The sequence below is a fragment of the Flavobacterium sp. ASV13 genome, assembly GCF_000745775.1.
Lineage (GTDB): Bacteria > Bacteroidota > Bacteroidia > Flavobacteriales > Flavobacteriaceae > Flavobacterium.
In genome coordinates this window covers 519042-634384 of record NZ_JQJY01000002.1, presented here as the reverse complement: position 1 = coordinate 634384, position 115343 = coordinate 519042, and the positions used below count along the sequence as shown (strand labels likewise).

The window sequence follows — 115343 nt, the reverse complement described above, 5'->3', positions numbered from 1 at the left end:
TTTGATCAAAGTAAATTTTTAGAAGGCAAAACACAAAAAAGTGCGAGAGATAAATTCTTCTATACAGATGATGATGGTCTTTTAGTTGCTTTAAGAGAAGGGGATTATAAATATGTTTTTGCGGAACAGCGTTTGGAAGGTACACTTGGAGTTTGGGCTGAGCCGTTTACTAAACTTCGTTTGCAAAAAACATTCAATTTATTTCAAGATCCTTTTGAAAGAGCTGATATTACTTCAAATACATTTTGGGACTGGCAGATGAATCATGTTGGTTCAATGTATGGTGCAATACAAGATGTAGTGGTATTTGCAGAAACATTTAAAGAATATCCACCAAGATCAATTCCGCCAAGTTTCTCTGCTTATACTATCATGGAAGAAGCAATGAAAGATATTAAGGCAAAACAATATATAGAAAAAAATGTAATGCCTAAATTAAAAGAAGATGCAGAAGATACTTCAAAAAAGAAAAAATAAAGTATAGATAATTAAAGGAAACAGGGCTTTTATGTCCTGTTTTCTTTCACTTAATATTTTTGTTATGTATAAAAAAATAGTACTAATACCTGTGCTTCTTTTTTTATTTGTTTCATGTAAAAAATCAGAAGAAAGTACAGCTGTTAATCCAAAAGATAGCACAGCAACTGCTGTAACCAGCGGTGATCCTTTGCCAAGCTGGAATGACAGAGCTCTAAAAAAAGACATTATTGCTTATGTTGAAAAAGTAACCAAAGAAGGAAGCCCGGATTTTATTCCGGTAGAAAACAGAATCGCAACCTTTGATAATGACGGAACACTTTGGGCTGAAAAGCCTTATGTTCAGGAATTATTTGCTTTTTACAGAGTTAAAAAAATGGTTGAAGCTAATCCAGCTTTGGCACAAAAACAGCCTTTTAAAGCCGTTGTAGAAAAAGACAAGACTTATTTTGAAAAAGGCGGAGATAAAGCACTTATAGAATTGGTTGCCGCAACGCATACAGGAATGACCGAAGATGAATTTGAAGCTTCAACAAAAGAGTTCTTTTCTGGAGCCCAATATCCGGGTAAAAATGTTCCGATAAAACAAATTAGATATCAGCCACAATTGGAGTTACTGAATTATCTCCGTGCAAACGGATTCAAAACTTTTATTGTAACTGGTGGAACAGTTGAAGTTGTTAGAGCAATATCACAGGATTTTTATGGGATTCCGAAAGATCAGGTTGTTGGTACTTCTTTTAAATATAAATTTGATGATGCTAAAAATGCAGTTTTAAGAGAACCTGCTTTAGATCATTTTAATGATAAAGAAGGAAAACCTGTCGGTATACAATTACACATTGGACAACGACCAGTTTTTGCCTGCGGAAATGAAGGCGGAGCTGGAGATCTTGCCATGTTACGATATTCTTCAGGAAGCAAATATCCTTCGTTTCAATTAATTGTAAATCATAACGATTCGATTAGAGAATACAATTATCAGGAAAAAGATAATCTATCATTAAATACTGCTGCAAAATACAAATATCATGTTGTGAGTATTAAAGACGATTGGAAAAAGGTTTTCGCAGATAAATAATTATGAGTTCCATCAGAAGTCGAAAATTGTTATAAATCTTAAAAAGAATTATTATGAACCGATTTAGAATATATGCCACTGCAAAATTTTTGTTCAGTATGTTTTTAATTCTTTTAAATTTTTCAGCATTCGCGCAAGAAGAAAAAGCCGGAGCAAGCGCACAAGAACTTGCCGATAAAATGGCAAATCCAGTGGCGAGTTTAATTAGTGTCCCGTTGCAAAATAATATTACTTACGGTATTGGTCCTTATAATGGAATAAAATATCAGATTAATATTCAGCCTGTTGTGCCTTTTAAATTAAGTGAAAATCTAAATTTAATTACTCGTTATATTCTTCCAGTTGTAGATCAGCAAGATGTTACGGGACAAAACACACATGAGTTTGGTTTAAGCGATGCAACAGTTACCGCATTTTTTGCTCCTAAAACCAAGGGAATCATCTTTGGTGCAGGTCCTGCTTTTTTAGTGCCAACCGCTACAGAAAAATTGTTAGGAACAGAAAAATTCGGAATTGGACCAAGCGTTTTGGTAATGCATCAGGGAAAAGGACTTTCTATAGGTTTTTTAGCCAATCAGATTTGGTCCGTAGCAGGAAATACTGACAGAGCAGATTTTAATCAGTTTTACACACAATTATTTCTGACACATAGTTATAAAAGTGGCGCAAGTTTAGGTATTACTTCAGAAATTACGCAAAACTGGCAAGGAAATACAACTCTTATTACACTTAGCCCAAATGTTGGCGCGATTACAAAATTAGGTGGCCAAACTATGCAATTTGCTGTAATGCCATTAATTCCAATTGTTGGACACCAATCGATAAAACCTGATTGGGGATTAAGAGCCGTTGTTGCATTTATATTTCCTGGTAAATAATATTTCTAAGTTTCTTTCAACAAGCTGAAACTTCAAAAGAAAAAAATAGAATTGAGTTTAGATAAATCATCTGCATGACAGAAAAAGCAACAGATAGTGCCGAAAGTTTTTTTGATCGATTAGCATCAAAAGCAGAACGCTATGATAATGGTGCAGCGATCAGAAAAGATGTGCCTCGTTCTTCTCATCAGGAATGGACACCGCCTGAAGATCGTAAAGATCCTGTAGATATTTTGATTCAGACAAGTATAGGAAGGCTTGAGCGTTTATTGCCTATCCGATATCGAAGAATGATCGAATCGCCTTTTGCTTTTTATCGAGGTGCTGCCGCAATTATGGCTGCAGATTTAGCAAATACACCAAACACAGGAATACAGCTGCAGCTTTGTGGAGATTGTCATTTAATGAATTTTGGTGGTTTTGCAACTCCTGAACGTAAATTGGTTTTTGACATTAATGATTTTGATGAAACATTTCCCGGCGCATGGGAATGGGATGTAAAAAGGCTCGCAACAAGTTTTGCAATTGCAGGAAAGTGGCGAAAATTTTCGGTTAAAGACTGCAAAGCTTTTGCATGGCATGTTGCAGATAGTTATAAAAGACATATGCTTGATTACAGTAAATTATCGGCACTTCAAATTTGGTATGCTGATATTGATTTGGCAGAACTTATTGATTTGGGAAAAGATGAAGAATTAAAAGAATTTCAGCAGAAACGAATAAAAAAAGCCGTCGAATCTATTGCTCACGAAAAAGAATTTGCAAAAATGACTTATTTAGATGGAGTTCGGGCCAGAATAAAAGATGACCCTCCATTGATTTATCATCCTTCGGGAGATGAAGAAAGTTATACGTTAAGAGAAGCTAAACAGGCTCATAAACGATATATAGAATCACTTCCAGAAGATAAACAAGTTTTGTTGAGCAGATATACTATGCATGATTTTGCTATAAAAGTAGTAGGCGTGGGAAGTGTTGGAACACTCTGTGGCATAAGTTTATTAATGTCGGCTACCGGAGAACCAATTTTTTTGCAGTTTAAAGAAGCCAGAAAAAGCGTATTAGAAGCAAACGTAAAAAATAAAGGGAAATATCCTCATCAGGGAGAACGAATTGTAATGGGACAAAAATTAATGCAATCAGCGCCAGATATGTTTTTAGGATGGACAAATGATGATAAAGGCAAATATTTTTATATCCGTCAGCTTCGTGATGCCAAGATAAAACCAGTTATAGAAATAATGAAATCTGAAAATATGACAGATTATGCCAAAGCCTGTGGATGGGCACTCGCAAGAGCACATGCACGATCTGGTGATCCATCGCTTTTGTCTGGATATATTGGCAATAACAATGAATTTGCGAATGCTATTTCTAAATTTTCAATGTCATATGCACATCAAAATGAATTGGATTACAATAAAATGGTCGAAGCCATAAAAGAAGGAAGATTGCCCATTTCGGCAGAAATGTAATTCGCACTCATGTAGTCGCTCAGATTTAAAAAAGATTTGTAAGAATCAAAACTTACATTTTAGATAAAATCATCAAATGCAATAAGTAAGATTTTTTGCAATAAACTATGTTAATTAAAGAAAATGATATATCTTTAGGCTATGTTAAGGTGTTGTTTAATAGTTGTTTGTGTTAATTTAACAGGTATTTTACATTACATTAACGCCCCAAAGATTTTACATGATTTTAATAAAGCATTCGAGTTAAACTAATTTAATTATTAATTTAAATATCAGAACAATGAATATTAAAAGAACAAATCTTCGCCTAATTCCGTTAATTTTATTGGGATTGTTTTACAGTTGTTCACCAACTGTAAAAGTTACCACAGATTACGATCACTCTGCTAATTTTAGCCAATACAAAACTTTTACGGTCTATGACTTAAAAGCCCAGGAAGGCCAGGTAAATCAGCTTAATGCAGATCGTGTTGCAAAAGCAATTCGCGCCGAAATGACCGCTAAAGGATTTGTAGAATCAACTGATAATCCTGATTTAAAAGTCAATGCGGTTTCTATATTAAAAAACAAAACTCAAGTGACTGCCGATACTAATTTTTATGGTTATGGAGGAATGTATCGTCCATACGGATATTGGGGCGGCGGCGCTATGATGGGTGGCGGTACAACAACATTTAATTCATATGATTATGTTGATGGTTCGCTTGTTATTGATATTGTTTCTTCAAAAACACAAAAACTGCTTTGGCAAGGAATAGGTAATGCTCAAATCGACAGTAAACCAGATAATCCGGAAGAATTTATTGCAGGTGCAATTAAAAAAATACTAGAAGGCTTTCCCCCAGGTCTCGCTAAAAAATAAGCTTTTAAATTTATTTTATAAAGACATTTATACTTATCTGGCAACAGATAAGTGTAGTCTTTATGAGTTATGGTACATAACTTTCTTTTAAAATTTATTTTTTAAGAAGGAGCAATTATTAATTATAAAAAACTAATATATGCTGGATATAGTACTTTCTCTTTTCTTTTTTATGGCAACGATGGTCGGCTTTGCGACATCATTTATGGTGCTGTTTTCTAAAAGAAATTACTCAAAGAGTTTCTTTTTAGGACTGTTCTTATTTAGCCTTGCTGTTGTCAGTGTATATAATTTTTATTTGTCGGCAAATGTTCTTAATTTTTTCCCTGATCTGTTTATGATCACGAAATCTTTTATGTTTTTAGTGGCGCCATGTGCTTTTTTGTATGTCCGAAATCTATTGTTTACAGATCGTATATTTCAAAAATATGACTGGCTTCATTTCTTGCCTTTTCTGATTTATTTTAGTTTAACATTTTGTGTTTGGATTGGTAATTTGGTTGATTTCCCATTGGCACAAAAATTTTCCCCTAAAATTCAAAGCCCATTTTCAATGTTGAGTTTGTCTATTTGGCTGCTTTATGCATTTTGCCAGACGATGATGGTTTTGAATTATGATTTAGAAAAATTCAAAAAAAATCATTTCAACAGAATAAAAGTTTTAAGCTGGATACGAGTTTATAATTTGGTGATTTTGTTTTTGTTTTCGGCACTTTTTGTGCATTATTTTTTAGTTAGTAGTGTTTATACAGTCGATTTGTCTTGTTACATACTGATTTCATTTGTACTTGTTTTTACAGTGAGCTGGCTTTATTTTAAGCCACAAATATTCTATGATATAAATACAAATGAAGTCAATGATGATTTTCAAATCGTTGAAGAGAAACTGCTCGTGATACAAGAAAACGAATCAAAAAACACATTGCCAATTGTTAAAGATCTTACGGTTGAAAAGAAACAGCAGTATTTGATGCAATTAGAGGAAATTTTTGCCTCACGAGAACTTTTTCTGAAAAAGGATTTGGTAATAAGAGATATTGCCGATGAAACCGGAATATCTGTACATCATCTTTCCAATTTAATTAATTCTGAATTTAATCTGCATTTTCAAGATTATGTAAACTTGAAAAGAATAGAATATTTTAAAGAAAAAATTAATGACCCAGAATGGAAAGATCTTTCTCTGGAAGGAATGGCTTGGGGTTCTGGTTTCAAATCAAGAACAACCTGTTTTAGAGCTTTTCTTAAGCACACCGGAAAATCGCCTTCAGAATATTTTAAAGTTGTCAGAATGAATCCGGAAAAGCGCATACATATTATCTAAAATAATATTCAAACTGATGACAAGTCGTTGATAAATAGGATTATTAAGTCTCATTAATTTTAAATGCAAGAACAATGAAAACGGAATTAAATCAACATAATCAAATCAAAAAATCAGTTGTTTTATCTTTAATAATATTGATGCATTTATCAGGTTATGCGCAGCTTAAAGGAGGTCATATTCTTGGATCTTCCGGACTACAATCGGGAACTCAGGCTCCAGAAAATATGCTCACAGTTTATGTGCCTGGATATTTTTATGAAGCAGGTTCTTTAAGAAATTCCGATGGAGACAAATCCATTGCAAATCCAGATATTAATATGTTTTTAACTGGTATAGGTGCAAATTATGTGAGCGATTTTAAAATTCTTGGCGCAAATTATGGCGCAACTCTTTTAGTTGCTTTTGCATCAAATGCGATTCAGGGAAGTTATGTAGATTCAAAAAGTTCTTTTGCTTTTACTGATATGCTCGTACAGCCTATTCAATTAGGCTGGCATCATAAAAGAGCAGATTTTGTTTTTAGTTATCAATTGTATCTTCCTACAGGGGAATATGAGTTGGGAGGAAGTAACAACAGCGGATTAGGAATGTTTATGAACGAATTTTCGGGAGGAACAACTTTGTTTTTTAATGACAAAAAAACAACTCATTTCTCGATTTTGGCCGCTTACGAAATCAACGGCAAAAAGAAAGATACCGATATAAAAACAGGTGATATTTTAAGTATCGAAGGAGGTTTGGGCAAAACTTTTTATATGATGAATGCCGAAAAAACTGCTCCAACTGGAATTTTGAATGCAGGATTAATCTATTATCTACAATATAAAGTATCTAATGATGAAATACCGGTTGGGACGTTGCTTCTGGAACCAGACAAAGACAGAGTTGGAGCTTTAGGTGCTGAGGTGAATTATTTTCATATTGGATGCAAAACTACAGCTGGATTGCGCTGGGTTTCTGAAATTGGAGCTGTAAACAGGTTTCAGGGAAATACATTTTTTTTAACACTGGCACATGTATTCAGTTTTCAGAAAGAGCAACCTAAATAATCAATTTCCTATTTACAGGAAGAAACATATTTTGCAATGAAAAAAAAATGCCTTTTTGATCGAAAAAGTATTTGGAAGACCAGATTAATTATTGTCATGTTTCTCTTGTCTTACACAGGAATGACTTCGCAAACAACAACAGCAACAACAACATCGGAACCTAAAAATATGCGTTATAGAGATTCTCTTGATGGAGCTATCGATTTAAGTAATTTTTTAATTTATGCAAATGGTTTTCTGGTAGTTCCAGCCATTATATCTGAACCGGCTTTAGGAGGATTTGGAGGTGCTTTGGCTCCAGTTTTTCTTAAAAAACGAAATCCTGTGATCGATGAAGATGGAAAAAAACGGTTTATAAACCCGGATATAACCGGAGGATTCGGAATGTACACGGCAAATAACAGCTGGATGGTAGGAGCATTTCGTTCTGCAACTTTAGTAAAACCAAAAATACTATATCGTGTTGGAGCAGCGTACGGAGATATAAATCTGTCTTTTTATGCCAATAATCTTCCCGGAGATGATCAGGAATTTAAATTGAATTTTAGATCTTCGGTTTTTTATACACAATGGCTAAAACAATTTAACAATGAAAAATGGAGTGCCGGACCACAATATTTGTTTTTAAATTCAAAAATAAATCTGCCCGACTTTAATCTACCGCCTCCGTTTGTTAAACCAGGTGATATTGAAAGTACAGTAAGTCAGTTAGGGGCAGCGCTTCAATTTGACGGGCGTGACAATATATTTACACCAGATAAAGGAATACGAATTCAGTCAGATTTTTTCTGGTCAGATAAAGGACTAGGAAGTGATTATAATTTCTGGCGTATTAATTTGTCTGCAATAGGTTATTATCCAATAACGGATAAATTAATTGGCGGACTAAGGATTGAAGGGGAGCAGGCGTTGGGAAGTCCGCCTTTTTATCTTAAACCGGGAATCAATTTAAGAGGAATTCCGGCGGCCAGATATATGGGAAACACCAGTATTGTAAACGAACTTGAGTTTCGTTGGGATTTGTATCGAAGATGGAGTTTGATGGGATTTGGTGGTCTTGCAAGTGCATTTGATGATTGGGATAAAGCATTTCAGAAGCCTGTCGTTTACAGTTACGGAACAGGTTTTAGATATTTAATCGCCCGAAAATTTAAACTTCGAATGGGAATTGATGTTGCAAAAGGTAATGAAGATTGGGCGTATTACATTGTTTTTGGAAGTAATTGGATGAGGTAGTTTTTTTAGTGAAAAGTGATTAGTAATTAGTAAGAAGTGAATAGCGAAACGTGAATATTGAAAAATAAAAAAACACCCGACAATTTTTGTCGGGTGTTTTTTTATAATTGCGAGTAAATTTTTTTTATTTTTTCCAATAAGGCTTAATTATTTTGTTTTCTTTTCGGCTTAAAGCTAATAGTACAATGGCTCCTACTGCACAGAATAAAATAGCCTGAATAGATCCTTCAGGACCAAATTCTCCCCCGGTAATGAATTCTGGACCTTGTATTTTAGCATTTAATAAACTATTCGTTTTTTCGTTTCCAGATGTTATTGCACCATAAATTCCAGATTGTGTAAAATTCCAGGCAAAATGCAAGGCTATCGGAAACCATAAATTACGGCTGTAAATGAAAGCAGCTCCAAGCATAAAACCTGCCATAGTTATGCATATTGCCGAAATCAAAGTACCATGAGGATTTGCTAAATGAAAAATACCAAACAGTACTGAAGATAAGGTAAGAGAAATATAACTTCCCAGTTTTTCTTCTACAATTCTAAATATAATTCCACGCACTAATATTTCTTCAATAATAGCAACCGTAAACATAATAGTAAAAGGAATCAGAATGAATGAAATTGGGTTAATGTTCACAACACTGTAGCTTCCGTTTAGGTAGATTACTAAAATAGTAAGAGATTGTAAGGTAAAACCAATGAGAGTGCCAAGAATAAGATTTTTTGCAAGTCCTTTTTTAGAAAATTCTTCGATTGTTCTTTTGTCATATTTTTTAAAGAAAAGAATGTAACTGAAAATGCATAAAGCAGAAACAAAAAGCCCTTTTAAAAGGTTTCGGAAATCTTTTTCAAGTGGTGTTAAGGCTAGTAATTTTACAGCAATTTGTTGACTAATAATAACAACTGCCATAAAAGTGAGTAAAGCAAGAATGATTTTTGTTATTGGGGAATTAAACGTTTTTTGTTTTAAAGTAAGCGTTTCCATTTGATTGTATTTAATGATTTATGATGAGACAAAAATATCCCGAATCAAAACCAAAAAATAGAATGAAATTTGCCTCTCTATAATTTTTGAAATTGTTTAGGCAGAAATCCGGTTTGTGTTTTAAAAGTCCGGATAAAATGGCTTTGATCTGAAAATCCGCATTCTAAAGCGATTTCAGTCAAATTAATTTCATTAGATTGTATCAGCGAAAGCGAACGATTGATTTTAATACGACGCATATATTCGCCCAAAGTGCATCCAAAATATTTAGGAAAATGTTTTGAAATGGTAATAGGGTTGAGGTTTAAAACCAATGCCAAATCCTGCAGATTTGGGTTTTCATTCCAACAATCGTTTAATAATTCATTTAAACTTTTTACCCAAAACGGACTTTTTTCAAATCGATCCAAATGAGTATTAGCAACAGTTAATTGAGAAAACAACATCTTAATTGTATCGGCAGAAAAAGCATCGGCAGTAAGTGTTTCTTTAAAAATCTTTAAAATTAAAAACTTGGTAAAAGTTTCATTTTGAATTGATTTTTCGATTACAGCTTCAGAGATTTGAAGTTCTTTGAGCAGATTTTCTTCAATTTCGATATTGATGTTTCGGGAAGGAAAAAGTGTATTCTGATTTAAATGTAATTCGTCGCTGTGATAAAATAATAGTGAACCCGGACCGACCGTTTCGCTGAAATTTTTTCTTTTCTCCGTCGTGCCTCCTTTTAAAAAAAGCGTTATATGGGCGTTATTGTGCGAATGCCAGCCTTCGTAAACCTTGTTTTGATACTCCGTTTCAACAACTGCAATTCCCTCTTGAGTATTGAAGATGTTTTTGGTATTGCCTAAATAAGTTTCTTTTTCCAGTTCGTACATGTCCGGTTTTGATGTGGCATTTTCAAGAACTAAAGTACTATTTATTTGCAAATAATAGCGAGTATTTTGAAAGTACTATTTTGAAGAAAAATTTTCTAATTATCTAATTGGCAAATTTTCTAATTAAAAAACTCAGATTGTATAATTTGTAAGATTTAAACGCATAATAAAAAGATTGTATAAACATTAACTGTTAAATAATAGTTTTTTTACCGATTATTTAATTGTTTTGTAACAAAAATATAATACGGGCTACTAATTAGTCAACTATTTAAATCCTTTGATTATGTATAAAAATACAATGAAATCAGTTTTTGCTGCATCTGCATTTTTTGTTGCTGTAGGCGGCTGTTTTGCGCAAGACATTTTGGTAAACTCATTAAAGTTGAATGCAAGTGATAAAAGTAAAGAGAACTTTAAATTCACTGAAGTAGTTAACTTAGGAACAACATCAGTAAAATCTCAGGGATCTTCTGGAACTTGCTGGAGTTATTCAACAAACTCATTCTTAGAATCAGAAATGATTCGTTTAGGAAAACAGCCAGTAGAATTGTCTCAGGTTTTTTCAGCAAGAAATGTGTATGTTGACAAAGGCGTAAATTATGTTCGTATGCACGGAGCAATCACTTTAGGTGATGGAGGAGCTTTGCACGATGTAATTAATATGTATAAAAAATACGGAACTGTTCCGAGAGAAGTTTACACAGGATTAAACTACGGAACAGACAAAAATAAATTTGCTGAAATGGCAGCTCTTATAGAAGGAGTTCTTGCAGCGGTTGTGAAAAATCCAAATGGAGAATTGACTCCAAACTGGCAAAAAGCATACGCAGCAGTTATTGATTCTTATTTAGGAAAAGCGCCGGATAACTTCACTTATAAAGGGAAAAACTATACACCACAGTCTTTTGCTAAAGAAGTAGTAGGAATTAATCCAGATGAATATATTGAAATGTCTTCATTTACAACTTCTCCTTATTACCAAAAAACAACAATGATGGTGCCAGACAACTGGTCATTAGATCAGGTTTACAATGTAAAAGTTAATGATATGACGGATGTTATTGACAATGCATTGAAAAAAGGATATACAGTAGCCTGGGCAACTGACGTAAGTGAGAAAAGCTTTAGCTGGAAAAATGGTGTGGCGTATGTACCAACAAAGAAATTTGACGACATGACAGCTGAAGAAAAAGCAGACATGTTCAACGGACCAAAAGCGGAACCAGAAATTACACCAGAAATGCGTCAGGCTGCGTTTGATAATTACACAACAACAGACGACCACGGAATGCATATTATTGGTCTTGCAAAAGATCAAACCGGAAAAGAATATTATATCGTAAAAAATTCTTGGGGAGAAACAAACGACTACAAAGGTTTCTTGTTTGTAACTAAAAATTTCGTGAAATATAAAACGACTGCATTGTTAGTAAACAAAGGCGGAATTCCTGCTGAGATTGCTAAGAAATTAGGGGTTTAATTTTATTCCGATTTAAAAATAGAAAAAGCGCTGCAAGAAATTGCGGCGCTTTTTTTGTTGATATTTTACTATGTCTAGTGCTTAAAAACCGTATTTAAACGTCTTTTAAGGTTGTTTACGGGTTAAATAAACATAAAAAAAGAAGTATAACTACCTTTACTATAGTTTTTTGAAATAAACAACTTAATCAAAATTATCATGAAAAATTATGCAGAAATTTTTGTGGCAATTGTGTGTGTTGTTCCTTTTAGCTGTTTTGCGCAAAAAGCAGTTTCAAAAGCCCCTGTTATAGCATCGGCTGGAAGTACACATTTACAATCAGACAAGAAGTCAGATAATGATCTTGTTATAGAAGCTTACTATGTTGAAGAAACAATAAATATGACCTTTGGAAGAAGAGTTACAAAATACGAAGTTTCAAAACTAGATATGGTTAATACTTATGATCTTGGTCCAAATAACACTAGAACTGTAACTCCAATTTACAGAAAACCCAAATTGAAACAAACGGAAGTACCGCTAATGTCAAAAGTAGTCATCGATATTCCTGATGAAAAGGTAGAGCCAGTAAAAGTGGCAGTAGCACGCCCTACGGAAGCGCCAAAATATATAGATATTGATATTTCAAAAACTTACACAAAAGTGGTCGATAAAGGCTATAAAAATACCGATATGCTTAAAAAAGTAGCAGACAAATCGTATTTTGAAGGTGACATGGAATCTGCAGCTAAATATTACGGTGAATTGATAGAAGTAGGCAAAAATCTAGATCCAATTTATTACTATCGTTGCGCCGAATCATTAAAAGCCATTAACAAGCCAGAAAAAGCAAATGAGATGATGGTTTTGTTTGAAAGTAAAAATCTAGCTAATAAAGTAGCAAAACAATAAAAATGCAGAGAGAATGAAGGAATGAACTTTACTTTGATATAAAACAAAAAAAAGACTATCGTAAATGATAGTCTTTTTTTTTTAAGCTCCCCCTCTTGGGCTCGAACCAAGGACCCTCTGATTAACAGTCAGATGCTCTAACCAACTGAGCTAAGGAGGAATCACCTTAAAGGTAAATATGTTTGCTAAAAAAAGTTGCTCCCCCTCTTGGGCTCGAACCAAGGACCCTCTGATTAACAGTCAGATGCTCTAACCAACTGAGCTAAGGAGGAAAGTGTTGCTCTTTTTAGCGAGTGCAAATATAATCGAATTTTTAGTTTCTCAAAAATATTTTAACTCTTTTTATTCATTTTTTTTTCTACTTCATAATTGCCTTATAAATATCGTTTCCGTTTGCGAACAAAAGCAACGCTATAAGTAGTACGAAGCCAACCATTTGGGCGTTTTCAAGGAATTTATCGCTTGGTTTTTTGCCACTAACAATTTCATATAATAAAAACATCACATGACCTCCATCAAGAGCCGGAATTGGTAATAAATTCATCACTCCAAGCATAATTGACAAAATAGCGGTAATATTCCAGAAAGCTTCCCAGCTCCAAGAACTCGGAAAAATGTTATAAATCGCAGCAAAACCACCCACTTGTTTATAAGCTTTAGTTTCTGGATTAAAAATCATTTTTAATTGTTTTCCGTAACCTATCAGACGATCTTTTCCTTTCGCAAGTCCAACAGGAATAGATTCCAGAAAAGTATATTCTTTCGTACTTACTTTGTAGTATCCTAATTTTTCTAATGATTTGATATCTAAACCACCTGGAACAACACCTATAGTTCCTTTTGCAGAAACCTTAAGCGTAATAGGAGTTTGTTTTAAATCACGTAAAACAACAGCTTGAATTGTTTTTCCTTTATTTGCACTTAAAATTACTTTAACCTGATCATAATATTTAGCTTCTTGTCCATTTAATGTAACAAGTAGATCTTTTGGTTTAAGCGAAGTATTTGGCGAATCATCTTGAACGCTTCCGACAACAAAAGGCATTCGGGTATCAATTAAAAAACCTTTCTCGTGTTTAGATAACTGATCAACAAAATCAGTCGGCATTTTGATGGTTTTCTGTTGTCCGTTGCTCTCAATTAAAATTTCTTTTGCCATGATGACCTTCATGTTGGTGTCATCATCAAAGTTTTCAATTTTTTGACCATCAATAGAGATAATTTTATCTCCTGTTTTTATTCCAATTTTTTCCATTACAGGATTGGTTATCCATACACCATCTTTCAAATCAGAATTTGCAATATAAGTATCGCCATAAACAAAAGCCATTCCTATATATATAATAAAAGCCAGGATAAAGTTTACCGTAACACCTCCAAGCATAATAATCAAACGTTGCCAAGCTGGTTTAGAACGAAATTCCCATGGCTGAGGTGGCAAAGCCATTTGTTCTTTGTCCATACTTTCGTCGATCATTCCAGAGATTTTTACATAACCTCCAAGCGGAAGCCATCCAATTCCGTATTCTGTTTCGCCGATTTTCTTTTTTAATAGAGAATATTTAACATCAAAAAATAAGTAAAATTTTTCGACTCTGGTTTTGAATAATTTAGCAGGGATAAAATGCCCTAATTCATGAAGAATAATAAGTAAAGATAAACTCAATAGAAATTGAGAGAGTTTGATAACTATATCCATTTTATAATTTTAGTTCGTATTTAACGCACAAAAGTAACGTTTTAAAATTTAATTTAAGCCCGCAATATAATACTTAAGGTTTTAAATGTTTGTTAATAATTGTGCTTAGTTCTACTTATTAGTAAATCATTTGTATAAATCGTTACAATTGTCTTATACTGATATTTTTAAAACTTTTTTATCTCTTTAATCTTGATACTTTCTTTTTAATTTCATGTTTGTTGTAAAACGATGTTTTTATAAGGAATTAATATAAGTTGTTGCAAATCCTTTAAAACTATCACATTCCATTAACTTTTATGATGAAACTATGAATTTTGTTAAACAAATTGAAAGGATGAAAAGAATGCATAAATTAATTGTTTCTGAAAACACAGGAGCTCCAAGTGTTTTTGCAAGAAAATTAAGTTTGAGTCGAAGCCAACTTTATAATGAACTGGAAGTTATTAAGGAATTGGATGCTCCTGTAAAATATTGCAAAAAAAAGAGAAACCTTTTTCTATGAAACTTCTTTTGAGTTAATATTAAATTATTCGCTTAAAACGATTAAAGATGATGAATCTAAAGAAATTTTTGGAGGCTCAAACTTCTGTCCAATTTTATTAGACGGAAGTATGATAAGTTTGCTATAACGAAAACGTTCTCGAGAAAATGATTTTGTTGAAAATTTATTAATTAACCATTTAAATTTTAAAGTTATGAATTTACAAGAATTGAATTTAGCAGAGCTTAATATTCATGAAGTCCAAGAAGTTGAAGGGGGCTGTCCAGTTTGTTTGTATTTACAGTGTGAATCACATGTAAAAGATTTTTTAAGAGGATTGTTTGACTTATAAATTTGAATAAATTATGCTAGTAGAATTAAAAAACACAGAATTGGTTGAGATTAATGGAGGTTGTCAAGATTGTTACGATAATGGCGCTAAATTAAGAAAATTAATAGGCATTGCTTGGGATGTTCTCATGGCTATTTAATAAATATAGAGGTTGTCTTAACAACCTCTTTTTATTTGCTAAACTTAAATAAGAAAAATGAACTATAGAAGTACAATTAATTACAGCTTAAAAGAGAAAGTACTAAAAGTAATAACTTCATATTTACTAGGTTTAAGTTTAATTATTATTACAGTATTAGTAATAATCTTGCCTCTAGATTTTGTTATTACTAAATATCTTCATTTTGAATCTGTCAAAGAATTAATACATCAAACACAAAACAAATATGTTAAGTATCCTTTTTATATAACTGTCTTTGTAGGTCCTATTATTGAGGAATTATTGTTTCGATTATGCTTAATAGTTAACAGAAAAAATATTTCAATTTTTACAGGTTTTTTTTTGCATGAAATATTACGAAGACGTTTTATAAAATTAAATTTTCATGATGAATTGTATTTCTATATAATTTTAATTGGTGTTTTTACTTTTTTACTTACATGGAAATTTTTGACTCCAACGATTATTAATTCTATTGACAAGAGGCAAAATTGGTTAGTTTGGATTTCAATAATATTTTTTGGATTAATACATATTACTAATATTAAAATTCTGCATTGGGAATTAGCTTTATTTTATCCTTTTTATGTAATACCCCAAATGATCATGGGTTATTTTATTACTAATTTAAGATTAAAATACGGTTTTTTTTGGGGTCTGTCTTTGCATTCACTATTTAATTTTGTTGCAATTATTATATAATCAGAAATAAATTAGAAGCAACATTATTTTATTTAAATGAAAAAAAGAGTTTCATATTAACTTTAAAAATATATATGTCAAAATATAAACTAACTAAAAATGAAAGTCAAAGGATTGGGAAAGGGATAAATGAAAATATAATTTTTAATATTATTCTTTTCATTTTTCTATTAGTTGTTTTTTTTAAATGGAATTTAATTGACGACTTTTTTAATCATTCCTTTTTTATTGGCGACTTAAAAATAAAAATTATCACATTCGTTATGATATAGTATTTATTAATGTTTAAAAAATAGCAGACTATACTAAAGAATATTTTTTTAAAGTAATATTAAGTTTTTTCTAAAAACGATAAAAGATGATGAATCTAAAGAAATTTTTGGAGGCTCTAACTTCTGTCCAATTTTATTAGACGGAACTATGATAAGTTTGTTGTAACGAAAACGTTCTCGAGAAAATGATTTTGTTGAAATTTATTAATTAACAATTTAAATTTTAAAATTATGAATTTACAAGAATTGAATTTAGTTGAGCTTAATGCTCAGGAAGTGCAGGAAGTTCAAGGAGGGGGAGGATGTCCTCCTTATAATGATTATAATCCAGCCCCTTATTTATCACATCAATTAATAGATTTTTGCAGAGGCTTTTTAGATGCATTTTAATAGTTAAATTTTTAATAACATGGAAAATATTGTTGGAATTACGGAGCTTAATTTTAATGAATTAATTGAAATTGAGGGAGGACATGACGGAGTTGCTTATGAAGTTGGGCATTATGCGGCTAAAGCTCTCTTAGCAGCTGGTGCTGTAATCGTTATAATTGCTTTTATTTAAATTACTATGTGGTTGTTTTCAGCAACCACATAGTTTAAATATTTTTATTATTAATCAATAAAATGTCATTTTTATGAAATCATTGAGCTACATTTTTCTAGTCATTGGTATATTTTTTATACTGGGTTTTATTAATACTTTTTTTTCAAAAAACACAGTGCATCAAATATTTTCTTTCGATGTTAATATTTGGGTCTATAGAATTTGGGAGCTAATTATGGCAAGTGTTTTTATTATGTTTTTTTTTCAAAAAAGAGAAAAGTAATAAAAAACCGATATCATAATTTTTTATAAGACAACTAAAATTTAGAAATGCAGATTTTTAAAATTAGGATTATATGAAAAGCACAAGTAAAACACTTTGGTTGATAATGACTTTAATTGCTATAGTTCTAATACTTTCAATTTGGTCGTTTGAAAAGGGAGAAGCAATTGGAGCCATAATTGCAAAATAAGATTTAAAGTCTTGAAAACTATAAGTTTTATTGAAAGGCGTGATCAAAAAATAAAATTTAAATGAAAAATAAATTTATTGATGGAGAAAAATTTCAAATTGTTATGATAAAAATGGCTCTTTTCATTAGCCTTTTATATGTTTTGTTTTTTCGAATCGAAATAAAATAGAATTTTGGAATGATTTTGAAAGAGGACTTTTCGGTTTGCCACCCACAGCAAAATAGTTTAGTAAAAATCAGACGATGGAAAAAAGAAAAACCTAAGTAATTCAATATATTATCTATATAGTATTTGCATTGTATATTAATTGTAAGCAATTTGGTCGTCTTCTTGGCGATCCACTTCCATTTTAATTATGATTGATTTTTTATTTTTTAAAAGCCCTTCATTATTGATTAGAAAAGACAATTCTTTTGCTCAAAAAGCAAAAGAATTGTTGTTTAATCTTTTTTATATGTACTTGCTTCTTTTTGTTGCTACTATCGTTTTAAAACTAGTTGATTATTATGTGCAAAATCAGTTTAATTTTTCGTTTTATGAAACTATTTTTAATAAACAAAAAATGAAGCTTAGTAACAGTTCAATTTTTCGCATACTTTTTATTGTCCCGCTTCTAGAAGAGTTAATTTTTAGGTTACCGCTGAGCCTTAAAAAAATGCACATGCCTTTTATAAGTCTTTTGTTTGTTATTTTTTTAATTCATAAGCCTTCTGATGTATATAATTTTCGTCTTCTAATAAAATTAATATTAATTATTTTGCTGTTAGGAAGTTTAATTTACAAGTTTTTTGATCAACAAATTTTAGTAATAATCTCAACCAAATTTTACCCCTATTATTTTTACACATTTTGTATTTCATTTGGATTAATGCATTTGTTAAACTTTTACAGATCTGTTCCGGTTAGTCTAATTGTTATTGCTCCTTTATTTGTAGTTCCTCAAATAATTACAGGTTATTTTATAAGTTATATAAGATTAAGAAATGGTTTTTTTTGGGGATTGGTATTTCATTGTATATGTAATATGCTTGCTGTTTATTTATTTGATTCATAAAAGATGATGAATCAAAAGAAATTTTGGAGGCTCAAACTTCTGTCCAATTTTATTAGACGGAACTATGATAAGTTTGCTATAACGAAACATTCTAGAGGAAATGATTTTTGTTGAAATTTATTAATTAACCATTTAAATTTTAAAATTATGAATTTAGAAGAATTGAATTTAGCTTAATGTTCTGGAAGTGAACGAAACCAAAGGATGAATTGCAATTGCTGGTGCAATATATGGTGCAGGTTATGCAATAGGTCAAGCTTATTATCATTATTCACATTAATAAATCAAGGCTCTAAAACATTATAATGCTATAGAGCCGTGTTGTTTTTTTATTTAATAAAAAAAGATATTTGTTATGCAGAAAGTTATAATAAAAAAATAAGCAAAGTTTTTTTTATAGCAGTTTTTATATATTTTTTGGGCTACGCACTAGGAAAAGCTTTTTATTTTTTTACAAAAAATTAAAAATGTTTTTACTATAAAGTCTTAAAATTAAAATATTATGTACAAAAATAAAGATCAAAAAATTTGCTGGAAAAGACTTCAAAGTTTTATGTTGAAAATTATTTTTTTCATTTGTCTATGGTATGTTTTTTCGAATCCGAATTCAATTAAATTTTGGGATGATTTTGAAAGAGGCCTTTTCGGTTTGCCACCCAGAACAAAATAATTTAGTAAAATCAGACTATGGAAAAAGAAAAACCTATGCAATTCAATATATTATCTATTTAGCATTTGCATTATGTAATTGGTAAAATAAGCTCATAGCCTTTTAAATAAATCATCATTAAATAATTGATACATAATGTAGCAATTTTAAATGCTATTATATTGTTGTTTTTTAAAAGGAAAAGAATAGGATAAATATTTATGAATTTCACCTCAGATCCAATAAACACATTAGAAAATCTTATCGCAAAAAATAAAGCAAAAAGCTTTTCCATTTATCTAGTTAGTCTTTTAGGAATCATTATTTTTTTTAGCTTATTGCCTATAATTAAAGTTGATATCAGCAGTCAGAGCCGTGGCATAATTCGCAGTAAAACGGATAATGTCCCTATTGCAACTATCGTAAGCGGAAAGGTTGAATGGATAGCTGTAAAAAATAATGCTTATGTAAAAAAAGGAGATACGCTTTTAAAAATCTCAAAAGAAAATCTTGAAAGCGATAAAACAACTCAGGATATGTTATCGAGTTCAACTTCTTCGTTATTAGAAGATATTTCAAATCTGTTGCAAAATCAAACGACAGATTTAGTCACTTCTGTGGCACGTGAAGATTTATTTAAATTTCAATCAGGAAAAAACGAACTACAAAGTAAAATTTCGCAAGCGCAAATAAATTATGAACGAAACAAAATTCTTTATGATAAAGATATAATTGCACAAGCAGATTTTGAAAAATATGAATACGAATTACGCTTAAACAAACAAGCACTACAAAGTTTTGTAAGTCAGCAAAAGTCAACTTGGGAAAATCAGAAAAGAGATTTAGAAGAGCGTTTGAAAAATCTTAATGGAACAATTGCTAAAATAAAGGTTGAAGCGAATAATTATTTTGTTGTAGCGCCTATTTCTGGAACTATAGAAAACTTTTTGGGAATTCAAAAAGGATCTTATGTAAATGCCTCACAATCTATTGCAATTATTTCTTCAGCTGATAATCTTATTGTAGAAAATATTGTTTCACCAAATGATATTGGTTTGATCAAGAAAAATCAAAAAGTAAAATTTCAGCTTGATGCTTTTAATTATAATCAATGGGGTTTTTTGGAAGGAAAAGTAATTGATATTGACCGAAATATTACAATTCAAGCTGAACAGACTTTTTTTAAAGTTCGATGTTCACTAGATTCTAAAACTTTAAAACTGAAATCGGGTTATAAAACTGATGTTTCAAAAGGTATGACCTTAACGACAAGGTATATAATTACGCGTAGGAGTTTATTCGATTTGTTATTTGATAAAATGGATAATTGGTTAAACCCAAAACAAAAGAACAGATAAAAAACCAATGGCTTCAGTAAAAATAAAACAACATGATATTAAAGATTGTGGTGCTGCTTGTTTGGCATCTATTGGAAATCATTTCAAAGTTAATTTGCCTATTGCCAGAATACGTCAATATGCAAATACAGATAAACGCGGTACAAATGTCTTGGGGATAATTGAAGCAGCTGATAAAATGGGCTTTACGGCAAAAGGTGTAAAAGGCGGTTTAGATTCTTTAGATAAAATCCCGTTACCTGCTATTGCTCATATTATTACACGAGAACAGCTTCATCATTATGTGGTAATTTATAAAATCGAGAAATCTAAAATCACGGTCATGGATCCTGGTTTTGGTAAAATGCAAACATATACTTTTGAAGATTTTCAAAAAATATGGTCAGGAGTATTAATTCTTTTTGCGCCAAATAATGATTTTAAAACTCTTAATGAGAAAACTTCACCCATAAAAAGATTTTGGAATTTAATTCAGCCACACAAAACTATTTTAATTCAGGCTTTAGTTGGGGCAATATTGTTTACAGTTTTAGGACTGGCAATGTCAATCTACATACAAAAAATAACTGATTATGTTTTGGTTGATGGAAATAGAAATCTGCTCAATTTATTGAGTGTTTCTATGATTGCAGTAATTTTTCTGCAAGCTTTTATTGGCTCGCAGAAAAGTATTTTTGTTATGAAAACGGGTCAATTAATTGATGCTAAATTAATTTTAGGCTATTATAAACATTTGCTCCATCTGCCTCAGCGCTTTTTTGATACCATGCAAATAGGCGAAATCACCTCTCGAATTAATGATGCTGTAAAAATACGTTCGTTTATAAATGAAGTTGCAATAGAAATGATTGTAAATGTTTTTATTGTCATTTTTTCATTTTCATTAATGTTCACTTATTATTGGAAATTGGCTCTGGTTATTGTTTTAGTCATTCCTTTTTATGTTTTAATTTATTTTCTGCTAAACAAATTCAATAAAAAAGTTGAAAGAAACATAATGGAAAATGCTGCAGAACTGCAAACACAATTAGTTGAAAGCATTACGCATGTTAGAACTGTAAAAGAATTTGGAATTGAAGAATTTTCAAATTTAAAAACCGAAAATAAATTCGTAAAGCTTTTATTTACAACTTATAAATCAGGATTAAATGGGATTTTCGCAACAACATCAACGCAATTTCTAGCGTCTCTCTTTACTATTATTTTAATGTGGATTGGTTCTGGTTATGTGATTGACAGAGCTATAACTCCAGGAGAATTATTTTCGTTTTATGCTTTAATAGGATATTTTACTTCACCAGTCGCTTCTTTAATAAATATGAATAAAACAGCGCAAAATGCACTAATTGCAGCTGACAGGTTATTTGAAATAATGGACTTGGAAAGAGAGGAAACAGAAAATAAGGTCGAATTGCAAAAAGAGAATTTAGGAGATATAAAATTCGAGAATGTTTCCTTTCGTTACGGTTCTCGTGTAGAGGTTTTTAAAAGTTTTAGTGCAGTATTTAAAAAGAATGAAATGACAGCAATAGTTGGAGAAAGCGGTAGTGGGAAAACAACATTAATTTCACTTCTTCAAAACTTGTACCCAATAAAAGAAGGAAAAATTTTAATTGGTAAATATGACACGAAATTTATTCATTATCAAAGTTTGCGGAAAATGGTAGGAGTTATTCCGCAACAATTAAATTTATTTTCCGGAAATATTATAGACAACATTGCTTTGGGAGATTCTTTTCCAAATATTCAAAGAATTTTAGACTTATCAAAACAATTAGGTATTAATGAATTTGTAGAAAAACTGCCAAATGGTTTTGAAACTCAAATTGGAGAAAACGGAGCAATGCTTTCTGGAGGACAAAAGCAAAGAATTGCTATCGCAAGAGCATTGTATAAAAATCCTGAAATTTTATTAATGGACGAAGCGACTTCATCATTGGATAGTAATTCAGAAAAAATTGTAAAACAAGTAATAGATAATTTTAAATCACAAGGAAAAACGATAATTGTTATTGCACATCGATTGAGTACAATTGCAAATGCTGATACAATTTTGGTAATGAAAGAAGGAAATATTGTTGAATCTGGAAATCATTTGAATTTATTGGAACAAAAATCAGAATATTATAACCTTTGGAATAAACAGAATTTGCTTTAAATGTTTGTTAATTAATAAACATTTAGATTTCCTCTTTTATAAGGATACCGTAACTTTACTTTTTAAACGGCTATTGTCTTCAATTGGTAGTCTAAATTCATTAAAAGTTACAATTATGGCTTCACAATTATTTTCTTCTTTAACAATAAAAAACACCACTTTAAAAAATAGAATTGTCATTTCGCCAATGTGCCAATATTCGGCTGAAGACGGATTTGCAAACGACTGGCATTTGGTTCATTTAGGAAGCCGTGCAAGCGGAGGCGCCGGATTGATTATTCAGGAAGCAACTGCAGTTTCTCCAGAAGCGAGAATTTCTCCTGCTGATCTTGGAATCTGGAAAGACGAACATATCGAAAAACTGAAACAAATCAATGCTTTTATTGTTTCTCAAAATTCGATTCCCGGAATTCAACTAGCGCATGCGGGACGAAAAGCAAGTGTTTCGGCTCCTTGGCTTGGCAATAAAAAATTAGATTTCGCTCAAGGCAGATGGCAAACTGTTGCGCCAAGTGCCATTCCGTATCACGAGGGCGAACCTTTTCTTCCGGAAGCTTTAGATAAAAACGGAATTCAAAAAATAATATCAGATTTTAAATCGGCTACAAAAAGAGTAGTTGAAGCGGGATATCAGGTTGTAGAAATTCATGCGGCGCACGGCTATTTGTTGCATCAGTTTTTGTCACCTTTGACAAATATCAGAACCGATGAATATGGAGGAAGTTTCGAAAACAGAATCCGATTTACATTAGAAATCGTGGAAGCAGTTCAAACCGAATGGCCTTCAGATTTACCATTATTTGTTCGAATTTCAGCAACAGATTGGGCAGAAAATGGATGGAATGCTGAAGAATCTGTACAGCTTTCAAAAATATTAAAAGAAAAAGGAGTAGATTTAATCGATGTTTCGTCTGGCGGATTGGTTTCGCATCAAAAAATTAATATTGGACCAGGTTATCAGGTTCCTTTTGCAGAAAAAGTTAAAAAAGAAGCCCATATTTTGACGGGAGCCGTTGGTTTAATTACGGAAGCAAAACAAGCAGAAGAAATTTTGAATAATGGTCAGGCCGATTTAATTTTGTTTGCCAGAGAATCATTAAGAAATCCGAATTTGCCTTTGGATTTTGCAGCAACATTAAACGACGATATTCAATGGCCAAAACAATACGAAAGAGCTAAACTTTAATATTTTTCCGCCACGAATTCACGAATTACAAGTTTTGTTTAAAAAATAAATTCGTGAATTGCTTCGCCTGTTCGCTATCGCTCGGGTCGTGGCGGAAAAAAAAATCATAACAACATGCAAAAAATAAAAACAGCACTATTATCATACGGAATGTCGGGGAAAGTTTTTCACGCTCCGTTTTTAGATATTCATCCCGGATTTGAATTATTAGGATCTTGGGAACGAAGCAAAAAACTTATTCAGGAAGATTATCCTGACGTAAAAAGTTATCCCTCAATTGATGATGTATTGGCAGATGATGTCGATTTGGTAATCGTAAACACGCCAGTTGGCACACATTACGAATATGCGAAAAAAGTACTTTTGGCAGGAAAACATGCTGTTGTCGAAAAAGCTTTCACAACAACTGTTGCAGAGGCCGAAGAGCTGACTCAAATAGCAAAAGAAAAAGGATTAAAATTAGCCGTTTTTCAAAACAGAAGATGGGACAGCGATTTTAAAACGATTCAGAAAATAATTAATGACGGCGTTTTAGGAGAATTGGTGGAAGCCGAATTCCATTTTGACAGATATAACCCATTGCTGAGTCCGAAAGCGCATAAGGAAACAGCCAATGATGGAGCCGGAATCCTGAAAGATTTAGGTCCGCATTTGATTGATCAGGCGATTTGTTTATTTGGTTCGCCAAAATCGGTTTTTGCAGATATTCGATATACCAGAGAAAATTCATTAGTCGACGATTATATTGACTTATTACTAATTTATGAAGTTTTCAGAGTGCGCTTAAAAGCTGGATTTTTTGTTAGAGAAGCCAATCCAGCGTTTACGATTCATGGCAGAAAAGGTTCTTTCTTAAAACCGAGAGGCGATGTTCAGGAAGATGAATTGAAAATTGGTGAAAAACCAAATTTAGAATCTTGGGGAACAGAACCTGAAAATCTGCAAGGTCTTTTGCATACCGAAATTGATGGAAAAATAATTCGTGAAAAAGTCCCGACATTACAAGGAAATTATTTCTCCTTTTTTGACGGCGTTTACAATTCAATTATAAACGATACGACAGAACCAGTTACAGGTCAAGATGGCGTAAAAGTAATGCAGATTATCGAAGCTGCAATTGCGAGCAACGCACAACGCACTGTAATTAATTTGTAATTTTTTTAAACACATAGAGACATAGCTTATCCAATTTAATAGAAGGCGTTTCACTTGTTAAAATTCACATAGCTATGTGTTTTTATTCAAAGTGAAACGCCTTTTACGCATGAAAAAAATCTATGTTTCTATGTGTTAAAATTAATTTGGTTTGCCAATTTATAAACAATAACGTTGTAAATAAAGGAACATTTTTCATCATAAAAGAAATACGCAGCTTTTTTGTACTTTTATAGTATAATCCCAAAATGCATCGATTTTGATAAATTTCAATCCACTAGAACTTTTTCAGACAAAAGGAAAAATCAAGAAAGTTTTTAGAGAAGCAAAAGCTTCTTATTTAAACCGAATTCGTTTTGCAGTTGGAATGTTTTATTTCGGAATGGGATTAAGTTTTGCAACTTGGGCAAGCCGAATTCCAGATATTAAAACCGCTTTGAATTTAACCGAAGGTGATTTGGGTTCGATACTTTTTGCCCTGCCAATGGGACAATTAATCATTATGCCTTTTTCAGGAAAAATGGTCACTAAATTTGGAAGCCACCGCGTTTTAATTTTCTCTTTAATAATGTATGTGTTGTGTTTGGTCAATTTAGGCCTTTCAACCACGGCACTACAATTATCATTAGGATTATTTTTGTTTGGTTTATTTGGAAATTTAGCCAATATCGCCGTAAATACTCAAGGCGTTTATACCGAAGTACTTTTCAGAAAAACAATCATGTCATCGTTTCACGGAATGTGGAGTTTTGCTGGTTTTACAGGAGCTTTGGTTGGTTTAGGAATGCTAGCTTTAAATTTATCTCCTTTGCATCATTTTTTAATTGTTGCCGGAATAGTGTTGGTTATGATTGCTTTTAATTTTAAATTTTTGGTCAAAGCCAAAGAAAAAATCAAACACAAAGGCGAAAAGAAAAAATTATTTACAAAACCAGACAGCGTTTTAATTTGGCTTGGTGTCATTGGATTTTGTAGTATGGCTAGTGAAGGCGTAATGTTCGACTGGAGTGGTGTTTATTTTAAAGATATTGTAAAAGCCCCAGGACCTTTGGTGATTTTAGGATATACTTCATTCATGATTATGATGGCGAGCGGAAGATTTTTAGGCGATGGCCTAATCAATAAATTTGGACGCGAACGTGTCATGCAGATTAGCGGTGTCATGATCTCGGGCGGACTTTTTACTGCGGTTTTTTTACCTTATTTAATTCCTTGTACCATTGCTTTTATGGCAGTTGGTTTAGGCGTTGCAACTATTGTTCCTACGGTTTATAGTATGGCAGGAAAAAACCCGACTGTTCCGCCAGGTGAAGCTTTAACTATTGTTTCAAGTGTTAGTTTTCTTGGCTTTTTGATGGGACCTCCCGTTATTGGTCACATTGCTCAGAATTTTGGACTTCAATTCTCTTTTGCCTTTATCGGTATTTTTGGCGTGCTAATCGCTTTTATGGTTTCTAAAATCAGAACTTCAGCTTAAGTTTTTCTAAAAAAATTGATGAGTAAAGAGCTTTTTTACAGCATTTCTATTATTTATTTAAAATTTGTAAGAATTTTATTTTACTTTTGAATTTTAAAACCTCTGCCAATACGGCTAAATTCTCTTTTCCAAAAACCAATTTTATCTTTTGAATAAGGATTGCGATCCTGAAATTATTTTCAAAAATAAATTGGAATTTTAATGGTTAAAAAATACTTCGTGTTATTTACTTTACTGGTTTTTAATTTTGCTTTTGCGCAAGAAACAGTTTTTAGAGGAATTGTTGTTGATGCCAAAACGCAAAATCCGCTTGCGAATGTTGTCGTTAGTATTCAAAATACGGCAATAACAAAACTTACTTCAAAGACGGGTCAATTTGAATTGCATTCAGATATACAAGGAGAACAATTGCTTTTAATTCGCAGTCAAGGATGCAAAGATTTGCTTCTGAAAATTCACTCAAAATTTGGGCAAATTGTATATCTCGGTATGCTTCAATTGGAAGATTTGTATTCAGATGAAACTCCAGCTGCATTAATCACTTTATTAGATACTGATTTGTCTGATGACAGTAGTTCTTCAGATATGACATCTGGACTTTTGCAGTCTTCAAAAGATGCTTTTATGCAAGCTTCTGCTTTTAATTGGGGTCAGGCCCGATTCAAGGTTCGCGGTTTAGACAGTGAAAACGGAACCATGATGCTCAACGGAATGACAATGAATAAGATTTATGATGGAAGACCACAATGGAACAATTGGGGAGGTTTGAATAATGTACTCCGAAATCAGGAATTTTCAGTTGGTGCCGCGGTTTCAAGTTATACTTTTGGAGGCGTTTTAGGAACGCAGCAAATTGCGACACGAGCTTCTTTGTATCGAAAGGGAACACAGCTCACTTTTTCAGGTAGCAATACAACTTATTTGTGGCGCGCTATAGGAACTTATGCTTCAGGAATGGACGCTTCTGGATGGGCTTATGTAATATCAGCCGGAAAAAGATGGGCAGAAGAAGGTTATTTTGACGGAACAAATTTTAACGCAGATTCCTTTTTTATTAGTGTTGAGAAAAAACTAAACAACAAACATTCACTCAATTTTACGGGATTTTATACGCCGAATTCTCGAGGGAAAAATTCACCAAATACGAATGAGACAACAAACTTAATGGGTGAAAAATACAATTCGTATTGGGGATTTCAAAATGACGAAAAACGGAATGCAAGGGTAAAAAACATCGAAGAACCACTGTTCATGTTGAATCATTATTTTAAAATTGATGAAAAAACGAATCTGAATTCAGGTATAATGTATCAGTTTGGAAAAGTTGGAAACAGCAATATTGATTATCAAAATGCGAATAGCCCAGATCCAGTTTATTACCGAAAAATGCCAAGTTATTTTAGTTCGCTTTATACAAAAGATCATGGCGAATTTTCAGGAGAGTTTACTCCCGATTATGAAAATGCTGAAAAAAGCAAAACGGTATTTCTGGCAAATCCTCAAATTGACTGGAACGCAATGTATTTGGCAAATCAGAAACCAACTGAAAATGGTCACGAACCTGCTCAAAGTCATTATGTGCTTTATGAAGACCGGACAGATGATAAAACTTTTGCAGTAAATTCGACTGTAAATACTCAGATAAATTCAAACCTTTATTTTGACGGAGGCCTTGTTTACCGAAATTTAAAATCACATAATTTTCAGTATTTACTGGACCTTCTTGGCGGTGAATACTTTTTAGATATTGATCCTTTTTATAAAGGGAATTTGTCGCAATCTGATTTGCAGCATCCAGATCGCTTGGTCAAAGAAGGAGATGTTTATGGTTACAATTATAATCTTTTGGCTAATAGTTTAGATGCTTTTACGCAGTTTAAATTTTCTTATAATAAAACGGAATTTTATCTAGGTCAATCTTATTCGGTGTCCAATTATCAGCGGGAAGGATTATATCAAAATGGGATTTATTCCAAAAATTCTTTAGGAAAAAGTGATAGAGTAAATTTTGAGAATTTTGGTTTTAAAGCTGGTTTTACGTATAAAATTTCAGGTAAACAATGGCTTTTTTTCAATGGTGAACATCTTACCAGAGCGCCATCTCTAAGAAATACATTTTCAAATTCACGCTTAAATAATTCGGTTGTAGATGGAATTGAAAGTGAAAATATAAGCAGTGCCGAAGCAAATTATGTATATCGTTCGCCAAAACTTAAAATGCGTTTTACCGTTTATTATACAGCAATAAAAAACACTTCAAAAACTTCTTTTTTTTATGCGGAAGGAGTTTTTGAAAATGGTGGCGGTCATGATGCAACTGATGGATTTGTCAGCCAGACTTTAACAAAATTAGACAAGAAAAATACAGGAACAGAACTAAGTTTTGAATACCAAATATCACCAACGTTAAAAACCATTTTTGCAGCTTCCTACGGTAATTTTATTTACAGCAGCAATCCAAATGTTGTTATTACAAATGATGCTAATGCTGAAAAAAACGGTGCGCAGACTATTTTTGATTTTGGCTCCGCTTATCTTAAAAATTACAAGCAGGCAGGAACGTCTCAACAGGCATATTCCTTTGGATTAGAATATCGCGATCCCAAGTTTTGGTGGCTCAGTGCTAATATAAATTACTTGACGGACAATTATATTGATGTTTCACCAATCTCTAGAACATCTCAATTTTATATTAATCCAGTGAGCGGATTTCCTTATCCCGAAGCTACTTCTGAACGAGGTAATGAATTGCTAAAGCAAGAAAAATTTAATCCAATTACATTGCTTAATATCAGTGGAGGCAAGTCCTGGCGCATTCACAAAAAGTATGTTGGCCTTTTTGCCAGTGTTAATAATGTATTGAATTTAATGTACAAAACAGGCGGTTTTGAACAGGCTCGAAATGCTAATTTCAGATCGTTGAATCAAGATATTTCGAGCGGGACACCTTCATTTGGCTCAAAATATTATTACGGCTACGGCCGAACTTATTTCTTAAATCTTACAATCGGTTTATAAACTGAAAATTTATTTCTTATGAAAAAAATAGTTCTATTTTCAACTTTATCATTGGTTTTTATTAGCTGCAGTACTGAAATTGAAACTCCAAAATTAGAGTGTACACAACCTGATTTTACGGTAAATAAAACAGTCGAAAAAGTATATGAACTTTCAAGTCCAACGGCCAGACAATATACATATGATGATATTATAGAAGCCTATGTCGTTTCAAGTGATGAAGAAGGAAATTTTTTTAAAACCATTTCGTTTCAAACAAAATCTGCTGGAAAAAATAAGGCAATTGGATTTAGTGTTCCGCTCGATGCTTCAAATTCGTACATCGATTATAGAGTAGGAAATAAGGTTTACGTAAAACTTAAAAATCAATTTACAGATTTGTATTATGGCGGGTTACGAGTTGGAAGTTTGTATGTGAGTGGTTCGGGCGATCCTACGATTGGGAGAATTTCGCAAAATGAATTTAAAAATGTTTTGAATGCATCATGCGCAACAATCGATGAAAATGAATTAGTAGAATCGATTTCTATTGAAGAAGCTTTGAACGATTCGAAATTAAATACTTTGATTGAACTTAATAATGTTGAATTTACAGAAGAAGCTTTAGGACGCCATTATTTTGAAGAAACCAATAATGTGGGCGGTTCAACGAATTGGAATTTAAGAGATAATACAGGAAATCAGATTATTTTTAGAACCAGCGGTTATGCAAAATTTGCTGATCATTCTGTTTCGGAAGGAAGTGGTAAAGTTCGTGGAATTTTGACAAAGTTTGGATCAGATTATCAATTTATGGTTCGGTTTGAAAGTGATATCAAAATGAACGGAAAAAGAAATACTCCATTTTTTGCAGAAGATTTTCAGTCGGTTAAAAACAATGTCAATTTTGTGCTTCCGGGTTGGAGTAACATTGTCGAAAAAGCGGCAAAACTATGGAAAAGCATGGTGTATTCAGGAAACGGATATGCCGAATTTAATACCACAAGTACAACTGCTGCTGAAAATATTGCCTGGCTGATTTCTCCAAAAATTAATTTAACAGGTTATAAAAATCCGGTATTGTCTTTTAGAAGCGCACAGCACGATTTAAAGACAGATTCGCTTTTGAATACACTAGAAGTTTATGTTTCGTCAAACTTTGACGGTTCTAATATTACTAAAGCAAAATGGACAAAATTAGAAGCAAAAATACCTTCACTTGCCACACCTGCCCGACAATTTATAAGTTCAGGCGGAATTGATTTGTCAGCTTACTCAGGAAATATCAATATTGCATTTAGATATGTTGGATCTGGAAAAGACAAGACTCTCAATGGTGCCTTTATGGTTGATGACGTGAAGATTTTTGGCGAAAAGTAGGTAATTATTTTTTTTGATTTTTAAGAAAAAAACTAATGGTAATTGTTTTTGAGATTTAAACTATTAGAATTTGTCAGAATTTTGTATTTTGGTCATCCCAAATTAATACAAGAACAAAATGAAAACCTACTTTATCGCCATCTTGATGATGGTATTCCCATGTTTGATGCACAGCCAGGATCAGGCCGATGCCGTTAAATTAAAGCAGATCAACATTGTAAAGACAAATTACCAAAACTCAAAAGATGGTGAAATTGTAAACAAAACGGTTGTTTTTAAAGACGGAAAAATTCAGACTATTACAACTTCGGATGTTGTTCAGCACTTCTCTTACAACAAAAATGGTTTGTTGGATATGACGGTAAAAGATAAAGTTGGAAGCGACTGGAAAGAGGTCGTGAATTATACTTATGATGCAGACAACAACATTATCAAATTTGTAAAAAAATATCAGGAAGGACCTGATTATATTACAAAAGTTGTCACTTTTTTTTATGAAGGAGCACGAGTAAAAGTAACGACTAAAAAAAGTACGAATCACCAAAATTTAGTTGAAGATATTGAATACATCGTAGAAAACGGAATCATTGTAAGACGTACTTCGCGCGATAGAAACAAACAGATTATTGGCAAAATCGAATATGTGTATGTAAATGATAATGTCTCAAAACACAAAGGTTTGGTTGGAGATAAAATCTCGAAATCATTTACTTATGATGATAAAAAATCGGTCGATCAAATAATTGTTCAAAGCCTTTTCGGTGATAATTACAGGATAATTGTACCAATGATTTCGTATCATGAAGAAGAATTTGCATTTGAATCGATTTCATACAATAATGAAATGAATTTCAGTCCGTCATCAACTGCATTAGTTGCTGTAAGCAGAAAATATAAATACAACAAACTGAATTTTCCAATTTCATGTTCTCAGATTGAAGAAAACGGAATCGTAAAAACAGAAAAAACGTTTATTTACGAATAAACAGTTTCAGATAAAATTTGGATACCATTTATAAATTAGGTTTTATTGCCTGATTTATAAATGGTTTATTTTTTTAATTAGAATTTAAAATTGAAATTCTATAATTGTAAGTAGTGTACAAATGATTAAATTTGTAGCTTATTTTAAGATATGTTAGAGAAAGAAGTTATAAATTTTGAGAGAACAGCCATTGTTGGTATTATTACTCAAAATCAAAGTGAGGAAAAACTTAACGAATATTTAGACGAATTAGAGTTTTTGACTTTTACCGCAGGTGGTGAAGTTATAAAACGCTTTTCGCAAAAAATGGAACGCCCGAATCCGAAGACTTTTGTGGGTACGGGAAAAATAGACGAAATCAATCTTTTTGTAAAAGAAAACGGAATATCGACGGTTATTTTTGATGATGAGTTGACTCCATCTCAGCAAAAAAATATCTCAAGAATTATTGATGCCAAAATTCTGGACAGGACAAACTTGATCTTGGATATTTTTGCCCAAAGAGCCGAAACATCATATGCAAGAACTCAGGTTGAACTTGCACAATGTATCTATTTATTACCAAGACTTTCGGGCTTATGGACACACCTTGAGCGTCAAAAAGGAGGTATTGGTATGCGTGGACCTGGTGAAACGGAGATTGAAACGGACAGACGTATCGTTCGTGACCGAATTTCGCTTTTGAAAGATAAAATCAAAACGATAGATAAACAAATGAGTATTCAGCGAAGCAATCGCGGAGCAATGGTTCGTGTGGCATTGGTTGGTTATACAAACGTTGGGAAATCGACTTTGATGAATGCAGTTGGTAAAAGTGAAGTTTTTGTTGAGAATAAATTGTTTGCTACTTTAGATACAACAGTTCGAAAAGTGGTAATTAAAAATTTGCCATTTTTGCTTTCGGATACTGTTGGATTTATTAGAAAATTGCCAACACAATTAGTAGATTCTTTTAAAAGTACATTGGATGAGGTTCGCGAAGCCGATTTATTATTGCATGTTGTAGATATTTCGCATCCGGATTTTGAAGATCATATTGAATCTGTAAATCAGATTTTGCAGGACATTAAAGCGCATGAAAAACCGGTTATTATGGTTTTTAATAAAATTGATGCCTACAAACATTTGACAATAGAGGAAGATGATTTGATTACAGAGAAAACCAGAAAACACTGGACACTCGATGAATGGAAGCAAACCTGGATGAGTAATGTTGGTCATGATAAAACATTGTTTATTTCGGCAACACAAAAACAAAATTTTGAGGAATTTAGAGAAATGGTTTATGAAGCTGTTCGTCAAATTCATATCACGAGATTTCCTTATAATAAGTTCTTGTATCCGGATTATAAGGATGCAATTGAAAAAGAAGAGGAATAAAATAGAAACGGCTTTTGATACATTCAAAAGCCGTTTTTTTAATGTTTAAAAGAAGCCAATTGTTTGAATCTAGCCCCGATGGAGGCGGTATCCTTGCTGGCCCGATAGGGCAACAGCGAGATATAGCCGAGAGCGGGAAACCATGTTTGTTAAAATGCCTTTTGCGATGCTCCTAACAATTAAAATCCGAAATTGATTCCTAAACCAAAAACTTCTCTGGTTTGTAAGCCTTGAAAAGCATTATCGTCATAAATGGCCTGGAAGGAAAAATTGGCTGATAAAAATTTGTTGACTTTCATGATAATATTCAGCGAATAATTGATGTCGACGTTTTGTGGATCTTCCAGATAGTTGGAATAAAGATTCAAGGTGTTTTCGGCTGTTACGTTGGTCATAATGGCCAGTTTATAATAAACTGAAGCGTAAAAACCCAACTCATATCGCATACTTTTACCTTCATCAACACCAAAATAAGAGCCGTCAACATAAGGCAGACCTGTGAATCTATCGATTCCGGTTGTATAAGCATTGTCTACAAAAGTGAATTTTGAAGTCAGTGGTGCGAAATTTATTTTAAGATTATCATCTTTTGTCCAATAAATTCCGGGACCAGTAGTAAGGTATCCAGGAGACATGAATTTGGTTTGTTCTGTCCTGATTTGTTTTCCGTTGACGTCCTGACCGTAAATGTAACCGGTTGAAAATTGTGTTCTAAAATTCAGGAAGTAAGAGTAGTACCATTGCCCAAAAGCTTTTTTTCCGACAATGGAATTGAATTCTAAGCGGTCATCTGTTTTTTTTGTAAAGTCGTCATTTTTAGTTTGTAGAAGACCGTATGATGCTAAAACTTTATTGTCCCAAGTTAGATCGTCCTTTTTGTAATTGAAATCGTAGTTGATTCCTAAAGTTCCTGAAAAGCTGTCCTCTCCACCGGCAATCCAGTTGTTAAAACTCGACTGATTTAATAAAAGTGAGACAGTTCCTTTTGTTTTCCAGCCTTCTCCTTCGATGGTATCGTTAATTTTTTTTACTGCTTTTTCAGTGTTCTGAATTAACTCTTTTTCTGAATTTTGGGCTTGTACAAATGTGAAGTTTACTAAAACGAAAAGTAATAGGGTTAGCTTTTTCATGGTTTTTAGTTTAGAAGTGTATAAACAAATATACTAAAAACCGATAAAAGCTTAAGTGTTAATTGATTGTAAAAGCAGGTTATTTCTTAGATTCTTTGTATAAAGGTACTGCAGAGCAAGCTTCCCCATACATAATGCTTCTTGCAAATGGCTGCAAATAGGTTGTAGCTAAAATATACGCACGCATTGGAACGGGTTTTTTGGAACAGCCTTTTACAATTACGGGTTTATTTTTGTAAGCAGAATAATCTATGTTTTTTAAGATTTCTTCGTATAAACTTGAGTCTAAATCCTCAATGGTTCCGTTAACTACTTTTTTGGCAAAAGGAGCCAAATGAACACTCACTAATATTAAAGCCCAAGCAGGAACAATAGCGTCTGTACTACAATGTACAGCGACATATTGATCTTGGTATTGTGACCAGTCGTGATTTTTAAGATGTTCTCTAAAGTCTTTTTCTTTCAATAGGAATCCTTCCAAAAGCCATTGCGAAATGTCAATTTGCACACGCATTCCTTTTGGATAATAATCCTCTAAATCAAAAACTTCTAAAGCACTATTGGCAACTTTATTGATGATTTCTTCCATGTGAAAAATGGTTTCAAGTTTAAAGTTTCAGGTTCCACGTTATGCAAAACTTGAAACTTTAAACCTGAAACAAATATTTTTAAAGCATTCCTAATTCTAATTTTGCTTCTTCGCTCATTAAATCTTTGCTCCAAGGTGGATCGAAAGTGATTTCAACGTCAACATCTTTGATGTTTTCGATCGTTTTTACTTTTTCTTCTACCTCTCTTGGTAAACTCTCAGCTACTGGGCAGTTTGGAGATGTTAATGTCATTAAGATTTTTACTTCGTAATCTGTGTTTACCATTACATCGTAAATTAATCCTAATTCGTAAATATCTACAGGAATCTCAGGATCGTAAATTCCTTTTAAAACTTTTACGATTGATTCTCCTAATTCGTTTGTGTCTATTTCTTGTTCCATTTTTGTTTTTTGTTTTTACCATTAAGATATTAAGAAAATTAAGTTTTGCAGTACGCTTAATCCTCTTCTAACTACCAAGAAAATTAAGCTTAGTACTTTATGAACCTTAATGCCTTAATGGTTTAAAATTTTTTAATTTTTGTTTTTTGCATCAAAAGCTAAAGCATACATTTTGATGTTTTTTATCATTGAAACCAAACCGTTGGCACGTGTTGCTGATAAATGTTCTTTTAATCCGATTTCGTCAATAAATTCAGTATCAGCATTTATAATATCTGAAGCTTTTTGATTGGAGAAAGCACGAATTAAAATCGCTATTATTCCTTTTGTCAAAATAGCATCGCTATCAGCAGTAAAAACAATTTTATCATCGTTTTGTTCACCTTGCAACCAAACTTTCGACTGGCAACCTTTAATTAAATTTTCGTCGACTTTGTATTCTTCTTTAATTAACGGAAGACTTTTTCCTAGTTCGATGATGTATTCGTAACGTTGCATCCAATCGTCGAACATTGAAAATTCGTCTATTATTTCGTCTTGTATTTCTTTTATTGTCATAATTATTCTTTAGCAAAATCAACCAGCAAATTTACCAGTTTTTCTATTTCCTTTGGAGGAAACCCATTATCGAAACCTTTTGTTTCGTAGGTTTTTTGATTTTGAGTTATTTTTAAATTTCCTATTGCTGCACCGTCATAAAAACGTTTTTCGGTTGGAGCTTTTAAATTTGGAATATTATCTAAATTCACTTTCGAAAATTCAGTTACAATTTGTTTCCATTTTGCATCATCAATTTTCTTTTCAACAGGTTCAGCATTTCTTCCGTTTGTGACTGTTGCCGTTTTATTTTGAACAATTATCTTTTTAAAAACTCCTCTGGAAACTGCTGAATATTCAATTTGAGTAGCATTCATATCTGCTTTTTTTTGGCTCGAACAGCTTGTTCCAATGAAGATTGTTAAGAGCAATAAAGATAATATTCTCATAAAAGTGTTTTTTAGCTTAACATTGTCTGCGCTTTCTTAACGGCATCAACCATCGCATCGATTTCTTCTTTTGTATTGTAGAAAGAGAATGAAGCTCTAATAGTTCCCGGAATACAGAAGAAATTCATAATTGGCTGAGCACAATGATGTCCGGTTCTTACTGCAATTCCTAATTTGTCGATAATCGAACCAATGTCATAAGGATGAATTCCATCAATATTAAACGAAACTACCGATGCTTTATTTTTAGTGTTTCCGTAAATTCGGATACCTTCAATTTCGTTAAGACGTTTTGTGGCGTATTCTAACAATTCATTTTCATATTCATGAATTTTATCAAAACCGATCTCGTTTAAATAATCAATTGCAGTTCCTAAAACAATTCCGCCAGCGATATTTGGTGTTCCGGCTTCAAATTTATGAGGAAGATCAGCATAAGTTGTTTTTTCGAAAGTCACCTCTTTGATCATTTCGCCTCCGCCTTGATAAGGAGGAAGTTTGTTCAGCCATTCTTCTTTTCCGTATAAAATTCCGGTTCCAGTTGGACCACACATTTTATGTCCTGAAAAAGCATAAAAATCACAATCTAATTCTTGAACATTTGGTTTTAAATGCGGAACCGCCTGCGCACCGTCAATCAAAACTGCAGCACCTACAGCGTGTGCTTTATCAATAATATATTTAATTGGATTGATTACACCCAATGCATTTGAAATATGATTTACAGTAACAATTTTCGTTTTATCTGAAAGCAGTTTGTCAAATTCCTCAATGATTAATTCTCCATTGTCATTGATTGGAATAACTTTTAAAACAGTCCCCGTTTTTTCGCATAACATCTGCCAAGGCACAATGTTACTATGATGTTCCAAAGAAGAAACAACCACTTCATCACCAGGTTTTAAAATAGAAGCAAATCCGTTTGCAACTAAGTTAATTCCGTGCGTTGTTCCTGAAGTAAAAAGAACTTCATGCGCATGTTTTGCGTTGATATGGTCTTTTACTTTTCCGCGAGCAATCTCGTAAGCATCAGTTGCTAACTGGCTTAAAGTGTGAACGCCACGGTGAATATTGGCGTTGATTTCCTGATAATATTTTACTTCAGCATCAATCACGATTTGTGGTTTTTGCGAAGTGGCTCCGTTGTCGAAATATACTAAAGGTTTCCCGTTTACTTTTTGCGAAAGTATCGGAAAATCAGCTCTTATTTTTTGAATATCTAGCATGTCTTATTTAGAAAATAATCTATTTACAAAAGTACTAAAACTAAATTTGTTTCCACGGCAATTCTATAATTTCCTTTTATGATGCCATTGTCATATGGCGTAAATGCTGAATCCTTAAAAATTGATAAGGTTTTCTGCGGTATCCGAATTGTATTTGTAATTTGAGTTCTAAAATCGTGAACATAAATTATTTATATTGCATTAAAAATATCTAACATCATTATGAAAAAATTTCTAAAAGTACTTGTACTTGCTTTGGTTCTTGCTTTTTTGTATTTCGGATTTACAACGTATCCGAAATTGGATTTGATTTCCGGTTTTTCTGCTAAAAGCGTTGCATCCGGACATTTTATGGATCATCGCTCTTTAGATTTAATTCAGAAAACAGATAATGATATTCATTTATTGGATCTCGCAACAAATACAATTGATGATGTGGGAAAATTTGCAACATCGGCAGTTTATGGTTTGAAAGAAAGAAAAGCTATTTACAGAGATGGTTTGGGTGCTTTATTAATTAATGATGATTATGATATTTCAAAACCCTATTTGCTTCCAAAAAGAACAAAATTGGTTAATAATCTTCCTTTTCCTTACGGGAATAACGAACCAAAAGATACTGCTTTCGCAAATGTCGATTACACAAAATTGAAAAAAGCAATTGACGATTCATTCGATAAAAATGGCGGGAAAGCGAAACGCACACGTGCCGTTGTAGTTTTATATAAAGACAAATTAATCGGCGAAAAATACGATACAGGTTTCAATAAAGACAGCAAAATTTTAGGCTGGTCGATGACAAAAAGTATTACCAGTTCTGCTTTTGGGGTTTTGGCTAAACAAGGAAAAATTGATATTTACAAACCAGCGCCAATCAAAGAATGGCAAAATGATGAACGTAAAAATATTACGGTTAACGATTTGCTTCATATGAATTCTGGTTTAGAATGGGAAGAAAATTACAGTACAATCTGCGATGCAACACAAATGCTTTTCCAATCTGAAGATATGGGAAAAGTGCAAATGGATAAACCAGCGAAGTTTAAACCGAATACACATTGGTATTATTCATCAGGAACAACCAATTTATTATCCCGAATTTTAAGAGGCCAGTTTAAAACACAACAAGAATATCTTGATTTCTGGTACAGCGCCGTAATCGACAAAATCGGAATGAACTCGATGATTGTGGAACAAGATATGTCTGGAACTTTCGTTGGTTCATCTTACGGATGGGCAACGCCAAGAGACTGGTCAAAATTCGGATTATTATATCTCCACAAAGGAAACTGGAACGGTGAGCAAATTTTGGATGAAAGCTGGGTAAAATACACAGCAACTCCAACGAATACTTCTGAAGGAAAATATGGAGCTCAATTTTGGCTAAACGCCGGAGGGAAATTCCCAGATGTTCCTAAAGATATGTTTTATTGCAGTGGATATCAAGGGCAAATGGTGGCGATTATTCCGTCTTTGGATATGGTTATCGTAAGAATGGGAGTGAAGGAAGAAAAACCTGGATTTGATTTTAATGGGTTTTTGAAAGGGATAATTTCTTCAGTAAAAAAATAAAATTTAACCGCAAAGACGCTAAGTAAAAAGCGCAAAGTTCGCAAAGTTTAAAACTAAACCTTGCGAACTTTGCGTAAATCTTTGCGAACCTTGCGGTTAAACAATACTACAAATCAAATCCTAAATTCACGCCTAACTTCATGGCGATGATTTTAGTAATTCTTTGTTTTAATTCTGGTATTTTGATGCTTTCGATTACGGCATTTGAGAATGCGTACATCAATAAAGCTTTAGCTTCTTTTTGTGGAATACCACGAGATTGCATATAGAACATTGCAGTTTCGTCAAGCTGTCCAACTGTACAACCGTGAGAACATTTTACGTCGTCCGCAAAAATCTCTAATTGTGGTTTTGCGTTGATAGTCGCTTTATCACTCAATAAAATATTATTGCTTTTTTGGAAAGCATTTGTTTTTTGAGCTTCTTTTTCTACCAAAACTTTTCCGTTGAAAACTCCTGTTGAACGATCAGAGAAGATTCCTTTATAATCCTGGAAACTTTCGCAATTTGGCGTTGCGTGGTTTACCAAAGTATAATGATCAACGTGTTGTTTGTCGTTTAAGATCGAAATTCCGTTTAACGTACTTGTCAATCTTTCACCAAAGTGATAGAAGTTTAAGTTGTTACGAGTTAAATTTCCACCAAAAGAGAAAGTATGAACATAAGCATGACTTTCCTGTTGTTGCGAAACGAAAGTGTTGTCAATTAAATTGGCTTCACTATTGTCGTTTTGAATTTTGTAATAGTCAACAATTGCACGTTTTTGGGCAAAAATCTCGGTAACCGAATTGGTTAAAACCGGGTTTTCATTCAAACTTTGGTGACGCTCGATAATTTGAACATGTGAATTTTCACCAACAATAACCAAATTTCTTGGTTGAACCATTAAAGCCGATTCGTTTCCTGTTGAGAAATACATAATCTCAATTGGTTTATCAGCTACTTTTTTCTTTGGGATATTGATAAAAGCACCTTCAATTGCAAAAGCCGTATTCAATGAAGTCAAGCTGTCATCTTTACTTGCGATTTGGTTGAAATACGTATCAATAACCATTTTATATTTTGGTTTGGTCAATGCCGATGACATCAAACAAACATCGATTCCGTCATGCGTTGTAGAAGACAAATGCGAACTGAAAACGCCATCTATAAATACTAATTTGTAAGTATCAATTTCGTGTAAAAAGTACTTTTTTACCTGATTGAATTCGATTGCATTTTCCTGTTTTGGAAAAACCGTAAAGTCATTTTTTAAGATGGCATTTAGCGATGTATATTTCCAAGCTTCTTCTTTTTTGGTTGGGAAACCTTTATTTTCGAAGTTTTTTAAAGCATTTGTGCGTATGTCATGTAAATCTGAATGTACATCGACACGCTCTTCAAAAGCCATAAAAGACGATACTAATTTTTCTTTTAAATCCATTGTTCTTTTGTTTCCTTCGGTGTTTCAGGTTTCAAGTTTCAGGTTACCTATTGAAACTTATTCCCCTTGAAATCTTTTTTATTTAGGTAAGTGATAAAGTTTTTTATTTTACCGCTTAAATTTTCATAATCCTTTTTTAAAGCTTCGAATTTTTGTTCCGAAATATATTCAAAATCAAAAACGCGATATAATTGAGATCTTGTTTCTCCGGCTGAACCTTTTGCGATAGATAAAAATTGTCGAAATTCTAAATTTCCATCTCTTTCAAATCCCTCAGCAATGTTATCCATCACTGAACCCGAAGAATCTTTTATTTGATTTTTAAATCTGAGATCTGATCTTAACTCTGTTTGAACTGCAATAAGATGAATTTCCTTTGCTAATCGTCGAGCCTCTTTCCAGATTTCTAAATCCTCAAATCGAGTTATTGTTGCCATAATTTCTATTTTAATAATTTTAAGTTTAAACCTACAAAATGTAATTTAACTTGAAACTAAAAAAACATGAAACCTGAAACAAATTTTAGTTTTCTGCTTTGATCCAGTCGTATCCTTTTTCTTCCAGTTCGTAAGCCAATTCTTTTCCTCCAGATTTTACAATTCTTCCGTTGTAAAGAACGTGAACGAAATCCGGAACGATATAATCTAACAAACGTTGGTAGTGTGTGATAACAATAATAGCGTTTTTATCGCTTTTTAATTTGTTTACACCATTAGCCACAATTCTTAATGCGTCGATATCAAGACCAGAATCGGTTTCGTCAAGGATAGCTAATTTTGGCTCCAACATTGCCATTTGGAAGATTTCGTTTCTTTTTTTCTCTCCTCCGGAAAAACCTTCATTTAAAGAACGAGATAAAAATTTACGATCAATTTCTAATAATTCAGATTTCTCACGAATAACTTTCAACATTTCGTTAGCCGGCATTTCTTCCTGACCGTTTGCTTTACGCGTTTCGTTGATAGCCGTTTTCATAAAGTTAGTTACGCTAACTCCAGGAATTTCTACCGGATATTGAAACGAAAGGAAAACCCCTTTGTGCGCTCTTTCTTCAGGAGCTAAATCAGCAAGATCTTCTCCGTCAAGAATAACTTCTCCGTCTGTAACTTCATAGTTTTCGTTTCCTGCAATAACTGCAGAAAGTGTACTTTTTCCAGAACCGTTTGGTCCCATGATAGCGTGAACTTCTCCAGCTTTAACTTCTATATTAATTCCTTTCAGGATTTCTTTATCACCAATCGCGGCGTGAAGGTTTTTTATTGATAACATTGTTTTTTATTTTATATAAATGTCAATTCTATTTTTGTTTGTTGGTTTAGGATGTTGGCGTTAAAATGCGCGTGTCCTAAATATTCCATGCCTAAATAATCGGCTGATTTTTGAAACGGGATGTAAAAACTATCTTCGATTTCATTATCGTGTGAGTTTGTAATCACTCCAATTTTCTTTCCTCTTAGTTTTCTTCCGGTTTCTTTTTCAATTCGGATTAAATCTGAAATCCTGTCGAAAAAGACCTTCATAATTCCGCTCATATTGTACCAATAAACCGGCGTTGCAAAAAGTAAAGTGTCGTATTCTTCCAGTATTCTTCTTATTAAGGGAAGAAAATCATCGTCTATATTTTTGCTTTCGTAATCGTAATACGAAATATTGTAATCACTTAAATTCACCACATCAATGTGATGCTCCTTAGAAATTTCATCCACAATTTTTGTTGTGTTTCCATTTTTTCGGGAAGAACCTAAAATGATGACTTTTTTATTTTCCATCTTCAAATTACCCTACAGAACCTTCTAAAGAAATCTCTAATAATTTTTGAGCTTCAACCGCAAATTCCATCGGAAGTTTGTTCAATACATCTTTACTGAAACCATTTACAATTAAGGCAATCGCTTTTTCAGTCGGGATACCTCTTTGGTTGCAATAGAAAACCTGATCTTCTCCAATTTTACTTGTCGTTGCTTCGTGCTCAATTTTAGCTGATGGATTTTTACTTTCGATATATGGGAAAGTATGCGCACCACAATTGTTACCCATTAACAATGAATCACATTGCGAAAAGTTTCTTGCATTCTCCGCTCTTGGCGAAATTTGTACTAAACCACGGTAACTATTTTGTGATTTTCCAGCCGAAATACCTTTAGAAATAATAGTCGATTTAGTATTTTTTCCTAAATGGATCATTTTAGTTCCGGTATCAGCTTGTTGGTAATTATTAGTAACGGCGATAGAATAAAATTCTCCTACCGAATTATCTCCTTTTAATACACAAGAAGGATATTTCCAGGTTACAGCAGAACCTGTTTCAACTTGTGTCCAAGAAATCTTAGCGTTAGTTTCGCATAAACCTCTTTTTGTAACGAAGTTGTAAACTCCACCTTTTCCTTCTTTGTTTCCAGGGAACCAGTTTTGAACTGTAGAATATTTGATTTCAGCATCATCCAACGCGATTAATTCAACCACAGCAGCGTGTAATTGATTTTCGTCACGGCTTGGAGCAGTACATCCTTCAAGGTAAGAAACGTAACTTCCTTCATCTGCAATAACTAGAGTTCTTTCGAATTGTCCAGTTCCTGCCTGATTGATTCTGAAATAAGTTGAAAGTTCCATTGGGCATTTAACGCCTTTTGGAATATAACAGAAACTTCCGTCAGAGAAAACCGCTGAGTTTAATGCTGCGTAGAAGTTGTCTTTTTGAGGTACAACAGTTCCTAAATATTTTTTTACTAATTCAGGATGTTCTTTAATAGCTTCAGAAATTGGACAGAAAATAATTCCTTTTTCGGCCAAAGTTTTTTTGAAAGTTGTTGCAACAGAAACAGAATCGACAACAATATCCATAGCGACATTGTTCATCATTTTTTGTTCGTCAACAGAAATCCCCAATTTTTTGTACATCTCTAATAATTCCGGATCAACATCATCCAAAGTTTTGTTAGGATCTACTTGTTTTGGAGCTGAATAATAAGAAATCGCCTGAAAGTCTGGTTTTTCGTAACGAACATTTGCCCATTCTGGCTCGATCATTTCTTTCCAGGCACGGAAAGCCTCGATGCGCCATTCGGTCATCCATTCAGGTTCTTCTTTTTTAAGAGAAATAGCTCTCACGATGTCTTCGTTTAAGCCAATAGGAAACGTCTCAGATTCTATATTGGTATAAAATCCGTATTCGTATTCTTTAGTTTCGAGTTCGATTTTTAAATCGTCTTCTGTGTATTTGCTCATTATTTTGTTATTGTCTAAGTAGTTTTGAAGTCTAAAGTTTGAAGTCAATTAAGTCTTTAATGACTTTACGACTTTCGGCTTTTGACTAAAGAGAAAATGATTCTCCGCATCCGCAAGTTCTGCTGGCATTTGGGTTGTTAAAAACAAATCCTTTTCCGTTTAATCCGCCTGAAAATTCAAGAATTGTTCCGGCTAAATACAAAAATGATTTTTTTTCAACTGCAATTTGTATATCGTTATCTACGAATATCTTATCATCATCGCCTTTGGTTTTGTCAAATTTCAAATCGTATGACAATCCAGAGCATCCGCCACTTTTCACTCCCACACGTACGTAGTCATGTGCGGCGTCAAAACCATCATCGGTCATCAAATCGATGATTTTCTTTTTGGCTGTATCAGAAACTTTTATCATTGTGTTTATGGTTTTTAATTTTCTTTTATTGTTAGAAATGTTTAAAAAAGTAATCAAATTATTACAATTTAAACAGCTGTCTATCAATGTTCAAATGAAATTGTCTGCAAAGATACGACTTAAAAACCTTTTTCCATAACGGTTCACATTATTATAACAAATGTTAAAATAGATAGAAGTTATTTTGTGTTCAAAAATTCTTTTAAAAACGCCAAATTCTTAAGTAAATAAAAAGAAACTTACAAAAACATAGTTTGTATGTTTCTAAATTATTAATTGTTGTATTAAAGCGTTAAAATACCGTATTTTTACCTGTGCTTAGTTTTAAATTTTTGGTACTTTTGCAGAAAATTATGAGTTATCATGAAGAAAAACCACAAAGATAGCTGGATTAAAGCCCTTTTTGCAATAATTTTTATTTTTGGAATAGGTGCGACGTATTTAATCTTTAGCAACGAACCAAATGATATCATAGAAAAGCCTTCTGTCACTACATTAGAGATTACGGGAGCAAGCTCAGAAACACTCGACCAGGAAAATATATTGGATTCTTTGAATAATTTGAAACTGGCTTATGATGTTGCCATTTTTGAAAAAACGGCACTTTCTGAAGAATTGGAGCTCCAAAAAAAGAATATTGAGAATTTGATGGAAATCATAAAAGCTTCTAAAAATCCTTCAGTTGAACAGATTAAAATTTACCGTAAACAACTATCGGATCTAAAAATTTCATTGGATCTAAAAGTTGCGGAAATTAAAAAACTGAAATCTCAAAATAAAAATCTGCTTACTGAAATTGAAAGTCAGAATGTAGTAATGTACAAGCAAAAAGCAGAAAATGATACGCTGATTTTAAAACAAAAAAAGTTGGAATCTACCTTAAAAGATGCTTCAAGACTTTCGTTGGGTAATTTTAAAGTCACTGCTTTTAATGAAAAAAGTTCGGGAAAAGAACAGGAAACTACTAAAGCAAAAAACACAGATAAGCTTAAAATTAGTTTTTCTGTTAACGGAAATTCTGTTGCAAAAACAGGAAAAAGAGTTTACTATATTCAGGTTTTAGATCAAAAAAATACTGTTTTAGGCGAAAATAAATTAATCGAATTTGGAAATGATAAAGCCTTGGTTTATAGTTTTTTAGTTGGTGTTGATTACCAAGGAAAAATGGCCAATGTTTATGGTGTTTTGAATAATGATTTAGCCAAGTTTAAAAAAGGAACTTATTTTGTCAATTTCTTCGACAAACAAGAAATAATGGGTAGTTCTTCGATTACTTTAGAATAGTTCTTCAAAAAGTTTTACAACGAATTTTTAGTTTAAAGCAGCAGGATTTGCTAGCTTTGTTTGCTTACTAGAAATTATTTTTATGAAACTTTATCCAATCGAATCTGGAAATTTTAAGTTAGACGGAGGTGCCATGTTTGGCGTTGTTCCTAAAACAATCTGGAACAAAACCAATCCTGCTGATCCTAATAATCTGATTGATATTGCAGCGCGTTGTTTGCTTATTGAAGACGGAAATCGCCTGATTTTGATTGATACCGGAATGGGCGACAAGCAATCAGAGAAGTTTTTTGGATATTACTCGCTTTGGGGTTCACATTCCATAGATAAATCACTTGCAAAATACGGTTTTCACCGAGATGATATTACCGATGTTTTTATGACGCATCTGCATTTTGATCATTGCGGCGGAAGCGTTCAATGGAATTCTGATAAAACGGGATATGAACCGGCTTTTAAAAATGCAAAATTCTGGACAAATGAAAATCATTGGGAATGGGCCACAAAACCAAATGCTCGTGAAAAAGCCTCTTTTTTGGCAGAAAATATTTTGCCGATGCAGGAAAGCGGAAAATTGAATTTTGTTGAAAGACCGGAAAGTGATTTTTGTTTTTCAAAAGAATTGGGTTTTGATATTTTTTACGTTGACGGACATACCGAAAAACAAATGATTCCGCATATAAAATATCAAGATAAAACAATTGTCTTTTGTGCCGATTTATTGGCGACAGCCGGACATATTCCGCTTCCGTATGTAATGGGATATGACACAAGGCCATTACTTACGATGCCTGAAAAAGCCAAATTGTTAAATGCAGCTGCTGATCAAAATTATTATTTATTCTTAGAGCACGATGCTCATAACCAAATTATAACGGTTGAACACACTGAAAAAGGAGTTCGACTAAAAGAAGTATTTACTTGCGAAGATATTCTTTAGGCTTTTTATAAAAAAATAAAAACTCCTGCTTTTTGAACAGAAAGAGCAGGAGTTTTTCTATTATTTTTAATTAAGAAAAGTCTGTAGTCATATAACTACATAGTAAGTTATTTTTGGTTAATTTCATTGTGTGTTTTGGTTGAGGTAAATTCTTACAACCGTCATTGTGCCAAAGTTTTAGAATGTGTGAAATTTAACACAATCTTCTTCAATTGATAGTCATATAAAGTTGTTTTTTAGAAATATTATAAATAGGTTTGTGCATCAAAATTTATTAATACTTAACCTATGAAAAAAGCAATACTTTTCGTTTTGTTCATGTCTTTTTTTGGTGTAAAAGCACAAAAAGTAGATTTGGATCGTTTTTATTTTAATGTGAATTATCAAATCCTTCCAAAAGAAGGAGTTCCTTATGAAAAAAGAACTTATTCTTCAACAGTAAAATGTGGAGGGGCGATACAATCTTACGTTGATCCGGCTACTCTTAATGATAAAATTCATATCGCTGGCTGGAAAAAAGTAGAAAGTGGCGGTACTGTACAAATTGAACTTAACCTAGAAGATTTTGTTGAAAAAGGAGCTACTCCAGGAGTAAGAACTGAGGAGAAAAAAGACAAAGATGGTAAAGTAATCAGCAGAAAAGATTACCATTTTGTTACAGCAAAATATGCAACAAGAGGTTATGCTAAGGTAAAAGGTCCAGTTACTCCAGTAGTTGTAGCTGCAAAACCAGTTGAGCAGGCAAAACCAGCAGAAGCGCCACCAACAACAAACAGGTTTTTGAAAAATGCAGTAATCAAAAAAGATACAACTTCTGCATCAGCAGTTGCGGCAGCAACAGAAGGTTTTAATTTAAGCTTCAATGGAGAATTGGAATATAAATCTTCAGAATATGATAATTCATCAGCTGCATTAAAAGATTTTTATATCAATAAAGGCGCTATTCGTGATCAAATGCTGAGAAGTTTTTCAGATAATTCATTGAGCACTTTCAGTTATAATGTTAATTCAACTTATGGATATAGAGCTAAAAGCGACAATGAAATTCTTTGGATTTTGGATGCTAAAAGTGATGAAGGAAAAACACAAATTGAAGCAATTCAGGCTGTAAAAGCTTTATTTGCGACTATGAAAGCTGATGAGCCAATAGATGATTTGAAATCTAATATGCAACCTTTAATTGAGTATTTTGATTCATTGAAAACAAAATATACTGAGGACAATAAACCATCTCGAAAAATGAGATATTCAGCTTACTTTAATTTAGCTGTTATTTACTTAATGTTAGATCAGCCAGAAAAAGCTATTACTGAATCTGAAAAATTAATCGAGAATGATTATGACAAAAGTGATGGAAAAGCAATAATTGAAAAAGCGAATAAATTAATTGCAAGTTTTAAAGCTGCAAAAACAAATACTACGCATAATCCAGTTCTTAAATAAAATACTATGAAAAAAATTACACAAGTTGTTTTGTTGTTAATGCTTACAGGTATCAATCAAATTGTTAGTGGTCAATCTACTGGCTGGTTTGGTAAAGCTACTATAAGTAACCCATTAAATTTAAGAGGTCCTGTACCTCCAACAAATCCTGAATACGGAAATTACAAATCATATGAAATGATTTTGAATCTTGCGCCAGGTTTGGAAAGTAGTATGAATAACAAAAAAGCGCCTTACTCTTCAGAGAAGTTTTATGAAGCTTTTTCGATTTCAGGTTTGAAAAAACAAAAAGAAGGTGAGTTTAAAGTAAAATACAATTTGACTCGTTTTGAACTTGTAAACGATGAAGAATATGTACAGACTTACTACCAAAAAGCACCAGCTTATTATATTGGATTAGAGTCTAATTTGGAAATTACAGATAAAGCTGGAAAAGTAATCTATAAAAGATATACAACTCCTAAAGTTTGCATGTATGTTACAAACCCGACAGAGACTTATGAAAATTTGACGTATAAAATCTTGACTGACAATTTCTACAGCATGATTGAGGAATTTGAAGGTTTCTATTTGTACGGACCAAAAATCACAAAAATGAGGTATTCTGATATTGAGAAAAAGAAAAAATCAAAATCAACATTCAATATAGATGAATACAATCAATCGCTTCAAGTAATGCCAACATTAGTTGATGTAGACAGAGAAAATTGGGCAGATTTGTTTGGAGAAGCTCAAAAATTCTGGAAAGACCTTGTGAATTTTCAAGATAAAGATGATGAAGATTTAGCAAAACAAATTAGATTCAGTGCTAACTACAACTTGGCAGCTACCTATATCCTTTTAGGAAATGTTGAAGAAGCTTCAAAATATCTACCTGGAATAAAAGAAAATGAAAAAAGCTTTTTGGGTATGAGAAATGATTATCCATACATGTCAACTTTAGTTGAGGATATTGAAAAATACAAAAAACTTACTGAAAAGACATTTACTATCGAGGCAATTCCTCAAGAGCCAGTTTTGGCATCATACAAAAAAGCGCCAACAGCATTTAGATATGCAGAATTTCCAGGTGAAGTTTTAGATACAGATTCTAAAGTTTGGAAAGGTAAAGTTAGAATTATCAGTGATTATCCAGAGTTGGTAGATTTGAGAACAGAACAAACAGTATCTGGATTGAGATCGATGATGGACGGTATTGGTTCTGAAAAAAGTAGTGTTTATATCTATGTTGAAGGACAGAAAAAACCAGAAAGAACTAACTTGAAAAAAGTAGTTAACATCAAGGATGAAGAAGGAAGAATGTACATTGTAGGTAAAACAGGAAGAGGAGTTTCTTTGGTTTCATTTGACATGAACAAGCAAGAAACAAGCTCAAAAAGATATTCAATGTTTGAAGAAGTTAAAAAAGGAGGAAAAGTTTCTTTATATCATGAGTTCTTCCCACAAGATGCTTATGTTTTGAAAAAACATGTTCAGGAAGAATTTTTTATTCCGCCAGTTTTCTTAGGAAGAAGAAAAGCATTAAAAGAATATTTCTCTGATTGTCCAAAAATGATCGAGAACATCGAAAAAGGAGTTTACGATCACGAAAACAAAGAGACTTACATCAAAATGTTTGACGATTATACTGCATTGTGCGGTAACTCATAATTTACTTTTTAATTACAATTGAAGAAAGAGCTGTCAGTTTTTGACAGCTCTTTTTTTTGTACTTAAGTTTTAGTTTAATTTCCATCCAAAGGTGGTCTGGAAAACATAATCATCTTTTGATGCTCCTGGTTTTGGTTTATTGTCGTAGTTATAAACAAACGAAAGTTTGATGAAAAAGTCCAATGGTAGGTCGTATTTCGTGTCTAAAGAAAAATCGGTACGAACCCTTTTGCTTTCGGTAATACTTGGAAAAACAGTTGCTTTTGTCTGAATACTGAAATCACCAATATCGTACAGATTAAAATCGGTTCCAATGAAAAGCTCCAAACTTTTATTTGGTTCGCTTGTATCTTTAAATTTTTCGTGGTTAAAGGATAATCCAGAGGCAACTCCCCAATATTTTTTATTGCTGTGTATAAGAAATTTTCCATATCCTGCTTTAGATATGACACGCAAATCGATATCCTGTTCGGTATTAGATAAAGTAGTAATCGATAATGGAATGAAATAATCTTTCGGGAGCAAATGAACATAGCTTAGTTCAGAATCAATTCTTCGAATTGGGTCGCTGTCATCTTGAATCGATTGCAGATGTTTGTACATTGCCGTGCCGTACCATCTTTTTGACGTGTAGCCTAAGTTTACGTTTGCCGTTAATTGCTGTAAGTTTTGCGCTTTAGTTAATTTTATTCCGACATCAAAACTAGCATCAAGTCTGTCCCAGAAACTTTCGTCAACGGGTTTTATATATACAATATCGGCAAGGTCGATTATGGATTTAGTCTGCGTTTCGACATTTGTAATTTCGCATTTATAAGGAGCATTGGTTTTTGTAATTTTTCCATTTAAGAGAACTCCATTGGTCAAATTGATAATATGAATTCTTTCTGAGCCAATGCTTTTTACATGTTTCCATTCCAGTTTAAAATCATCTTTGCTATAATCGGTTTCAATTTGAACAACGCCTTTGTTCATTATTTTTATTTCGCCAACAAGAATGTCATTGTTTTTCAATACTAATGTATCAGAGGTCTGCGCACTGGCTTTGAAGAAAAATAAAAGAAAAAATAAAAGTATGATTTTCTTCATATTGATTTTTATTTCTTTGGTTGTCAGCTTGTAAGACTAAAGTTAGAAATAAAAATGCAATGTGATGCGCTATTATAAAAAAATCCCATTTTCAACTGAATGAAAACGGGATCTTTTAGGTTAATTAAATTGTGGTTAAAAAATGTTAATTGGCTTTAAATTTCCAGACTTGACCAATAGTTTCGCCTCCTTTATTGTCTTTTACAACAACTTTCCAGAAATATTGTTTTCCAGATTCAATTGTGGTATCAAATGTTTTTTCTGATTTGTTTTCAGCAATTTTAGCTGTTGGCGGATTTACAGTTCCAAAGTAAACATCATAAGTTAAAGCATCTGCGGTATCAACGTCAGAAGCATTCCATTTTAAAGAAACAGTTCCTGCATTTAAAGCCGAATTTAAAACTGGAGCAACCAATTCTGGAGCAAATGGCAAATGATTTACAACCGCATCTCCAGCAGTATAAAATTTAAAAACTGACGAATAAGTACTAGCAAGCCCTTTTCCATCAGTCGCTTTTATTCTCCAATAATAAGCAGTGTTTTTGCTTAAAACAAAAGAAACCATGTTGTCAGCGCCATCAAAAGTTTTTTCAATTTGCGAGAAAGCATTGTCTTTTGCCACCTGGATTTGATACGTTATTACGTCATTTTCCGTATCTGTTGCTCTGTTCCATTGAAAAGAAACAGTATTGTCTAGACATAATTTATTATCAACTGGACCAACTAATGTTGGAACAGATGGAGCTGTGTTTGTTATTGGTGGTGTAACCGGATCATCAGAACCACCTCCGCAAGAAATAAAAACTAAGCTGATAATTGAGAGATATATAAAATTCTTCATCTTTATTTTTTTATGATTTTAATGTATTCTGGAGTTTCAAAATAGATTTTAGCAGCGTAAATTCCTGAAGGTTGATTTTCAAGATTCAACTGTACTTTTCCATTTTCGATAGTGTAGTTTTTAGCCGAAACCAATTGACCCGCGAAGTTGTACAATTCTATTGTAACTTCTTTGTCCTTTGTTGGGATTTCGATTTCAAAACTTCCAGATGTTGGATTTGGATAGGCCTCTAAAGTTCCATAAAGATCTAATGTTGCAATTTTTTTAGAGTAAACTCCTTCACAGGCTTTTGATGTTGCCACTTCTAATAAACCTCCTTTTTCGAAGTCTAAAGAGAAATTAGAATCATTTGTTTCAAACTGTGCCTGACCGTCAATAAATACGGTAAATGGTGCAGTTCCTTCTGTAATTTCAACATCAACTTTTTTCGCGCTTATGCTAGATTTCCCAGAAATAGTGGCACCTTTTTGAATAGTTACATTAAAATTTTGTTCGAAAATTATTTCAGGAATTGTAATCTTGATATTGTAAATCCCTGGAGCTAATGCAGTAACTTTTAAAGAATTGTTTGTAAAAGTATATGTTTTGTCGCCTATTGTTGCAGTATAAGCAAATACAGCTGTTCCAATTATACTAATTTCTCCGTTATTTTCTCCTAAACAAGATTCTCCTTTAGTTGTTATATTAAAGTTGTTTGCAGGTAAAGTCAATTCGCCAGTACATTCTGTATTATAAGTTGCATAAGCTGATTTTCTTGAAGACCAGTTTTGATTGGCATAAGCTATATTATCAACAAGAATACAATACAATTTAGGATTTTGTAAAAACGAAACATAGTTATTATTAAGCAAAGTGTTTTTGCCATTTTTAAGATTTAAACTCGTCAGCTGATTTGAATTTACTAGTAAAGTTGTCAACTTAGGATTTAGTGAAACATTGATTGTTTCGATTTTGTTTTCAGAAACATCCAAGCCGTACAGAAGCGTGTTTTTAGAAACATCAATTGCAGTTAATTGACATTTTTTGACATTTAAATAAGTTAAAGCCAAGTTCTGAGTTACGTCTATACTCGTTAATGCTTCATTTGAAAAAGCACTTAAACTTGTTAATGCAGTATTTTTTGTAACATTTATAGTTGGTATTTTATTTCCGTAAGTACTAAGTTGTTTTAAAGCTAAATTAGAAGTTACATCAATATTTGTAAGTTGATTTGATCCTGCTTCTAAATCTTCAAGTAATTTTATTTTAGAAACATCAATAGTTTTAATTTGATTGTTGTTTATATATAATTTTGTTAAAAGAGTATTGTTAGATACATTCAATTCTGTCAAATTATTAAAACTGCAATCTATATTCTGCAAAGCAGTGTTTTTAGAAATATCTAATGTAGTTAGACTGTTTTTAGAAATTTGAATAGCTTTTAACTTTGTATTTTTAGATAAATCAATAGTTGTAACACCTTGGTTTGTACAAGTAAAAGTTTCTAATGCAACAAAGTCTTGGATTCCTGTTAAATCAGTTATTTTATCTGGAGTTCCAGAAGTTGTTAATGATTTTATTTTTGAAATATTTGATGTCAGCACTTTTCCATCAACTGTACCTGAATCTAATCCTAGACTGATTAAACTTCTTTCAAAATTTTGATCAGGAATAGCTGTGTATTGATAATTTGGAGCGCAAGCATCTGATGAATACGTTACAAAATCATCTTTTGCAATCCATTTGTCCTTAGAGAACGTTGCATCGTCGACTTGAATACAAAGCAAGTTTGGATTTTTTGTAAAATTTCCAGCACTCATATTTTGCATATTGACATTATTGCCGTTCTTTACATTTAAATTATATAAGTTATTATTAGAGCAATTGATTTCTGTTAAAGATGTGTTTTTGGAAGCATCTAAGTTTAATATTTTATTAAAACTTGTATTTAAAAAAGTGAGCGCTGCATTTTCAGATACATTTAATTCTTTTAATTGGTTCGTGCTGCAATCCAGTTTTTTCAATAAAGTGTTTGAAGAAATCTCTAATTGTTCAATTTGATTTTCACTACAATTTAAATTGGTCAATAAAGGATTTCCAGAAATGTCTAATGAAGTCAATTGATTTTTATTGCACAAAAGCGTATTCAATAATGTAAAATCGGCAATTCCTGTTAAGTCAGTGATTCCACTTCCAGACACATCCAAAGTTGTAATTTTATTAATGCTTTCAGTAGCTACTTTGCCATTTTTTCCGTCATTATCAATTTTAAGTTCAATTAATTTATCTTCAAATTTTGGATCAGGAATATTGGTATAAACGACAACAACAGGACATGCAGTTGAAGAGAAAGTTGTAGTTAGATCTTTGTTGGTAGCCCAATTTGTATTAGCATAATTTACATCGTCAACTTCGACACAGGCTAAATTTGGATTGGCTAAAATGTTTATCGTTAAACCTAAATTAGATCCGTTTTTTAAGTTCAGATTCACTAATTTATTGCCCTGTAATAAGACTTCGCTTAATTTTTTATTTTTAGAAAGGTCTAGTGTTTTTAATTGGTTTATATAGCAGGACGCTCCCACTAATTCTAGATTATTAGAAAGGTCTAAAGTGGTAAATTCATTTATACTTGCATTCAGGTATTTTAATTTTGTGTTTTTAGAAAGATCAATTGTCTTTAGATTATTCATAGAAAAATCTAGATTTATTAACTCCGTGTTGTTTGAAATATCTAAATAAGTCAATTTATTTGCACCACAATTTAAAAGAGTCAATGCAGTATTTTTGCTGACATCTATTTTTTTAAGAGGGTTGCTATATGTTTCTAAAGCAGTTAAATTAATATTCTTAGAAACATCTAAACTTGTCAATTGATTAGACCTACAATCTAAATAAGTTAAAGATGTATTTTTAGAAACATCAATTTTAGTTACTTTGGTGGACATAAAGCGCAAGTTCTTCAAGGCTTTAAAATCTTGAATTCCTGTTAAATCTGTAAGGGCTGGAACACTTAAATCGATGTCGACTACTTTATCAATACGAGAAGTTAGTACTTTCCCGTTTTTACCATCCGTATCGATTTGTAGTTCAATTAATTTATCCTCAAAAGCGGGATCAGGTATCAGCGTAAAAATTCTACAGTCTAAATTAAAACTAGCAATTGCATCCTTAGTTGTATTCCAATTAGAAGTTGCTTGTGCTACGTCAGCAACTTGAATACAAGTTAGCGATGGATTGTTTATTGTATTTAAAGTATTTAAAGCGCTGTTTTTGGAAAGATCCACTGTAGCGAGCAAATTGCTGGAAGCGTTTAAATTGGTTAAACTAGTAAACGCTTGAATCCCTGTTAAATCGGTAATTGAGCTGTTTGAAACATCTAATGCAGTAACTGCTTTAGCGCTAGAAGTTAGTATGACACCATTTTTTCCATCAGTATCAATTTTAAGTTCAATTAATTTATCTTCAAATTTTCCATCTGGAATTTGAGTCACCGTTGAACAATCAATAGATGAAAAATAGCTATAGGCATCTTTGTCTGTCCAATATTTGTTAGAATAATTTACATCATCAACAAGGATACAAGTTAATAACGGATTTTTATAAAATATACGAGTGCTAAGCGATGTGTTTTTGCCATTCTTTAAATTCAATGAAGTAAGGCTATTGCTATAACAGTAAAGAGTTGTAAGTTTTGAATTTTTAGACAGATCAAGAGTGCTTAATTTATTGCTTCCTACAGAAAAATATGTAAGATTGATATTGTTTGAAACATCAAGCGCATTTATTTGGTTTGTAGAAGCGCTAAAATATGTTAAAGCGACATTTTGAGAAATATCGATAGATTTTACAAGGTTACTATCAAAGGCAAGTCTTGTCAAAGCTTTATTTTTAGTAATGTCAAGAACAGCTATCTTATTATTAGAAACTTCTAAAGTAGTCAAATTTACATTGGCAGAAACATCAATGGAAATAAGGTTAGAATTATCAAGGTCTAACGTTTTTAAGGCTGTATTTTTTGAGATGTCTGGTGTTGAGGCTAAACGATTTCCTGAAGCATCTAATGTAATCAAGGCTTTAAAATCCTCTATCCCTGACAAATTAGTTATAGAACTATTGTAAATATTCAACGAAGTTATTTTGTTGATGTTATTTGTAGGTACTTGACCATCAACTGTTCCAGAATCTAGTCCAAGGGCAATTAATTTTTTTTCAAAATTGGCATCTGGAATCTTGGTGTATTGTACAGGAACTTCATTAATATCTACCATAGAGATATTGTCTACCAAAATCTCAGAATTAAGAGAACCAGTAGTCCAGATATCAACTTCAACATTTTCAGAAACAGTTGGAGTATAATCAAATTCAATTTTTCTCCATTCTGTAGTCGAAAAAGTAACATCTGATTTTTTGATTATTTCTTCTTTGAAAGTTCCGGGTTTATGATATAAACTGAAATCAATTGAAGAGAAAGTTCCTTTGGCCAATTTGTGGTATAAAGTTACTCGGTAAGTTTTGCCAGCTACAACTGGAAAATATTCGCTGTTCATGTAATTGAATGTGCCGCTGGCAACCATCATATTGGTGCTAGATGTGCCATTTTGTGCAGTTGAACTTTGAGAAACAAATCCGCTAAAATAACGATACCAATTATCAGGTTGTGATGATGAAGTCCAGATTTCAAAGTTTCCGTTTGGAACTAAGTTGGTTTGGGCATAAATTGAAAAATTTGCTAAAAACAGCAACAAGAGTAGTTTTGTTTTCATAGAGTAAATTTAAATTTGGTCGTGCAAGAATAGTTTAATTAAGCCGGGATTCCTTACGGGAAAGCGTAAAGACATGAATTTTTAATGGAAAAAATTGCGATAAAAAAAATGTCCCATTTTCTTAAAATTGAAAATGAGACATTCTAAATTATTGTTTTGAATTTGTTATTCAACTACAATTTTCTTTGCCGAAGCGGCATCTTGATTAATCAAGTATAAATAATAAACTCCTCTTGGCAATCCAGATAAATCGATTTGATTATTAAGATCTGACACATTCAAAGTAAACGATCTTACTAATTGACCGGCTGAATTATAAACCGTTACTTTTTCTACAGCAACATTTAGAATGTTAACTTCGCCTTTAGTTGGGTTTGGATAAATTGCAGCTTTGTCAAAAACTGAATCTTCAAGGCCTAAAGATTTACATGTTGAAGAATAAGTTGCCGTTTGATCTTTAATCCCAGTCCAATTAGTGTTTGAAAATTCAACATCATCTACCTGAATACAGCTAAGTTTTAAATTGTTTAGGAAACTTGTATAGATAGGAGTTGCTGTTTTTTTGCCGGTTTTAGTTGGCAGGATAAAGTTTTTATTATTACCGTTTTTAACGTTCAGCGACACTAAAGGATTAAATTCAACAAAAATAAGCTCTAGTAGAGGATTATGAGAAATATCCAAAGTTGTTAACTGATTATTGCTGACGTTCAATCTTTTCAATAATGGATTTTTACTTAAATCCAATGTTGTCAATTTAGCATTATTGAAATATAGATTTTCCAGTTTCGGATTTGATGTAACATCAAGTTGTGAAATATTGGTATAAATACAATTCAAATCTTTTAGGTTTGGCAAGTTTGATACGTTTAATGATGTCAGATTATTTTGGCCGCAATAAATTATTTCTAATTCAGGATTTGCAGAAAAATCAATGCTTGTCAATAAATTTTGGTCGGCAATTACATAATGAACTTTTTTATTCTGAGATAAATCAATTGATGAAATTTGATTATTACTGAATGCAAGATTGAATAATTCAGTATTTGCAGTCACGTCTAAACTTGTCAACTTATTATTGTTCAGAGAAAGTTTTGTTAGCAACGTATTTTTGCTGACATCAATTGAAGTCAAATTGTTATTATCGCAATCTAAATAAGTCAGAGCTGTAAAATTTTCTAAACCAGACAAATCGGTAATATTAGAATTTGATAAATCCAAAGATGTGATCTTGCTAATATCGGCTGTGGCTATTTTTCCATTAAGACCATCTTTATCAATTCCTAAATCAATTAATTTTTGTTCAAAATTAGTGTCGACAAGTGTTGTGTAAGATGTACAATCTACGTTGTAATTTGCAGTATTGTCTTTGAAACTTGTCCAGTTTTGGTTGGAATAAGCTTGATCATCAACTTGGATACAACTTAAATCTAAATTTTTAGTAAAGTTAGAATTGTTCGTAAAGTTTTTATTGTTCCCATTTTTCAGGTTAAGAGAAACTAATTTATTGCTACTACAATCAAGAGAAGTCAAACTTTTGTTTTGCGAAATATCCAGCGCTGATAATTGATTTCCGCTGCAATTAAGAGTTTGTAAACTTGTGAAACCTTTAATTCCTGTTAAGTCTTTGATGTTACTAGCCAAGACATTTAAAGAAGTTACACTTGAAATACTACTATTTAAAACAGTTCCGTTTTTACCATCGTTGTCTATTTTTAAAGCAATTAATTTGTCTTCAAAAGCTGGATCTGGTATTGCAGTTACGGCAGCGCAGTCTACAGTTGAATATGATGCTGTAGCATCTTTAAAAGCAGACCATTTTTCATTAGAATAAATTGCATTGTCAACAACAATACATTTAAGCAAAGGGTTTTTCGAAAAGTTAATTACATACGATTCCAATTGCATTGAGCCATTGTTTCCATTTTTTAAATTTACATTGGTCAACAATGGATTTTCGGAGCAAAGAATAGTAGACAGAGAAGTATTTTTAGAAACATCCAAGCTTGTTAACTGATTTCTTTCACACCATAATAATCGTAATTGTTTGTTATTTGAAACATCAATATCTGTTATTTGATTTGATGAACAAGTAAAATATTGCAAATTAAGATTCTTTGAAACATCGATAGCTTTTAAACTATTATTAGATATAACTAAGTTTTCAAGAGCGACATTTTTGGAAAGATCAATCTCTGTTAAATTATTATGATTGGCAAGAAGATATTTTAAACTCAAATTTTTGGAAACATCTAAGCGCGTCAATTTATTTGACATCACATTTAAAGAATCTAATGCTTTGAAATTTTCTATTCCTGTAAGATCAGAAATATTGCTATAGTAAAGATTCATTTCTTTTACAGCAGAAATATTCGATGTTAAAACTTTTCCATCTGTTGCGCCTGAATCTAAACCTAGAGAAATTAATTTTTGCTCAAAATTAACATCAGGAATTAAGGTGTATGTAGGTAAACAGTCTGTTGAAAATGAAGCTGTAGCATCTTTTGAACTCGACCAATTGTTGTCAGCATACTTAATATCGTCTACAAGTATACATTTTAGGTTTAAATTATTAGTTAAATCTAAACTTGATCTTTGGCCGGGAATTAAAGTGTTATTTCCATTTTTTAAATTAACACTTTCGAGTTGATTATCATTTATGTATACAACTTCTAATTTATTGTTTTGAGATAAATCCAGGTTTGTTAATTGATTTGCAGAAGCGTTTAAATATTTTAGTTGCTTATTATTAGTAAGATTTAATTCTGTGAGTTTGTTATTGCTAATCCCCAAATCTGAAAGACTTATGTTTTGAGATAAATCAATTGAACTTATTTGATTTTTTTGGCTGATAAGCATGCGAAGTTTAATATTCTTAGAAATATCCAGAGTTGTTATATTATTATCATCAAGCCACAAAGTTTCAAGCATGAGATTTTTGCTCAAATCAACAGAGCTTACTTTATTAGAGCTGAATATAAGGTATTGTAATTCTGTAAAATCTTCAATTCCTGTCAAATCTGTAATATCACTTTTTTCAACATTAAGAAATGTTAAAGTTGAAATTTTTGATTTTAAAACTTGGCCATCAGGATTTCCTGTATCAATTCCTAAATCAATTAGTTTCTTTTCAAAATTTGAATCTGGAATTTTAACAAATTCAGGAGTGCAATCAAGGCTATATTTTGCTGTTGCATCTTTTAAGTTTGACCAATTTGTGTTTGAATAAGTCATGTCATCAACAAGAATACAAGTTAAATTTGGGTTCTTGTTGAAATTTGTATACTTACGATCTAAAATAGTATTGTTTCCGTTTTTTAGATTCAATGAAATTAATTTATTTAGATCGACCTGTAAACGAGTTATTTTTGTGTTTTTAGAAATATCAACGCTTGTTAACAAATTAGAATAACAATAGAAAATACTCAATTCGGTATTTTTTGAAACATCAATACTGTCAAAGAATTATCAGCAACACTTAAGTTTACAAGCGATGTGTTTTTGGAAACATCTAATGCTGCCAATTTATTTTTATCAGCATAAAAGGTATACAATTTTGTATTTTTAGAAATATCAAGAGTAGCGATTTTGTTAAAAGAACAATCCATTGACCCTAAATTGATATTCTTTGTAACATCAAGACTTGTTAAATTGTTTCTGAAACAATAAAAATCTGATAAATTAATATTATTTGAAACATCTAATGAAGTCAATAAGTTATCCTGACAACTTAAAATATTTATGCTTGGGGAGTTTTTTATGTCTAAACTTGTTAATTTATTAGAAGCGCATTGAAGTGAAGCCAGTGCAGTCTGTTTAGATAAATCTAAAGAAGTTAACAGGTTATTGTAAGCCGCTAAATTAATTGCCTTAAGGTTTTTAGATAGATCTAATGAAGTTAATTGATTATAATCAACATATAGATCAGTTAAATTAATATTTTGACTGACATCTAAGGTAGTTAATTCGTTTTTACCCACGTTTATACCAGTTAATAAGACGTTTGTCTGAAGGTTTAGATTTTGCAGTTTGTTTTCGCGTAAGTTTATCGAAGTCAACTTTTTATTCGAAGAAAGATTCACTGTTGTTAATTGATTCTTACTTGCGTTTAGTACTGATAAATCTCTAAATCCTTCAATTCCTGTTAAGTCAGTGATGGAAGAACTGGTAATGCTTAAGCTAGTTAAAGAAGAAATACTTGTGGTTAAAACTTTTCCGTCCGGAGCTCCCGAATCGATTCCCAAACTAATTAATTTATTTTCGAAATTAATGTCAGGAATCAATGTAACAGCATTACAATCTGTTGTAAGACTTGCTGTGTTGTCTTTTGTAATACTCCAGTTTTTGGTAGCATAATCTACATCGGTAACCAGAATGCATGTCAGTTTATTGTAAATACAATTTAAAGTCTTTAATGCATTATTTTTGGTAAGATCTAAACTAGTTAACTCATTGCGATCGCAAGCCAATGAAGTTAAATTTACATTAGTAGACAAATTTAAATTTGTGAATTTATTGGTAGAAATCCATAAAGAATTTAAGGCTATATTTTTAGATACATCAATTGTTGTTATTTGATTTCCATTTAAATACAAGTTTTTTAATGCTAAATTACTTGATACATTCAAATTCGTCAATTTATTGTTGTAAAGCCATAAAGTAGTTAGTGCTAAATTTTTAGAGATATCAAAAGTTGTCAATTCATTGTATGAAAAATACAAATCTGTTAAATCTAAATTATTGGATATATCAAGAGAGGTTATTTTATTCTGACCAGCTCTCAAATTAGTTAATTTTGTATTCTTTGAAAGATTTAAAGAAGTAAGCTGGTTATCAGAACAATCTAAACTCTTTAAAGAAATAAAATCCTGAATTCCTGTCAAATCAGCAATTGAACTACTATATATATCTAGGGTAGTCAATGAGGAAATATTTGAAGTCAGCACTTTTCCATTGATACCATCTCTGTCAATTCCAAGTGCATATAGTTTTTTCTCAAAATTAACGTCTGGAATTAAAGTAAATGCATTACAGTCTGTGCTAAAACTCGCCTCCGGATCTTTTACCTGAGACCACATTCTATTGGCATCTTCTACATTATCTACCAGGATGCATTCCATATAGTTGCCATAAAAGGTTGCATAGGAAGCATTCGGATTAAATAAATAGTTTGCCCCGTTTTTTATATTCAGATAGGTTAACAAATTTGTGTTCGCAGTCATCACACTAAGTTTATTGTTTTTACTTAGATCCAGACTTTTTATCAAATTGTTACTAGCCCATAAACGATCTAGCTTTACATTAGAGGATACATCTAGACTTTTAAGACTATTATAAGAACAATTCAGGCCGTCCAACAGTAACTGTTTAGAAACATCTATACTTGTAAGCTGATTGTGGTTACAATCGATAGACTTAAGTGCTGTATTATTAGAAAGATCAAGCGCTACTAATTTATTATTTTGACATTGAAGAGTAATTAAAAATGGATTATTAGACAGATTCAATGTTGTTAGCAAATTATTACTGCAGTCTAAAACGGTTAATTTAGCGCTTTTAGATACATTTAATTGAGTTAGTCGATTGTTGGCACAATACAAATAATCTAAGGCAATAAAATCTTCAATCCCTGTAAGATCAGTAATCGAACTGTTTCCGACATTCAGAGATGTCAAAGAAGACACTTTAGACGTCAGAACCTGACCATCTGGAGTACCGGAATCGATTCCAAGACTTATCAGTTTGTTTTCGAAATTCACATCAGGAATGGCGGTATACTGTTGTGCATAAATAGAGAAATTTGCCAGAATTAGCAACAAAAGTAGTTTTGTCTTCATAGAATAGATTTATGTTTTTGGTCGCGCAAGTATAAATAATTTTCGCAGACATTCCTTACGGAAAACCGTAACCAGACTTTTGTTCAAATTTTAAAAAAATTCAAAAAGTAAAATACCTGTTGTATTTTATAAGAATATTTTTAAGTATTTGATACAAAGCTTCTTTTGTTAGCTTTCTGTTTCCTTAAAGTAAATTTAAATAATCATAAGACAGTGTTAATCGTTAGTTTTTTGTAACAAAAAGTCCTAATTTAGGCCCAACTTTTAACTTTGACATTAAATTAAGATTACATGAGTCACATAAAACCACTTAAATTATCTGCTTTTGCTTTGCTAGTTTTGGCAGGTTGCGGAACCACTTTACAGGCACAATCTGCTGCTCCTAAAGAGTTTATAAAAGCACCTTTGGCTGTTGTTAAAAAAGCTCCGGTTACTGAAAATGAACTGAAAAGATGGAGTCATCTTGATTTAGTAAAAGATTCTATTCCGGGAATGAGTGTTGATAGAGCTTATACTGAATTATTACAAGGTAAAACGGGCCAAAAAGTGATTGTAGGAATTGTAGATTCTGGTATCGATATCGAGCATGAAGATTTGAAAGGAATGATTTGGACAAATCAAAAGGAAATTCCAGGAAATGGAATCGACGATGATAAAAACGGATTTATCGATGATGTTCACGGATGGAATTTTCTTGGAAATGCCGTTCACGAAAATCTTGAATTGACACGTATTGTTAAAAAAGGTGATGATGGTTCTGCACAGTACAAAGCTGCATTAGCACAATATAATGAGAAATATGAAGAAGCTTTAAAGAATAAACAACAAGTTGATTTCTTATTGGAGGTTCATAAAACGATTCAAAAAGAGCTTAATAAAAAAACATATAAAATTGAGGATTTAAGCACTTTAACTTCGACAGATCCAAAAGTGGCGAGATCTAAAATGGTTATGACTCAGATTTTTTCAAATGCAGGCCCAACTTTTGATCCAGAGGTTGATTTTGAAGAATACAGAGAACAGGTTTATGACGAAATCGACTATAATTTAAACAAAGAATACGACGGAAGAAAAGTCGTAGGCGATAATCCTGATGATATCAAAAACAACCATTACGGAAATAATGTTGTTTTTGGCCCAGATAAAGAAAAAGCACTTCACGGAACTCACGTTGCCGGAATTATTGCGCAGGTTCGCGGGAATAATTTAGGTGGAGACGGAATAACAAACAATGTTGAAATCTTAACTGTAAGAGCAGTTCCTGATGGAGATGAATATGATAAAGATATTGCATTAGCAATTCGTTATGCAGTTGACAACGGAGCAAAAGTAATCAACGGAAGTTTTGGAAAAAGCTATTCTCCGCACAAAGACTGGGTTTACGACGCATTAAGCTATGCAGCAAAAAAAGATGTTTTAATCGTGCACGCAGCAGGTAATGACGGCTATAATATTGATGAAACTAAAAACATCAATTACCCAAATGATTCTAAAGACAACGTAAAAGAATTTACAAACAACGTTATTACAATTGGTGCAATCAATAAAGAATACGGTGAAAATGTAGTGGCAGGATTCTCAAATTTCGGAAAAATAAATGTCGATGTTTTTGCTCCGGGTGAAGAAATTTATGCAACAATTCCAAACAATAAATACAAATATTTGCAAGGAACTTCAATGGCAGCTCCAAATGTAGCTGGAGTAGCGGCATTGATTCGTTCGTATTATCCAAAATTAAAAGCGGTTCAGGTAAAACAAATTTTAATGGATTCTGGAGTGGCGCTTCCTGCAAAAGTAGTTTTGGGCGAAGGCGAAAATCCGGGTGAAAAACCAGCTGCAGTTTCTTCGGCAGAATCTTCAAAAACAGCAAAAATGGTAAATGCTTATAATGCTTTGCTAATGGCTGAAAAAATGTCAAAAAAATAATCAAATAAAATATACTAATCCGGTGGAAGGGTGGCAGCCCTTCCATTTTTATTGAAATAACCATGCGAAAAATAATACTATTATCCTTTCTGAGTTTGGGTTTAAATTCAGCTTTTGCGCAAAGTGCTCCTTACTGGCAACAACACGTAGATTACAAAATGGAAGTATCGATGGATGTAAAAAGCTATCAATACAAAGGAAAACAAGAATTAGTTTATACTAATAATTCTCCTGATACTCTACGAAAAGTTTTCTATCATTTGTATCCAAATGCATTTCAGCCAGGAAGCGAAATGGACGCTCGTCTGCATTCTATAAAAGATCCAGATGCAAGAATGGTGAATAAAGTAAAAGATGCTGAAGGAAAAGAAATCAAACAAAGCCGAATTGAAACTTTAAAACCGAATGAAATTGGTTTCTTAAAAGTTAGCAATTTTAAGCAAGATGGTGTTGCAGCTCAAACAAGATTGTCTTCAACGATTTTGGAAGTAACTTTGGCTAAACCAATTTTGCCAGGTTCAAAAACTACTTTTACATTAGATTTTGACGGTCAGGTTCCGGTTCAAATTCGTCGTTCAGGACGAAATAATAAAGAAGGGGTTGAACTTTCAATGTCACAATGGTATCCAAAATTAGCCGAATTCGATTTTGAAGGATGGCACGCAGATCCTTATGTAGCAAGAGAATTTCACGGTGTTTGGGGAGATTTCGATGTAAAAATTACAATCGATAAAGAGTATACAATTGGAGGTTCAGGATATTTACAGGATAAAAATTCAATTGGACACGGCTATGAAGATGCTGGCGTAACGGTTGTTTATCCGAAAAAAGCAAAAACGTTGACTTGGCATTTTATCGCACCAAATGTTCACGATTTTACATGGGCAGCTGATAAAGCATACACGCACGATATTGTAAAAGGACCAAACGATGTTGATTTGCATTTCTTCTACAAAAATGATGAAAAAACTACTGGAAACTGGAAACAGTTAGAGCCTTTAATGGTAAAAGTTATGGATTATTATAACCACAGAGTTGGACAATATCCGTACAAACAATATTCATTTATTCAAGGTGGCGACGGCGGAATGGAGTATGCAATGTGTACATTAATGTTAGGAAGCGGAACTCTTGAAGGAATTCTGGGAACTGCAACGCACGAATTAGGACACTCTTGGTTCCAGCACATTTTGGCTTCAAACGAATCAAAACACCCTTGGATGGACGAAGGTTTTACAACTTACATCGAAGACAGTGCTTTGAATGAATTAAAAGGAGACAAAAAAGAAGTAAATCCGTTTAAAGGAAATTATACGGCTTATTACAATTTAGTAAATTCTGGAAAAGAACAACCTCAAACTACACATGGTGACCGTTATGATGAAAACCGTCCGTACAGTATTTCATCTTATGTAAAAGGAAGTATTTTCCTTTCTCAGTTAGAATATGTAATTGGAAAAGAAAATGTTGATGCAACTTTAAAAAGATATTTCAACGATTTTAAATTCAAACATCCAACTCCAAACGATATCAAAAGAACGGCAGAAAGAGTTTCTGGTGCTGAATTAGATTGGTATTTGGTTGATTGGGCACAAACAGCAAATACAATTGATTACGGAATTAAAGATGTTGCTGATAATGCAGGAAAAACAACAGTTACTTTAGAAAGAATTGGAAGAATGCCAATGCCAATCGATTTGAAAGTAGATTATACTGACGGAACTTCTGAAACGTTCTACATTCCTTTAAGAATGATGAATTTCATCAAACCAAACCCAAATCCAAACGAAAAAAGAACAGTTCTAGAAGACTGGGCTTGGGCACAGTCAAACTATAGTTTTTCAATTGATAAAAACAAAACTGCAATCAAAAAAATCACTATCGATCCAAGTGGATTAATGGCTGATATTAAACCTGCAAATAATGTTTTTGAAGTGAAATAATTTTCAAAAAAGAATAAAAAGAAAGCCCCGTTTAAATTAATAAACGGGACTTTTTTATTTTAGAATAATTGAAGCTTAACTCAAATGTTCAATCATATCTTTTGTCATTGTTTCCAAATCAAAAGTATGTTTCCAGTTCCAATCTTCTCTGGCAGAACTGTCGTCAATACTTGCTGGCCAGCTGTCTGCAATTTTCTGACGGAAATCTGGATTATAAGTAATTTCAAATTCCGGAATATGTTTTTTGATTTCGGTTGCAATTTCAGTTGGTGTAAAACTCATTGCCGCTAAATTGTATGACGAATGAATTTTGATCTCTTCAACCGGAGCTTTCATGATGTTGATTGTTGCATCGATTGCATCATCCATATACATCATCGGCATTTTAGTTTCAGATGATAAAAAGCATTCGTATTTTTTATCGGCGATTGCTTTGTAAAAAATATCAACAGCATAATCTGTAGTTCCCCCACCTGGAGGCGTAGACCAGCTGATCAAGCCCGGATAACGAATACTGCGAACATCAACACCATAAATATTATGATAGTATTCGCACCATCTTTCTCCAGCTTGTTTACTAATTCCGTAAACCGTTGAAGGTTCCATTACCGTATATTGAGGTGTATTTTCTTTTGGAGTTGTTGGGCCAAAAACAGCGATACTTGAAGGCCAGAAAATCTTTTTAATTTTTTTTGCTTTCGCTAAATTCAAAACATGAAAAAGAGAATTCATATTCAAATCCCATGCAAAAGCTGGATTTTTTTCTGCCGTTGCTGATAAAAGAGCAGCCATCAAATAAATATCTGTAATTTGATGCACTTCAACCAAATGTTCGATTTGGTTAAAATCTAAAGCATTGACGACTTCAAAAGGCCCCGAGTTAACAACGTCAGTATTTAATTTTCGAATATCAGAAGCAATTACATTTTCTGTTCCGTATAACTTACGCAATTTCTGGGTTAATTCTGTCCCAATTTGACCGCAAGCACCAATGATCAAAATTTTTGGATTCATTTTGTAGTTTTTTAGAGATACAAATATAACGTTTTCGCAATTACGTATGTTTTTTAGAATCATAAATTATAAATTCAATAACGAAAAAGTTTTTTTGTTGGATAATTCTCTTTTTCAAGGGTGTGTCTTTGTGTCTGCAAGAGTGTGCTCGTGTGCCTTTGAAAAATTGTTCCTAAAAATCATTTTTATTGATAATAAGCGCAAAAAAAAGTATCTTAATTTATGATTCTCAGCGCTAATAGAATTATAGAATCTTTGGCGAAAAACAGCCTTCGTAATTGTAAATTTACTTTGTAACTTTGTAGCTTAATGTTTTATCAGATGAAATTTAAAATATCTCTTTTTTTACTTTTGGTTTTTGTGTTGCAATCTTGTCAGGATGAAAATGCAAAACGACTTGCAGAACAACAAAAAGTAGCCAAAAAGAATGAGAAAATCTTCAATAATATAAATAAAGCCTGGACTTTTATCGATGAGCCAATTAATGAAGCTGCAGAGAAAAATGCGAGCACATGGAATGAATGGCGCGAATTTTTAAAAGAAATTGGAGAAAAACCGCGAAGAACAATCGGAGCATTTCAAAAAAAGTCAAAAGCGATTTCAAAAAAAGCGTTGGCTTTAAACAATAATATTCCGACCGAACTTAATCAGCCTGCAATAAAAAGCCGAATTTCAATTTTGATTACCAAAGTCAAAATGATGGAATTGTTTATCAATCTGAGTACCGTTCCAGATGATAAAGTGACTTTTTTAATTGGTGAAATCAACAAAGAAATTATTTCATTGGAAAGACAAATGGATAAAATTGTTGAGAAAGCCAAAATTCCGAAAGAGCAGGGAGAAGAAGATTTCCTAAGAATGTTAGATACAACAAGAGCAATTCCGAATGCTAAAGTAGATCCAAATTTATCAATAAATTGAGTAAAAACGCCTTATATACTACCTACGACAATTTGCCAAAAGCAGAGCAGATTGCATCAAGTCTGCTAGAAGGAAATCAGATAAAAATGAACCTTAGCGGATTGCTAGGATCTTCGGTTTCTTTTATAATTCGTTCTGTTTTTAAGAAAACCGAATTGCCTTTTTTGGTTGTTTTAGACAATAAAGAAGAAGCAGCGTATTATTTGAACGATTTGGAGCAAATGATCGGCGAGCAGGATGTTTTGTTTTATCCCGCTTCATTTCGTCGTCCGTATCAAATTGATGAAACTGACAATGCCAACGTTTTGTTGCGCGCTGAGGTTTTAAACCGAATCAATTCCAGAAAAAAACCAGCGGTAATTGTTACGTATCCAGAAGCACTTTTTGAAAAAGTAGTAACGAGAAGAGAACTCGACAAAAACACTTTAAAAGTAGCTTTAAATGATAAAATTTCGATTGATTTTATTAACGAAGTTTTGTTTGAATACGAATTTAAAAGAGTTGATTTTATTACAGAACCCGGAGAATTTTCAGTTCGCGGTGGAATTGTCGATGTTTTTTCTTTTTCAAATGATCATCCTTACAGAATTGAGTTTTTCGGAAATGAAGTAGACAGCATCCGAACTTTTGATGTTGAAACCCAATTATCAGTTCAGACACATAAAAAAATCACGATTATCCCGAATGTTGAAAATAAACTTTTTCAGGAAAATCGCGAAAGCTTTTTAGATTATATTGCGGAAAGAACAGTTATTTTCATTCAAAATACCGAAGGACTTTTTAGTCAGCTGGACAAACAATTCGCAAGAGCAGAAGAAGCTTTTGAGAAATTATCGAAAGAAATAAAACACGCCACGCCAGAACAATTGTTTTTAAATCAGGCGTCATTTATAAAAAGATCTTTGGATTTTTCAGTTGTAGAATTGGCTTCAAGACCAGTTTATAAAACAACTAAGAAATTTGAGTTTCACATTCAGCCTCAACCGTCATTCAATAAACAATTTGATTTATTGTTGAATAATCTGAGCGAAAATCATTTTAACGGATATGTCAATTATCTGTTTTGTTCGAATGACACTCAGGCAAAACGTTTTCATGATATTTTTGAATCTTTGGATGAAGCCAATTCAGAGAATATCCGAAAACAATATCATACAATTGTATTGCCTTTATACCAAGGATTTATTGATGAAGAAAATCAGATAACGGCTTACACCGATCATCAGATTTTTGAGCGTTATCATAAATTCAACATCAAAAATGGCTATTCGAAGAAGCAAAATATTACGCTAAAAGAATTAACTGCGCTTTCTGTTGGTGATTATGTAACGCACATTGATCACGGAATTGGGAAATTTGGCGGATTGCAGAAAATTCAGGTTGAAGGCAAAACGCAGGAAGCTATAAAATTGGTTTATGCTGATAATGATATCGTTTATGTCAGCATTCACTCGCTTCATAAAATTTCCAAATACAACGGAAAAGACGGAACGCCTCCCAAAATCTATAAATTAGGTTCGAACGCTTGGAAAGTTTTAAAACAAAAAACCAAAGCGCGCGTCAAACATATTGCGTTCAATTTGATTCAGTTGTATGCGAAACGAAGATTAGAAAAAGGTTTTCAATTTGCGCCTGATAGTTATTTGCAAAACGAATTAGAAAGTTCGTTTATTTATGAAGATACTCCAGATCAAACCAAATCGACGGCAGAAGTAAAAGCCGATATGGAAAGCGATCGCCCGATGGATCGTTTGGTTTGTGGTGATGTTGGTTTCGGAAAAACAGAAGTTGCGATTCGTGCCGCTTTTAAAGCCGTGGATAATAGTAAACAAGTTGCTGTTTTAGTTCCGACGACTATTTTGGCGTACCAACATTACAGAACTTTTTCGGAACGTTTGAAAGATATGCCGGTTTCAATTGGTTATTTAAACCGATTCAGAACGGCAAAACAAAAAACGCAAACTTTAAAAGATTTAGCCGAAGGAAAACTAGATATCGTTATTGGAACACATCAATTGGTAAACAAAAATGTAGTTTTTAAAGACTTAGGTTTGTTGATTGTTGATGAGGAACAAAAGTTTGGAGTAAACGTAAAAGATAAATTGAAAACGATTGCTGCGAATGTTGATACATTGACGTTAACGGCAACGCCAATTCCGAGAACACTTCAGTTTTCGTTAATGGCGGCTCGAGATTTATCGGTAATTACAACGCCTCCGCCAAATCGTTATCCAATTGAAACAAATGTTGTTGGTTTTAATGAAGAAATTATTCGCGACGCGATTTCGTATGAAATTCAAAGAAACGGACAGGTTTTCTTTATCAATAACCGAATCGAAAATATAAAAGAAGTGGCAGGAATGATTCAGCGTTTGGTTCCAAATGCTAGAGTCGGAATTGGTCACGGACAAATGGACGGCGCCAAACTCGAAGAATTGATGTTAGGTTTTATGAACGGAGATTTTGATGTTTTGGTGGCAACAACCATTATTGAAAGTGGATTGGACGTTCCAAATGCCAACACGATTTTCATCAATAATGCCAACAATTTCGGATTATCAGATTTGCACCAAATGCGTGGTCGAGTAGGGCGAAGCAACAAAAAAGCATTCTGTTATTTCATTTGTCCGCCATATTCTTCTATGACCGAAGATGCTAGAAAACGTATTCAGGCTTTGGAACAATTCAGCGAATTAGGAAGCGGTTTCAACATTGCGATGAAAGATCTTGAAATTCGTGGTGCGGGAGATTTATTAGGCGGAGAACAAAGCGGTTTCATTAATGAAATTGGGTTTGATACGTACCAAAAAATCATGAACGAAGCGATTGAAGAATTGAAGGAAAACGAATTCAAAGATTTATATCCGGAAGAAAATGATATCGATACCAAAGAATACGTAAAAGACATTCAAATCGATGCTGATTTCGAATTATTGTTCCCAGATGAATATATCAATAACGTTTCAGAGCGTTTGGTTTTATATAACGAATTGGGCGCGATAAAAGATGAAGCCGGTTTACAGGAATTCGAAAAGAAACTTATTGACCGTTTCGGACCATTGCCAAAACAAGCAGTTTCGTTATTAAACAGCATCCGAATAAAATGGATTGCAACGAAAGTCGGAATCGAAAAATTAGTTCTGAAACAAGGAAAAATGATTGGTTATTTTGTTTCAGACCAACAATCGGATTATTATCAATCGGTGAAGTTTAGAAATGTCTTGAATTTTGTTCAAAAACAAAGTTCACTTTGTAAAATGAAAGAAAAACAAACCGTTAATGGATTACGTTTGTTATTGACTTTTGAAAATGTGAAGTCAATAAAACGTGCTTTGGAGTTGATGGAATTGTTTGAGGAGTAAAAAAAGATAGCCACGAATTCACGAATTATTTTAGAGATTAATTTGTGAATTCGTGGCGAAAAAAAATAAAACAAAAAATGGCGCACGAAAATTTCATGCGCCATTTTACTTACTACTAATTAACCAAAATTTTATAGTTTCTTCAATCCTTTTAATTCAGAAGGATTCCCTTCTTTAATACTTATAGCAACGCCTCCACCTGGAGCTAGATATTGCTTTAATTTGCTTTTTGAGGTTACGATAACTTTTGTAACCGTATATTTTTGTGGATTTTCTTTCCAATTTGCTTCTTTCGCATCAGCATAAATAGTAGCAATGTAGCTTTTTCCAGCCGGTAAATAATCAAATGAAATGTTAGCAGTTCTTGTATTTTCATCTGTAATACCGCCAATAAACCATTCGTTTTTGCCTTTTGCTTTGCGGGCAATTGTAATGTAATCTCCAGGTTCAGCTTCCAGAATATAACTGTTATCCCAATCAACCGCTACATCTTTTATAAATTGAAAAGCATCTGGAAAACGCTCATAATTCCCCGGAATATCAGCTGCCATTTGCAACGGACTATACATAGTAACATAATAAGCCAATTGTTTTACCAAAGTTGTGTTTACACGTTGTGTACTTCCTGTTCCGTAATACGAAAGATCGGTTTGGAAAATTCCTGGTGTATAATCCATTGGTCCGCCCATTAATCTTGTAAAAGGTAAAATAGTTGTATGATCTGGAGCTAATCCTCCCATTGATTCAAACTCAGTTCCACGTGCAGATTCCTGTGCAATCCAGTTTGGAAAAGTTCGGTTTAATCCTGTTGGTCGAACGGCTTCGTGGCTGTCAATCATAATTTTATAATCGGCGGCACGTTTGGCAACATTGATATAATGATTGACCATCCATTGTCCGTCATGATGTTCACCACGGGGAATGATTTTTCCAACATAACCTGTTTTAACAGCATCATAACCATTATCATTCATGTACTGAAAAGCACGATCCAAACGTCTTTCATAATTAGTTGCTGATCCAGAAGTTTCATGATGCATAATAATTTTCACTCCTTTTGAGGCCGCATATTCATGAACCGCTTTTACATCAAAATCCGGATAAGGCGTTACATAATCAAAAACTTCTTCTTTCCAGTTTCCAATCCAGTCTTCCCAACCAATGTTCCAACCTTCAATCAAAATTGCATCAAAACCATTTTTAGAAGCAAAATCAATGTATTCTTTTGCTCGTTCTGTTGTCGCTCCGTGTTTTCCATTCGGCGTAAGCTTGGTGAAATCATCAGTTAATTTTACATTGTTTTCTTTTCCAAAAGCCCAAGTGCTTCTTCCTGCAACAAAGTATTCCCACCAAATTCCGATAAATTTTACCGGTTTGATCCATGAAACATCTTTGTAACTTGTAGGTTCATTTAGGTTCAGAATTAATTTTGAAGCCAAAATATCGGTTGCTTTATCGCTTACTACAATAGTTCTCCAAGGCGATTGCGCATCGGTTTGCATATAACCTTTCGCACCAACGGCATCAGGAGCCAAATGACTCACCATTTTATTGTTTTGAGCATCAACTTCAAGATACATTGCCGGATAATTAATTAATCCAGCTTCGTGAATATTGATGTACAAACCATCGTCTGATTTCATCATAGAAGGCGTTTGAACCGATAATTCTTTGATTGGATATTGCGCATTAATCTCAATTGTCGCTTTTTTCATCAAAGAAGGAATTTCCGAAATCTTCGAAGTGGTGTACGCATATTCATTCGTATCATAATCTCCCGGAATCCAGAAAATTTTATGATTTCCAGCCAAATTAAATTCAGAACGTTCTTCTTTAATAACAAAATAACTCAGGTCATTTTGCTTTGGAAATTCATATCGAAATCCTAATCCGTCGTTGAATAAACGAAAACGGATTCGGATAAATCGGTTGTTGTTTTTCGCTTGCGCTAAAGTCACAACCAATTCGTTATAATGATTGCGAATCGTTTTTTCTTCTCCCAAAACAGGATTCCAGCTTTCATCAACCGAAGTTTGTGCTGAATTGGTAACCGTAAAACCATCCATGAAAGAAGCTCCATTTTGAATTTCTAATCCTAATGAACTTGGTTTGATAACAGGTTTTTGTTTGTATGATAATTGATACGAAGGAATTCCGCCTTCTTTCAATTCAAACTTTAAAGAAAGATTTTTGTCTGGCGAGGTTATTTCCTGCGCGCGAACCCATAATGAGTTCGCACACACGAAAAATAAAAGCATTATTGTTTTGCTCAAACGAATTTGAAGCAGCATTTTTTTGGATTGAAAATTCATGTTATTTGGTTTTGTACAAATTTAGATCTATTTAAATCTGTATTGGAATTAATTTTTCAATACTAAATATTGAAATGGCTGTAATGTTATATCAGAACCAAGTGTAACTGAAGCTCCTGTAAAGGCATCTTTCCAAGTTGCTTTTAAAGCAGGTGAAACAAGATATTTTACAGCGCTACTAGTCAAATTAGAAAGAACCAGAACCTTTTCACTTTCGTTAACCATTGTAAAAGCACTTACAGCATCATTGCTATATCCGGTATAAGTTCCTTTTTTAATAGCACTGCTGGAATTTCTGAAAGCAATGATTTTTTTGTATTCGGCTAAAACAGAAGCGTCAGCAGTAGACCAGTCGATTGGAGTTTTTGCAAAATAATTGATTCTTTTGTTGTATCCTACTTCTTGACCGTTGTAAATCATTGGAACCGATTTTAAATAAGCGGCAACAACAAATGTAGCGATTGAACCTTGTTTGCCTCCAAAAAGCTCGTAAGGCGTTCCTTCAGCAAGATTAACGTCGTGATTGCTGGTGTATCTTACAATTCTGTTTTCAGGTCTATAAATGGTTGCGTATTCGGTTGCGTTTGACTCCTGAATAGAAAGAGCTGATTTATTTTCTTTAAAGACTTTTTCTAAAGCTGAAAAAAAGTTAAATCCGAATGTGTAATCAAATCCAGAAACAAAATGACTCGCTTTTGAACCTTCAGCAAGCATCAAGATGTTTTGGCTTTTTTTGATTTTTCTCAATTTTGTTATAGCATCAGTCCAAAAGTTTTGAGGAACTAAATCGGCATAATCACATCTGAAACCATCAATGTTTGTATTGTAAACCCAGTAAGACATCGCGTCGATCATTGCGTCTTTCATTTCAGCATTATTGAAATCCAACTGTGCAACGTCATTATAATTTGTGCCCGGAGGAATAATAATTTCTCCTTTGTCATTTTTTTGATACCAATTTGGATGTTGTGTAATCCAGGAATTATCCCACGCTGTATGATTGGCTACCCAGTCAAGAATTACAGCCATGTTTTTTTTGTGTGCTTCTTCGACCAAAACCTGAAGATCTTGCAAAGTTCCAAAATCAGGATTTACTGCTTTGTAATCTTTAACTGCATAAGGCGAGCCAAGTTCACCTGAAGCTTTTACTTTTCCAACAGGATAAACGGGCATTAAATAAACCACATTTGCACCAAGTTCCTGAATTTGTGTTAATCTGTCCTGAACACCTTTTAATGTTCCAGCCTGACTAAAAGCACGAATGTTTACCTGATAAATTATGGCGTCTTCCTTTTTTGGCATTTTTTCGAAAGCTGTTCCATATTGCGTGTAAGGAGAAACTGGATCTGCTTCATTGTCATCAGATGAACTGCATGAAACAAATGCCAAAGCCAGCAGAAATGTATAAACGAGTTTTATATTAAATTTCATATTGTTTGATTTAGTTTAATAAATCCAGAGTTGAAAGATAGCCTGCCTTTCGCTCAAAAAAGGCAGGTATCACTCAAACTAATCTAGCTTTATTACAATGTTAGATTATTTTTTAACGATCGTACAAGTTGCTGTTTTTGGATAGCCATTGCTTGTAGGATCTATTTCATTAATCTTGAAAGTTACTTCGTAAAGTCCTGCTTCAGGAATATCATAAGCATTTCCGTTATCAAAATTAATTGTATTCGTTGAAGGATCTGCTGGTCCATAATTGATAGCCCAACTATTGTTTAGTCTAAATTTTAGTGCTCCTGTTACCAAATTGGTCGTAATTTTCCAAGTTTTAGTTTGGTGATCGTAACTCATAGGAGTACTATTGTCCCATCCGCCAGGTTGTGAAGTTCCAACAATTCCCCAAGAATAAGGCGTAGCGCTCCATTTTAAAGTATTTAAATTTGCTTTAATTTGGTACGAACCTGCTCCCGGAAGTGTGAAATCAGTGTCGCTCATGTTTTTCATATCAGCATTTGTGTCACCTGCACCAAAGAATTGAGCCCAGTTTCTTCCTCTATTTAATTTAAATACAGGACCTGCACCCTCAGGTAAAGTCATATAACCTTGATAAACTCCTATTTGGATTTCTGTTAAGGCTGCTGCTGTTTCTACAGCCCATCCCTGATAACTTCCAGGCATAAATATTTCGCCAATAACAACAGTTTTCAGGTAAGGTGTTACTTTAATTATGATTGGGTCTGAATAAATTCTATGATCCATTGTAGATTCGATACGAATTACTACATCTGCGGCCACGTTAGGTTTAAGTCCTAAATCGGTAACAATTTTATTTAATTCTGCTCCTGTAAACGATTTGCTTAAAACATCTTCTCCAGCTACAACACGTATGGCTTTTCCCCAAGCTTCGCTTCCTTTGATATCGCTAGGCATATCAAATTGTATAGCATAAGTAACCGGAGCCGAAATAGGATAGGTTACTTTTGGCCATGAAACCAATAAGGCCGGTTGATCTGAAACATCTTCTTTTAGTACAATCGTACTCGATGAAACTTCAATTGCAGAAGGAAAAGTTACCGTTGCTAATGTTGTTAATTGTCCTTCGGTTTCGCAGGAAGTAGCTAAAAAAAGCAAACTGCCTAATACGAATAATTTATTTATATATTTTTTCATAATAGTTTTTGTTTTTAATAACCTGGGTTTTGTTTAAGTCCACGATTTGCATCTAAAGCAGATGTTGGAATTGGGAACAATTTTCTGTAAGCAGGAGAAGCTGGTCTGAATTGATTTGCCAATAAAAATTTATCAAAACGAATCATATCTTGTCTTCTGTGACCTTCCCAGTTTAATTCAAAACCTCTTTCATTGTAAATATCATCAAGAGTTGGATTTGCAGCCAAAGGATCTAAACCTGCACGTTGTCTGATTTGATCTATAAAAGGTTTTGCCGCTGTAGGATTTCCTAAACGCACATTACACTCTGCCATCATTAAAATTACATCAGCATATCTGTAAATTGGAAAGTCATTTGAAGCTCCACCACCAGTTTGCGCCCCTGTGGGATAAAATTTAACATTACGAACTCCAGCCTGAGGAGCGGCACCCGGATTGTCTAAAGAACCCACTTCAAGCGTGTAATTAAATCCGCCTGGTTGTTCTCCAAATAAAAATTGTTTTCTTCGAATATCATTTGTAGCATATTTCAGGAAGAAATCTGTAGGCACAATAGTTCCGTTCCATCCAGCAAGTCCAAACATTTTTGTACCCTGTGGTCCATATACACTACGAACAGCGTAAACATTTCTGGAGACCACATCAAGAGTTGCGAAAATTGGCAAAATAGTTTCATCGTCCGGAAGTACATCTCCAAATAATTCATAATATTTATTTCCTAACGGGCTAGAAGGATTTTCTGCACCAGAATGCAATGAAAAACCACCTTCGCTTACTTTGTTACAAGCCGCTAAACATTCGGCCCATTTTGCTTCTCCGGTATAAACCTGAGCATTTAGATATACTTTTGCTAATAATGTGTATCCAGCCCATTTGTTGAATCTCCCGTAATAATTTCCGCCTTTTGTAACAGAAAGTGATTCCACATTTTCGGTTAATTCTTTTACAATGAAAGCAAAAACGGCTGCACGACTTGTTTGCGGGATTTTATCAACAGTAATATTGTTGTCTGTATAAAAAGGCACATCTCCAAAATCATCAATCAATAAATAGTAAAAGAAAGCACGTAATACTTTTGCTTCAGCAATTTTTGAAGCATCTGCTTTTGATTTTTCTAATAACTCTACGGCTAAATTGGCTTTGAAAATACTATTGTATAACCAGTTCCATGTATTGTTAATAATGAATTCAGAAGGAAGCCATTCATGTTTGTGTAAACGAGCAAAATCTTGTTGCCAGTTACCGTCATTTCTATGCGGAATTACTTGTTCGTCAGAAGACATACAGTTCATGTCATACCAACCGTTATCAGCACCTGCATATCCAACTCCCGGAACATTTTTACGTTCAAAGTCACCTGGAATTTCTGCATAAACACTTGCCAAAGCAATATTTGCTCCTTCCGGAGTTCCGTAAAAAGTGTCTGGCTGATATTTGTCGTAAATATTTTCGTTGATATCTGTACAGCTAAAAAGGGTAAGGAAACATGCGCTTCCTGCTAATACTATATTTTTAATTTTCATTTCTTTTACTATTTAAATTTTACAGTCAAGCCAAATGCAACACTTCTGGTGCGTGGATAAATTCCTTTATCGCCACCAAAATTATCATTAGGATCACCACTTCCGCTTATGTTTAATTCCGGATCAACACCTGTATAATCTGTAATTAGCAGTAAATTGTTTCCTGTAAGAGAAAGTCGAATAGAGTCTACATATTTGTCAGTGAAACGGAAACTATATCCGGCAGTAACATTTTCTAAACGAATGAAAGAACCATCTTCTAACCATAAATCAGATGCATATGGAGAAGAGAAAATTCCTTTATCAACAGCACTTTGCAGAACATTTGAGCTACCAGTGTTTTCCAACATACTTAACCTTTGATTAAGATTGTTGTAAATTTTATTTCCTCCAGAACCTCTCCATAACATAGAAACGTCAAAGTTTTTGTATCTGTAAGATGGATTAAATGCAAAAGTGTAAGTTGGCAATGCTGAACCGGCATAATAACGATCTGCGCTTCTTACTCCCTGATCAATTAATCCATTTCCATCGCGGTCTGCAACTGTTTCAACACTATTTCCATTTTTTCCTGTACTCTGTAAAATGTAGAATGAACCTACTGGTTTTCCTTGAACTAATAAAGAGTTTGGAGCTCCCCAACCAACAAAATCAGTATTTAAAGGAATACCATTAATACTACCGCTTAAGTTAAGTACCTCATTCTTCATAAAAGATACATTTCCGGCTAAGGTTAATGTGCTGTTGTCAGTTTTAATAACGTCATAAGCAAGAGCAACTTCTAAACCTTTGTTTGAAATACTTCCTACGTTAGCTTTGATTCTGTTATAAGGATAAGGCGGTTGAGGAACAGTGTAATCAAATAAAAGATTATCTGTTCTGGAATCGTAAACATCTACGCTACCTCTTAATCTATTATTGAAAAGACCAAAATCAAGTCCGATATTTGTTTGTTTTTTAGTTTCCCATTTCAAATCAGCATTTGCATTTTGAGCAATAGTAAAATTGGTGATAATAGAACCTCCAAAATAAATATTTCCCGCACTGTCAACTAATGGTAATGAAGTTTGTGGAAGAAGACCTTGCTGGTTACCCGTTACACCATATCCAACACGTAATTTTAATTCATTAAACAAATTTTGATTCAGCATGAATGACTCTTTGTTGATTTGCCAAGCCACAGATGCTGAAGGGAAATTTCCCCATTTGTGGTTTGCACCAAATACAGATGAACCATCTCGTCTGATACTTGCTGTCAATAAATAACGATCTAGCAAAGAGTAATTTAATCTTCCTAAATAAGAAACTAATGATCTGTCATTTTTGTAAGATCGTATGTCGTAGGCTCTTACTTTAGAGAAATCGCCAAATTGTAACGCATTGTAAGTTGCTTCATCACTAATAAAACCTCTTACCTGAGTGTAATTACCCTGATAAGTCTGGTTTTGCCATTCGTATAAAGCCAATGCATTAAAACTATGGATTCCAAAAGTCTTTTTATACGTAAGACTTACATTGGTTAGTTTTTCGTTTTGTCTCTTATTATCGATATTAGCAAAACCATGTTGCTCGATTGCATTATTATCTGTTGATTCTTCTGGCATGTAGTAGCCCGCTGTATAGTTTGTTTTTCTCCAGCTTCCAAACCAGTTTGCAGAAAAACCTTTTCCTAAATCTAAATCGGCTTTTAAACTTCCAAATAAATTATCTTCCTGTCTTTCATTTGTAACTTCCTGAGCAGCTGCATAAGGATTTAAATAATGAAATACTGCAGCATCAGTAAAATAAGTTCCATCAGTATTAAAAACAGGATCTGTTGGTCTGGCCAATAATGAATTTGTGATTAAGTTTGACTGATAAGCAACTGTTCCAATGTTACCAATACTGCTTGTAACATTATTTACGCCAGTATTTAAATTAAAAGTTAGTTTTAATTTATCATTAAGAGCTAACTGTGTCGCCTGAATTCGGCCAATGTATTTTTGATTACTTGAATTAATTACAACTCCATCCTGCATAATAGCTGTTATAGAAGCTCTGTAATTAAACTTATCTGTTCCTCCGCCAAAAGATAATGTATGGGTTTGCGTAATTCCGGTTTGAGTTAAAAGACCATACCAGTTTGTACTTGAACCATGATTCGCAGATGCAGGAACACCATAATTTTGAGCAGTTTCCCACCACTGATTAGCATCAAGCATATCTAATTTTTTTGGAATAAAATCCACAGATGTAGATCCAATGTATTCCATTGTTGTTTTTCCTGCTTTATTCTTTTTAGTAGAAACAATGATTACACCAGGAGCTCCTCTTGAACCGTAAATTGCAGTAGCAGAAGCATCTTTTAAAACATCGATAGTTTCAATTTCGCTTGGCGGAACTTGATTTAACAAATCCATGTTTCCCTGAATTCCGTCAACTACTACCAATGGGTCATTTCCCCCAATTAAAGAACCAATTCCTCTAATACGAACACTTGGTCCTGAACCCGGCTCACTACCAATTTGCGTGATATTAACACCGGCAGCTTTTCCTGCAATCAATTGCAAAGGATTTACGATTGCGCCTTGGTTCATATCTTTTGCAGCAATTGAAGAAACGGCTCCAGTTACATCTTTTTTAGCCGTAGTTCCATAACCAACTACTACAATTTCTTGAAGATCAGTAGCATCTGGAACAAGCTGAATATTTATTACGCTTTGATTAGCGACAACTTTTTTCTCTTTATATCCAACAAAAGACACAATAATTACAGACTGATTGCTTTCAACCGTAAGCTTGTATTTTCCGTCAAAATCGGTTACCATACCATTTTTAGTTCCCTCTTCAATAACTGAAGCTCCGGGTAAAGGCATACCATTTTCATCGGTAATTACGCCCGAAACGGTTTGCTTTTGAAACAGGATTGCTTCGGTTTTAAGTTCTGGTTTTTTCAGGATTATCTGTGTGTCGCGAATTTTAAATTCGGTTGGAGTTCCTTTAAAAAGCTTATCTAGAACGACATAAATCGACTGGTCTTTTACGGAAATTGAAATCGTTCGATCTAAATCGATATCATTCAGTTTGTAAATAAACCTGAAATCCGTTTTTTGTTCTATGGTCTCAATAACCTTTTCGATGGTAGAATTGTTTAATTCCAGCGTTACTTTTGTCTTTTGGGCATAAGAATTCGCTCTAATATTAAACATGGCGACCAAAATAAGTAGTGTAGTTAGTTTCAATTTTAGGTCATTTTGGAATACTCGGTATAGAAACCCAGTATTCTTTGATTTTTTTTTCATAATTTTGTTAATTGATTGTAGTTAATTCGTTATATTCAATCACTTAGTTAATCGGAAATTGTTCGCAGCTCTTTCCGATTTTTTTATTCCCGTAATTTAGTTCCTCATAGTTTGTAATTGGTTTTAAGTGGTTATTTAATTAGTATTTGATTGTCTTTTATGGTGTAATTAATACCATGAATATCATTGAAATAGCTCATAACATTTTCAATAGATTCTTCCTTAAAGCTGGCATTGAATTTTTCGTTGGCTAATTTTTCATTTTTGTTTACAATTGTAACATTATAGCGTCTTTCCAGTTTTGTGATAATGTTTTTGAAAGTCATATTTCGGAAAGTTAAACCGCCATTTATCCATGAAGTATAAATATCTGTAAGAACAGGTTTAGTTGAAATTCTAGCATTTTCTCTATTGAAACTTCCTTTAAAACCAGGTTTCAGAATAGTATTTTTTGATGCATCAAATTCTTCATTTGAGTTGTACATTCCAACAGAACCTTCTACTAAAACAACATCGGTTAAAGCATCTTCAGGATAATTTGAAACGTTGAAATGTGTCCCTAAAACACGAACATTCAGGTTGTCAGCATTTACGATAAAAGGATGTTCTTTGTCTTTGGCAACATCAAAAAAAGCTTCTCCGTCAAGAAACACTTGTCGGTTTTCTCCATTGATAAATTTTATCGGATATTTTAAAGTTGTTCCTGAGTTTAAATGAACAAATGTTCCATCAGATAACTGAAGGCGGAATTTTTTTCCGTACGGAATTTTGATGGTGTTGTAAACCAATTTTTCAGGATCAGAACTGTTTTCATAAACTAATTTGTCGCCAGTTTGGTTTCCCACAATATTTCCGTTTGCATCTTTTACCTGAGAAGAATTGTTTTCAGAAATTATCTGAATATCGCCGTTTTCTAATTGGAGAACGATATCAGTACTTTTGAAATCAAATTGTTTTTCGGCAGATTTATTTGAAAGATTTTGCTTGTAGAAAAATCCAATTCCTAATAAAATAACAACTGAAGCTGCAATTGAAATGTATTTTCTGTAATTCGATTTTCTTGCCGGCATTTCAATTACAGTTTCCTCTTTTTCTTCCTCTTTTGAAGCAGATAAAATATTCATGAAAATATCGTCGGCAGTTTGTTTATCCATTTTCGGCATTTCCGATAATAGATTTTGAATATCTTCTACGGTTGGAAAATCGTCAGTAAGCTGATTTTTTTTGTAATAAGCAATTACCTCGTTTGTTTCTTCGAGCGTACATTGGTTCAAAACAAACTTTTGTAAAAGACTTTTTATTTCAGAATTTGAATTCATTACGAATTGTTTTTAGGTCGGGATTTTATATAATACAATCGAAATCAAGTTGAGTACTACTCAATCGTTATAATTTTTTCAATTTTAACATTTAAAGCAGTTTTTAATTTGTTTAAAAGCAGCGTGAAGTATTGATTTTACTAGTTTTTTTTGAAAATATTTTTTTTCAAAAGAAGACAAAAAAAAATCACTCCGAAAGAAGTGATTTAATTGGTTAACATGTGGTTTGGTTAGATAATTTCATCATGAACCTGAAAAAAGACTCGCATGGATTCCAGTGCTTTGCTCATTTGGTTCCTGACAGTATTTATAGAGATGCCGAGTTCCTGACTTATTTCTTCGTAACTCATGCCTTTCTTTCGGGACATTTTAAAAATTTGCTTTCGCTTGGGTGGTAATTGTTTTATAGCTTGTTTGCGAAGTTTTTTGCAATCTTCTTCGCGAATCGAATAATCGCCGTATTCATGAGATTTTTGACTTTCATAAAAAACGGCTTCTTTTAAAACCTTGTCATTTGCAGCTTTGTTCAGCGTGTTAAAAGCCTGATTTCTTGCAATTGTAAAAATATAAGCTTTAAAAGACTGCTCCAAATTTAGGTTTTCCCGATGCTGCCATACCTTCATAAAAACATCCTGAACATTTTCTTCGGCAGCCTCTTTTGATTTCAAAAGACTTATGCTGTAGCCATAAATATCCTGGTAATACAAATCAAAAAGGGAACGAAATGCTTTTTCGTTGCCATTTTTTAGTTCGCTTATCAATAATTTGTCGTTATGATCTTTGGCTTCCAACATTAAATTAATTAGTTTGTATTTAAATCTAATTATATTACGATACTATCAAAATCGATACTCTAATGTGTTGAGTGGTTAGCAAATATATAAAAATATAATTCGCATTAAAAAGTCAAAAATTACACTTATTTGTGTTTTTTCAACTTCATGATTGTTTAAATCTCAGTAAATACGTGGTTAAAATGCTTTTTATCAAGTTGATAACTTTTTGGCTGAAATATTAAAAATTAACTATTCTGGATTTCTATTTTTGAGAATATTCTTATTGCTGGAAAGATAAAGTGCTAATTTTTCAATTGAAATAAATAAAAAAATCCTTTCATCTTTTAGTTAAAAAAGACAAAAGGATTGTAGAAATTGAAATATTAATAATTCTAAAATTAAACTTAGTTTTTCAGGTCTTTTATTACTTTGAAAGCAACGTCAACCTGATCTTCGCCGACTAAAATTGTAAATTCATTTGAAGTCGAAATTACCTCGTTGATAATAATTCCTTCCCAAGCCAAACGCTGGAAAATGAAATAGTAAATTCCAGGAACTACGATATTTTCTTTTGGAAGTTTTACTGTAATTGAAGCTAAATTGTCTAATTTCTGAATTAGTTTTTCTCTCATAAAGTGTTTTTCAACTAAGTGATTAACACTACTGCTCACAACAATATTAGTTTCATTTACACCACGAGATGAGGTATAAAAAATATCAGATAAAGCATTAATATCAGAAATTAAATCGGCTTGTTTGTTCAAAACAGTTTCAGATGCAGCAAAAGTGTAATCTGTAAGTTCAGAACGAACTGTAATTTCTCCGATATTCTTAATTACTTTATTGATTTTGTGGTTTAATTTAAAATCTAATTCTTCAGTCAGTCTTTTAAGAGACATTACAACAGCACCTTGTTTTACCTCTTTTCCAAATTCACTTTCCAGCTCCGTCATAATGTTTCGGGATAGGGAAGTCAAATTGATAATTCCGAGCGATAATGCATTCAATAAAAAAGGTTTTGTTTTGATGTAATTTTCGACGATTGATGAAACGGTTTTCATAATTTTTTTTCTTTTTTTTTGTAACTTAATTGTGTTGGTTTAGTTAATTTGATGTTATAAATCTTGACAAAGATAAATAAAAAAACAAATTGTTACAATTATAACAATAAAAAAATATGTTAAAAATGATAAAAAGCGTCAGTAAGATGCTCAATTGCAAATGTTTCCTCGGTTTTATGGACTGCAATTATGTCAAAACGAATATTTAAATCATCATTAAAATCCATTTCCCTATCGTTTATGTAGGCATTTACTGCTTTTATGAGCAGCTGAATTTTTTTTTGCTTGACAAAATCCTGCGGAGAACCAAAATCCAAACTCGATCTTGTCTTAACTTCAACAATGGCCAAAATGGAATCTTTTTGGGCAATAATATCAATTTCGGCTTTTTGAATAATAAAGTTTCTTTCTAAAATTTCATAACCATTTTCTTCGAGATAAGAGACAGCAAGATCTTCTCCGAGTTTTCCTAGTTCATTGTGTTCTGCCATTGTTTTTGTTTAAAGTTTAAAGTTTCAGGTTTGAAGTTTTTTTGCATATAAAAACACAAAGTCGCAAAGGTTAGAAACACTTTGCGACTTTGCTCCCGATAGCTATCGGGATTACGAGATTTTATGTGGTATTTTGAGTTTTCCTAAAAGGAATTAATTCGATATTATTTTTGGAAACTTAAGGTACTTCCAGAAGGATTCACATCTATTGTAACTGTATTTCCCATAATCAGAGTTCTATTGTCTCTAATGTGACCTGCCGGGAAGTTGAAAATTACAGGAATATTGTATTTTTTGGTTACATCGTCAATAATTTCGAGAGCATTTTTGCCCCAAGGAACTTCATTATCTTTCATTTTTGTCATTCCTCCAATAACGATTCCTTTAAGATTCTCGATACAGCCGTTTCGTCTCAAATTCATCATCATACGATCAATATGATAAAGGTATTCATCTAAATCTTCGATGAATAATATTTTATCTCTACAGTCAATAGCTGAAGGAGAACCTAATAAACTATATAAAATAGATAAATTTCCACCAACTAATTCTCCTGTTACTTTTCCAAAACGATTCATCGGATCTGGAGCAACTGAATAAGAAACAGGTTCTCCAAATAAACTTGCTTTTAAAGAACTGACAGCCTCTGGTGTTGCACGCGGAACCGTAACGGGCATTATTGCATGAAGCGATTTAAAGCCCATTGTATTCAAATGATTGTGCAAAACGGTAACATCACTAAATCCAATAACCCATTTTGGATGTTGTTTGAATTTGGCAAAATCTAATAAATCAAGCATTCGAACAGTTCCATATCCGCCACGAACACACCAAATTGCTTTGATGTTTGGATTGTCTAATTGCTTTTGAAAATCGGCTGCGCGCTGCTCGTCTGTTCCAGCCAATTGATGATAATCAAGACCAATTGTGCTTCCCACAACAGCTTCTAATCCCCAACTGTGTAATAAATCAATCGTTGGTTTTAAATTGTCATCGATGTTTTTTCTGGCTGTTGCCAAAAGAGCTACTGTATCTCCTTTTTGTAAATAAGGCGGTGTTATCATGATTTGTTGAGATTGACAAGTGAATGTATGTAAAGCAAAAGTAAGAAATGCTATTTTACAAAAGGAAAAACGTTTCTTGATATTAAAAGGGTTGTTCATGGTTTCTTTTGCTTAAAATTTTAAAGTTTGGCTTAAAAATCAGCCCTTATATTGTTTTTGTAATTCATCTAGCAGAAGCATTAATCCTTTATCTGCTTCTTCAGACTGAACATTTGCAAAGATTATAAAAGCTTTATTAATCGCTGGACAAATATAAACTTTAGTTAAAAATGTTCCTGGATTTCCATTATGAAAAGAATATTTTAAACCGGATTTTTCATTTATTTCAGATGACCATCCAAACGAAAACTCAGGTAAACCATTATGTATCATATTAAATTCTTGAGCAGATAAAATTTTTGATTTTCCTAATAAACCTTGCAATTGCATTTGAGTAAATTTACAATAATCTGGTAAACTACAATTTATATTTCCTGCAGATGAAAGCCAGTTTAACTTATAATTTAATGCTGGCTTTTCAGGATTTAAATTTTCGTCATGTCCCCATGGCTCATTTTCGTTAATTAGATTTGGCTGTCCAAAACCAAAATTGATACTTAGATTTTTGCCCAATTCGTTTACTAATGTTTCATAACTTTTCCCACTTGCTTTTTCAAGCATCAGGCCAGCAGCAACATAACTTGGATTTGACCAATATGCTTCCTGCTTCTCAGAAACAATTTGATTTTGTTTAAAAAACCAAGAAATAAATTCATAACGCTGTTTTTTATCATTGCCTTTTATTTCTTTTTGAGTAGGAGTTTCATTTCCATATGACCAAGTAGGAATTGGAGCTCTAAATGTCAAAAAATCTTTCAATGTAACATTGTAAAGAACCGGATTGCTGTTTGCTTTTAACTCTGGATATAAATCAAAGAATTTAGTCTCCAATTTTATTTTTCCTTCTTTTACCAAAATCATTGCAATGTAACTTGTAATAGTTTTAGTTAAAGATCCTAATCGAAATCTGTCATCAATTTTTGCTTTATAAGAAGAATTGATTCGTTGGTATCCTAAAGTTTGAATTTCAAATATAGAATCTGAAGAAATTACAGCATATGCTAGTTCTGGAATTTTATAGTTTATTCTGATATTCTCTGCCAAAGCGCTGTTTTTTTGTCCGTAAAAAGTAGTTAGTATGCTGAAGTAAAGCAAAAAAACAAGTTTTTTTTTCATTTGGGAGAATGTTAATTTCTGTAGCAAGGTACAAGAGATTTTATTGAGAAACAAAGATATAAATCAAATTTAAAACAAGTAAATTTCTTACAAAATAATAATTGTTTTAAATTTGATTTTAAATATTTAATTGAAATTTATGTGCCAGTTTATCAAGTTTTACTTTTTATTATTTTTTTCGATTTCTTCCTTATTTGCTCAACCCAAAAAGTACAATATTCATACGGTAGCTTTTTACAATTTTGAAAACCTGTTTGATACCATTAACGATCCAAGTACAAATGATGATGAATGGACGCCTGCAGGTGCACAGCATTGGACAAAAGAAAAATACGAGCAAAAATTAAAAAATCTTTCAAGAGTAATTTCTGAAATTGGAACTCCAGAAAATTTAAATGCACCGACTTTGCTTGGTTGTTCTGAAGTTGAAAATAGAGGTGTTCTCGAAGATTTGATTAAACAAGAAAAAATTATCGGTCTAGATTATGGAATTATTCATTTTGATTCACCCGATCAACGCGGAATTGATGTGGCGCTTTTGTATCAGAAAAAATATTTCAGGCCGACTTCTTTTTCGAATATTCCTTTACTAATTTATAAAAATAAATCTGTTCCTCAAGAAGAAAAAAATGAAGATTTAGGAGATGTTGAAATCAAAGTTGATAAAAATCGAGTGTTTACAAGAGATCAGCTTTTGGTAACAGGTTTTCTTGAAAATGAAGAAATTCATATTATTGTTAACCATTGGCCTTCGCGGTCGGGTGGAGAAAAAGTAAGCAGTCCGTATCGGGAAGCCGCAGGAAAATTAAACAGAAAAATTATCGATTCATTGCAACAAATAAATCCATTGGCAAAAATTATAACAATGGGCGATTTAAACGACGGACCATTTAATAAAAGTTTAAAAGTGGCTTTGGGAGCAAAATCCAAGAAAATCGAAGTTCCCGAATTCGGAGTTTATAATCCATTTGAAGAAATGGCCGAAAAAGGAATGGGAACTTTGGCTTTTAGAGATTCCTGGGATATTTTTGATCAAATTATAATGACTCAAACTATAATACAGCCAGATTTTTCAAGTTTTAAATTTTGGAAAGCTGGAATTTTCAATCGACCGTATTTAATTCAGAATTCTGGAAAATACAAAGGATATCCGTTAAGAAATTCCTTGACCGAAGTAGGTTTTAGTGATCATTTTCCGGTTTATATTTATTTGATACGAGAGAAATTGTAGAGGCACACTGCAGTTTGTCTACGTTTCTATAATCAAAACCTATAAGATGCACTGCGGTGCATCTCTACAAATTCGTTAACTTAGCATTTCATAAATTAAGCACTCTAAAAAATGGCTATAGCAAAACCTTTCAACCTTACCAAATGGATTGAAGAAAACCGACAATTATTGAAACCGCCAGTTGGAAACAAAAATCTTTATGTTGATTCTGGTGATTATATTGTGATGATTGTTGCCGGACCAAATGCCCGAAAAGATTATCATTACAACGAAACAGAAGAACTTTTTTACCAATTAGAAGGAAGTATAAAAGTGGTAATTCAGGAAGATGGAGAACGTAAGGAAATGGAATTAAACGCAGGAGATATGTATCTTCATCCTGCTAAAGTACCACATTCTCCAGTTCGTTCTGAAGGTTCAATAGGTTTGGTGATTGAAAGAAAACGCGCTGGACTTGGTTATACAGATGGATTGCTTTGGCATTGTGATAATTGCAATCATAAACTTTATGAAGTGTATTTCGAACTTCATAATATCGAAAAAGATTTTCTTCCTCATTTCGAGCATTTTTACAATTCAGAAGAATTAAGAACTTGTGATAAATGTGGAACTGTGATGGAAACAGATCCGAGATTTACAGCTAAGAAATAATTTTGATTAAAACATAAATAATAAACCCGACAGATTTTAAAAACCTGTCGGTTTTTTTTATGATGAATAAGAATTTTCATAACATATATGTTATATATTTGTATCATTATTGATACAAAAACAACTCAATTATGATACAAGAAATTATCGCATACAAAAATATATTAGAAAATATTGAGAGTTTAATTGATAAATCAACTTATAAGAGAAACTATATTATTGAAAAAGTTGGCATTTCGAGTCCAACGTTTTATAGAAAATTGAAAGCACATTCATTTACTCCTGATGAAATGCTTTCGATCGCAAAAATTCTTTCTCCTGAAGAAAATTTTAAATTGCAATTAAAGGCGGACATTGCACAAGGGAAACTTGATTATATAAATGGAGATTATATAACTCATGAAGAAATGCTTGCAGAATTAAAAAGTAAAAATCTTATCTAAAAATTTTGCAGATTGAAAAAACTCATAGGTTTTTGACGATTATTTGAGAAAGCTATTAATATTATGTCATTTTCGTTTATTTCATAATATAATTTAACCTGCTTTGAAAGGACAATTTCCCGGCATTCTAGTTCTGTATTATATTTGCCCAATTCAGGATTCTTTTCAAGTAAAATAATAATATGCAAAGTGTCTTTTATGAATTTTTGTAATATCGCTGAAGTCCAATGTTGTTCTAAATAATATTGAATATTATAAAAGGTATAATTCGCTTTTTTTGACCAAACAATTCTCATTATAAAGTTTAGAATATTTTGTAAAAATATAAAAAATAACTTACAAAATAATTTCTATAACTCAAACCTTTTGCCTTGTTCAGGATAGATAATCTTCAAACTTAAATCATTTTGTTTTTTTAATTGTTCTTTAAGTTTTGCAATATTTTTAGTTGGTGGCTTTAAATGTGTAATAATAATTTTGAAATTATTCAAAGAACCTTTTCCAGCTAAATCTTCCAAGACATGAAGCTCAGTCATTAAGTGATTTGGAGTTAAGTGTCCGAATAAAAACTTGTCGGGCTGTTCATTCGGGAAAGAAACTTCAATAAAAATGCCTTTTAATTTTTTGTTTTGAACTAAAGGCGCAACTGCAGTCCATAGATTTTTTAACTTATCACTTTTCTCAACAGAATCTGGGCCAGTATCACCTAAATATAAAGCATAAGAATCATCGGACTTAATTAAAAATGCAGTACTTTCAAACGGATTAACATGACTTAAAGGAAAAGCTTTTACGGTCATTTTTGTATTTGAAATAGGAGTTTCTTCACCTAAATTCAAGGTTTGAAAATGATATTTTTTTAGTGGAAATCCCACGCCTTTATCTCCAAAGTTTGCCCAAGTCTGGTCGTTAAAATAATGGTTTTCCATCATTTCCATACATTTTTCAGTAGCATAAACGGTTTTTGAAGAATCGGCAGGTGAGTTGATAATTAAACCAGAAACATGATCTAAGTGCGCATGAGAAATTAAATATCCTTTGATGTATTTGCGTAAAACTTCACTCGTTGAAACTTTAAAAACTTTATTTTCAATTGCTTTTTCAATTCCGGCATTTACAGTTCCGGCATCCAGACAAATAAAATCTTTTGTGTTGGAAGGTGCTATTAAATATGCTGAAAGATTTTTTTCATCAATTCCGCCTTTTATTCCTAAAGGAACTACTTGAAAAGAAGGTTTCTCTTTTTGAGAGAAAACATTCGTTGAAATTAAAAGCAAACAAAGTAAAAGCCTACTGAAAATGGTCATAATTGTTGTTTTGAGTAATGCAAATTTCACTAAATAAATCCAATAAATAAGGCTTCATTTCTGTTAATACTATTAAATAATCTTAAATTTACTTTTATTTATGAAGACACTTCAATTTGAAATTAATTCTAAAAGAATATCTTTACATTAAAAATATAACAATTTTAACTAAAAAAGTTACAATGACAACAATAGCATCACAATTTGGCATGAATGAAGCGCTGGAAAAATTAGGAATCAAACTAGTTAATGAAGGAACTTCAACAGGAGTAGAGAACTTTTCATCAGGAGAAATTTTAGATAGTTTTTCACCTGTAGATGGAAAATTAATTGCATCAGTAAAAACTTCAACTATTGAAGATTATGAAAAAGTAATGCGTTCGGCGACTGAGGCTTTTAAAACTTTTAGATTAATTCCTGCGCCACAACGTGGAGAAATTGTGCGTCAGTTTGGAGAAAAATTGCGTCAAAACAAAGAAGCTTTGGGTAAATTAGTTTCTTATGAAATGGGAAAATCGCTGCAGGAAGGTTATGGAGAAGTTCAGGAAATGATCGATATCTGTGATTTTGCCGTTGGATTATCGCGTCAATTGCATGGATTGACGATGCATTCTGAAAGACCAGGACATCGAATGTATGAACAATACCATCCGTTGGGAGTTGTCGGAATTATTTCAGCCTTTAATTTTCCAGTAGCGGTTTGGTCTTGGAATACAGCTTTAGCTTGGATTTCTGGTGATGTATGCGTTTGGAAACCATCTGAAAAAACACCTCTTTGTGGTATCGCTTGTCAAAATATAATTGCTCAGGTGATTAAGGAAAATAATTTACCAGAAGGAATTTCTTGTTTAATAAATGGAGATTATCAAATAGGAGAATTGTTGACAAAAGATACTCGTATTCCATTAATTTCTGCGACAGGTTCTACTAGAATGGGTAAAATTGTTGCTCAGGCAGTTGCAGGAAGATTGGGTAAATCTTTATTAGAATTAGGAGGAAATAATGCCATTATTGTTACTCCGGATGCTGATATTAAAATGACAGTTATTGGAGCTGTTTTTGGTGCAGTTGGAACGGCAGGGCAAAGATGTACTTCAACTAGAAGATTGATTATTCACGAAAGTATTTATGATAAAGTAAAAGACGCGCTGGTTGCGGCATACAAGCAATTGCGAATTGGAAATCCGCTTGATGAAAACAATCACGTTGGACCGCTTATCGACACACATGCTGTTGAACAATATGCTGTTGCATTAAATAAAGTTGTTGCTGAAGGTGGAAAAATTTTGGTTGAAGGCGGAGTACTTTCTGGTGATGGTTACGAAAGTGGTTGTTACGTAAAACCTGCAATTGCTGAAGCTGAAAATTCATTTGCAATTGTGCAACACGAAACTTTTGCTCCTGTTTTGTATTTGATAAAATATTCTGGTGATGTTGATATTGCTATCGAAATTCAGAATGGAGTTGCTCAGGGATTGTCTTCGGCAATTATGACGAATAATTTACGTGAAGCTGAAAGATTTTTATCGGTTACAGGTTCTGATTGTGGAATTGCAAACGTAAATATCGGAACGTCTGGAGCTGAAATTGGAGGCGCTTTTGGTGGTGAAAAAGAAACCGGAGGCGGACGTGAATCTGGATCTGATGCATGGAAAATTTATATGAGACGTCAGACAAATACAATTAATTATACTACAAATCTTCCATTAGCTCAAGGAATTAAATTTGATTTGTAATATTTAAAATAATTTTATTGAAAACCGCCTATTTCATTTATTTGAAATAGGCGGTTTTTTTATGTTGAATTTATAGTAGTTTACTTATTTTTGATTGAAAAACCTGTATCAGATGAATCGAAAAATATTTTTGTTACTTATTACAATTTCTATACTGAGTTGTAATAAAAAAATCAGATGTAAAAGCGACAGTATCAGTTAAAGATACGTTGAATAAAAACGCTTTTCAGGATGAATATGAAGAGTCTGAAGGAGAGGGATTTGTAGTGAGTTTAAAAGAACTTCAATTTCCAAAAACAGGAAAAAATGTTGAGGCTTTTGTTTTAGAACCGTGTGAAATAAAAATGAAAGCAGAAGGATTTTTAAATGATGACAAGCTTAAAGACATTGTAATTGTTTTGCAGAATAGAGATAACAGGGAAGACTCACGAGCAACTTTAGTTCTTTTGCAGCAAGAAGGAGGGGGATATAAATTGCAGGAACTTTCATGGGAAGCAGTAGGTCCGGAGTATCCGGATAACTATATACTCAGTGAGATTTCTATAGATACTGAAAGGAAATTGCATATTTTGCTTGAGGGATCAGGACCTGTTGGGAATAGACAAGCTACATATAAATTTATAAATGATAAATTCGTTCTTATTAATATAGGGACTTTTCATACTGGTGCAGGTTCTTGGCTATCAAGTGAATATGATCTAATTTCAGGAAAATATGATCATGAAGTGACTAATACATTGCATGATAGTGTGCCTAGTGAACATCAAATAGGAGCGTTTAAATTGAAACGACAAATGTTATTTACAAGTGATAATCCAGATACAATTGTAGAAACACTTCCGCATGCTAGTTGGTAAACTCTTAAAGTATATATTTGAGACTTTAAAATATAAAAGGCTTCCAAATTAGGAAGCCTTTTACTTTAAAATTAAGTTAGTTAAGTTAAGGATGTAGTTTTATTTTTTTAAAATTGTCTGATTGAATGTGCCATCGTTAGTATTAACTTTTACTAAATAAGTTCCAGAAATCAAGGCACTCAAATCTATGCTTTCGGTGTCTTTTTCTGCACTTTTTACTAATGTTCCAGACATATTATAAATCAAAACTTGCTCTACTGTTTGAGTTGATTTAGAAATATATAACATATCAGAAACTGGATTTGGATATAAAACAACTTTTGACGTTTCAGGTTCTGTTGCTACTTCAGCAGTTTTCGTCATTCGTAAAGTACTTCCGCTCGTATAAACTGTGCTGATATAGAAAAGATTTGCAACTGATCCTTTAGTAATTGTATGAGAACCTGAGGCAATTGAAGCCGTTACAATTCCAGCAGATGCTGTATAGGAAACATTATCAACTTTAATAGTTCCGGTAAAGTTAGAATCAAAAACTAAAGTTAATGTTGAAGCGCTTGTTGTTGTATAAGTTATAGTCGTACTCGTTTCAATTTTTAAACGTTTAGTTAAGGTTAGTCCATTGTATGTCACAGAACCATCTGTAGAGTTCATATTTCCTGTAATTGTATAGAAAGAACTTGTTTTTCCAGAAGTAGTAAAATTATGAATTTCATCTCTGCTTGATGTTCCGGTAGTAACAGTAATTGCTCCAGAACCTGTTGCAGGTGTTCCCGTTCCTGTTGTTGCAATTGAGTATGATACAGTTGCAGTTGGTGTTCCTGTAATTGTAATTGTTTTTGCAGTTGTGTTTTTTACAAAACTAATTCCGGATGCCGGCAAACCTGTTACTGTCGCATCTGTAGCAGTTCCTCCCCAAGTGAACACTATTGAAGTTATCGCTGTCCCGCTGGCAACAGTTTGATTGTTGTTTGTTGGAGAAGTCAAAGTTTGAGCTCCGGCTGCTGTAACTGTTATTGTTCCTGAAGCAGTTGCAGGAGTTCCTGTTCCACTTGTAGCGATAGAATAAGAAACTGTTGCGGTTGGAGTTCCCGTAATCGTAATTGTTTTTGCAGTTGTATTTTTTGCAAAACTAAGCCCTGATGCTGGCAAACCTGTTACAGTCGCATCAGTAGCATCTCCACCCCAAGTAAATACAATTGATGCAATTGCAGTTCCGCTTGAAACGGTTTGATTTTGATTTCCTGTCGAAGTCAGTGTTTGCGAACTCGCCGGAGGATTTCCTTCTCCTTGTACAGCAACTAATGTTCCAGTGTAGTTTGTCAAAGCTGATTTTAGTGCTGTAATAACAAGAGAGGATGTATCGTCGACACTATTATCGAATGTCCATTTTAAATCTCCTCCAGAAATACGTCCGGCGTATTGTGTTACTTTAGTTTTTGCTGTTGCAGGTTGATCAATCACTAGATTTTTAACATACAATGAAGCATCAGTATCAAAGTTATTATACGAATTTGCGCCCGATTTTGATTTGATAGAACTGCTTACAGTTTCGTCTCTCGTTGTTGCTACATAAGCGTCAAAATCTGTTGTAGAACTTATTTTTCCTGAAATATTATATAACGGATTAGGATCATTATAAGCGACAAAACGCATGTTGTTTGTTCCGTTTGAAGTATCAAAAGTATTGTTAAAAGCTTTAATAAATCCGCCGGCTTCACCAGAAAATGTTCCCATCGTTCCGGCATTATTAACTTGATTTGCTTCATCCCAAATATCAGTTCCTTGCAATGAAGTCAGCATTGGATGTTTCGCATTGCGGAAATAATTACCTTCTACAAAAAGAGATGACCCCATAGTTGATCCAGCGCCATATTTGGCATTTCCATCATAATAATTATTGTAGATATGTGCTGAATAGTAACGAACTCTTGGATGACGAGAATCGGAATGATCAAACCAATTATGATGATAAGTAATATATAAACCCGTTGTAGTTCCTTCGCTTAGCCCTAAAAGACTTGCTTTTCCGTTGTCCCAAAAGTGATTGTACGACAAAGTGATATAAGTCGAAGATTTGTTGTCCAAAGCACCATCTCCTTTAATTTGATCCGCATCACTTCCGGCATTTCCGTAAAATAAATCGCAATTGTGAACCCAGATATGATCGTTGTCTTGTTGCATTCCAACATTATCGCCAGCTGTACTATTACAGTTCATAAATCCAAGATTGCTCACTTCGATATTTGAAGCTGACTTCAAGCGAACGCCCCAGCCGTTAGCAACAGCATCGTTTCCAATTCCTTCTATCGTTACATAACTTGCCGCATTATTTGCGTTTTCGATTACGACATCACCACCTTCCATTACAGTCATGTCAGTAATATTTCCAATTAATCTTATGATAAAAGGACGAGTATCTTTTCCTTTTTTAATGGCGTACAAAATATTCTGAAGACCAACGCAAGGGTTTGCACTTGCTCCAGTTATATTCATCGAAATAGTATTTTTTGTATTCTGCGTAATGTATAGAATTACGGCATTATCTTTTGGAGTTCCATCAGCTTTGTAGCCACCAGGAACTCTTCCGCTTTCAAATGCAAATCCGTTTCGGTCTTGTGCCGCAACTGTTAATGCGCTTGTTGTAGATCCAGATCCTTCAGTTCCAGAAATAACTGGTTTTACTTTGATCGTATAAGATCCAGCTTTTAATCCAGGAATGTCAGCACGAAAATAACTTCCATAGCTTCTGATAAGCTGGTCATCAATTTTTTGGTCAGTTATTCCATTTCCAGAATAATAGACATTGTAAGTTTGTGCGCTACTTACAGGCTGCCATTTTACAAAAGCAGATTCAAGCCAGCCTGATGCTTCTGTAATTGAAACTTGTTGCGCCCAGATTTGCGCGCTCGCAAGTAAAACGAAAATAAAAAGTAGGTTTTTTTTCATAATTCTTTAGGTTAATAAAGTTAGTAATCGTTATTTGTGGTTTTGATTATCTTTTACATTGGTTAATTGTAATCGATTACACAAAAATATATAAATTTTTGATATTCATAAATATTTAGCTTATAAAAAACATATTACTTAAAAAATTAAAATATAATTTAGTTAATATGTAATAAATTGCATTAATTGTAATTTATTACATAATCAATAAGTTTTTCGTGAACTCCTATTTTTACTACGTTTTTTGTTTTTAGAGATTGAAGAGTAATTCAATATGCGCTAAATTTTTGCAGATTTATTAAAATTTAGGCCAATTCTAATAAAATAAGAAATAGATTACTTTTTATTGGTTCTTAATTTAAAATTCTGCTTTGAATAAATAGTTTTGGATGTGATTTTTTTATTTTAGAAGTATAAAAAGAGAAATTAAAATCAACAGGACTATTTTTTAATGAAGTTTTTGGAAGAGAAAGAAAAGAGGAAGGAGAGATTTTTTTAAGCTAGATAATAAGCATAAAAAAAAAGCCTTTTTGAATTTCAAAAAGGCTTTTTTTTTATGAAGTAGGAAAAATTATTTTTTTGATAATTTAGATAACAGTCTTAGGAATTCAATATATAACCAAACTAATGTTATTACTAATCCCATAGCGCCAAACCATTCCATATATTTTGGCATCCTTTGCTGTGCACCTTTTTCAATTTGATCGAAATCTAAGAATAAGTTCAAAGCTGCAATAATAATTACAAAAACACTAATTCCAATACTCATCATTCCGTTTCCGTAATGAACAGGAGTGAAATTGAATATCAGAGAAGCTAACCAAGAAAATAAATAATAAGTTGCAATCGCTAATGTAGCAGCAACTACTACTGATTTGAATGTTTCAGTAACTTTTACGATTCCAAATTTATATAAACCCAGACAAACTAAAAACGTTACTAACGTAGCAGCAACAGCATTAATTACAATTCCAGGGTACATTGCTTCAAAAATTGCAGATATACCTCCAATAAATAAACCTTCAAATAAGGCATAACCAGGTGCCAAATAAGGTGAATATTGTGGTTTGAACGCAGAAATTAATACTAAAATCAATCCAACGATTGCTCCTCCCATTGCCGGAAGCATGATGTTTATTCCATTAAAAGCCATCCACCAGGTTACCATGGCTGCTCCACATAGAATTAAAAATAAAATAGCTGTTTTATTAATTGTACCTGAAACGGTCATTTCCTGATCATAATCAATAATTTGCGCTTCGTGCACTTCTTCAGCTCTAGAAACAGCATTTGATGAAAAACGTTTGCTGTTTAAAAATGGATTTTTTGAATTGAAAGCCATAGTTTAAAATACATTTAGGTGAAATCAAATATAGGAAGTTTTTTTTAAGTCTGCAGATTTGCGTTAAATTTTTAACACGAGTTTTTCTTGCTAAAATTCGATATAAAATAAAAGCCCATCAAATATACTTTTGATGGGCTTTACATATTTTGAATAAGCTTTTTAGCTCAATAAATCTAAAACCAAAGAAGGGAATAAACCTAAAATAATGTTCAAACTAATTGAAACAATTGCAACTGCATAGATAAGGAATGGTTTCCCAGTACGCTCTTCGTTAGGTTCTTTTGAATACATTGCCAAGATTAATTTGAAATAATAGCCAACACTAATAATAGAGTTGATAACAGCCACAATAACTAAAGCAATATAACCAGATTGGATGGTTTGGCTGAACAAGAACAATTTAGCAAAAAATCCAGAAAAAATTGGAATTCCGGCCATTGATAACAATGAACCTGTTAAGATTGCAGCCAATAAAGGATTCGTTTTTCCTAAACCATGAAAATTTGTAACATCTTCATTATCCTGATTTTTGCATACATATAAAATAACACTAAATGCAGCAATTCCAGCTAATGCATAAGCCGCAGCATAATATAATAAAACGCCTGCCGATGTTGCAATAGTTAAAAATGTCATTAACATAAAACCTGCATGCGAAATCCCTGAGAATGCCAACATACGTTTTACATTTGTCTGACGAAGAGCCATAATATTACCAACTGTCATTGAAGCAATAGAAATGATAACGACAATATTTTCAAATGTTCCTAAAAGATCTTGATTTTCTAATGATGGAATTAAGTTTAATCCAGCTACTAATTTATAAAGTGTTGCAACTGCCACAACTTTAGCTAAAGTACTCATTAATGCTGTTGTCAATGCTGGTGAACCTTCGTAAACATCCGGAGCCCAGAAATGGAATGGAACTGCAGCAATTTTGAAAAACATTCCAATAGTCATTAAAATCATTCCGATTGGAAACCAGATTGGCAATTCAGCAGATAAAGAGCTTTCGAAAATTTCTGTAACATCAAAAGTTCCCATTGCTCCGTAAATTAAGCAAATACCAAATAAAATAATTCCAGATGCAAAAGATCCCATCAAGAAATATTTCATACCAGCTTCATTACTTTTTATGTTCAAACGATCACTCGCTGCAAGTATGTATAATGCAATTGACAAGATTTCGATTCCAAGAAAAAACATTGCTAAATTTCCAAAAGAAACCATAGCAACTGCACCCGCTAATAAAAATACTTTTATTGCAACAAAATCGGAGATTTTTGTTTGATGATTTTCGTAGAAATTATGGCTTAATGCTACAAGGAAAATAGTTAAAATAATAAACAATGATGAAAATGCAGTCGAGAATTTACTCATCACAATCATGTTATTGTAATAACTTGCTGTTGATCCAAATTCGTAGTAGTTAAGTGCCAAAACTCCTAATAAACCAACAATGGTAAACGGAACAATGGCTTTTCTAAAATTTAGAATTTCAAACAATAGGCAAAAAATACCCAATCCTGTTATAGCTATTAATGTATTCATTTTTGTTTTTTTGATTTAGGAAATCTAAAACGCCCTAATTTATTTTTATTTAAAATATTAATTTTTATTGATAACGTTTAAAATAGTTTCTAAACTTGGTGTGATCAAATCTGTAATTGGTTTTGGATAAAATCCGAAGAAAATCAATACAGCAATAATTGCTACCATAGAAATTCCTTCATTTACAGAAACATCTGCAAAAGTTTTAGAATTTGTTTCGCCTAACATTACATTTTGGAACATTTTCAACATATAATAAGCTCCTAAAATAATTGTTGTTCCGCCTAAAAGAGCGAACCAGATATTAATTTGAGAAAGGCTATACAAAACTGTAAATTCTCCAACAAAATTAAACGTAGTTGGTAAAGCAACAGAAGCTAAAACCAAAATTAAAAACATTGAAGTGAATTTCGGAGATTGAGTACGAATTCCGCCCAATTCTGAAATATTTCTTGTTTCAAATCTTCTATAGATAATTTCTGCAGCATAAAATAATCCAACTACAACAAAACCGTGAGCGATCATTTGTAAAACTGCTCCACGGAAACCGTCAACTGTTAAAGTATAAGTTCCTGCAGCGATTAATCCAACGTGAGCAAGTGAAGAATAAGCTAATAGTTTCTTTAAATCTTTTTGTCTCAATGCTACGATTGAACCGTAGATAACGCCAGCAATTCCTAAAGCAATAAATATATTCATGTATTCTTTCGCAGCAAGAGGTGCAATTGGCAATTGCCAACGAATAACACTGTACAATCCCATTTTTAACATGATACCAGATAAAAGCATTGTTCCAACAGTTGGTGCTTTTTGGTAAACATTAGCCTGCCATGTATGAAAAGGAATAATTGGAATTTTGATTGCGTAAGCCAAGAAGAAAGCAAGGAAAATCCAAAGCTGCTCATCAGCAGACAGATTTAATTTGTATAAATCTTCGATTAAGAAACTGTGTGCTTTTGTGTATAAATAAATAAAAGCAGTTAACATGAATAAAGAGCCTGCAAGTGTATAAATAAAGAATTTAACCACTGCTTTTCTTCTCTCTTCAGCATCTCCGTTACCCCAAATCAAAGCAATAAAGTAGATTGGAATAAGTGCTAATTCCCAGAAAATATAATATAAAAGACCATCTGCAGCAAGGAATGTTCCTGTCATTGCAAATGCCATAAATAAGATTAGTGCGTAAAAAGCTTTAGCATTTTTATATTCGTTTCCAAAAGAAGAGAATATAATAATTGGAGTCAAAGCTGTAGTCAATAAAAGCATTGCAAGTGCTAATCCATCAGCGTTTAAAGCAAATGAAATTTTAGGTTGTGTAATCCACGCATTAATCAAACTGATATTTTCACCAGCTGAAAAATGATTCAACAATACAACCGAACAGCCCAAAGCCGCCAAACTAAAGAACAAAGCTACTTTTGAAGCGAGTTTGTCACCAACAAAATAAGTGACAAATGCACCAACTAAAAGAATAATTAATATAAGAGAAACGTTCATAGTTATAAAATTATTGAGCTAAAAATATATAAGATACAATGGCACAAAGACCTAACACGAAAGCAAATAGATATAATCCGATACTTCCTGTTTGTAATTTTTTTCCTTGAAATGATAATTCATTTGCAGCTTTGCCTAATCCAAAAACAAATGAAGATATTCCTGTTTCGATATAGTCTCTAAAGAATTTCGACAATCCGTTTACAGAACGTACAAATATTGCATCATAAGCTTCGTCAACATAATATTTGTTATATAAAACTTTTGCTACACCTGTAATGTTTTCATCGCTTTCAGGAACATTGTCTTGTTTGAAATATTTGATGTAAGCAATTAAAATTCCTAATAAACCACCTAAAACAGCAACACCCATTAAAGTATATTCTGTTGTTCCTAAATGATGTTCTTCGCCAGCTGTTTTTGTGAAAAGAGGAGCAAGATATTCGTTTAACCAGCTGTTTCCAGGTAAACTAATCAATCCACCAAAAGTTGCTAAAATAGCCAAGATGATAAGCGGAATAGTAATTAAAGCACCGCTCTCATGTAAATGATGTTTTTGCTCTTCAGTTCCTCTAAATTCTTTAAAGAAAGTCAGGAACATTAATCTAAACATATAGAAAGCTGTCATGATTGAAGCAATAGAACCAACAACATATAATGGAATACTATGGTGGAAAGCGGTCATTAAAATTTCATCTTTAGAGAAGAAACCTGAGAAAAAAGGAACTCCTGAGATAGCTAACGAAGAAATTAACATTGTCCAGAAAGTTATTGGCATCGCTTTACGCAACCCACCCATTTTACGCATATCTTGTTCTCCGTGTAAACCGTGAATAACAGATCCAGATCCTAAGAATAAACAAGCTTTAAAGAAAGCGTGTGTGATTACGTGGAAAACAGCTACTTCATAAGCTCCAAATCCTAATGCTAAAAACATTAAACCTAATTGTGAAACTGTAGAGTAAGCCAATACTTTTTTAATATCGTTTTGTACTAATCCAATCGTAGCAGCAACTAATGAAGTTATTGCTCCAACAATTGCAATGACAGTTTGTACATCAACAGCTAAATCAAAAACAAAGTTTAATCTTGTAACCATGAAAATACCTGCTGTAACCATAGTAGCAGCGTGAATCAATGCAGAAACCGGAGTTGGTCCAGCCATTGCATCAGGTAACCAAGTGTATAACGGAATTTGAGCAGATTTACCACAAGCTCCAATAAACAAACATAAAGCCGCTAAAGAAAGCATTGATGAATCTAAGTTTGAAGCTCCAGTAATTGCAGTTTTTAAAGTTGCATAATCTAAAGTTGAGAACATTGAACCAATGATGAACATTCCAATCAAAAGACCTAAATCTCCAATTCTGTTCATGATGAAAGCTTTTTTCGCAGCATCATTGTAATCCTGGTTTTTATGCCAGAATCCAATTAATAGATAAGAACAAAGTCCAACTCCTTCCCATCCAATGAAAAGAACTAATAAGTTGCTTCCAATTACAAGCGTAATCATAAAGAATACGAACAGATTTAAATACGCAAAAAACTTGTGCATATTCTCATCATCATGCATATAACTGATAGAGTATAAATGAATCAAAGATCCAATTCCGGTTACGAAAAGCAGCCAAAGAACAGATAATTGATCTAATAAAAATCCAAGATTGATTTTTAAGTTGCTAATTTGAATCCAATCAAATAAAGTAACTTCAATTGCTTTTCCAGTTGAAGTAATTTGATTAAAAAGTACAAGAGTAACGATGAAAGAAATTGCAACTGCAACAGTTCCGATTGCTCCAGAGACTGTTTTTCCTAAGCTTTTTCCGAAGAAAACATTGATTAGAAATCCTAAGAAAGGAGTTAATACTAAAAGTAAAGCTAAATTAATATCCATTTCTTTTTATCCTTTTAAATTTTTTAAGTTATCGATACTAATTGAGCCAATGTTTCTGAAAATAGAAACTAGAATAGCTAACCCAACTGCAACTTCGGCAGCCGCTACAGCCATCGAAAAGAAAACAAATACTTGTCCCTGCGCATCCTGATGATATGTTGAAAAAGCCACAAATAAAAGGTTTACAGCATTCAGCATGATTTCGATCGACATAAAAACGATAATAGAATTTCGTCTGTATAACACACCAAAAACACCAATACAAAAAAGTACAACACTTAAAAAGATGTAATTTTCAATACCTATTTGATTTAATATATTACCCATTATTTATTTAATTTTTCTTTTTTAGACAATAATACAGTTCCAATCATCGCAACTAAAAGAAGGATTGAAGCAAATTCAAATGGTACCATATATTCGTTCAATAATATTTTACCCAATACTTTAATCGATTGGAAATCTTCACCAGTTGAATCGTATTCACCCACAATTGGTTTAGAGTTGATGAAAATTGTAATCAAAACAATAACAATCAAACAAAAAGAAACAATGGCACCCAAGCGTGTAATTCTTGGTCGGTGTACATCTTTTTGTTCGTTTAAGTTCATTAACATAATCGTAAACAGGAACAAAATCATAATGGCTCCGGCGTAGACTATTATGTGAACAATTGCTAAGAATTGAGAGTTTAATAATAAATAATGACCAGCGATAGAGAAGAAACAAATCACTAAGTAAATAGCGGAGTGAATTGGGTTTCTGCTAAAAATAGTCAAGAAAGCAGTGATTACTGTAATAAACGCTAAGATACAAAATATCACTCCCACAGGAGTTGCGTTTGCAAGATCAGGAATGTGTATCATTAGTTAGCGTTGTTAAGTTGTGAATTTTTGATAGCCATTTCTAAAGGCATCACTAATTTGTCTTTACCAAAAATGAAATCTTCTCTTTCATAACTGGCAGGAACTAATACTTTAGATTCTGTCAAGTAAATTGCATCTTTCGGACAAGCTTCTTCACATAAACCGCAGAAAATACAACGAAGCATGTTGATTTCATAGATCTCAGCATATTTTTCTTCTCTGTATAAATGTTTTTCATCTGCTTTACGTTCTGCAGCTTTCATTGTAATGGCTTCAGCAGGACAAGATAATGCACATAATCCACAAGCAGTACAGTTTTCACGGCCTTGCTCATCGCGTTTCAACATATGTTGACCACGATAAACAGGACTCATTGTACGTACCTGTTCAGGATAATGAATCGTAACTTTTTTTCTAAAAAGGTGTTTAAGCGTAATCGCCAAACCTTTTACAATCGCCACAAGATACAATCGTTCCAAAAAAGTCATGTCCTTATTTGACACCACTTTTTTTCTACCCGATAATGATATAGTTTCTATTGACATTTTTACTATTATAATTTATGATTCAAAATTTGATCATTCAAACTCAAATCTATTTTGTTTTTTATTTGAAGCTAATTACGGTTCTTAGAATCCTAAAGCTGCTGCGATATCGTGTCTTAAAATAACAGCCCCCGTAATCATAATATTAATAATCGAAAGCGGAATCAAAATTCTCCAGCCTAAGTTCATTAATTGGTCATATCTAAATCTTGGAATTGTCCAACGTACCCACATGTAAAAGAATATGAAGAAACATATTTTTACAAATAATACCGCAATTCCTAATAAGTTAGCCGTATTTACACCAACATTTTCTACCATCCATTGCATTCCAGGATAGTTGTAACCACCAAAGAATAATACAGAAATAATAGTAGCAGAAGTAAACATACTTGCATATTCAGCAAATAAATAGAATCCCATTTTCATAGAAGAATACTCTGTATGATAACCTCCAATTAATTCGCTTTCACATTCTGCTAAGTCAAAAGGCGTTCTGTTAGTTTCAGCAAATGAACAAATAAGGAAAATTAAAAATGATAATGGCTGATAGAAAACATTCCAGTTCATCCCTTGTTGCTGTAATGACATTTCTTTTAAACTCATTGTTCCGGTCATCATCAATAATGCAATCATTGATAATCCCATTGCAACCTCATAAGAAACCATTTGAGAAGCAGCACGAACAGCTCCCATTAATGAGAATTTATTGTTAGAAGCCCATCCACCAATCATGATACCGTAAACTCCAACAGAAAGAACTCCAAAAATGTATAATAAAGCAATATTTACATCGGTTGCCTGAAGAATAACTTCTCTTCCAAAAATTACTAAATGATCTCCCCACGGAATTACAGCACTTGTCATTAAAGCAGTACTCATAGCAATTGCTGGACCTACAACAAATAAAAATCTATTAGGAGTATTTGGAAAAAATTCTTCTTTAGAAAATAATTTCATACCATCAGCAAGAGGTTGTAATAATCCTCCCCATCCAGCGCGGTTTGGTCCAACACGATCTTGAAGGAAAGCTGCAACTTTACGCTCAGCCCATGTAGAATACATCGCCATAATCATTGTTACAGCAAAAACTACAACAATTACAACACTTTTTTCTATAATAAACGCACCATCTACCATCATTAAGAAATTTTGTTGTTAGTGTTTAATGGAATTTCAGCCATACTAATTTTTTTACGGTCAATATCTCTACCCATAAGAATATTCTTTTCAGTATCGATTTGTACTTTCTCTAATTTTTGAGTGTAGTTATTTTGGTTGATAACAGAATCTTTTTCAAATTCTCTTGGTCCTTCAATAACCCAGTCATTTACATCTTTGTGATCAAAACGGCAAGAGTTACAAATGAATTCTTCAACTTCATGATATTCATCTTTACGACCCGTTACACGTTGAATTTCTCCACCAAACATCCAAACAGTTGTTTTACCACAACATCCTGGAGTCGTACATTCTCTGTGTGCGTTATAAGGTTTGTTAAACCAAACTCTTGATTTAAAACGGAAAGTTTTGTCTGTTAAAGCTCCAACCGGGCAAACGTCAATCATGTTTCCAGAAAACTCATTGTCGATTGCTTTAGAAATTCCAGTTGAAATATTAGCGTGATCACCACGATCTAATACTCCGTGAACTCTGTTGTCTGTCAATTGATCTGCAACTTGTACACATCTTTGGCATAAAATACAACGGTTCATATGCAGTTGAATATTTGGACCAATATCTTCTGGTTCAAATGTTCTTTTTTCTTCAATAAAACGTGACTTCGGATTTCCGTGCTCAAAACTTAAATTTTGAAGATCACATTCACCAGCCTGATCACAAATTGGGCAGTCTAATGGGTGGTTGATCAATAAAAATTCTGTTACAGATTTACGGGCTTCCGTTACTCTGGCAGAAGATTTACTATTTACTTCCATTCCGTCCATACATCCTGTTACACAAGATGCCATTAATTTTGGCATTGGTCTTGGGTCAGCCTCACTACCTTTAGAAACTTCAACTAAACAACAACGACATTTTCCGCCGCTACCTTTTAATTTTGAGTAATAGCACATGGCTGGCGGAACCAAATCTCCACCAATCATACGTGCAGCCTGCAGGATTGTTGTTCCTGGCTCTACGTCTATACTTTGACCGTCTATGGTTACTTTCATCTCTTTATGATTTGAATGTTGAAAGTCGGAATATTTCAAAGAATTGCTGTCCTTTTTAATATTATGAACTTTATAACTTTCTGCTTTTTATTTTTATACGATTACCTTACCGCCTACTAAATGTTTTACTTGTGAAAACGGTTCAGCTACAAAGTGATCTCTATTTTTAATTTTTTCCGGGAAACGAACGTGATATTCAAATTCATCTCTAAAGTGACGAATCGCTGCTGCTACTGGCCAAGAAGCGGCGTCACCAAGTGGACAAATTGTGTTTCCTTCGATTTTACTTTGAATGCTCCACAATAATTCGATATCTTCTTCACGGCCTTGACCGTTTTCGATTCTCCATAAGATTTTTTCCAACCATCCTGTTCCTTCACGACAAGGCGTACATTGTCCGCAAGATTCGTGGTGGTAGAAACGAGCAAAGTTCCAAGTGTTTCTAACAACACAAGCAGTGTCATTGTAAACAATAAATCCTCCAGAACCTAACATAGATCCGGTAGCAAAACCACCATCACTTAAAGATTCGTAAGTCATTAAACGATCTTCTCCATTTGCTGTTTTGAAAATCAATTCAGCTGGTAAAATCGGCACAGATGAACCTCCTGGTACAAAAGCTTTTAATGGTCGGCTTGAAGACATTCCTCCTAAATATTCATCAGAATTCATGAATTCGTCTACGCTTAAACCTAATTCAATTTCGTAAACACCAGGATTTTTGATGTGTCCAGAAGCAGAAATTAATTTAGTTCCAGTAGAACGACCAATTCCAATTTTAGCATAATCGTCTCCAGAATTGTTTACAATCCATGGCACCGTTGCGATAGTTTCAACGTTGTTTACCACTGTTGGATTTGCCCAAAGTCCTGAAACCGCTGGGAAAGGTGGTTTAATACGAGGGTTTCCTCTTTTACCTTCCAAAGACTCAATAAGTGCAGTTTCTTCTCCACAGATATAAGCTCCAGCTCCACAGTGAACGTGAAGTTCAAGGTCGTAACCTGAACCTAATATATTTTTTCCTAACCAGCCTGCAGCTTTAGCCTCGGCGATTGCTCTTTCTAAAATTTTGAAAACCCACATATATTCTCCACGAATGTAGATATACGAAAGGTTTGCTCCCAAAGCGTAACTTGAAGTAATCATTCCCTCGATCAATAAGTGAGGAATAAATTCCATCAAATAACGATCTTTGAAAGTTCCTGGTTCAGATTCGTCAGCATTACAAACTAAGTGTCTTGGTTTTCCTGATTTTTTGTCAATAAAACTCCATTTCATTCCGGCAGGGAAACCCGCACCACCACGACCACGAAGACCTGATTTTTTTACTTCTTCAGTAACTTCATCCGGCGTAAGTGTTTTTAAAGCTTTTTCTACAGAAGCATAACCGCCATTTTGACGATAAACTTCGTAGGTTTTAATTCCAGGAATATTGATTTTATCTAATAATATTTTTTGTGACATCTTATTTATCGTGTAATATTATTTTATCATCTTTACAATCAGCGATTAACTGATCGATTTTTTCTTCTGTCAATTTCTCTTTGTAGAAATCGCCTAACTGCATCATTGGAGCATATCCGCAAGCACCTAAACATTCTACACCAGCAATAGTGAACATTCCGTCTGCGGTTGTTTCGCCCATTTTAATGCCTAATTTTTCAGAAGTATAATCCATTAAATTTTCGGCACCACTTAAGCAACAACAAGAAGTCTGGCAAAATTCAAACATGTATTTTCCAATTGGCTTTTGGTTGAACATGGTATAAAAAGTAACCACTTCATAAACTTCAATTGGTTTGATCTGAAGGATTTCAGCAACTTTATCTTGTAGTTCAATACTAAGCCAGTTGTTGTGAGCATCCTGAACTTCATGCAAAACAGGCAATAAAGCCGATTTTTGTTTGCCTTCAGGATAATGACTAATCAATTCATTGATACGAGCGATCAATGCCTCAGTCATATTTATTTCTTGTTTGTAATGTTTTCTTTCCATTTTATTCTTGTTTTGCCACAAAGGCGCAAAGGCACAAATTTTTTAGGCGTCTAATTCTCCTGCAATTACATTTAAACTTGATAAAATAACAATTGCATCAGAAAGCAACGATCCTTTAATCATATCCGGATATGCTTGATAATAAATAAAGCAAGGTCTTCTGAAATGTAATCTATATGGAGTTCTGCTTCCGTCAGTAACTAAATAAAAACCTAATTCTCCATTTCCACCTTCAACAGGGTGATAAATTTCTGCAACTGGTACAGGAACTTCTCCCATTACGATTTTAAAATGATAAATTAGAGATTCCATATTATTATAAACATCTTCTTTTGGAGGAAGGTAATAATCAGGAACTTCAGCGTGATATTCGTTTCCGGCTGGCATTTTTTCTAAAGCCTGACGAATAATGCTTAAACTTTCCCAAACTTCAGCATTACGAACACAGAAACGATCGTAAGTATCACCTGACTTTCCAACAGGAATATTAAAATCAAAATCTTCATAAGAAGAGTAAGGCTGTGCTACACGTACATCGTAATCAACTCCTGCAGCACGTAAGTTAGGACCTGTAAATCCGTAAGCCATTGCTTGTTCAGCTGTGATTGCACCTACGTTTACAGTTCTGTCAAGGAAAATTCTGTTTCTTTCGAATAAGTTTACGAACTCTTGCCAAGCAACAGGAAATTCTTCAAGGAAAGTATCTAGTTTTTTGAAAGCTTCTGGTGACCAGTCTCTTTCGAAACCACCAATTCTTCCCATATTGGTTGTTAAACGAGCTCCACAAATTTCTTCATAAATCTCGTAAACTTTTTCTCTAAATTGAAAAACGTATAAGAAACCAGTATACGCACCAGTATCTACTCCAAGAATTGAGTTACAAATTAAGTGATCCGTAATACGAGCAAGCTCCATTACAATAACTCTTAAATATTGTGCTCTTTTTGGAACTTCAACACCTAACAGTTTCTCTAATGTCATCCACCATCCCATATTGTTAATAGGAGAGGAACAATAGTTCATACGGTCTGTAAGGGGAGTAATTTGGTAAAAAGGACGATTTTCGGCAATTTTTTCGAAAGCCCTGTGGATGTAACCAATAGTTGGTTCAGCCTCTAGAATTCTTTCACCATCCATTAATAGGATATTTTGAAAAATACCGTGAGTCGCAGGGTGAGTTGGACCTAAATTCAGTACCGAAAGCTCGCTTCCGTCTTCGTTTAGTTTCTCCTTAATTATTTTAGCATAACGATGCTCTGGTGGTAATAATAGTTCTGACATTTTATAATGTTGAATTATTTATTTTTTAGCAATTTGTTGTTGTTCTTCCAAAGAATCTGTCGTCTTTATCAGTTCTTCCGCTGTCTTCCATTGGGAATTCTTTTCTCATTGGGAAAGACACCATTTCATCCATATTTAAAATACGTTTCAATTGCGGGTGACCAATAAAATTGATTCCGAAGAAATCGTATGTTTCTCTTTCCATCCAGTTTGAACTCAAGAAAATATTTGAAACAGTTTTAATTTCTGGTTTTTCGCCGTCTAAATAAACTTTAATTCTGATGCGTTTGTTTTCGATCCAATTGTGCATGTGGTACACTACTGCAAATTGACGATCTAGTTCGTTATCTGGATAGTGAACTCCGCATAAATCTGTTAAAAAGTTAAATTGCAGATCAGCATCATTTTTTAAAAACAGAATTAACGCTGTGATTTTGTCAGCAGTTGTTTCTATTGAAAAAATATCTCTTTCTTGTTGAAAGTTGAAAACATTCGTATCAAATGTTTCAATAAGTTTATCTTGAATCAGGGTATTTTCTAAAGCCATCTTATGAAATGTTATAGGAAGCTAATAATTCTTGGTATTCTGGAGAGCTTCTGCGTCTAACAGATTCGCTTTTTACCAATTCTTGTAATCTCATTACACCGTCTACGATTTGTTCTGGTCTTGGTGGACATCCTGGAACGTAAACATCAACCGGGATTACTTTATCAATTCCTTGTAAAACCGAGTAAGTGTCGAAAATACCTCCTGAAGAAGCACAAGCTCCAACAGCAATTACCCAGCGTGGTTCAGACATTTGTTCGTAAACTTGTCTTAAAATTGGAGCCATTTTCTTTGAAATAGTTCCCATTACTAATAACATATCTGCCTGACGAGGAGAGAAACTCACACGTTCAGAACCAAATCGTGCCAAATCGTAATGTGAAGCCATTGTTGCCATGAATTCGATACCACAGCATGAAGTCGCGAAAGGAAGCGGCCATAATGAGTTAGCTCTTGCTAAACCAACAACATCGTTAAGTTTTGTAGCGAAGAATCCTTCTCCTACAACTCCCTCTGGCGGTGCAACCATATTTACTTTTGAATCGCTCATTTTTATTTTAGATTTCTGATTTTAAATTTTAGATTTTTGAAATCTTGAAAAGTAAAATCAATTTTTTAAATCAACTTTTTATTCGAGGATTAGATTTTTAATTCTAATTCATTTTAAAGATTAGAAGTCTAAATCTAAAATCTCTAATTTATTCCCACTCTAAAGCTTTCTTTTTGATGATGTAAAAGAAACCAACTAAAAGCAAAGCCATGAAAACAATCATTTTAAGCATTCCTTCGATACCTAAATCTTTAAAGTTTACCGCCCAAGGATAAAGGAAAATTACTTCTACGTCAAACAAAACAAATAAAATAGCAACAAGAAAGTATTTTACCGAAAAAGGGATACGTGCATTTCCAACAGATTCGATTCCGCACTCAAAGTTTTTGTCTTTAACTTCAGAGGTTCTTTTTGGACCTAATTTTCCAGAAATAATAATTGTTCCTACTACAAAACCAACAGCCAGAATGAACTGCATTAAAATTGGAATGTAACTGTATTGATCAGATTGCATAAACTTAGGGTTTTTACTTAAAGAATAAGCCACAAAGATAACTTTCAACTATGTAAATCACAAACTAAAGAGGGATATAAGTATGTTGCGAAACGAGGTTTATATCTAATTTTTATTGATTATAAATAAGAAGGTCTTTTTTTAATATTTTTTTAAGAAATGGACAAAAAAAAACGTTTCGAAATTAATCGAAACGTTTTTAAAACCATTCAGAGGCAAAAAAAATAAATTGCTATATTTTTCTTAGATTACTGCTACTTTAGCAGCAACTTTCCCTTTTCTTCCTTCTTCTTCTTCATAGCTTACACGGTCACCTTCGCGTAATTCTTCCGCGTTAATTCCTGAAGCGTGAACGAAGATGTCCTTTCCTGTTTCTTCGTCTGTAATGAATCCATAACCTTTAGATTCATTGAAAAATTTTACTGTACCTGTACGCATTGTAATTGTAATAATAATTTATAATAAAGCAAATGTAACATATTAACTAATACAAAAGACATGTACGTGTTAATTTTTTGTAAAAATTATTGATTTACAGTGTTTTTACGTGGTTTATTGCATCTATTTTTATATGAAATACCCTTATTTGAGAATTGTTAATTGTAGGAATATACGAAAAACCGAATTGTAGGAATTTTTTATCTTGATAAGTGTAAAATTTGCAATTATTCTTAAAGATTTAGAAATAAAAAAAGCAGCTGAAATTTTCAACTGCTTTTTTAGTATGATTTAATTTTTTTAAGATTTAAATAGCATCAATTTTAATGTGTAATTCTTTTAATTGCGCATCATCAATTGCTGCTGGAGCATCGATCATTACATCACGTCCAGAATTGTTTTTTGGGAAAGCAATGAAATCTCTAATGGTTTCCTGACCTCCAAGAATTGCAACTAATCTATCCAAACCAAAAGCTAAACCTCCGTGTGGCGGTGCTCCAAATTGAAAAGCATCCATTAAGAATCCGAATTGCGCTTTTGCTTCTTCTTCGGTAAATCCTAAATATTTGAACATTAATTGCTGTGTTGCTTTATCGTGAATACGAATTGATCCTCCACCAATTTCATTTCCGTTTAAAACCATATCGTAAGCATTTGCACGAACTTTTCCTGGTTCTGTTTCTAACAAAGCCATATCTTCTGGTTTTGGAGATGTAAACGGGTGGTGCATTGCATGATAACGTCCGCTTTCTTCGTCAAGTTCCAATAATGGGAAATCTACAACCCATAATGGCGCAAATTCTTCAGGATTACGTAATCCTAAACGAGTTGCTAATTCCATACGAAGTGCTGAAAGTTGTGCTCTAGTTTTATTTGCCGGACCAGAAAGTACAAAAATCATGTCTCCAGGATTTGCTTCTGTTGCTTTTGCCCAATTTGCTAAATCATCATTATCGTAGAATTTGTCTACAGATGATTTGAAAGTTCCGTCTTCGTTGCATTTTACATAAACCATTCCAGACGCTCCAACTTGAGGACGTTTTACCCAGTCAATTAACCCGTCAATTTCTTTACGAGTGTAATTTCCTGCTCCCGGAACTGCAATTCCCACAATTAATTCCGCGGAATTAAATACCGGGAATTCTTTGTGTTGAGCAAATTCGTTTAACTCACCAAATTTCATCCCAAAACGGATGTCCGGTTTGTCATTTCCGTATGTTTTCATAGCATAGTCGTAGGTAATTCTTGGGAATTTCTCTACTTCAATGCCTTTAATCTCTTTCAATAAATGTCTTGTCAAACCTTCAAAAACATTCAAAATGTCTTCTTGTTCTACAAATGCCATTTCGCAGTCAATCTGAGTAAACTCTGGCTGACGGTCAGCACGTAAATCTTCGTCACGGAAACATTTCACAATTTGGAAATATTTATCCATTCCCCCCACCATCAATAATTGTTTGAAAGTTTGTGGAGATTGTGGCAATGCATAAAATTGCCCTTCGTTCATACGGCTTGGTACAACGAAATCTCTTGCTCCTTCTGGAGTTGATTTGATTAAATAAGGTGTTTCAACTTCGCAGAAATCCAAATCAGATAGATATTTACGAACTTCCATCGCTACTTTATGACGGAATAACAAACTGTTTTTTACCGGATTTCTTCTGATATCTAAATAACGGTATTTCATTCTGATATCTTCTCCACCGTCCGTTTCATCTTCAATTGTAAATGGAGGAGTTAATGCTGAATTCAGAATAGTCAATTCAGAAACTAAAATTTCAATTTCACCTGTTGGAATGTTTTTGTTTTTAGCTTCACGCTCAATAACAGTTCCTTTTACCTGAATTACAAATTCACGTCCAAGAGTTTTGGCCAATTCAAAAACGGTTTTATCGGTACGACTTTCGTCGAAAATAAGTTGTGTAATTCCATAACGGTCGCGTAGATCGACCCAATTCATAAATCCTTTATCGCGTGATTTTTGAACCCAGCCCGCAAGCGTAACTTCGGTATTAATATTTGAAGCGTTTAATTCGCCGCAATTATGACTTCTATACATGATCTCAATTTTAGACTGCAAAAGTAAACACAAAATTCAAATTAAAATAGCAAAGTGAGAAGCTGATGTGTATTAATTTTTAAATTTTTTGTTAATTCTGAAATTTTGAAGTACTTATTTCTTTAGATTTGAGATACTAAAAACAAACCTTAATAAACTATGAAACAACTTTTTATTGCTGGAATCGTCCTTTTGAGCACCTTTAATGCCGTTGGACAATCTAAAAAATATGTCACTTTTGAAGCAAATATTGCCAATAGAAATAGCGATGTTATTACCATTATTAATGACGGAAAGATTATCAAAAAGATTAATGTTAATGCAAAAGGAATTTTTAAAGATACTTTAGTACTGAATGGAGGAAGAGGCCAAATGTATGACGGTGTTGAATCGACTGAATTGTTTTTGAAAAACGGTTATGATATTAAGCTTAAAATGGATGCAAAACAATTTGATGAAACGATTGTTTATAAAGGTAAAGGAAGTTTAGAAAACAATATTTTGGCACAACGTATTCTGGCTGATGAAAAACTTTATGATAATAGTGTTGTAAATTTAGATGATGCAGCTTTTAGTAAATTAATTGATGACAAAAAAGCAGCCGATGCAGCTCGATTAAGTAATAAGAAATTAGATCCTGATTTTGTAAAAATTGAAACTGAAAATGGACAGCAAGCAATTGCTGAAATTACAGAACATCGTAACCATGTGTTGGAAATGGCTAAATTGAATAATACAGCATCGCCAGATTTCGAATTTGAAAATCATAAAGGAGGAAAAACAAAGCTTTCAGATTTAAAAGGTAAATATGTTTATATCGATATGTGGGCAACTTGGTGTGGTCCTTGTCGAGCTGAAATTCCTTTTCTTCAAAAAGTAGAAGAAAAATATCATGGCAAAAATATTGAGTTTGTTAGTATTTCAATAGATGCGCCAAAAGATCATGATAAATGGCAGAAATTCGTGGCTGACAAGCAACTTGGAGGAATTCAGCTTTTGGCTGATAATGAGTGGAAATCCGATTTTGCAAAAAGTTATAATGTGATTTCAATTCCAAGATTTATTTTAATCGATCCGCAAGGTAAAGTTGTCAATTCAAATGCTACAAGACCATCTGATCAAACGCTTCAAACACAGTTAGATTCATTATTGAACTAATTTATTTACGAAATCGATAACGTTATCGTAACATTTTGATTTTCATAAATTGCCAATAAAACCAGTGCCTAAGCGCTGGTTTTATTGTTTTATGGAAATTTCCAATGTTAAGTTTTTACTCAATGTTACCAAATTGTTAAGCAAAAGTTTTTTTAATGTAAACATTTGATTATATTTGATAAAGATTTCTTAACATTAAATACCTACAGATATGAAAAAGAGTGTAATTTTAGCTGCGTTGTTGTTCTCTGGAATGTTAATTGCGCAGGAAACTAAACCTGAATTAGAAGCCGTTGGAAATACAGTAAAAGCTACTTATTACTATGAAAATGGTAAAGTACAACAAGAAGGTTTTTTTAAGGATGGTAAGTTGGATGGTGTTTGGGTATCTTATGACGAAAAAGGAAATAAAAAAGCCGTTGGAGAATACACAAACGGAGTAAAAACTGGAAAATGGATTTTCTTTAATGAAGACAGTCTAAAAGAAGTAGCTTATGTTGACAGTAAAGTTAGCTCAGTGAAAAATTTACAGAAAAATGCTTTAGCAAACAGAAATTAATTGATTTCGACAAATTATAAAAAAACCGTCTTGTTAAAAACGAGACGGTTTTTTTATGCTCTTTTTTTAGATTTTTTGCGGCGTCCAAACCAAATTATAAAGCCAGTAACAGGAAGTGCCGACGCAAGCAAACTGACTGTAAAAGCTATTATTTTTCCCGGAAGATCTAAAACTTGTCCTGTGTGAATTCCGTAATTCATTTCGACTACTTGCAGTCCTAAAGTTTTTTTATCAAAAGTTTGACTTTGAATTAATTTTCCGTCAGAAGGATGAAAATAATAATTGCTTTGCTGATCGTATCGCAACGTATGCGGGTATGCGCCTGTACTCACAATATCACCCTTTTGTTGTGGAACCATAACAAAAAACATTTCAGCTTTTGGTTGCAATTTCATTGTTTCAATAAAAGCTTTATCAATTGCAGTAACTGAAGCGGTTTTGAATTTTGTGGTATCAATTACAGGTAATTTTGTTTCAACTGCCTTGTCTCCGCC

At 32.9% G+C, this 115343-nt stretch carries 95 protein-coding genes and 2 tRNA genes (2 of these 97 cut by a window edge); 42 read left to right on the top strand and 55 right to left on the bottom strand.

Going from position 1 to position 115343, the window contains the following annotated elements; translation table 11 throughout:
- The 8 genes from GQ47_RS06470 to GQ47_RS06435 form a co-directional block, all read left to right on the top strand.
- Positions 1-477, top strand: the 3' portion of a protein-coding gene (locus GQ47_RS06470) for an arylsulfatase (RefSeq protein WP_238567953.1). It extends 1098 nt beyond the left edge of the window; only the last 477 of its 1575 coding nucleotides appear in the window; the start codon falls outside the window, past its left edge; the stop codon is at positions 475-477.
- A 64-nt stretch (positions 478-541) separates the two neighbouring features.
- On the top strand, positions 542-1558 hold the full coding sequence (locus GQ47_RS06465; protein WP_035646402.1) for an HAD family hydrolase: 1017 nt from the start codon (positions 542-544) through the stop codon (positions 1556-1558).
- A 53-nt stretch (positions 1559-1611) separates the two neighbouring features.
- The gene (locus GQ47_RS06460; RefSeq protein ID WP_035646398.1) at positions 1612-2436 is read left to right on the top strand and encodes a hypothetical protein; all 825 of its coding nucleotides are present in this window, start codon (positions 1612-1614) and stop codon (positions 2434-2436) included.
- A gap of 74 nt (positions 2437-2510) precedes the next feature.
- A complete protein-coding gene (locus GQ47_RS06455) occupies positions 2511-3911 on the top strand; it encodes a DUF2252 domain-containing protein (protein WP_035646394.1) in 1401 nt (466 codons plus the stop codon).
- Positions 3912-4191: 280 nt separating this feature from the next.
- Positions 4192-4773 carry a DUF4136 domain-containing protein gene (locus tag GQ47_RS06450; protein ID WP_035646391.1) on the top strand — a complete coding sequence of 194 codons (582 nt, stop codon included), beginning with the start codon at positions 4192-4194 and terminating at the stop codon, positions 4771-4773.
- 337 nt (positions 4774-5110) lie between these two features.
- Positions 5111-6097 (top strand): helix-turn-helix domain-containing protein, encoded by a 987-nt coding sequence (locus GQ47_RS06445; RefSeq protein ID WP_238567952.1) that lies wholly within the window; start codon positions 5111-5113, stop codon positions 6095-6097.
- Between the two features lie 74 nt (positions 6098-6171).
- The gene (locus tag GQ47_RS06440; RefSeq protein WP_035646386.1) at positions 6172-7149 is read left to right on the top strand and encodes a SphA family protein; all 978 of its coding nucleotides are present in this window, start codon (positions 6172-6174) and stop codon (positions 7147-7149) included.
- Between the two features lie 36 nt (positions 7150-7185).
- Positions 7186-8385 (top strand): BamA/TamA family outer membrane protein, encoded by a 1200-nt coding sequence (locus GQ47_RS06435; RefSeq protein WP_035646383.1) that lies wholly within the window; start codon positions 7186-7188, stop codon positions 8383-8385.
- 124 nt (positions 8386-8509) lie between these two features.
- Here the strand turns inward: GQ47_RS06435 and GQ47_RS06430 are convergent, their stop codons facing one another.
- Together GQ47_RS06430 and GQ47_RS06425 are read right to left on the bottom strand one after the other, a co-directional pair.
- The gene (locus GQ47_RS06430) at positions 8510-9370 is read right to left on the bottom strand and encodes a CPBP family intramembrane glutamic endopeptidase (RefSeq protein ID WP_035646380.1); all 861 of its coding nucleotides are present in this window, start codon (positions 9368-9370) and stop codon (positions 8510-8512) included.
- 77 nt (positions 9371-9447) lie between these two features.
- Entirely contained in the window at positions 9448-10296 is an 849-nt protein-coding gene (locus GQ47_RS06425) for an AraC family transcriptional regulator (RefSeq protein WP_035646376.1), read from the bottom strand.
- A gap of 235 nt (positions 10297-10531) precedes the next feature.
- On the opposite strand from GQ47_RS06425, the gene GQ47_RS06420 reads away from it, so the two are divergent.
- Positions 10532-11728 (top strand): C1 family peptidase, encoded by a 1197-nt coding sequence (locus GQ47_RS06420; protein ID WP_035646372.1) that lies wholly within the window; start codon positions 10532-10534, stop codon positions 11726-11728.
- Between the two features lie 198 nt (positions 11729-11926).
- Positions 11927-12619, top strand: coding sequence for a hypothetical protein (locus GQ47_RS06415; protein ID WP_035646369.1), 693 nt, complete (start codon positions 11927-11929; stop codon positions 12617-12619).
- Positions 12620-12705: 86 nt separating this feature from the next.
- On the opposite strand, the gene GQ47_RS06410 is transcribed toward GQ47_RS06415, so the two are convergent.
- The 3 genes from GQ47_RS06410 to rseP form a co-directional block, all read right to left on the bottom strand.
- A tRNA-Asn gene (locus GQ47_RS06410) sits at positions 12706-12779 on the bottom strand.
- A gap of 38 nt (positions 12780-12817) precedes the next feature.
- Positions 12818-12891, bottom strand: a tRNA-Asn gene (locus GQ47_RS06405).
- 86 nt (positions 12892-12977) lie between these two features.
- Positions 12978-14318, bottom strand: coding sequence for an RIP metalloprotease RseP (rseP, locus tag GQ47_RS06400; protein ID WP_035646367.1), 1341 nt, complete (start codon positions 14316-14318; stop codon positions 12978-12980).
- Positions 14319-14664: 346 nt separating this feature from the next.
- On the opposite strand from rseP, the gene GQ47_RS23730 reads away from it, so the two are divergent.
- The 16 genes from GQ47_RS23730 (at position 14665) to hflX (ending at position 33085) form a co-directional block, all read left to right on the top strand.
- A complete protein-coding gene (locus GQ47_RS23730; protein WP_238567951.1) occupies positions 14665-14823 on the top strand; it encodes a hypothetical protein in 159 nt (52 codons plus the stop codon).
- 193 nt (positions 14824-15016) lie between these two features.
- On the top strand, positions 15017-15154 hold the full coding sequence (locus GQ47_RS23600) for a hypothetical protein (RefSeq protein ID WP_193745213.1): 138 nt from the start codon (positions 15017-15019) through the stop codon (positions 15152-15154).
- Between the two features lie 13 nt (positions 15155-15167).
- Positions 15168-15293, top strand: coding sequence for a hypothetical protein (locus GQ47_RS23820; RefSeq protein WP_256380876.1), 126 nt, complete (start codon positions 15168-15170; stop codon positions 15291-15293).
- A gap of 57 nt (positions 15294-15350) precedes the next feature.
- A complete protein-coding gene (locus tag GQ47_RS06390; protein WP_035646364.1) occupies positions 15351-16016 on the top strand; it encodes a CPBP family glutamic-type intramembrane protease in 666 nt (221 codons plus the stop codon).
- A 503-nt stretch (positions 16017-16519) separates the two neighbouring features.
- On the top strand, positions 16520-16678 hold the full coding sequence (locus GQ47_RS23595) for a hypothetical protein (RefSeq protein WP_193745212.1): 159 nt from the start codon (positions 16520-16522) through the stop codon (positions 16676-16678).
- A 19-nt stretch (positions 16679-16697) separates the two neighbouring features.
- Complete coding sequence (locus tag GQ47_RS23590) at positions 16698-16850, top strand: hypothetical protein (protein ID WP_193745211.1); 153 nt, start codon at positions 16698-16700, stop codon at positions 16848-16850.
- A gap of 811 nt (positions 16851-17661) precedes the next feature.
- Positions 17662-18360: a hypothetical protein gene (locus GQ47_RS06375; protein WP_035646356.1), complete on the top strand. Its 699-nt coding sequence runs from the start codon at positions 17662-17664 to the stop codon at positions 18358-18360.
- An 870-nt stretch (positions 18361-19230) separates the two neighbouring features.
- Entirely contained in the window at positions 19231-20367 is a 1137-nt protein-coding gene (locus GQ47_RS06370; protein WP_035646353.1) for an HlyD family secretion protein, read from the top strand.
- 7 nt (positions 20368-20374) lie between these two features.
- On the top strand, positions 20375-22525 hold the full coding sequence (locus tag GQ47_RS06365) for a peptidase domain-containing ABC transporter (RefSeq protein ID WP_035646352.1): 2151 nt from the start codon (positions 20375-20377) through the stop codon (positions 22523-22525).
- A 115-nt stretch (positions 22526-22640) separates the two neighbouring features.
- Complete coding sequence (locus GQ47_RS06360; protein WP_035646351.1) at positions 22641-23711, top strand: NADH:flavin oxidoreductase/NADH oxidase; 1071 nt, start codon at positions 22641-22643, stop codon at positions 23709-23711.
- 114 nt (positions 23712-23825) lie between these two features.
- A complete protein-coding gene (locus GQ47_RS06355; RefSeq protein WP_035646350.1) occupies positions 23826-24866 on the top strand; it encodes a Gfo/Idh/MocA family oxidoreductase in 1041 nt (346 codons plus the stop codon).
- A 259-nt stretch (positions 24867-25125) separates the two neighbouring features.
- Complete coding sequence (locus GQ47_RS06350) at positions 25126-26343, top strand: MFS transporter (protein WP_081909321.1); 1218 nt, start codon at positions 25126-25128, stop codon at positions 26341-26343.
- A 201-nt stretch (positions 26344-26544) separates the two neighbouring features.
- Positions 26545-29361 (top strand): peptidase associated domain and porin domain-containing protein, encoded by a 2817-nt coding sequence (locus tag GQ47_RS06345; RefSeq protein WP_035646347.1) that lies wholly within the window; start codon positions 26545-26547, stop codon positions 29359-29361.
- A gap of 18 nt (positions 29362-29379) precedes the next feature.
- The gene (locus tag GQ47_RS06340; protein ID WP_035646344.1) at positions 29380-30720 is read left to right on the top strand and encodes a DUF5689 domain-containing protein; all 1341 of its coding nucleotides are present in this window, start codon (positions 29380-29382) and stop codon (positions 30718-30720) included.
- A 118-nt stretch (positions 30721-30838) separates the two neighbouring features.
- Positions 30839-31705 (top strand): hypothetical protein, encoded by an 867-nt coding sequence (locus GQ47_RS06335; protein ID WP_035646343.1) that lies wholly within the window; start codon positions 30839-30841, stop codon positions 31703-31705.
- Positions 31706-31855: 150 nt separating this feature from the next.
- Positions 31856-33085: a GTPase HflX gene (gene hflX, locus GQ47_RS06330; protein ID WP_035646341.1), complete on the top strand. Its 1230-nt coding sequence runs from the start codon at positions 31856-31858 to the stop codon at positions 33083-33085.
- Positions 33086-33264: 179 nt separating this feature from the next.
- Here hflX and GQ47_RS06325 read toward each other — a convergent pair whose 3' ends face one another.
- The 6 genes from GQ47_RS06325 to GQ47_RS06300 all read right to left on the bottom strand — a co-directional run bounded on the left by GQ47_RS06325 (position 33265) and on the right by GQ47_RS06300 (position 37419).
- Entirely contained in the window at positions 33265-34215 is a 951-nt protein-coding gene (locus GQ47_RS06325) for a DUF3078 domain-containing protein (protein WP_035646340.1), read from the bottom strand.
- A gap of 79 nt (positions 34216-34294) precedes the next feature.
- The gene (locus GQ47_RS06320; RefSeq protein WP_035646338.1) at positions 34295-34804 is read right to left on the bottom strand and encodes a DUF2480 family protein; all 510 of its coding nucleotides are present in this window, start codon (positions 34802-34804) and stop codon (positions 34295-34297) included.
- 79 nt (positions 34805-34883) lie between these two features.
- Positions 34884-35207, bottom strand: a complete 324-nt coding sequence (locus GQ47_RS06315) for an SUF system Fe-S cluster assembly protein (RefSeq protein ID WP_017494560.1) — start codon at positions 35205-35207, stop codon at positions 34884-34886.
- A gap of 132 nt (positions 35208-35339) precedes the next feature.
- Entirely contained in the window at positions 35340-35765 is a 426-nt protein-coding gene (locus GQ47_RS06310; protein WP_035646333.1) for a SufE family protein, read from the bottom strand.
- A gap of 2 nt (positions 35766-35767) precedes the next feature.
- Entirely contained in the window at positions 35768-36193 is a 426-nt protein-coding gene (locus GQ47_RS06305) for a protein kinase family protein (protein ID WP_035646330.1), read from the bottom strand.
- Positions 36194-36204: 11 nt separating this feature from the next.
- Complete coding sequence (locus GQ47_RS06300) at positions 36205-37419, bottom strand: aminotransferase class V-fold PLP-dependent enzyme (RefSeq protein ID WP_035646328.1); 1215 nt, start codon at positions 37417-37419, stop codon at positions 36205-36207.
- 222 nt (positions 37420-37641) lie between these two features.
- Here GQ47_RS06300 and GQ47_RS06295 point away from each other — a divergent pair, with 222 nt between their 5' ends.
- A complete protein-coding gene (locus GQ47_RS06295; RefSeq protein WP_035646327.1) occupies positions 37642-38991 on the top strand; it encodes a serine hydrolase domain-containing protein in 1350 nt (449 codons plus the stop codon).
- Positions 38992-39097: 106 nt separating this feature from the next.
- On the opposite strand, the gene sufD is transcribed toward GQ47_RS06295, so the two are convergent.
- The 6 genes from sufD to GQ47_RS06265 all read right to left on the bottom strand — a co-directional run bounded on the left by sufD (position 39098) and on the right by GQ47_RS06265 (position 44054).
- Positions 39098-40414 (bottom strand): Fe-S cluster assembly protein SufD, encoded by a 1317-nt coding sequence (gene sufD, locus GQ47_RS06290; RefSeq protein ID WP_035646324.1) that lies wholly within the window; start codon positions 40412-40414, stop codon positions 39098-39100.
- Between the two features lie 47 nt (positions 40415-40461).
- Positions 40462-40851: a four helix bundle protein gene (locus GQ47_RS06285; RefSeq protein WP_035646323.1), complete on the bottom strand. Its 390-nt coding sequence runs from the start codon at positions 40849-40851 to the stop codon at positions 40462-40464.
- 85 nt (positions 40852-40936) lie between these two features.
- Positions 40937-41683, bottom strand: a complete 747-nt coding sequence (sufC, locus tag GQ47_RS06280) for a Fe-S cluster assembly ATPase SufC (protein ID WP_008466070.1) — start codon at positions 41681-41683, stop codon at positions 40937-40939.
- Between the two features lie 11 nt (positions 41684-41694).
- Positions 41695-42183: a flavodoxin family protein gene (locus tag GQ47_RS06275; protein ID WP_035646320.1), complete on the bottom strand. Its 489-nt coding sequence runs from the start codon at positions 42181-42183 to the stop codon at positions 41695-41697.
- Positions 42184-42190: 7 nt separating this feature from the next.
- Positions 42191-43639, bottom strand: a complete 1449-nt coding sequence (sufB, locus tag GQ47_RS06270) for a Fe-S cluster assembly protein SufB (protein ID WP_035646319.1) — start codon at positions 43637-43639, stop codon at positions 42191-42193.
- Between the two features lie 85 nt (positions 43640-43724).
- Positions 43725-44054: a HesB/IscA family protein gene (locus GQ47_RS06265; RefSeq protein ID WP_026727150.1), complete on the bottom strand. Its 330-nt coding sequence runs from the start codon at positions 44052-44054 to the stop codon at positions 43725-43727.
- 363 nt (positions 44055-44417) lie between these two features.
- Between GQ47_RS06265 and GQ47_RS06260 the strand changes: the two genes are divergently transcribed.
- The 4 genes from GQ47_RS06260 to GQ47_RS06245 all read left to right on the top strand — a co-directional run bounded on the left by GQ47_RS06260 (position 44418) and on the right by GQ47_RS06245 (position 49371).
- Positions 44418-45338 (top strand): hypothetical protein, encoded by a 921-nt coding sequence (locus GQ47_RS06260; RefSeq protein ID WP_035646317.1) that lies wholly within the window; start codon positions 44418-44420, stop codon positions 45336-45338.
- An 82-nt stretch (positions 45339-45420) separates the two neighbouring features.
- Complete coding sequence (locus tag GQ47_RS06255; protein WP_035646314.1) at positions 45421-46278, top strand: MBL fold metallo-hydrolase; 858 nt, start codon at positions 45421-45423, stop codon at positions 46276-46278.
- 288 nt (positions 46279-46566) lie between these two features.
- Positions 46567-47721: a hypothetical protein gene (locus tag GQ47_RS06250; protein WP_035646311.1), complete on the top strand. Its 1155-nt coding sequence runs from the start codon at positions 46567-46569 to the stop codon at positions 47719-47721.
- Positions 47722-47727: 6 nt separating this feature from the next.
- Entirely contained in the window at positions 47728-49371 is a 1644-nt protein-coding gene (locus GQ47_RS06245; RefSeq protein WP_035646309.1) for a hypothetical protein, read from the top strand.
- A gap of 69 nt (positions 49372-49440) precedes the next feature.
- Here the strand turns inward: GQ47_RS06245 and GQ47_RS06240 are convergent, their stop codons facing one another.
- From GQ47_RS06240 to GQ47_RS06220, 5 genes are all read right to left on the bottom strand, one after another.
- Positions 49441-50460 (bottom strand): DUF481 domain-containing protein, encoded by a 1020-nt coding sequence (locus GQ47_RS06240; protein WP_035646307.1) that lies wholly within the window; start codon positions 50458-50460, stop codon positions 49441-49443.
- Between the two features lie 145 nt (positions 50461-50605).
- Positions 50606-51301 (bottom strand): fibronectin type III domain-containing protein, encoded by a 696-nt coding sequence (locus GQ47_RS06235; RefSeq protein WP_035646304.1) that lies wholly within the window; start codon positions 51299-51301, stop codon positions 50606-50608.
- Between the two features lie 2 nt (positions 51302-51303).
- A complete protein-coding gene (locus GQ47_RS06230) occupies positions 51304-56046 on the bottom strand; it encodes a T9SS type A sorting domain-containing protein (protein ID WP_035646302.1) in 4743 nt (1580 codons plus the stop codon).
- 165 nt (positions 56047-56211) lie between these two features.
- Positions 56212-59472, bottom strand: a complete 3261-nt coding sequence (locus GQ47_RS06225; RefSeq protein WP_152560998.1) for a leucine-rich repeat domain-containing protein — start codon at positions 59470-59472, stop codon at positions 56212-56214.
- Positions 59469-61880 carry a leucine-rich repeat domain-containing protein gene (locus GQ47_RS06220; RefSeq protein WP_051951387.1) on the bottom strand — a complete coding sequence of 804 codons (2412 nt, stop codon included), beginning with the start codon at positions 61878-61880 and terminating at the stop codon, positions 59469-59471. Before GQ47_RS06220 ends, GQ47_RS06225 begins: the two co-directional genes overlap by 4 nt.
- Positions 61881-62171: 291 nt before the next feature.
- On the opposite strand from GQ47_RS06220, the gene GQ47_RS06215 reads away from it, so the two are divergent.
- On the top strand, positions 62172-63806 hold the full coding sequence (locus GQ47_RS06215; RefSeq protein WP_035646300.1) for a S8 family peptidase: 1635 nt from the start codon (positions 62172-62174) through the stop codon (positions 63804-63806).
- 62 nt (positions 63807-63868) lie between these two features.
- The gene (locus GQ47_RS06210) at positions 63869-65749 is read left to right on the top strand and encodes a M1 family metallopeptidase (RefSeq protein ID WP_035646297.1); all 1881 of its coding nucleotides are present in this window, start codon (positions 63869-63871) and stop codon (positions 65747-65749) included.
- Between the two features lie 75 nt (positions 65750-65824).
- Here GQ47_RS06210 and GQ47_RS06205 read toward each other — a convergent pair whose 3' ends face one another.
- A complete protein-coding gene (locus tag GQ47_RS06205; protein WP_035646295.1) occupies positions 65825-66763 on the bottom strand; it encodes an L-threonine 3-dehydrogenase in 939 nt (312 codons plus the stop codon).
- Between the two features lie 321 nt (positions 66764-67084).
- Between GQ47_RS06205 and GQ47_RS06200 the strand changes: the two genes are divergently transcribed.
- The gene (locus GQ47_RS06200; protein WP_035646868.1) at positions 67085-67684 is read left to right on the top strand and encodes a hypothetical protein; all 600 of its coding nucleotides are present in this window, start codon (positions 67085-67087) and stop codon (positions 67682-67684) included.
- A complete protein-coding gene (gene mfd / locus GQ47_RS06195; protein WP_035646293.1) occupies positions 67681-71046 on the top strand; it encodes a transcription-repair coupling factor in 3366 nt (1121 codons plus the stop codon). The genes GQ47_RS06200 and mfd overlap by 4 nt, the downstream gene beginning before the upstream one ends.
- Before the next feature lie 131 nt (positions 71047-71177).
- Here mfd and GQ47_RS06190 read toward each other — a convergent pair whose 3' ends face one another.
- From GQ47_RS06190 to GQ47_RS06140, 11 genes are all read right to left on the bottom strand, one after another.
- Positions 71178-73358 carry a glycoside hydrolase family 97 protein gene (locus GQ47_RS06190; RefSeq protein WP_152560997.1) on the bottom strand — a complete coding sequence of 727 codons (2181 nt, stop codon included), beginning with the start codon at positions 73356-73358 and terminating at the stop codon, positions 71178-71180.
- A 48-nt stretch (positions 73359-73406) separates the two neighbouring features.
- Positions 73407-74789, bottom strand: a complete 1383-nt coding sequence (locus GQ47_RS06185) for an alpha-amylase family glycosyl hydrolase (protein ID WP_035646292.1) — start codon at positions 74787-74789, stop codon at positions 73407-73409.
- Positions 74790-74894: 105 nt separating this feature from the next.
- A complete protein-coding gene (locus GQ47_RS06180) occupies positions 74895-75974 on the bottom strand; it encodes a SusE domain-containing protein (RefSeq protein WP_035646289.1) in 1080 nt (359 codons plus the stop codon).
- 14 nt (positions 75975-75988) lie between these two features.
- Complete coding sequence (locus tag GQ47_RS06175; RefSeq protein ID WP_035646286.1) at positions 75989-77497, bottom strand: RagB/SusD family nutrient uptake outer membrane protein; 1509 nt, start codon at positions 77495-77497, stop codon at positions 75989-75991.
- A gap of 8 nt (positions 77498-77505) precedes the next feature.
- On the bottom strand, positions 77506-80778 hold the full coding sequence (locus tag GQ47_RS06170) for a TonB-dependent receptor (protein WP_035646284.1): 3273 nt from the start codon (positions 80776-80778) through the stop codon (positions 77506-77508).
- A gap of 131 nt (positions 80779-80909) precedes the next feature.
- Positions 80910-82097, bottom strand: coding sequence for a FecR family protein (locus tag GQ47_RS06165; protein ID WP_035646280.1), 1188 nt, complete (start codon positions 82095-82097; stop codon positions 80910-80912).
- A gap of 230 nt (positions 82098-82327) precedes the next feature.
- Entirely contained in the window at positions 82328-82891 is a 564-nt protein-coding gene (locus GQ47_RS06160) for an RNA polymerase sigma factor (RefSeq protein WP_035646277.1), read from the bottom strand.
- Between the two features lie 386 nt (positions 82892-83277).
- Complete coding sequence (locus tag GQ47_RS06155; protein WP_008466087.1) at positions 83278-83934, bottom strand: hypothetical protein; 657 nt, start codon at positions 83932-83934, stop codon at positions 83278-83280.
- A gap of 119 nt (positions 83935-84053) precedes the next feature.
- Positions 84054-84425 (bottom strand): YraN family protein, encoded by a 372-nt coding sequence (locus GQ47_RS06150; RefSeq protein WP_035646274.1) that lies wholly within the window; start codon positions 84423-84425, stop codon positions 84054-84056.
- A 164-nt stretch (positions 84426-84589) separates the two neighbouring features.
- Entirely contained in the window at positions 84590-85489 is a 900-nt protein-coding gene (locus GQ47_RS06145) for a S66 peptidase family protein (protein ID WP_035646270.1), read from the bottom strand.
- Positions 85490-85627: 138 nt separating this feature from the next.
- Positions 85628-86704, bottom strand: a complete 1077-nt coding sequence (locus GQ47_RS06140; RefSeq protein ID WP_051951385.1) for a serine hydrolase domain-containing protein — start codon at positions 86702-86704, stop codon at positions 85628-85630.
- A gap of 139 nt (positions 86705-86843) precedes the next feature.
- Here GQ47_RS06140 and GQ47_RS06135 point away from each other — a divergent pair, with 139 nt between their 5' ends.
- From GQ47_RS06135 to GQ47_RS06125, 3 genes are all read left to right on the top strand, one after another.
- Positions 86844-87935 carry an endonuclease/exonuclease/phosphatase family protein gene (locus GQ47_RS06135; protein ID WP_035646267.1) on the top strand — a complete coding sequence of 364 codons (1092 nt, stop codon included), beginning with the start codon at positions 86844-86846 and terminating at the stop codon, positions 87933-87935.
- A gap of 111 nt (positions 87936-88046) precedes the next feature.
- A complete protein-coding gene (locus tag GQ47_RS06130) occupies positions 88047-88586 on the top strand; it encodes a 3-hydroxyanthranilate 3,4-dioxygenase (protein WP_035646266.1) in 540 nt (179 codons plus the stop codon).
- Positions 88587-88717: 131 nt separating this feature from the next.
- Positions 88718-89029, top strand: coding sequence for a hypothetical protein (locus GQ47_RS06125; RefSeq protein WP_035646263.1), 312 nt, complete (start codon positions 88718-88720; stop codon positions 89027-89029).
- Here GQ47_RS06125 and GQ47_RS06120 read toward each other — a convergent pair.
- Positions 89026-89325: a type II toxin-antitoxin system RelE/ParE family toxin gene (locus tag GQ47_RS06120; protein WP_035646260.1), complete on the bottom strand. Its 300-nt coding sequence runs from the start codon at positions 89323-89325 to the stop codon at positions 89026-89028. The two genes, GQ47_RS06125 and GQ47_RS06120, sit on opposite strands and share 4 nt — an antisense overlap.
- A gap of 54 nt (positions 89326-89379) precedes the next feature.
- Positions 89380-90336 (bottom strand): MBL fold metallo-hydrolase, encoded by a 957-nt coding sequence (locus GQ47_RS06115; protein ID WP_035646258.1) that lies wholly within the window; start codon positions 90334-90336, stop codon positions 89380-89382.
- Positions 90337-90518: 182 nt separating this feature from the next.
- On the opposite strand from GQ47_RS06115, the gene GQ47_RS06110 reads away from it, so the two are divergent.
- A complete protein-coding gene (locus GQ47_RS06110) occupies positions 90519-92072 on the top strand; it encodes an L-piperidine-6-carboxylate dehydrogenase (protein WP_035646862.1) in 1554 nt (517 codons plus the stop codon).
- A gap of 209 nt (positions 92073-92281) precedes the next feature.
- Positions 92282-92929, top strand: coding sequence for a hypothetical protein (locus GQ47_RS06105; RefSeq protein ID WP_035646256.1), 648 nt, complete (start codon positions 92282-92284; stop codon positions 92927-92929).
- 99 nt (positions 92930-93028) lie between these two features.
- Here GQ47_RS06105 and GQ47_RS06100 read toward each other — a convergent pair whose 3' ends face one another.
- From GQ47_RS06100 to aspS, 18 genes are all read right to left on the bottom strand, one after another.
- Positions 93029-95875, bottom strand: coding sequence for a pectate lyase family protein (locus GQ47_RS06100; protein ID WP_035646254.1), 2847 nt, complete (start codon positions 95873-95875; stop codon positions 93029-93031).
- 571 nt (positions 95876-96446) lie between these two features.
- Positions 96447-97217: a Bax inhibitor-1/YccA family protein gene (locus tag GQ47_RS06095; protein WP_035646250.1), complete on the bottom strand. Its 771-nt coding sequence runs from the start codon at positions 97215-97217 to the stop codon at positions 96447-96449.
- Between the two features lie 162 nt (positions 97218-97379).
- Positions 97380-98771 (bottom strand): NADH-quinone oxidoreductase subunit N, encoded by a 1392-nt coding sequence (locus GQ47_RS06090; protein WP_035646248.1) that lies wholly within the window; start codon positions 98769-98771, stop codon positions 97380-97382.
- Positions 98772-98828: 57 nt separating this feature from the next.
- A complete protein-coding gene (locus GQ47_RS06085; protein WP_035646244.1) occupies positions 98829-100268 on the bottom strand; it encodes a complex I subunit 4 family protein in 1440 nt (479 codons plus the stop codon).
- 10 nt (positions 100269-100278) lie between these two features.
- Positions 100279-102162, bottom strand: coding sequence for an NADH-quinone oxidoreductase subunit L (gene nuoL / locus GQ47_RS06080; RefSeq protein ID WP_035646241.1), 1884 nt, complete (start codon positions 102160-102162; stop codon positions 100279-100281).
- Positions 102163-102168: 6 nt separating this feature from the next.
- Positions 102169-102489, bottom strand: a complete 321-nt coding sequence (nuoK, locus tag GQ47_RS06075; protein ID WP_012023318.1) for an NADH-quinone oxidoreductase subunit NuoK — start codon at positions 102487-102489, stop codon at positions 102169-102171.
- Entirely contained in the window at positions 102489-103028 is a 540-nt protein-coding gene (locus tag GQ47_RS06070; RefSeq protein WP_035646238.1) for an NADH-quinone oxidoreductase subunit J family protein, read from the bottom strand. The genes nuoK and GQ47_RS06070 overlap by 1 nt, the downstream gene beginning before the upstream one ends.
- On the bottom strand, positions 103028-103573 hold the full coding sequence (locus tag GQ47_RS06065; RefSeq protein ID WP_035646235.1) for a NuoI/complex I 23 kDa subunit family protein: 546 nt from the start codon (positions 103571-103573) through the stop codon (positions 103028-103030). Before GQ47_RS06065 ends, GQ47_RS06070 begins: the two co-directional genes overlap by 1 nt.
- An 84-nt stretch (positions 103574-103657) precedes the next feature.
- A complete protein-coding gene (gene nuoH / locus GQ47_RS06060; protein ID WP_193745210.1) occupies positions 103658-104716 on the bottom strand; it encodes an NADH-quinone oxidoreductase subunit NuoH in 1059 nt (352 codons plus the stop codon).
- Positions 104716-105747, bottom strand: coding sequence for an NADH-quinone oxidoreductase subunit G (locus tag GQ47_RS06055; protein ID WP_035646230.1), 1032 nt, complete (start codon positions 105745-105747; stop codon positions 104716-104718). Before GQ47_RS06055 ends, nuoH begins: the two co-directional genes overlap by 1 nt.
- Before the next feature lie 93 nt (positions 105748-105840).
- Positions 105841-107211 carry an NADH-quinone oxidoreductase subunit NuoF gene (gene nuoF / locus GQ47_RS06050; RefSeq protein ID WP_035646227.1) on the bottom strand — a complete coding sequence of 457 codons (1371 nt, stop codon included), beginning with the start codon at positions 107209-107211 and terminating at the stop codon, positions 105841-105843.
- Position 107212: 1 nt separating this feature from the next.
- Positions 107213-107743, bottom strand: a complete 531-nt coding sequence (locus GQ47_RS06045) for a complex I 24 kDa subunit family protein (RefSeq protein ID WP_035646225.1) — start codon at positions 107741-107743, stop codon at positions 107213-107215.
- Between the two features lie 42 nt (positions 107744-107785).
- Positions 107786-109024, bottom strand: a complete 1239-nt coding sequence (locus GQ47_RS06040; protein ID WP_035646222.1) for an NADH-quinone oxidoreductase subunit D — start codon at positions 109022-109024, stop codon at positions 107786-107788.
- A gap of 25 nt (positions 109025-109049) precedes the next feature.
- Positions 109050-109571: an NADH-quinone oxidoreductase subunit C gene (locus GQ47_RS06035; RefSeq protein WP_035646220.1), complete on the bottom strand. Its 522-nt coding sequence runs from the start codon at positions 109569-109571 to the stop codon at positions 109050-109052.
- Position 109572: 1 nt separating this feature from the next.
- On the bottom strand, positions 109573-110121 hold the full coding sequence (locus GQ47_RS06030) for an NADH-quinone oxidoreductase subunit B (protein WP_035646217.1): 549 nt from the start codon (positions 110119-110121) through the stop codon (positions 109573-109575).
- Positions 110122-110269: 148 nt separating this feature from the next.
- Positions 110270-110635, bottom strand: coding sequence for an NADH-quinone oxidoreductase subunit A (locus GQ47_RS06025; RefSeq protein WP_035646215.1), 366 nt, complete (start codon positions 110633-110635; stop codon positions 110270-110272).
- Between the two features lie 243 nt (positions 110636-110878).
- The gene (locus GQ47_RS06020; RefSeq protein WP_007137066.1) at positions 110879-111073 is read right to left on the bottom strand and encodes a cold-shock protein; all 195 of its coding nucleotides are present in this window, start codon (positions 111071-111073) and stop codon (positions 110879-110881) included.
- 307 nt (positions 111074-111380) lie between these two features.
- Complete coding sequence (gene aspS, locus GQ47_RS06015) at positions 111381-113132, bottom strand: aspartate--tRNA ligase (RefSeq protein WP_035646214.1); 1752 nt, start codon at positions 113130-113132, stop codon at positions 111381-111383.
- Positions 113133-113291: 159 nt separating this feature from the next.
- Here aspS and GQ47_RS06010 point away from each other — a divergent pair, with 159 nt between their 5' ends.
- Both GQ47_RS06010 and GQ47_RS06005 read left to right on the top strand, forming a co-directional pair.
- Positions 113292-114290 carry a TlpA family protein disulfide reductase gene (locus GQ47_RS06010; protein WP_035646212.1) on the top strand — a complete coding sequence of 333 codons (999 nt, stop codon included), beginning with the start codon at positions 113292-113294 and terminating at the stop codon, positions 114288-114290.
- 211 nt (positions 114291-114501) lie between these two features.
- A complete protein-coding gene (locus GQ47_RS06005; protein WP_035646207.1) occupies positions 114502-114849 on the top strand; it encodes a toxin-antitoxin system YwqK family antitoxin in 348 nt (115 codons plus the stop codon).
- A 53-nt stretch (positions 114850-114902) separates the two neighbouring features.
- Here GQ47_RS06005 and GQ47_RS06000 read toward each other — a convergent pair whose 3' ends face one another.
- Positions 114903-115343: the final stretch of a PepSY-associated TM helix domain-containing protein gene (locus GQ47_RS06000; RefSeq protein WP_035646205.1), read on the bottom strand. It continues 669 nt past the right edge of the window; the window shows 441 of its 1110 coding nt (coding positions 670-1110); its start codon lies off the right edge, out of view; its stop codon occupies positions 114903-114905.

What these genes read in the sequence shown, in the direction of transcription:
- GQ47_RS06465 (WP_035646402.1), top strand. Translation starts at nt 542, where the DNA reads ATGTATAAAAAAATAGTACTAATACCTGTGCTTCTTTTTTTATTTGTT.
- GQ47_RS06460 (WP_035646398.1), top strand. Translation starts at nt 1,612, where the DNA reads ATGAACCGATTTAGAATATATGCCACTGCAAAATTTTTGTTCAGTATG.
- GQ47_RS06455 (WP_035646394.1), top strand. Translation starts at nt 2,511, where the DNA reads ATGACAGAAAAAGCAACAGATAGTGCCGAAAGTTTTTTTGATCGATTA.
- GQ47_RS06450 (WP_035646391.1), top strand. Translation starts at nt 4,192, where the DNA reads ATGAATATTAAAAGAACAAATCTTCGCCTAATTCCGTTAATTTTATTG.
- GQ47_RS06445 (WP_238567952.1), top strand. Translation starts at nt 5,111, where the DNA reads ATGATCACGAAATCTTTTATGTTTTTAGTGGCGCCATGTGCTTTTTTG.
- GQ47_RS06440 (WP_035646386.1), top strand. Translation starts at nt 6,172, where the DNA reads ATGAAAACGGAATTAAATCAACATAATCAAATCAAAAAATCAGTTGTT.
- GQ47_RS06435 (WP_035646383.1), top strand. Translation starts at nt 7,186, where the DNA reads ATGAAAAAAAAATGCCTTTTTGATCGAAAAAGTATTTGGAAGACCAGA.
- GQ47_RS06430 (WP_035646380.1), bottom strand. Translation starts at nt 9,370, where the DNA reads ATGGAAACGCTTACTTTAAAACAAAAAACGTTTAATTCCCCAATAACA.
- GQ47_RS06420 (WP_035646372.1), top strand. Translation starts at nt 10,532, where the DNA reads ATGTATAAAAATACAATGAAATCAGTTTTTGCTGCATCTGCATTTTTT.
- GQ47_RS06415 (WP_035646369.1), top strand. Translation starts at nt 11,927, where the DNA reads ATGAAAAATTATGCAGAAATTTTTGTGGCAATTGTGTGTGTTGTTCCT.
- rseP (WP_035646367.1), bottom strand. Translation starts at nt 14,318, where the DNA reads ATGGATATAGTTATCAAACTCTCTCAATTTCTATTGAGTTTATCTTTA.
- GQ47_RS23730 (WP_238567951.1), top strand. Translation starts at nt 14,665, where the DNA reads ATGCATAAATTAATTGTTTCTGAAAACACAGGAGCTCCAAGTGTTTTT.
- GQ47_RS23600 (WP_193745213.1), top strand. Translation starts at nt 15,017, where the DNA reads ATGAATTTACAAGAATTGAATTTAGCAGAGCTTAATATTCATGAAGTC.
- GQ47_RS23820 (WP_256380876.1), top strand. Translation starts at nt 15,168, where the DNA reads ATGCTAGTAGAATTAAAAAACACAGAATTGGTTGAGATTAATGGAGGT.
- GQ47_RS06390 (WP_035646364.1), top strand. Translation starts at nt 15,351, where the DNA reads ATGAACTATAGAAGTACAATTAATTACAGCTTAAAAGAGAAAGTACTA.
- GQ47_RS23595 (WP_193745212.1), top strand. Translation starts at nt 16,520, where the DNA reads ATGAATTTACAAGAATTGAATTTAGTTGAGCTTAATGCTCAGGAAGTG.
- GQ47_RS23590 (WP_193745211.1), top strand. Translation starts at nt 16,698, where the DNA reads ATGGAAAATATTGTTGGAATTACGGAGCTTAATTTTAATGAATTAATT.
- GQ47_RS06375 (WP_035646356.1), top strand. Translation starts at nt 17,662, where the DNA reads ATGATTGATTTTTTATTTTTTAAAAGCCCTTCATTATTGATTAGAAAA.
- GQ47_RS06370 (WP_035646353.1), top strand. Translation starts at nt 19,231, where the DNA reads ATGAATTTCACCTCAGATCCAATAAACACATTAGAAAATCTTATCGCA.
- GQ47_RS06365 (WP_035646352.1), top strand. Translation starts at nt 20,375, where the DNA reads ATGGCTTCAGTAAAAATAAAACAACATGATATTAAAGATTGTGGTGCT.
- GQ47_RS06360 (WP_035646351.1), top strand. Translation starts at nt 22,641, where the DNA reads ATGGCTTCACAATTATTTTCTTCTTTAACAATAAAAAACACCACTTTA.
- GQ47_RS06355 (WP_035646350.1), top strand. Translation starts at nt 23,826, where the DNA reads ATGCAAAAAATAAAAACAGCACTATTATCATACGGAATGTCGGGGAAA.
- GQ47_RS06345 (WP_035646347.1), top strand. Translation starts at nt 26,545, where the DNA reads ATGGTTAAAAAATACTTCGTGTTATTTACTTTACTGGTTTTTAATTTT.
- GQ47_RS06340 (WP_035646344.1), top strand. Translation starts at nt 29,380, where the DNA reads ATGAAAAAAATAGTTCTATTTTCAACTTTATCATTGGTTTTTATTAGC.
- GQ47_RS06335 (WP_035646343.1), top strand. Translation starts at nt 30,839, where the DNA reads ATGAAAACCTACTTTATCGCCATCTTGATGATGGTATTCCCATGTTTG.
- hflX (WP_035646341.1), top strand. Translation starts at nt 31,856, where the DNA reads ATGTTAGAGAAAGAAGTTATAAATTTTGAGAGAACAGCCATTGTTGGT.
- GQ47_RS06325 (WP_035646340.1), bottom strand. Translation starts at nt 34,215, where the DNA reads ATGAAAAAGCTAACCCTATTACTTTTCGTTTTAGTAAACTTCACATTT.
- GQ47_RS06320 (WP_035646338.1), bottom strand. Translation starts at nt 34,804, where the DNA reads ATGGAAGAAATCATCAATAAAGTTGCCAATAGTGCTTTAGAAGTTTTT.
- GQ47_RS06315 (WP_017494560.1), bottom strand. Translation starts at nt 35,207, where the DNA reads ATGGAACAAGAAATAGACACAAACGAATTAGGAGAATCAATCGTAAAA.
- GQ47_RS06310 (WP_035646333.1), bottom strand. Translation starts at nt 35,765, where the DNA reads ATGACAATAAAAGAAATACAAGACGAAATAATAGACGAATTTTCAATG.
- GQ47_RS06305 (WP_035646330.1), bottom strand. Translation starts at nt 36,193, where the DNA reads ATGAGAATATTATCTTTATTGCTCTTAACAATCTTCATTGGAACAAGC.
- GQ47_RS06300 (WP_035646328.1), bottom strand. Translation starts at nt 37,419, where the DNA reads ATGCTAGATATTCAAAAAATAAGAGCTGATTTTCCGATACTTTCGCAA.
- GQ47_RS06295 (WP_035646327.1), top strand. Translation starts at nt 37,642, where the DNA reads ATGAAAAAATTTCTAAAAGTACTTGTACTTGCTTTGGTTCTTGCTTTT.
- sufD (WP_035646324.1), bottom strand. Translation starts at nt 40,414, where the DNA reads ATGGATTTAAAAGAAAAATTAGTATCGTCTTTTATGGCTTTTGAAGAG.
- GQ47_RS06285 (WP_035646323.1), bottom strand. Translation starts at nt 40,851, where the DNA reads ATGGCAACAATAACTCGATTTGAGGATTTAGAAATCTGGAAAGAGGCT.
- sufC (WP_008466070.1), bottom strand. Translation starts at nt 41,683, where the DNA reads ATGTTATCAATAAAAAACCTTCACGCCGCGATTGGTGATAAAGAAATC.
- GQ47_RS06275 (WP_035646320.1), bottom strand. Translation starts at nt 42,183, where the DNA reads ATGGAAAATAAAAAAGTCATCATTTTAGGTTCTTCCCGAAAAAATGGA.
- sufB (WP_035646319.1), bottom strand. Translation starts at nt 43,639, where the DNA reads ATGAGCAAATACACAGAAGACGATTTAAAAATCGAACTCGAAACTAAA.
- GQ47_RS06265 (WP_026727150.1), bottom strand. Translation starts at nt 44,054, where the DNA reads ATGATAAAAGTTTCTGATACAGCCAAAAAGAAAATCATCGATTTGATG.
- GQ47_RS06260 (WP_035646317.1), top strand. Translation starts at nt 44,418, where the DNA reads ATGAAGAAAAACCACAAAGATAGCTGGATTAAAGCCCTTTTTGCAATA.
- GQ47_RS06255 (WP_035646314.1), top strand. Translation starts at nt 45,421, where the DNA reads ATGAAACTTTATCCAATCGAATCTGGAAATTTTAAGTTAGACGGAGGT.
- GQ47_RS06250 (WP_035646311.1), top strand. Translation starts at nt 46,567, where the DNA reads ATGAAAAAAGCAATACTTTTCGTTTTGTTCATGTCTTTTTTTGGTGTA.
- GQ47_RS06245 (WP_035646309.1), top strand. Translation starts at nt 47,728, where the DNA reads ATGAAAAAAATTACACAAGTTGTTTTGTTGTTAATGCTTACAGGTATC.
- GQ47_RS06240 (WP_035646307.1), bottom strand. Translation starts at nt 50,460, where the DNA reads ATGAAGAAAATCATACTTTTATTTTTTCTTTTATTTTTCTTCAAAGCC.
- GQ47_RS06235 (WP_035646304.1), bottom strand. Translation starts at nt 51,301, where the DNA reads ATGAAGAATTTTATATATCTCTCAATTATCAGCTTAGTTTTTATTTCT.
- GQ47_RS06230 (WP_035646302.1), bottom strand. Translation starts at nt 56,046, where the DNA reads ATGAAAACAAAACTACTCTTGTTGCTGTTTTTAGCAAATTTTTCAATT.
- GQ47_RS06220 (WP_051951387.1), bottom strand. Translation starts at nt 61,880, where the DNA reads ATGAAGACAAAACTACTTTTGTTGCTAATTCTGGCAAATTTCTCTATT.
- GQ47_RS06215 (WP_035646300.1), top strand. Translation starts at nt 62,172, where the DNA reads ATGAGTCACATAAAACCACTTAAATTATCTGCTTTTGCTTTGCTAGTT.
- GQ47_RS06210 (WP_035646297.1), top strand. Translation starts at nt 63,869, where the DNA reads ATGCGAAAAATAATACTATTATCCTTTCTGAGTTTGGGTTTAAATTCA.
- GQ47_RS06205 (WP_035646295.1), bottom strand. Translation starts at nt 66,763, where the DNA reads ATGAATCCAAAAATTTTGATCATTGGTGCTTGCGGTCAAATTGGGACA.
- GQ47_RS06200 (WP_035646868.1), top strand. Translation starts at nt 67,085, where the DNA reads ATGAAATTTAAAATATCTCTTTTTTTACTTTTGGTTTTTGTGTTGCAA.
- GQ47_RS06190 (WP_152560997.1), bottom strand. Translation starts at nt 73,358, where the DNA reads ATGAATTTTCAATCCAAAAAAATGCTGCTTCAAATTCGTTTGAGCAAA.
- GQ47_RS06185 (WP_035646292.1), bottom strand. Translation starts at nt 74,789, where the DNA reads ATGAAATTTAATATAAAACTCGTTTATACATTTCTGCTGGCTTTGGCA.
- GQ47_RS06180 (WP_035646289.1), bottom strand. Translation starts at nt 75,974, where the DNA reads ATGAAAAAATATATAAATAAATTATTCGTATTAGGCAGTTTGCTTTTT.
- GQ47_RS06175 (WP_035646286.1), bottom strand. Translation starts at nt 77,497, where the DNA reads ATGAAAATTAAAAATATAGTATTAGCAGGAAGCGCATGTTTCCTTACC.
- GQ47_RS06170 (WP_035646284.1), bottom strand. Translation starts at nt 80,778, where the DNA reads ATGAAAAAAAAATCAAAGAATACTGGGTTTCTATACCGAGTATTCCAA.
- GQ47_RS06165 (WP_035646280.1), bottom strand. Translation starts at nt 82,097, where the DNA reads ATGAATTCAAATTCTGAAATAAAAAGTCTTTTACAAAAGTTTGTTTTG.
- GQ47_RS06160 (WP_035646277.1), bottom strand. Translation starts at nt 82,891, where the DNA reads ATGTTGGAAGCCAAAGATCATAACGACAAATTATTGATAAGCGAACTA.
- GQ47_RS06155 (WP_008466087.1), bottom strand. Translation starts at nt 83,934, where the DNA reads ATGAAAACCGTTTCATCAATCGTCGAAAATTACATCAAAACAAAACCT.
- GQ47_RS06150 (WP_035646274.1), bottom strand. Translation starts at nt 84,425, where the DNA reads ATGGCAGAACACAATGAACTAGGAAAACTCGGAGAAGATCTTGCTGTC.
- GQ47_RS06145 (WP_035646270.1), bottom strand. Translation starts at nt 85,489, where the DNA reads ATGATAACACCGCCTTATTTACAAAAAGGAGATACAGTAGCTCTTTTG.
- GQ47_RS06140 (WP_051951385.1), bottom strand. Translation starts at nt 86,704, where the DNA reads ATGAAAAAAAAACTTGTTTTTTTGCTTTACTTCAGCATACTAACTACT.
- GQ47_RS06135 (WP_035646267.1), top strand. Translation starts at nt 86,844, where the DNA reads ATGTGCCAGTTTATCAAGTTTTACTTTTTATTATTTTTTTCGATTTCT.
- GQ47_RS06130 (WP_035646266.1), top strand. Translation starts at nt 88,047, where the DNA reads ATGGCTATAGCAAAACCTTTCAACCTTACCAAATGGATTGAAGAAAAC.
- GQ47_RS06125 (WP_035646263.1), top strand. Translation starts at nt 88,718, where the DNA reads ATGATACAAGAAATTATCGCATACAAAAATATATTAGAAAATATTGAG.
- GQ47_RS06120 (WP_035646260.1), bottom strand. Translation starts at nt 89,325, where the DNA reads ATGAGAATTGTTTGGTCAAAAAAAGCGAATTATACCTTTTATAATATT.
- GQ47_RS06115 (WP_035646258.1), bottom strand. Translation starts at nt 90,336, where the DNA reads ATGACCATTTTCAGTAGGCTTTTACTTTGTTTGCTTTTAATTTCAACG.
- GQ47_RS06110 (WP_035646862.1), top strand. Translation starts at nt 90,519, where the DNA reads ATGACAACAATAGCATCACAATTTGGCATGAATGAAGCGCTGGAAAAA.
- GQ47_RS06100 (WP_035646254.1), bottom strand. Translation starts at nt 95,875, where the DNA reads ATGAAAAAAAACCTACTTTTTATTTTCGTTTTACTTGCGAGCGCGCAA.
- GQ47_RS06095 (WP_035646250.1), bottom strand. Translation starts at nt 97,217, where the DNA reads ATGGCTTTCAATTCAAAAAATCCATTTTTAAACAGCAAACGTTTTTCA.
- GQ47_RS06090 (WP_035646248.1), bottom strand. Translation starts at nt 98,771, where the DNA reads ATGAATACATTAATAGCTATAACAGGATTGGGTATTTTTTGCCTATTG.
- GQ47_RS06085 (WP_035646244.1), bottom strand. Translation starts at nt 100,268, where the DNA reads ATGAACGTTTCTCTTATATTAATTATTCTTTTAGTTGGTGCATTTGTC.
- nuoL (WP_035646241.1), bottom strand. Translation starts at nt 102,162, where the DNA reads ATGGATATTAATTTAGCTTTACTTTTAGTATTAACTCCTTTCTTAGGA.
- nuoK (WP_012023318.1), bottom strand. Translation starts at nt 102,489, where the DNA reads ATGGGTAATATATTAAATCAAATAGGTATTGAAAATTACATCTTTTTA.
- GQ47_RS06070 (WP_035646238.1), bottom strand. Translation starts at nt 103,028, where the DNA reads ATGATACACATTCCTGATCTTGCAAACGCAACTCCTGTGGGAGTGATA.
- GQ47_RS06065 (WP_035646235.1), bottom strand. Translation starts at nt 103,573, where the DNA reads ATGTCAATAGAAACTATATCATTATCGGGTAGAAAAAAAGTGGTGTCA.
- nuoH (WP_193745210.1), bottom strand. Translation starts at nt 104,716, where the DNA reads ATGATGGTAGATGGTGCGTTTATTATAGAAAAAAGTGTTGTAATTGTT.
- GQ47_RS06055 (WP_035646230.1), bottom strand. Translation starts at nt 105,747, where the DNA reads ATGAAAGTAACCATAGACGGTCAAAGTATAGACGTAGAGCCAGGAACA.
- nuoF (WP_035646227.1), bottom strand. Translation starts at nt 107,211, where the DNA reads ATGTCACAAAAAATATTATTAGATAAAATCAATATTCCTGGAATTAAA.
- GQ47_RS06045 (WP_035646225.1), bottom strand. Translation starts at nt 107,743, where the DNA reads ATGGAAAGAAAACATTACAAACAAGAAATAAATATGACTGAGGCATTG.
- GQ47_RS06040 (WP_035646222.1), bottom strand. Translation starts at nt 109,024, where the DNA reads ATGTCAGAACTATTATTACCACCAGAGCATCGTTATGCTAAAATAATT.
- GQ47_RS06035 (WP_035646220.1), bottom strand. Translation starts at nt 109,571, where the DNA reads ATGGCTTTAGAAAATACCCTGATTCAAGATAAACTTATTGAAACATTT.
- GQ47_RS06030 (WP_035646217.1), bottom strand. Translation starts at nt 110,121, where the DNA reads ATGAGCGATTCAAAAGTAAATATGGTTGCACCGCCAGAGGGAGTTGTA.
- GQ47_RS06025 (WP_035646215.1), bottom strand. Translation starts at nt 110,635, where the DNA reads ATGCAATCTGATCAATACAGTTACATTCCAATTTTAATGCAGTTCATT.
- GQ47_RS06020 (WP_007137066.1), bottom strand. Translation starts at nt 111,073, where the DNA reads ATGCGTACAGGTACAGTAAAATTTTTCAATGAATCTAAAGGTTATGGA.
- aspS (WP_035646214.1), bottom strand. Translation starts at nt 113,132, where the DNA reads ATGTATAGAAGTCATAATTGCGGCGAATTAAACGCTTCAAATATTAAT.
- GQ47_RS06010 (WP_035646212.1), top strand. Translation starts at nt 113,292, where the DNA reads ATGAAACAACTTTTTATTGCTGGAATCGTCCTTTTGAGCACCTTTAAT.
- GQ47_RS06005 (WP_035646207.1), top strand. Translation starts at nt 114,502, where the DNA reads ATGAAAAAGAGTGTAATTTTAGCTGCGTTGTTGTTCTCTGGAATGTTA.